This is a genomic window from Shinella pollutisoli, from assembly GCF_024609765.1.
In the GTDB taxonomy this organism is placed as follows: Bacteria; Pseudomonadota; Alphaproteobacteria; order Rhizobiales; family Rhizobiaceae; genus Shinella; species Shinella pollutisoli.
This window is the reverse complement of sequence record NZ_JANFDG010000024.1, coordinates 1-87551: the sequence shown is the minus strand read 5'-3', so window position 1 is coordinate 87551 and position 87551 is coordinate 1. Positions and strand designations below refer to the sequence as shown.

The following is an 87551-nucleotide window of genomic DNA, read 5'->3' as shown; positions in this document are numbered from 1 at the left end:
CTTCCCGACGACGATGTTCACGGTGCTGTTCGCGCTCGCCCGCACGGTCGGCTGGATCGCCCATTGGAGCGAGATGGTCGAGGACCCGCAGCAGCGCATCGGCCGCCCGCGCCAGCTCTATACTGGCCCGCGCAAGCGCGACTACCTGCGCCTCGACGCCCGGAAGGGATAGGAACGAAAAGGGCGACCGCACCCGCGTGCGGTCGCCCCCGATCTTTTACCGCCGATGCCGCCTTATCCGTGCGGCTCGCCCGCCTTGTGGGTGCGCACGATGCCGTTCAGGATGTGGCTCCTGGCCGCGACGAAGGCCTTCATCGGATCGCGCTCCTTGAGCGCGTCATAGATCGCCCGGTGCTCCCTGTTGGAGACGGCGAGGACCGTGGGGCTCGAAAGCGCGCGATAGCGCTGGATGTGGAGCTCGCGCACGAAGCTCTGGTAGATCGCCTCCAGCCGGTTGTTGCCGGCCATGTGGGCGAGCTGTCCGTGGAACTCCAGATTGATCGGGTAGTAGATATGGACGTCCCCGGTCTCGACGACCGCGTCCATCCGGCGAAGCAGGTCCTCCAGCACGGCGAGCTGCTCGTCGGTGATGCGCTCGGCCAGGAGCATGACCATGCAGGCGAAGACGCCCGCCCGCGCCTGCGAGAGATCCAGCGCCTCCTCGTTGCTCAGCGCCTTGATGAAGAAGCCCCGGTTGGGGACGATCTCGATCAGGCCCATGGCGGCGAGAGCGCTGCAGGCCTCGCGGATCGGGCCGCGGCTCACGCCGAGGCGCTGGGAGAGCCCGTTCTCGTTCACGCGCTCGTTCGGCTTCAGCTCGCCGTCGATGATCATGCGTTCGATTTCCGCCTGAACGACATTGCTCAACGAGCGCGTGCGAAGGAAATCGATCGCGGCAAGGCTCTGGGGGCGCTCTGGCACTTTCGACATGTCGGGTCACTTCCGTTCGCATTGGGGTCTTGCGGCGGCGCCGGAGCGCCGCCGTTCCGAGGATTGCCATACCAGCAGACGCTGTTTTTTGCCATACGTCCGTCCCATCGTCATCCTCTGGCGTTCATCTGGGAACCGCCGAGGACCGGCACCCTGTTGGCAATGTAGACGACCGCGAAGGAAGCAACCAGAAGCAATATGCCGAGCACGCAGATGGCGCCGAGGTCGCCGCTCTCGTTGAGGTCGTAGATGATCACCGAGACGAGCTTGGTGTTCGCCGTCGTGAGCAGGATCGTCGCCGACAGCTCGCGGATGGTTCCGACGAAGACGAAGCACCAGGCCGCGACGACGCTGGTGCGCAGCAGCGGCGCGGTGATGTCCCACAGCGTGCGCAGGCGCGACGCGCCCATGATCCGGCCCGCCTCCTCCAGCTCGGGATGGACGCCGGCGAAGGAGGACGACATCTGCTGGTACCCGGCCGGAAGCTCGATCGTCATGAAGGCGATTAGCAGGATCCAGAGCGTGCCGTAGAGCTGGAACGTCGGGTTGGCGTAGCTGAGGAACAGGCCGACGCCGAGCACGATGCCCGGGATGGCGACCGGCGCCGTCGCCAGCACGCCGAGATAGCCGGCACCGGCAATCGAGCGGCGGGTGACCAGGTAGGCCGTGACCAGCGCGATGGCCGTGACGATCGTCGCCGTCAGGATGCCGAGCAGGAAGGTGTTGCGCAGCGCAAGCTGCGTCGCGGAGAATTCGAACAGCACGAACCTCCAGTGCCGGAGCGTCAGCGTTTCCCAGGTGATCGGATCGCCGGCGGTGTTGGTGAACGCGGTCTTGAGGATCGCGCCGTAGGGCAGGAAGATCGTCAGCGACAGGACCGTCAGCACGAAGGCCATGGCGGCCCATTTCCAGTTACCGAGCGTGTTGATGCGCGGCGTGCCGCTCTTTCCGCCGAGTACGGTGTAGCCCTTGCGGCCGAGGATCGCCTTCTGCGCGCGCAGCAGCATGACCGTGATGACGAGCAGCGGGATGGCGGCGGCGGCGGCGAGCCCGAGGCGCGGCGGGAACTGGAACAGGCTCCAGATCTTGGTGGTGATGACGTGGAACCCGGCCGGCAGCGCGATGATCGCCGGCGAGCCGAACATGGTCAGCGACTGCAGGATGGCAATCAGCGTCCCGGCGAGCATCGCCGGCAGCACGAGCGGGAACGTCACCTTGCGCAGCGTGGTCATGGCGCCGCCCCCGAGGATGGCGGACGCGTCTTCGAGGTCCGAGGGAACCTTGTCCAGCGCGTTCGCGACCAGCGTGAAGACGTAGGGGAAGGTGAAGCAGGCGATCGCGAACACCAGGCCGGTGAACGTGTAGATGTTCACGAGCACGGTCGAGGAATCCAGGCCGAAGAGGGAGCGGAAGGCCACGTTGACGATGCCGCTGTTCGGCGCGGCGAGGATCTCGTAGGCGATGGCGCCGAGAAAGGGCGGCGTCACGAACGAGGCCGTGATCAGCATCCGGAAGAAGCGCCGGCCCGGCAGGTCCGTCCGTGCGACCAGCCATGCCATCGGCGTGGCGACGAGGCACGACAGCACGCCCACGGCAAAGGCCATGCCGATGGCGATCGCATAGGCGCGCACGAGGGTCGGGTCCGTGACGAGGGCCGCGAAGTTCGCGAGCGTGAAGCCGCCGCCGCCGTCGCTGGTGAAGCTGTACCAGATGATCCAGAACAGCGGCAGGATGACCAGCACGCTCAGCAGCAGGCCGAGAATGAGGAAGATCGGAACGGACAGGTCGACGCTTGCGCGCCGACCCTCAACTACGGTTGCACTCATATCCTATCCTCGCTCAGGTCCCGAAATACTGCTCGTAGTGCGTCTTGATCTCCTGGATCAGCGGCTCGAGCTTCACGGGATCGGAATGCAGAAGCTTGATCTTCGACATCGGCGTGCGCTCGGCCTTCTCCACAACCTCGGGATGGAACGAGCGGAGACCGCCGAAATCGCTGTTGAGCTGCTGGGCGTCCAGCGAGAAGAGGAAGGAATAGAAGAGCTTCGCGGCGTTCGGATTCGGCGCCTTGGACAGGATGCCGGCGTTGCCGACGGCAAGCGGCGTGCCTTCCTCCGGATAGACGATCCGGATCGGGACGCCCTCTTCCTGCAGGCGGAAGATGTTGTACTCGTTCCCGTCGACCTCCAGCGGGCGCTCGCCCTGCGCCAGCTTCTTCGGCGGCTCCGTCGACGACTGGACCTGCATGACGTCCTGCTGGCCGAGCTTCTCGAAATAGTCCCAGCCGAGCAGCTCGCTCAGCACGTAGGTCGCCGTCATCACCGTGCCGCTGTAGCCGGGATGCGCCTTCACCATCTTGCCCTTGTACTTGGGATCGAGAAGGTCGGTCCAGGTCTTCGGCGCATCGGCCTCGCTCAGAAGGTCCGTCCGGTAGGCCAGCACCGAGAGATGCGCGCGATAGGCGGCGAAATAGCCGTCGGGATCGCGCTCGTCGGCCGGCCACTTGTCCGCGACCTCCTGCGGCACCGCCGCCTGCAGCCAGCCCTGCCGCTTGAAATACTCGAAATGCACGGCGTCGGAGGTCTCGATCACGTCCGCATTGTTGATGCCGGACGAGATTTCCTGGCCGATCCTCTGGAAGACGCGTTCCGACCCCGCGCGCTCGACCTGGACGTCGATGCCGGGATAGGTCTTCTCGAAGAGCTCGGCGAGCTTCTCGGCGACCGCCACGTCCGTGGCCGTGTAGAAGACCACCTTGCCTTCCGCCTTCGCCGCCTCCTCGAGCTCGGGCGTCACATTGTAGGGCGCAGGGGCTTCCGCCCTCGCGATCGTTGCCGTCGCCATGCCGGCGACGAGCGCTGCCGTAACAAACACCTTATTCCACATGCGTAGTTCCTCCCTTCCACAAGTTGAATTCCGGATGAGCCTTACCGGGCCAGCGCCCGGCAGTCGTTGGGCGGGAAATGGAGCCAGGCCTCGGAGCCGACGGGCAGACGCACGTCGACCGGGGACAGGGCACGCACCGTTTCGCCGCCCGGTATGGAAACCAGATAATCCCGGTGGGAACCGAGATAGATCTGTCGTACGACGCGCCCCGAGACGGTATTCGTCTCCCAGCGCCTGTTCTCGCTGATCTCGATGTCGTGGTGGCGCACGGAGACGATCGCCCTGCCGGAGGGCGCGAGCGTGCCGCTGCCGCAGTTGAGGATGAAGTCGCCGTCGCAATGCACCGTGTCGTCCGAAATCCGCTTGCCGCTCAGGATGTTCGTGCCGCCGATGAAGCGGGCGACGAACTCCGATTCGGGCCGCGCATAGATATCCTCCGGCGAGCCGGCCTGCTCGATGCGGCCGTCGTTCATCACCACGATGACGTCCGCGGTCGTCATCGCCTCGGACTGGTCGTGCGTGACATAGACGGTCGTATAGCGGAACTCGTCGTGCAGCCGGCGGATCTCGAAGCGCATCTCCTCGCGCAGGTTGGCGTCGAGGTTCGACAGCGGCTCGTCGAGGAGCAGGATCTCCGGCTTCACGACCAGTGCGCGCGCAAGCGACACGCGCTGCTGCTGGCCGCCCGAGAGCTCTCCGGGATAGCGTCCTTCCAGCGGAAGGAGCTGTGTCACCGTCAGGATCTCCCGCACCCGCTTGTTGATCTGCTCGGACGACATCTTGCGCAGCTTCAGCCCGTAGGCCACGTTCTGGAAGACCGTCATGTGCGGCCAGAGGGCGTAGCTCTGGAAGATCATCGACATGTTGCGCCCTTCGGGCGGCACCGTGCCGGCCGCCGAGGAGACGACCTGCCCGCCGACGCGGATCTCGCCGCCGCTCGCCGCGACGAAGCCCGCAATGAGCCTGAGGGTGGTCGTCTTTCCGCATCCCGAAGGCCCGAGCAGGCAGACGAGCTGGCCCTTCTCGACGGACAGATCGACTCCTTTCACGACAGTCACCGCCCCGTAGCTCTTCACGAGACCTGCCAATTCCAAAAACGACATCACTCCTCCCTGCAGCATCCGTTTGTTGAGACTACGCTATGGGTCGTCCTGAAAATTGTCAACAGATTACTGTCGACAAAAATATCCGTCACGACATGAAGGCGCCGCCATTGACGTGAAGCGTCTGGCCGGTCACGTAGCGCATGCGCGGGCCGGCCAGGTTTATGACGGCTCCGGCGACGTCGTCAGCCGTGCCGAGGTGCCCGAGCACGTTCGTGACCGACGCATGGTGCGCCGGCGCCTCGCCCGCGCGGGCGGTCTCGATGAGGCCGGGCGCGACGCAATTGACCGTGACCCCCGCCCCGCCCAGCTCGTGGGCCAGCGCCTTCGTCAGCCCCGTCAGCCCGGCCTTCGCCGTCACCACGTGGATCCTGTCCTTCGCTCCCGTATGCGCCGTCAGGCCGCCGATCGCGATGAAGGCTCCCCGGTCGCTTTCCGCCAGGGCGCTCGCCGACGCCTTTGCCAGGAGAAACACGCTGTCGAGCGCGATTGCCATCACATTGCGCCAATCTTCGTACGAAATCTCCTGCAGGGCGGCATGCGGCCGCACCGCGGCATTCGCGACGACCGTGTCCAACCGGCCGAATCGCTCGAGGGTTCCCTGCAACAGGCGCGCCGGAACGGCGGGATCCGCAAGGTCGCCGAGAATCGCCTCCGCCTCGCCGCCGGCTAGGCGCACCGCCGAGGCGACTTCTTCCGCCGCTGCCCGATCCTTCAGTGCGTGCACCATGACGGAGGCGCCGAGCGCGCCCAGACCAAGCGCGATCGACCGCCCGATATTGCGGGACGCGCCCGTCACCAGTGCCACGCGCCCCTTGAAGTCTTCCGCCTGCATAGCGCCTTTTCCCCTGCTTTTCCGATCGACCCAAAGAAATCGTATTGATTGTAGACTGTCAACAATTTATCGTCATCTCGCATACGAACCTGGCAATCGGGACGCCGCGCCTGCTCTGCCTTTTTGCTTCGACTTCTGCCACGCATCCAAAAAGGCAAAATAGAAAACTGTTGACAATCTACAGATAACTTTGCAGTTATCCAGCCGTAACGCCAGCCTTGGAGAGAATTTTATGAATCAGACCACCAAACTCGACGTCGAGCTGACCCGGTACGTAGCCGATTTCATCGTCAATGCGCGGCCGGAAGACCTGCCTGCCGAGGTGGTGGAAATCGGCAAGAAGTCCATCCTCGACGGTTTCGGCCTTGCCGTGTCGGGCTCGGTGGCCAAGAGCGGCGAGCTTGTGCGCCAGCATCTGGGCGACCTCGACCTCGCCGAGGGTGTCGCGACCGTGATCGGCGGCGGCCGCAAGGTGGCGCCGCGCTTCGCCGCCTTCGCGAACGGCGTCGGCATCCACGCGGACGACTATGACGACACCCAGCTCGCCGTGGCGAAGGACCGCGTCTACGGCCTCCTGACGCATCCCACCGCGCCCGCCCTTCCCGCAGCCTTCGCAGTCTCGGAGCTCGTCAAGGCAAACGGCCTCGATTTCATGCTCGCCTATCATCTCGGCATCGAGGTGGAGTGCAAGATCGCCGAGGCGATCAATCCCCGCCACTACCAGACGGGCTTCCACGCCACCGCGACCTGCGGCACCTTCGCCGCCGCGGCGGCCGCCGCCAAGCTCCTCGGCTTCGACCGGGAGACGACCGAGCGCGCGCTTTCGATCGCCGGCAGCCAGTCGGCGGGCCTGCGCGAGAACTTCGGCACGATGACGAAGCCCTTCCACGCCGGCCGGGCCTCGGAGAGCGGCGTCGCCGCCGCGCAGTTCGCCTCCTACGGCTGGACCGCGACCTCGCGGATCCTGGAAGCGCCGCGCGGCTTCTTCAGCGCGGCCGGCGGCGGCTACGACGTCAACGCGATCTACGAGAAGCTCGGTGCACCCTGGACCTTCGCCGATCCGGGCGTCTCCATCAAGCCGCATCCGTCGGGCTCGCTCACCCATCCCGGCATGACGGAGATGCTGCGGCTGATCGCCGAGCACGACATCAAGGCCGAGGACGTCCGGCGCGTGCGTGTCGGCACCAACTCCAACATGCCGAACGCCCTCATCCATCACCGGCCGAAGGACGAGCTGCAGGCGAAGTTCTCCATGGAATTCTGCATGGCGATCCTGCTGCTCGAACGCCGCGCCGGCCTCAGCGAGTTCACCGACGAGGTCGTGGTGCGCCCCGATGTCCAGGCCATGATCGAGAAGATCGACTTCGTCGTCGACGCCGATGCCGAAGCCGCCGGCTACCACCTGATGACCACCATCATCGACATCGAGCTTGCCGACGGCCGCAAGATCTCCGGCCGCGCCGACTTCGGCAAGGGCTCGCCGGCCTTCCCGATGAGCTACGACGAGGTGGCCGGCAAGTTCCGCGAGAACGTCGCGTTCGCCGGCATGGCCGCCGACCGCGCCGACGAGATCGTGGAACTGGTCCGCAAGGTCGAGGGCCTGCCGTCGCTCGACCGGCTTTCCGGGCTGCTGATCTCCGTCGCCTGACCAGCCTCCCCTGATGACCGATGCCGAGCGAAGGACCCGGAACATGACGGCGAACCGTTCCTTTCGAATGTCCGCCACGCTCGGCATCGGCGCCGCCGGCGCCCTTCTCGCGAAGCTCGCCGGCATGCCGCTGCCCTTCCTCCTCGGGCCGCTGATCCTGTCGGCGGCGGCCGGCCTCGCCGGCCTGCCGCTGCAGGTCGTTCCCTTCGGGCGGGAGGCCGCGCAGGTCGTCATCGGCCTGTCGATCGGCCTGCGCTTCCTGCCGGAGGTGGCGATCGCCACGGGGGCTCTCCTTCCCCTGATGGTCGCCGCGACCTTCCTGACGATCTCCGCGACGATGCTGGCCGCCTTCCTGCTTGCGCGGATCGGCGGCATCGACCGCCGGACGGCCTTCTTCGCGACATCGGCGGCGGGGCTCGCGGAAATGGCGGTCGTCGCGCACAGGAAGCGCGCGGATGCCGACATCGTCTCGGTCGTCCATCTCATCCGCGTGACCAGCATCGTGATGATCGCGCCGCTGCTTGCGGCCTATGCCGGAACGGAAGGCCACGTGCCGGATGTCCGGTCGGCGCTCGGAGACCATCTCCTCGTGGTCCTCCTCCTGCTCCTTGCCGCCGGTCTCGCAGCCTGGCTGCTGCGCTCGCTCCGCGTGCCCAATCTCTGGCTGCTCGTCCCGGCCGCCGTCGGCGGGCTTGCGGCGGGCACCGGCCTCGTCGCGGAAAGGCTTCCCGGCCCGCTGCTGATCGCCGCGCAGGTCGTGATCGGCGTGTGGATCGGCTGCCGCTTCCGCCGCGAGGTCATGTCGCGCATGCCGCGGGTGACGGTCTCCGCCTTCGCCACCACGGCGCTGCTCCTCGCCTTCGCCTGCCTGGTCGCGCTTGCGCTCGCGGCGGTCGCCGGCCTTCCCTTCAACACCGCGCTGCTCGCGGTCGCGCCCGCCGGCGTCACCGAGATGTCGCTGACGGCCGCCGCCCTGCACCTCGACGCCGCGACGGTCACCGCCTTCCAGATGATGCGCATCGCGACCGTGATGATCATGCTGCCCCTGACCTACCGGCTGTTCGAGTGGTGCTCGGACCGCCTGGACGCCAAAGACACCTAACCCCGGACATCGAGAAGAGAGACTGACGATGGAAGCACCTGTAACGCGAGAACTGGCAGAATGGACGGTGGGCTTGACCGGGAGCGACATTCCCGAAACGGTCCGCGCCGAGGGCGTGCGGACCTTCGTCAACTGGCTCGGCTGCGCGGTCGGGGGAAGCAGCCACGAGACCGTCGACCGGGCACTCGCGGCCGTCCGGCCCTTCTCCGGCGAGAAGCGCGCCCAGATCATCGCCCGCGACGTCCGGCTCGACGAGCTGCACGCGGCGCTCGTCAACGGCATCTCGTCCCACGTGCTCGACTATGACGACACCCACCTGAAGACGATCATCCATCCGGCCGGCCCGGTCGCCTCCGCAATCCTTGCCGTGGCCGAAAGCCGCAACGTCAGCGGGGCGGACTTCCTGACGGCGCTCGTCACCGGCGTCGAGGTCGAATGCCGGATCGGCAACAGCGTCTACCCGGACCACTACGACCGCGGCTGGCACATCACCGGGACGGCCGGCGTCTTCGGCGCGGCCGCCGCGACCGGCAGGCTGCTCGGCCTCGACGCCCGGCAGATGACCTGGGCCTACGGCATCGCCGCCACCCAGTCCTCGGGCTTCCGCGAGATGTTCGGCACCATGTGCAAGAGCTTCCATCCGGGCCGCGCTGCGCAGAACGGCGCGATGGCGGCGTTCCTCGCCGCCGCCGGCTTCGACAGCTCCGAGCGCGCCATCGAAGCCCCGCGCGGCTTCGCCAACGTCATGTCGACCAAGCAGGACTACACCGAGATCCTCGGCGGCCTCGGCAAGACCTGGGAGGCCGCGCTCAACAGCTACAAGCCCTTCGCCTGCGGCATCGTCATCCATCCGACCATCGACGGCTGCCAGCAGCTGCGCGAGAAGCTCGGCGACAGGGTGCGTTCCATCCGCTCGGTAGCGCTGCGCACCCATCCGCTGGTGCTGGAGCTGACCGGCAAGCGCACGCCCTCGACCGGTCTCGAGGGCAAGTTCAGCGTCTATCACGCCGCCGCGACGGCCCTGCTGCGCGGCGACGGCTCGCCGACCGCATTCACCGACGAGATCGTGCGCGACGGCGAGATCATCGCGCTGCGCGACAAGGTGACGGCCGAGGCGGACGGCACGGTGCACGAAGACGCCGTCCACATCCGCGTCACCTTCGAGGACGGTTCCACGACCGATCTGCATGTCGAGCACGCCATCGGCAGCCTGTCGCGGCCGCTGTCCGACACCGAGATCTCGCGCAAATTCAGCCGGCAGTCGGAGCCCGTCCTCGGCGAGAGCCCGACGGCGGCGCTCCTGGAGGCCGCCTGGGCACTCGAAAGCCTAGACGACGTCTCCGCACTCGCCCGCCTGAGCGCCGCTTCGAACTGACACAAGGGAAAGATCATCATGAAGGCTCACCTCACCCTCGGCGTGCTCAACGGAGACGACATCGGCCACGAGATCGTGCCGGCGACGGTCGCGGTCGTCGCCGCGGCGGCGGAGAAGACCGGCCTCGTCATCGACTGGAAGCCGATGCCGATCGGCCGCACGGCGCTGGACAGCCATGGCTCGACCTTCCCCGAGGGGACGATCGAGGCGCTGATGGGCATGGACGGCTTCGTCCTCGGCCCGATCGGCCATCAGGCCTATCCGAAGGTTCCGGGCGCCATCAACCCGCACCCGATCCTGCGCAAGCGCTTCAACCTGTTCGCGAACGTCCGCCCGACCCGCTCCTATCCCGGGCTCGGCGCGGTCCGCGACGACATCGACCTCGTCATCGTGCGGGAGAACAACGAGGGCTTCCAGCCGGACCGCAACGTCGCCGCCGGCTCGGGCGAGTTCCGCCCGACCGAGGACACGACGATCTCCGTGCGCGTCATCACGCGCGCCGGCTCGGCCCGCGTCGCCCGCGCGGCCTTCGAGATCGCCCGCCAGCGCAAGAAGAAGCTCACCGTCGTGCACAAGAACACGGTCTTCAAGCTCGGATGCGGCATGTTCGTCGAGGAATGCCTCAAGGTCGCGCAGGACTTCCCCGACGTGGCGGTCAACGAGGTCATCGTCGACACGATGGCCATGCGGCTCATCCGCGACCCGCAGAACTTCGACGTGATCGTCACCACCAACATGTTCGGCGACATCCTGACGGACGAGGCGGCCGGCCTCGTCGGAGGGCTCGGCATGGCGCCGGGCCTGTGCATCGGCGAGGGCGCGATCGCCATGGCCCAGGCGACGCACGGCTCCGCGCCGGACATCGCCGGCCGCGACATCGCCAACCCCTTCGCCATGATCGAATCCGGCCGGATGATGGTGGAGTGGCTGGGGCACAACCGGAACATTCCCGAAGCCGTGGAAGCGGCACGCGTGATGGAGCGTGCGATCACGGCGGCACTTGCCGACCCGCAGTCGCGAACCGGCGACATCAGGGGCACGGCAAGCACCAGCGGCATGACGAAAGCGATCGTCGCCAATATCGCGAATGCCTGATCTGCGCACGGTTCCGGGCGGAGCCCGATCCGCTTGGAGCTCGCAGCCTGTAACGAAGCACCCGCTCTCCTAGAACCGCCCTCGCCGAGAGAGAGAAGAACCGGCAAGCGCGGCGTCATTGACCGCGACAGGGCCCGCAGCTTTCGCCGACGACCAGCGAGGGCTGGAAGACGACGTTGCGGGGATCTATCCGCACGCCGCGATTGATGCGGTCGACCAGCAGCCGAAGCGCCTCGTTGGTCATGTCGACCACGGGATGTTCGGTGCGGGTCAGCCGCGGGCGAAGGGCGCCGATGCCGGGGATCGTGTCGGTCGAGGCGATCGATATGTCGTCCGGGCACTTGAGCCCGAGATCGGCGAGCGCCCGCATGACGCCGAGCGCCATCACCCCGTTCGCCACGTAGAGCGCGGTCGGCGGATCCGGCTGGAGGAGCAGGTCGCGCGCGACCGAATAGGCAGTGTCCTCGCGGAACTCGCCGGGGCGGATGTGCTGCGGCGACGGCTCCAGCCCGCGCGCGCGCATGGCCTGCAGCATACCGTCGAGCCGTTCCCGCCCGGTCGACAGATGCTGGGGGCCGCAGATCGTGCCGATCCGGGTATGGCCGAGATCCATCAGGTAGTTGGTGACCTGGCGCGCCGCCGAGACATTGTCGATGGTGATCGTGTCGGTCGGCTGCCCCTCCACCGTCCGGCCGAACAGCACGGTCGGAATCGGCTCGCCCTCGCTGTCGCGCTGCGGGATGGTCGAGGCGACGTCGACCGGCACGAGGATGATGCCGTCGCAGGACAGCATGCGGATGCGGGCGAGGATGCGCCGTTCGTTCTCCGGCTTCTCGTCGCTGTTGAAGAGGACCAGCGAGTAGCCCCAGGCGGCCACCGCCGCCTCCGCCGCCCAGACGAGCCGGGCGAAGAACGGATTGGCGAGGTCGGCGACGACGAGCGCGATCAGCTGGCTGCGGCCATGCTTCAGGCTGCGGGCGGCAAGCGACGGCGTGTAGTTGAGCTCGCTGATCGCCGCCAGCACGCGGGAGCGCAGCTCCGGGCTGACATAGGCGGAATCGTTGATGACCGCCGAGACCGTCGCCGTCGACACCTGCGCGCGGTTCGCCACATCCCGGATCGTCGCCATTCATACTCCAGCTAATCGTTTCGCCATGAAAATAGCGGCAGAAAGCCTGAAATGTCTAGAGAGATCACAGAAATTACTTGCGATATCCGCCGAAATCGAGAACTCTAGCAAAACGGTTAGTTCTGTTCACTGAGAGTGCAGCGGATCGCAACTGGGAGGAGAAACGTCATGAAGCTTATTTCACTAGGCCTTTTGGCCGCGGCAATGGCGGCACCCGCATCGCCGTCCCATGCACAGGAAAAGCCACTGGTGGGGCTCGTCTCCATCGCCGCGACCGAGGCGAACAACGTTCGCTACATCAACGGGGCGAAGAAGGCGGCCGAAGAGCTCGGCTACGAGATCTCGGTCGTCGATGCGGCCGGCAGCGCCGACCAGGCGAATGCCGCGATCCAGAACTTCGCGCAGCGCGGCGCCTATGCGATCGTCGACCTCGTCTTTCCCGCCTCGTCGATCGGCGCGGGCCTCGACGCGGCCAAGCAGGCGAACATTCCGGTGGTCACATGGGGCGGCGGCCTCGGCCTCTCGGTCGCCGCGACCAACGGCTCGGGCGCGCCGATCGCCGAGCCGGTGATCGAGAAGCTGATCGAGGATCTCGGCGGCAAGGGCGAGCTGCTGGTGCTCGCCTATCGCACCGGCGAGGTCTGCCGCGACCGCGAGATCCTGCTGGACAAGATGCTGGAGCCCCATCCCGACATCAAGGTCACCAAGAACGAGGTGCGCATCCCCGGCTACTTCGAGGACGGCGCCCAACATGCCAATGCCTGGCTCGCCTCGCGGCCTCCGGGCGACGAGAAGCTCGCCATCTGGGGCTGCTGGGACGATCCTGCGATCGGCGCGATCGGCTCGCTGCGCTCGCAGGGCCGCGACGACGTGATGGTCTACGGCGTGAACGGCAACGCCCAGGCGCTCGAGAACATCAAGAACGGCCACATGAACGCCACAGCCTGGCAGGACAGCTTCTCGGAGGGCTATAACATGGTCAAGCTGCTCGCCGACATCAAGAAGGAGGACTGGCAGCCGAAGGCCGTGGAGATCCCCGCCGTGCTCGTGACGAAGGAGACGGTCGAGGACTTCCTGAAACAGCATCCGGAGGCTGCCCAATAGCGCTGGACGGACCCATGCTTGCTTCCAATCCGGAAAAGGAGGCGTCGTCGACGCCTCCCTTCCTTGCCGTCCGCGGCATCCGCAAGTCCTACGGCGGCGCCCAGGCGCTGAAGGGCGTATCGCTGACGCTCGAGGCCGGCACGGTGCACGGCCTCGTCGGCGCCAACGGCGCGGGCAAGTCGACGCTGATCCGCATTCTCGCCGGCCTTGCCCATGCCGACGATGGCGGGATCGCCGTGGACGGCAAGCCGGCCTTAATCGCAAGCCCGGCGCAGGCCGCCGATCTCGGCATGAGCTTCATCCATCAGGAGCTCGCCTTCGTGCCGCGCATGACGGTCATCGAGAACATCATGCTCGGCCTGCCGAAGAAGACGCGCTTCGGCCTGGTGGACTGGCCGGCCATCGCCCGCGAGGTCGAGCCGGTCGCCCGCCGGGTCGGCATCACCGCGCCGCTCTCGGCCGAGGTCGACGGCCTCTCCACGGCGGAAAACTGGCTCATCAACATCTGCCGGGCGCTGGTCCGCCGGGCCCGCCTGATCGTCATGGACGAGCCGACCGCCTCGCTCTCGGCGGCGGAGAGCGAAAAGCTCTTCGCCATCATCGAGGACCTGCGCCGCTCGGGCGTCGCCATCCTCTACGTGTCGCACCGCCTCGACGAGATCCTCCGGCTCTGCGACCGCGTCACCGTCTTCCGCGACGGCAATGCCGTGTCGGTCATGGAGCGGCATGCGCTTTCGCGGCCGCGCCTGGTCGAGGCGATCGTCGGCGGCGCGGTCGAGGCGCTCGCCCCGCACCGGGACGTCGTCAACAAGCCCATCGTGCTCTCGGCGCGCGGCCTGACGCGCCTGCCGAAGGTGGACGACGTCTCCTTCGACCTGCATGAGGGCGAGGTCCTCGGCATCGGCGGCCTCGTCGGCGCCGGGCGGAGCGAGCTCATGCGGCTGATCTACGGCGCCGACCGCCCGGACGGCGGCACGATGACGCTCGACGGCAAGCCGTTTTCGCCGAAGACGCCGGCGCAGGCGGTGAAGGCCGGCCTCGGCCTGGTGCCGGAGGAGCGCCGCGCCGAGGGGCTCTTGCTGACGAAGAGCGTCGCCTTCAACCTGCAGCTCGCCAACCTCTCCGGCATCGTCCGCAGCCCCGCCCTGCCGCTGATCGACTACGGCAGGCGGAAAACCCTCTCGGAGGGGATCGTCCGCGATCTCGCCGTCAAGACGCCGTCGATCGAGGCGGCCGTCGGCCTGCTGTCGGGCGGCAACCAGCAGAAGGTGCTGATCGGCCGTTGGCTGCTCGGCGCACCGAAGATCCTCATCCTCGACGAGCCGACCCGCGGCGTCGACATCGGCGCGCGCGGCGACATCCACCGGCTGATCCGCAGCCTCGCCGCGCGCGGCATGGCCGTGATCGTGGTCTCCTCCGAGCCGGACGAGCTGCCCGACCTGTGCGACCGCGTGCTTGTCATGGCCGAGGGCCACATCGTCCGGGAGCTTACCGGCCCCGGCATCACCCGCAACGCCGTCGTCGAGGCGAGCTACGCCTTCGACGGCCAAGGAAAGGAACAGACATGAGCGAGGTTGTTTTCGTCCGACGCCTGTCGCCCGGGACGAAGTCCGTGCTGGCCGTCTTCGCCCGCTACGGGACGATCATCGGCTTGCTTGCGATGATCGCCGCCTTCTCGCTGCTCTCGCCGCGCGCCTTTCCGACGGTCTACAACTTCACCAACGTGCTGAACCAGGCGTCGCTGGCGATGATCATCGCCGGCGGGCTGACGCTCGCCGTCATCGTCGGCGAGCTCGACCTGTCGATCGGCTTTGCCGCGAGCATGCACGGCGTCCTCGTCACCGGCCTCATCGTCTCCAGCGGGCTGCCGATCCCCGTCGCGATCCTGCTGGTGATCGCGCTCGGCGGCCTGATCGGCCTGATCAACGGCGTGATCGTCACGAAGATAAAGGTGAATTCGGTGATCGGCACGCTCGGCGTCGGCACGATCCTGACCGGCCTCTCCTTCGCCTATTCCGCCGGCGTGCCGATCACCGCGGGTGTGCCGGAGGCCTTCCTCCAGGTCTCGCTCGGCCGCTGGCTGTTCGGCATTCCCAACAACATCGTCATCATGGCGGCCGTGCTCGGCGGCCTCTGGGTCCTGGTCGAGCGCACGCCGCTCGGCCAGGAGATTCAGGCCGTCGGCGGCAACCATGCCGCCGCGCGGCTCGCCGGCATCGACGTCGACCGCATCAAGATCCTCGGCTTCGTCGGCTCCGGCATGTGCGCGGCGCTGACCGGCATCCTGCTCGCCTCGCGGCTCGGCAGCGGCACGACGAGCGCGGCCGACCCCTATCTGCTCACCGCCTTCGCCGCCGTCTTCCTCGGCTCCGCCACGCTGCGCGACGGCGAGTTCCACGTCTTCGGCACCTTCATCGGCGCCCTGATCATCGCCTTCGGCTTCAACGGCCTCAGCATCTTCGGCGCGCCCACCTATTCGCAATATATCTTCCAGGGCGCTATCCTCATCATCGCCGTCGGCCTTTCGAGCCTCGGCCGCATTCTCTCCCAGCGATAGGAGGCCGCCCATGTCGACCCTTTGGGACGTCCACGTCATCGAGTTCGCCCGGTCGAAGGACCAGCCGCTGATCGACCTCGTCAACGGCGCGCACGACGCGGGCGTGCTCGACCTGCCCTTCGGCTTCGTGCTGGCGCAGAACGGCGGGCGCAACGTGCTCGTCGACACCGGCTTCCTCAACGAGGGCAGCGGCGCGGAATTCTCGAAGAAGTTCGGCATCCCCGACTGGATCTCGCCGGTCCGGATGCTGGCGGAGCTCGGCGTGAAGGCCGACGACGTGACGGACATCGTGCTGAGCCATGCGCATTTCGACCACATGGGCTCGATCTCGGCCTTCCGGAACGCCCGCATCTACATCCAGAAGCGGGAATGGCTGTCCTGGAACGAGGCGATGGCGTTGCCGCCGCAATACGGCTTCCTCACGGCGATCATCAATCCGGACGACATGCGCTCGGCCTTCGACGCGGCGGTCGAGCACCGGCTGACGCTGGTCGACGGCGACCGGGACAACCTCATTCCGGGCATTCATGTCCGGCTCGGCGAGGGCCATACGCTCGGCCAGCAATTCACCATCATCGAGACGGGACGCGGCCGGCTGGTGGCGGCGGGCGACTGCGTCTATTCGCGGCTGAACCTCACGGGGCACAGGCACGACGGCGTCTTCGCGCCCCTCAACAACGGCATCGGCAGCATCTGGAAGCAGCTCGAGACCATGGACCGGATCAACGAGGAGATCGCCGGCGACCTCTCCCGGCTGATCATGATGCACGACAACGACCGCTGGGCGCACCTGCCGCTCGTCAAGGAGGTCGAGGGCTTTCGCATCGTCAAGGCGTCGTGAACCGCGATCGGGGATCGGGCGTCTTCCTCGACAGGAACGCTCCTAGGCCATGGCCTTGAGGGTTCCCCTCATCACCAGCTCCGCGGGAACGAGGCGCACGGGCTTGGCCGAGGAGCCGTCTATCCGGGAAAGGAGGATCTCGACCGCCTCCTTCACCATGCGGCGTCTCGGCTGCCGCAGGGTCGTGAGGTTGAAGGCTCCCCAAGCGGCCATGGGGATGTCGTCGAAACCCACGATCGAAACATGCTCGGGCACCAGGCAGCCCGCGGCCCGCAGCGTATCCATCGCCCCGAACGCCAGCACGTCCGACGCGCAGAAAATGCAATCGGGCCGCTCGGGCTGCGCGAGCAGATCGGCGGCGGCCCGCGCGCCCACCTCGTAGCTGTGCTCGTCGCCGAAGACGACCGGCTCCCGTCCGCCCCTCTCGGCGAGGCGGTCGAAGAAGCCCTTCTTCCGGTCGAGGTTCGAGCTCGCCGCCAGGCTTCCGGAGATGAAGGCCGGCCTGCTGAAGCCGCAATCCATGAAGAGATTGGCGACCATCCGCCCGGCGTCGACATTGTCGCAGGAGATCGCCGAGACGTCGACGCCGTGGATCAGGCGGTTGAAGAGAACGACGGGCACGTCCGATTTCGCGCAGCGCTCGGCGATCTCCGGCCCGAGATAGGACGACGTGACGATGATGCCACGCACCTTGTAGGCCAGGACTTCCTCGATCGCCGCGTCCGCGTCCTTCGCACCGTTCAGGTGCTTCAGCATGACGCGGTATCCGCGCTCCTCGAGGGCCACCAGGAAGGCCTCCAGGACTTCGGGATAGAACGGGTTGGTGATCTCACCCATCACCACGCCGATGAGGTTCGACTGCTGGGTGATCACCCTGAGAAGAGCATTGGGCCGGTAGCCGAGCTCGTCCGCCGCCCGGAGCACCTTCCGCCGCGTCTCTTCCGAAACGCTCCGTCCCGAGAACGTCCTGGACACCGCTGACTGCGAAACCCCGGCATGATGTGCGACGTCGATGGAAGAGGGTTGCTGTCTCTTTTTCATCTCAAACCATTACCGCACCGCCACTCACGTTCAGCGTCTCGCCGGTCGTTTCGCTCGCGTCGTCCGAGCAAAGGAACAGAATTGCCTTCGCGATAGCATCGGCCGATTGAAATCTTTTCATCGGGATTCGGTCAAGCCAATCTTTCTTCACGGCTTCTCCGTCGCTGTCGAACCCTTTGCTGATCCGCCAGTTGATCTCATGCTCGATCATGTTCGTATAGACGGTGCCGGGTGACACCGCGTTTACTCTGATCTTCGGCGCGAGTTCTACGGCGAGCGCCCTCGTCAGCCCGATAATACCCATTTTCGAAGCGCTGTAGTGGGCCGTGAACCGCTGCGCGCGCTGTGCCGCCTGGGACGCGATGTTCACGACGGCGCCGCCGTCCTTCATCAGGGGAAGCGCATGCTTCACGCAGAGCCAGGGGCCTCTGAGATTCACCGCCAGGACGCGATCCCACTCCTCGACGCTGAGATCGACCGCGAGGTTCAGCGTGCAGATGCCGGCATTGTTGACGACGTAGCTGACGGACCCGAAGGCGGCGCCGACCCTGTCCATGAGCGCCTTGACGGACTCCTCGGACGAGACGTCAGCCGAAACGCCGATCAGGCGATCGCCTGCGACCCCGAGCGAGGAGACCGCGCTGTCGACGGTCTCGTCGTCGCGATCGACGAGGACGACCCGCGCATCGCGCGCAAGGAACGCCTTCACCGTGGCAAGGCCGATATTTCTCGCGCCGCCGGTGACGACGGCTACCCTTCTGTCGAAGCTCATCGACATCTCCTCTTTCCTAATCGTATGCGCCCATGACGGTCTGGTCGAAATCGACGATCGAGCCGGTCATCAGCGCGCTCTCGGAACTGGCGAGAAAGCAGATCGCCCGCGCCACCTCCTCCGGCTTCAGGAGGCGCCCGAAGGGCCTCGTCCGGCCGATTTCCTCCTGCCAGTCGTCTCCGTGGCCGTGTGCCGTGCGCTGCGTTCTCTCTTCGCCGGGCGTCGCGGTCCAGCCCATGTTCAATCCGTTCACCCGGATACGATCGTGCCGCAGCGCGTGGGCGAGATTTCTCGTAAGGCCGACGAGGGCGGACTTCGACGCGACATAGGCCGCGATGAAGGGCGCCCCGCCGTGCGCGGCGATCGTGATGACGTTCACCACCGTGCTGCCGGTGCCCTTCCGGAGAAGGGGAAGCGCGCGCTGGATGAGAAAGAACGGCGCCCGGGTGTTCACCGCGAACAGCCGCTCGTATGTCTCCACGCTGGTGTCGTCGATCGTTCCGCGATCGGTCACCCCGGCCACGTTGGCCAGGACGTCGAGACGGCCGCATTGGTCGCCGACGGTATCGACGACCCGGAAACATTCGTCCACGCGGGCCAGGTCGGCCTTAACGAATATGCCTTTGGCGCCCAGCGCCCGGATCTTGTCCGCGACGCGCTCGCCGGCCTCCTGCTGCCGCCCGCATATGGCGACCGCTTCCGCGCCTGCCGACGCCATCATCAGGGCGGTCGCCTCGCCGACACCCTGGGTGCCGCCGGTGACCAGGCAGATCCTGTTCCTGAAGTTCGGGGCCTCGATCACGGTTTTCTCCTTCAGCTGCGGCGTCGGCGCAGATGGTCGACGAACACCACGACGACGATCAGCAGCGCGGTGATGATGCGTTGCCAGAATGGATTGACGTTCAGAAGATTGGCGCCCTGGTTGATCGTCGAGAGCAGGAGAGACCCCAGGGTCGGGCCGATGATGCTGCCGATCGCGCCAAACAGGCTGGTGCCGCCGATCACGGACGACGCGATCGCCTGCAGCTCCCAACCGTCGCCCGTGGTGGCGATCCCCAGGCCGAGCCGGCTGGTCACGAGGATCCCGGCCAGCGCGGCGCAGGTGCTGGAGATGATGTAGACGACGAAGATCGTCTGACGGGCATCGATCCCCGACAGCCTGGCAGCCTCCGCGTTCGAGCCCACCGCGAAAATGTACTTGCCGATCCGCGCCTTGTGGAGAAGCACATAGGCCGGCACCGCGACGACGACGACCATCCAGAACAGGGTGGGCAGCCCGAGGACGAACCCGCGGGAAAAAGCGTTGAACTCGGGCGGGAGCCCGGAAATCCCCAATCCGTTCGTCATCAGGAGGCCGAGACCGCGCCAGCCCGTCAGGCCGGCGAGGGTGACGATGAACGGGGGAAGCTTCATGTAGGAGACGCCGAATGCGTGCACCGCGCCGATCAACACGCCGGCAAGCAGCGTGAGGCTGACGGCGAGCCAGATGGGGACACCCGCGGCCAGCAGCATCGCGACGATGACGCTGGTCAGGCCGACGACCGCCCCGACGGAAAGGTCGATGCCGGCCGTGATGATGACGAACGTCTGGCCGATCGCAATGATCGCGAGCAGCGAGAACTGCCGCATCAGGTTCGTGATGTTGTTCTCGGTGAGAAAGCTCTCGGTCGTGAAGGCCAGGATAGCCCAGATCGCGAGCAGGAGGAAAAAGAGCGTCAGGTTCAGCAGGACGCCGAACCTCACCCCCTTCTTCTTCACCGAGGCTCGCTTGTTTTCGGCGATGGCGGACATGCCGTTCCTCCCTGTATCTATTCGCCGAGCGCGGCTGCAAGGACCACTTCGTGCGAGACGTCACGCGGCCGGTCGAAGACGCGCGCCATTTTCCCGCGGTACATGACGATCAGTTTGTCGCTGAGGTCGTAGACCTCCGGCAAATAGGACGAGACCAGGATCACCCCTGCCCCCTGCTTCAGGAGTTCGGCCAGCAGGAGGTAGATCTGCCGCTTGGTCTTGACGTCGACGCCGACCGTCGGCTCGTCGAAGATGAATATCTCGGCGCCGTGGTTCATCCAGCGGCCGATCACCACCTTCTGCTGGTTGCCGCCGGAAAGATTGCCGACCTCCACCGTCGGATCGGACGGATGGATCTCGAGCGACCCGACCATCTTCTCCGCGGAGGCGCGGACCAGATCGTCGCTGACCAGCCACCGCCGCGTCAGCCGCTTGAACAGGTTGAGATTGAGGTTGAACTCGACGGTCTGGTTGAGGCAGAGGCCCTGGAGCTTCCGGCTCTCGGGAATGAGGGCGAGGCCCCTGCGGATCGCCTCGGCGACGTTCCTCGGATTGTAGTCGCGGCCATGCAGGACCATCGAGCCGGCGGACGCGCCGTGCCGGCCGAAAACGGTCTGCACGAACTCGCTTCGCCCGGCGCCGATGAGGCCGAACAGGCCGACCACCTCGCCGCGGCGCACCGTCAGGCTCAAGTCCTCGAAGCCAGCACCGGAAAGGTCCCGGACCTCCAGCAGCACCTCGCCGCGGTCGATCTCCTCCTTGTAATGGACGTCGCCGAGATCGCGGTTGACCATGTCCCGGATCAGTTGCTCCTGATCGGTTTCCGCGATCAGCCTGGTCGAGATGAGCTTGCCGTCGCGCAGCACGCAGGCCCGCTCGCAAAGCTCGAAGATCTCCTCCATGCGGTGGCTTATATAGAGCACCGCGACGCCGGCCTCCTTGAGGTGCCGGATAAGGCTGAACAGCTGCTCGGTTTCCTGCCGCGTCAGGTACGCCGTGGGTTCGTCGAAGATGATGAGCTTGCTCGCGCGGATCTTGGCGCGCGCCGCGGCGACGAGCTGCTGGCGGCCGATCGAAAGCGACCCGAGCTCGACCGATGCGTCGATGTCGAAACCGAGCTCGTCGAGAAGCTCCTGGGAACGCTCCTGCATCCATGCCTTGTCCAGGATGCCGCGCTCGGTCTTCTCGATGCCGAGATAGATATTCTCCGCCACGGAGAGGTGCGGGCAGAGAACGACCTCCTGGTGGACCGCGTTGAGGCCGAGCGCCTGCGCCTGGGCGGGCGTGCGCAGATCGACCTCGGCGCCCTCGAAGAGGATTCTGCCGGCCGTCGGGGTATGGGCGCCCGTCAGTATCTTGATCAGCGTGCTCTTGCCGGCGCCGTTCTCGCCGACGATCGCCAGCGCCTCGCTCGGGAAGATCTCGAGCGTGATCCCGTCGAGGGCGACGGTACCGGGAAAGGACTTCCCGATACCTTCGAGCCGCACGAGCGGCTCTTGCCGTGCTGCGCTTGGGAGAGGTTCAACACGGTTCATCATGCCAGTCCCGGCTTATTGCTGAAGGCAGGAGAAGTCGGGATGCAGCAGCGACTTGGCCTCCGCCGAATCGACGTTGTCCGACGTGATCACCGTAACACCGGTATCGATCCGCGCGGGGACGTCTTCGCCCTTCAGGCTCTTGAGCGCGTTGGCGATGCCGTCGTATCCCATCTTGTAGGGATTCTGGACGACCAGCGCCTGGACGACGCCGTCGCGCAGATTCTGCTCGAGGGTGTCGCTGCTGTCGAACGTCACGAGGACCGGATTTCCCTTGCGGCCGGCCTCGGAGATCGCCTGGGCCGAGCCGATGCCGGTAAACAGGGCATCCGCATAGATGCCATCGAGCTGCGGGAACGCCGACAGAACGTCATTGGCCTGGTTCAGCGCTGTGGTGGTCTGGAAATCGCCGACACGCGTGGTGACGATCTCGATCTCGGGGGTTTCGGCGAGCCCCTCCTTGAAGCCCGCGATGCGCTCGTCGAGCGTGTTGATGCCCGGGCCGTAGGAGATGATGGCGACCGTACCCTTGGCGGCACCGTTCTTCTTCTTGATCGCCTCGGCCAGGGCCTTGCCCGCCAGCACGCCGCCCGCCTTGTTGTCGGTCGCGATAAGCGACTTGAACGCCGTCGAGTTCGCCGCCGAGTCGATCAGGAAGACCGGCACCTTCGCGCCCGCCTCGTCGACGGCGGCCCCGAGCCCGTCGGACGACGACGGGGCGAGAAGAATGGCCTGCGATCCCGTGCTCACCGCATTCTCCAGGATCGAGATCTGGCCGGCGATATCGGCCTCGCTCGTCGGTCCGGTGACGTTGACGGTGGCGTTCAGCTCCTTGCCGGCATTGCAGGCGCCGGCCATGACCGTCTGCCAGTAGGGGCTGGTCGTATCCTTGACCACGACGGAGATGGTCTCGGCATGCGCAGAGGCCATGCCGAACGCGCCGACGACGACCGATGCGAGAGCATAATACTTGTAGGCTTTCATTTCATCCTCCTCCAATTTCCCACCTGGGAACCGCATGGCCTCGCCTGGTCGGCGGGGCTCGAACTCCTCATTTCACGCCGAGCGATAAGGCGATCGGCTCGATCCCGACGACCGTCTGGTTGGCGGCCGACAGGGCACAGGCGTCGGCAAGCTGCAGGGCGGCGACGCCGTCCACCGCCGTCGTCATCGGCTGGCGCCTCTCCTTCACGGCCGACAGGAACTCGGCGAGCTGCGCGACATAGGCGCCGCCGTAGCGCTGCGGGAAATGATCCGGCAGCGCATCGCACTTGAGGCCGTCCGGAAGGATGAGGCGGGTCTGCGTCAACGGCACGTTCTCCATGCCGACGGATGCGGCCGAGCCCATCACTTCGATACGCTGGTCGAACCCTCCGTTCGACCGCCTGCTGTTCTGCAGCACCACGCTGAAGCCCTTGTCGTCCCACAGGGTCGCGGTGGCCGTGTCGAAATCGCCCTCGGCCTTCGTCCCCGCGTCGAAGAGGTTGAAGCCGCGCGCAAAGACGCGGGTGAACTCGCGGCCCGTGAGCCATCGGCAGAGATCGAGATCGTGGATCGTCATGTCGCGGAAGATGCCGCCCGAGCGCGCGACGTAAGCCGGCGGCGGCGGACCGGGGTCACGGGACATGACCCGCATGAACTCCAGCTCGCCGACACGGCCGGTATCGACGTGCTCCCTGATGCGGCGGGTGCTCGCGTCGAACCGCCTGTGGAAGCCCGTCATGAACGGGACCGGATATTCCCGGAGCAGCGCGACGATCGACATCACGCTTTCGAGGTTCAGATCGATCGGCTTCTCGCAGAACACCGCCTTGCCGCTGCGCACCGCGCGTTCGGAGAACGGCACGTGCGTGTCCGTGGGCGAGCAGATGAACACGGCATCGACCTGCGCGTCCTCGAACACCCTGTCGGCGCTGTCGACGGCCGTCGCGCCGTAACGGTCGGCCAGCGCCTGCGCGGCAGCGGCGCTGGTGTCGTAGACGACATGGATCCGGGCCTCATCGCTTGCAGCGATATTTCGGGCGTGCAGGGCGCCGATCCGGCCGGCCCCCATCAGAGCGATCTTGATCACAGTTTCCTCCCACCGAGTGATTACAGCCAACATCAATTTGCATATTATGTAAATAGGAAAACTGAAGCGACGATTATGTTTTTGGATATTATTCCGATTCATCGAGGAAACCGCATAAAATCGGGTGATTTTCGAATGCACACAGCGTTCAGGTTAAGCGCTGCTTTGCCTCTATTGCATATTATGCATGATGCGTGGCAATTGATAAAGCTGCCGTAGCCACTTCCAACGGTCACTCACCGACACCGGAACGTCATTTGACGGCTGGATACGCGTTCCGCCGAGGCTTCCGTTTTGCGTCAGGCAGGCACAGGTCACGCCAATCATCGGGACGACGTCGGAATCTCACACAATAAGAGGCGCGGCATTGCCGGCCGCGCCTCATACATGCCGCTTCCATCGGGAAGCGATCGTCGCTGCCCTTTACAGACCGCTGGCGTCGTAGACGGCCTGCCTGAGGCGCGACGCGCCGTTCAGCAGGAAGACCTGGTCGGATTCCAGGAGGTAGAGGCTGACGCCGAGGCCGCTCCACTTCGGAATCTCGCTCAGGTCGGGAACGAACATTCCGACGGCCTTGCCGAAGCGTGACGCGGCTTCGCAAATCCTGACGGACGCCTCGATCACCTCGGGAGCCGCCGCCGATGGCGCACCGAGCGCCACCGCAAGGTCTGCCCGCCCTATGAAGAAGCAGTCGATCTCGTCGATGGCCATCAGGTCGTCGAGCACGGCGAGCGCCTCGGCATCCTCGATCTGCGCGACGATCGTCGTCAGCCGGTTCGACGCCGGTATGTGGTCGGCCATCTTCGCCTTGGTATATCCGGCCGCGCGGGTCGAGCCCGCATAGCCGCGCCCTCCCGGTCCGTAGAGGCAGGAGGAGACGAGCGCACGGGTCCTGCCGACGTCGTGGACATGGGGGATCACGATGCCGGTGGCGCCCAGGTCGAGCGCATTGAGGATCTGCGTCGGCTCCGGCGCCTGGATGCGTACCAGGACCGGCATGTCCAGGGATCGCGCCGACAGGACGGCCCCGTCGAGGTCCATGCGGTCGAACGGCGCATGCTCGGCGTCGAGGCAAAGCACGTCCAGCACGGAGCCGGAAAGGACCTCGGTGACGATGCGGGAGGGCGTCTTGACCCACGTCCCGACCGTCAGCGCGCGAGCGCGCATGCGCTCCTTGAATGCCAGCGTTCTCTGCATGGCTCAGCCCCCCGCAAAACGCGCCCGCAGCGCGTCAGGATTGATGACGGTGTCCGGGATCTCGCCTGCCAGCACCGCCAGCACGGAGGTCGTCGCCGATCGCGTCATCCTCGCGACCGACTCGTGGCTGATGCCGCCCATATGGGCGGATGTCAGCAGGTTCGGCACGCCGGCCAGGGCCTCGGCCCCCGGAGGCTCGACCTCGAAGACGTCGAGCGCGGCACCCGCGAGATGGCCCGACCGCAGCGCGGAAAACAGTGCGGGCTGGTCGACCAGCCCGCCGCGCGAGGTGTTCACGAGGTACGCGCCCTTGCGCATCTGCGCGATGCGCGCCGTATTCATCAGATTGCGCGTCTCGGCCAGAAGCGGCGCATGAAGCGAAACGATGTCCGACGTCTCCAGCAGTTCGTCCAGGCTGACGCAGCGCGTCGCCCCCTCCACATGCTCGACCAGGGCATCGAAATAGACGACGCGCGTGCCGAAACCGAGAAGCCTGCGGATGACCGCCCGGCCGATGTTTCCGGCACCGACGAGGCCGACCGTCTTCTTGTAGAGCTCCGCCGGCATCGCTTCGCCCACCCTGTCCCAACGGCCCGCCTTGACTGCCTGGTCCTGGCTGACGACCCGCCGGATGAGGCCGAGGATCATGGCGAGCGCCTGATCGGCCACGGTCTCGGCATTCATCCCGGGGGTGATCGAGATGCCCACGCCGAATTCCCGCGCCGCCTCGTGGTCGATCGAATCCGTTCCGACGCCGACGCGCGCGATCACCTTCAGGTTCCGGTTGCCGGCAAGGACCTCCCGGGTGAAGGGGTCCGTGGAGACGATCGCCGCATCGCAATCTTCAAGAAGGAGAGCGAGCTCCTCGGGCGAGCGGTTTCCGGTTTTCGGCTGCAGGACGAGCTCGTGCCCCGCGGCGGCGAGCCTGGCTCCCGTTTCCGGATCGAGGGCACTATAGCCCGGCCAGCTTACGAAGATGCGTCCCATGGCTAAGACCTCGCGCTTTCCAAGGCCCGGAATCCGGCCCTTGATCCATGACCGGCCGCCGGCGACGGCGCGCAAAGCGAGACCGGCGGGCCCTCGATCTTCGTGGCGGGCAGCGGCCCGGCACCCGCCGGCAAGCCCCCTATCAATTCGTAACGCGTCATCTCTCCCTCCGATGAATAGCTATGCATTAAGCTCCGCGGTTTCGCCCGCTGCCGACCCCGACACCAGGTTCAGCCGAAGGCCGCGGTTTCGGGAATCCTGACCCAACGGTCCTCTTCGGCGGACTGGTACGCTCCGGCGATCACCCGGTTGATGTGCAAGGCCTGCTGAAAATTGGGGGTGGCGTTGAGATCGTTGCGCATCACGGCCTCGATGGCGCGCCGGGCGGTGACGACGAAGGCTTCGCCGTAGCCGAGCCCCTGCCCCTGCGCATACCAGAAGGGATCGGCCTCCGGATGGATGCCTCCCAGCATGATGCGGCGGAAGCCTCCCGTTCGCTGGGGGTCGGCGGCGCTGAAGAAGTGCAGCTCGTTATTGCGCTCCCAGCTGAACGACAGCGAGCCTTTCGTTCCGGTCACCGAAAAGCTGAGGTCGGACTTGTGTCCGGTCGCGGCCCAGGAAGCATGCACCGAGCCCAGCGCCCCGTTCGAGAACTGGACGAGCGAGGCGGTCAGATCGTCGACCGTCACCTCCCGTCCATCCGGCGCCTCGGCGGGCCGCCTGTCGTAGAGCCGTGTCGAGCGCGCGGCGATCGCCTCGACCGGACCCATCAGCGCGCATGCGATATCCATGATGTGCGAGCCGATATCGCCGAACGCCCCCCCGCCGGCAACGGACCTGTCGAACCGCCAGGAAAACGGCAGGCCCGGATCGGCGGCATAATCCTGGAAGAAATGCCCCTCGAAATGAAGCAGATCACCCAGCTCGCCATCGCGGATGAGCTGTCTTGCAAGCTCGACGCCCGGCCAGGTGCGATAGGAGAAGTTGACGATATTGACCTTGCCCGATTTCCGCGCCGTCTCGGCCATCCGCTCGGCGGCGGCGACCGTGTTCGAGAGCGGCTTTTCGCAGAACACGTGCTTCCCGTGGTCGAATGCGTCGATCGCGATCTCCGCATGGCTGTCGTTCGGCGTGATCACGATAACGACGTCGATGTCCGGAGCGCGGGTCACCTCTTTCCAGTCGGCGGTGTGATCCTGCCAGCCCCAGCGCGCCGCGCCCTCGCGCGCAGCGTCCGCCACGATGTCCGCCATGCGGACCATTTCGATGCGCGGCAGCGTCGGCCAGAGATAGCAGCCGATGTTGCGCAGGGCCAGGCTGTGCAGCTTGGCCATGTAGCCGGATCCGACGATGCCGAACCGAATTCTGTCCATGAAGTTCTCCCGGGGTTCTTCTTTTAGCGAATGCTTCGGCCGCCATCGACCGGGATCGACAGACCGGTCATGAAGGATGCGTCGTCGCTCGCCAGGAAGGCGATGACGCTTGCGACCTCCTCCGGCCTGCCGATCCGGCCGATGGGGTGCTTCGCGACGACGGCGGCCTCGAGGGCTTCGCTGTCGGGTGTCGAATCCAGCCAGCCGGTCACCATGCGCGTGCGGATGGCGGCCGGGCATACGGCATTGACGCGGATGTTGCCGGGGGCGAGATCGAGCGCCATCGAGGAGGTGAAGGACGTGACGCCGCTTTTCGAAGCGCTGTAGGCGGCCATGTTCTCGGTGCCGCGAATGCCGGTGATGGAGCCGACATTGACGATCGCGCCGCCGCCCGACCGGCGAATCGCAGGAACGGCGGCACGGCAGCCGAGGAAGATGCTCGTGAGGTTGGTATCGATGAGGCGATGCCATTGCTCCAGGCTCGTCTCCTCCACCAGGCCGCTCTCGCGCACGCCGGCATTGTTCACCAGGATGTCCAGGCGCCCGGCTTCGGCGAGGATGTCCGCGACGACGCGCTCCCAGTTGCCTTCGTCGGTGACATCCAGGCGAACCGATCTTGCGCCTTCGAGCTCAAGCTCGCCGCGCCGGTGGGCGGCGTATACGGTTCCACCCTCGTCCCGCATGCGCCTGACCGTTTCGAATCCAATACCCGTCGATGCGCCGGTGACCAGCGCGACTTTTCCTAGGAATCTTTGCATAGCTTGCTCTCGCAGGACTGGAACGCGACAGAGCACTTAAGCACCCTGTTATAAATGATGATTTTTGCGTATACCGCATAAGATCTAGTTTGCATAGCTTTGCAATTTTGTCTATTTGAAAAAATATCAACGCGAAGGCGCCCAGGGAGGACCCATGTCGAGCACCATGAGACTGACCGCCGCACAGGCGGCTATCATCTACCTGCAGAAGCAATTCTCGATCCTGGACGGGGAGCGGGAACGCCTGATCGGCGGCATCTTCGGAATCTTCGGCCACGGCAATGTCGCCTCCATCAGCCAGGCGATCGAGGAATACGGCCAGGAACTGCCCTACTACCAACCGAAGAACGAGCAGGCGATGGTCCATTCGGCGATCGGCTACGCGAAGGCGAAGAACCGCCGCGCGACGCTTGCCTGCACCGCCTCCATCGGCCCGGGTTCGACCAACATGATCACCGGCGCCGCGGCGGCGACGGTCAACCGGATCCCCGTCCTGCTGTTCGCCTCCGACACGTTTGCCCACCGCCGGACCGGCAACGTCCTTCAGCAGCTGGAGCATCCGATCGAGGCCGACCTGACGGTCAACGACTGCCTCCGCCCGGTCAGCCGCTTCTTCGACCGGATTTCCCGGCCCGAGCAGCTCCTGACCGCCCTTCCGGAAGCGATGCGCGTTCTCACGGACCCGGCGGAGACGGGCGCCGTCACCATCGCGTTCCCGCAGGACGTGGAGGGCGAGGCCTTCGACTATCCCGTCGCGTTCTTCCGCGAGCGCAACTGGGTCATCCGCCGGCGCGAGCCTTCGCCGGACGACATCGACGAGGCGATCGCTATTCTCGCCAACGCCCGGGCGCCGCTGATCATCGCCGGCGGCGGGGTGCGCTATTCGGCGGCCGAGGGCACGCTGCGCGACTTCGCCGACACGTTCGGCATCCCCGTCGCGGAGACGCATGCCGGCAAAGGGGTCAGCCTGGACACCGGCTATTGCCTTGGCGGCATGGGCGTCACGGGCACGGGGGCTGCGGGCAGGATCGCGGAGAAGGCCGACGTCGTCGTCGCCATCGGCACACGGCTTCAGGACTTCCAGACCGGCTCCCGCTCCGCCTTCCACAATCCGGACGCCACCTTCATCTCGATCAACACGAACAGCTACGACGCCCACAAGCTGCGCGGGCTGCCGGTGGTTGCCGACGCACGGCTTGCGCTCGAGCGCATCGGCCGCGGCCTCGAAGCAAGAAAATACGCGACCGCGGGCGGCTATCGTGCCGAGATCGCCCTAAGGCAGGCGGAGTGGAAGGACGCCTATCGCGCGGATATCGCCGTCGAGCCCGGCGCACCCCTCAGCCAGGGCACGATCGTCCGGGCCGTCAACGAGGCGACGTCGCCGGGAGATATCGTGATCGCGGCAGCGGGCACGCCGCCCGGCGAGATCCACAAGGCCTGGGACAATTCGAACGGATCGAAGACGTTCATCGAGTTCGGCTTTTCCACCATGGGCCACGAGATTCCCGCCGCCATCGGCGCCAGACTTGGCGACAGCGGCGCCGGCGAGGTCTTCGCCATCATCGGCGACGGCACCTACCTGATGGGCCCAACGGAAATCGTGACGGCCGTGCAGGAGAACGCGAAGATCACCGTCGTCGTCATCGAGAACTACGGCTATCAGTGCATCCGCGACCTGCAGGAGAATTCGACCGGCATCGACAACCTCGGAAACGAGTTCCGCGCGCGCGACAACGACGCGCTCCAGCCGAACGGAGCCTATCTCGAGGTCGATTACGCGGCCAATGCGAGGTCCATGGGCGCGACCGTCTTCTCCGCGGCGGACGAGGCTGAGCTCAAGGCGGCGCTTGCCGCCGCGCGACGCACCGCGGGCCCGAGCGTCATCGTCGTCAAGGCCGAGAAGCGCGGGCGGTCGATCGGCTCGGGCGTCTGGTGGGATGTCGGCGCCGCGGAGGTCACCGGCACGCAATCCGTGAGTGCCGCGACCGCCCGGTTCCGCTCCGGCGTGCGTCATCAGCGCTATCTCGGTTGAGGCGCGCCATGACGAGGCTGGAACCCGAATTGCTGCTCGCCGCCCAGACGGAGCTCGGCGAATGCCCCGTCTGGGACGGCGGTCGGAACACGCTGTTCTTCATGGATATCATCGGCCGGAAGCTGCATGCCTACGAATGGGCGTCGGGCAAGGATCGCGCCCTGCCGCTCCCGGCCCTCGGAGGCGCGCTCGCCCTTGCCGGGGACGGCCGCCTGATCGCCGGCCTTCAAAGCGGCATTCACATGGTCGATCCCGATTCCGGCGCCTTCGAACTGGTCGTCGACCCGGAACCGGACAAGCCCGACCATCGGCTCAACGAGGGAAAATGCGATCCGCAGGGCCGGTTCTGGGTGGGGTCGATCTCCACCCTCGGCCGTTTTCCGACGGGTTGCCTCTACCGGTTGGAGAAAGACGGCAGGGTGACACGGGTCCTCGACGAGATCAGCGTCCCGAACACGCTCGCCTGGCAGCCGGACGGCGAGCATATGCTCTTTGCCGACAGCGTGAGGAAACAGGTGTGGCGCTTCCGCTACGACGGGGAAACGGGAGGGATATCCGATCGCGAGGTGTTCATCGACGTCGGCGGCTACAGGGGGATTCCCGACGGCATCGCGGTCGACGCGGAAGGCGGCTTGTGGATCGCCGAATTCGGCGGCGGCGCCGTGCATCACTATTCCGCCGACGGGAAGCTCATCGGGAGCGTTCGCCTCCCCGCCACCCAGGTCACGTCCTGCGCCTTCGCGGGGCCGGACCTGGACAGGCTCGTGATCATCACGACGAAGCGGCTTCTCGACGAGGAAGCGCGAAAATCCCAGCCGCATTCCGGCGACATCTTCGTTGTCGAGCCGGGGGTGCGCGGGCTGCCGCCTCACCTTTTCGGATGATGCGGCGCGGTCGGGCGGCTGTTCCGCCCGGCCGTGCCCGCCCTCGTTCAGAACCCGACCGATTTCAGATAGGCGAGGCTCTTGCGGGCGTCGCCAAGGGGATCGAACGAAATCGTCGGGTCGATGTCCTGCTCGATGTTCGCAGCACCGTCGTAACCGTGCGACCTGAGCACCTTGGCCAGCGTCGGCCAATCGACGACGCCGCTTCCCATCGGGCAGAAGATCTTCTGCTCGATTGCCGCCAGGAAGGGAACCTTCTCGGCCAGGACCCGCTCGTGGACGCCGCGATCGATGTCCTTGAAGTGGAAGTAGAGCACGCGATCCGCATGACGTTCGTAGAACGCGACGGGATCGATGCCGGCATAGGCCATGTGCCCGGTATCGACGCAGATGCCCACCCGCTCGGCATCGAGACGATCGAGAACGGCTTCGAGCTCGTCCTCGTACTCGATGTAGCAGCCGGCGTGCTGGTGGATCACCGGCTTCACGCCCTTCGCAAGCGCGATGTCGGCGATCTGATCGATGAGCCCGATCATGTGGTCGAAGCGGGGCGCGTCCAGCTTCCCTGCAAGATCCCGCCGGCCCGCGGTCGCCATCCGTTCCTCCGAGATATGGTCGATCGTCACCAGGTGACGCCCGCCGACCGCCGCGAGGAGCTCGACCGTCCGCCGCGCATTCTCGAGAACCGCCTCGGTCTTGGACGGGTCGTGCAGGATCTGGAAAACAAACCCGGCTTCGACGGCGAGCCCCCGTTTCGCGAATTCCGTCGACAGGACGGCCGGATCCGTCGGATAGAACCCGTAGGGCCCGAGCTCCGTGTGGCGGTAACCGGCCTCGGCGATCTCGTCCATCACCTTCCGCCACAGCGGATTCTTGGGGTCGTCAGCATAGTCCACGCCCCAGGACACCGGAGCGTTCGCCAGTTTCACATGCATTGAAAATCTCCCTTTGCCCGCCCGCGATGCGGCCGGCTGTCCGAAGCACTAACCTTTTTTGCATAGCAATGCAATATTGCCGGGCCGCAAATGGATGCGCACTAGGAATTTCGCCGGCCTGTGATATTTTCCGCGCATGGTGATGGATCTGACGCCTCGACGGGCTGGATGGGACCTTCGATTTGAAAAAGAACAATCCCAGTGACCCGAGCGGCGGGCAGCTTCGCAAGAAATATGCATCGTCCATGGATGTCGCGCGACTGGCCGGCGTGTCCCAATCCGCGGTGTCCCGCACCTTCACCGAAGGGGCCAGCGTTTCGCCCAAGACGCGCGCGAAGGTCATGAAGGCGGCCGACGAGCTCGGCTACGGTCCAAGCATTATCCCACGGATTATGCTGACACATCGCTCCTCCCTGATCGCGATCGTCAGCGGCGGGCTCTACAATCCGTTCTATGCCAGCGTGGTGGAGGCGCTTGCGCAGGCCATCCAGAAGTCCGGGTCGAACGTCATGTTCTTCTCGGTGAACCACGGCGAATACATCGACGAGATCATCCCGGACATCCTGGGCTATCGGGTGGACGGCATCATTTCCGCGCTGTCGATCGTATCTCCCGAGGCCGCCGAGCGATGCGCGAAGATGCATACGCCGGTTGTCCTCTTCAACAACAAGCTGTCGAACGAATGGGTCGCCTCGATCTGCAGCGACAACGTCGAAGGCGGCAGGCAGATTGCATCGCTATTCCTCAAGCGCGGCGGCAAGCGCTTCGCCTATATCGGCGGCAAGAAGGGGAACCTCGCGAGCGAGGACCGCTTCGCCGGCTATCTCGCCGGCCTGATGCGCGAGGGCGTGACGGATGTGGCCGTGACATACGGCGACTTCCGGCATGATGAGGGTTACGAGGCCGCGAGGAAGCTTCTTGCCGCCAAGAGGCCGCCCGACGCGATCTTCTGCGCGAACGACCTGATGGCCTTGGGCGCGATGGAGGCGGCGAAGGCGGCAGGGCTGCGCATCCCCGAGGACGTGCTGATCGCCGGCTTCGACGACATTCCCGCCGCATCGTGGCCGAGCTTCGACCTGACCACCATCAGGCAGGACGGCGACGCCATGATACGCCGGGCGATGGACCTGCTTTCGAAGATGATCGATGGCGAACAGCTTGCGGGCAACTCCCTGCACCTGATTGCGGCTCCGCTCGTGGAGCGCGGCTCCACGGCGCGCGCCGTCCCTGCCGGCTGACCCGGAAATCCTGAACACCGTCATTGCCGGCCGGCCCGCATACGGCGACGGGATCGTTGACAACACCCGGAATGTGCCGTACGGAAAATTGCATAGCAATGCAATATAAGGAGAACGGAGGAGAGAGATGGACGCTGCCGAACACGGTAGAGGCCATGCGTCTGCGGAAAATGCTTCCTGCGCGGGCTTTCGGCAACCCGAAGACCGCCGGACGCGTCCCCGGCACCAGCCCAGAACCCGGAATGCAACCTTGCAACGGGATCGCCATGGGAGCGATCCGCTCACCCGCCCGCGGCCATCGCCCGTCGTGATGCGCTGCCGGTTCAAGACACACACGCGCCCGGGCCCGCAGGCTTCGGGCGCCGCAGTTCAAACCTCGGATGACGAAAAGGCTTCGGAATGAACGAGACGACCGCAAAGCCAACCGCCCAGGACGAGCGGTTGAGGCATACTTCCTGGATCGCGCAGCTCATGAAGCGTCCGGAGCTCGGCGCCCTGTCCGGATTGGCGTTCGTCACCGTATTCTTCGCCCTGACGGCGGATCCCGTCATGTTCAGCCTGTCGGGCATCCTCAACTTCCTCAGCCCGGCGGCGCAGGTGGGCATCCTTGCCATCGGCGCCAGCCTGCTGATGGTCGGCGGGGAGTTCGACCTCTCCGTCGGATCGATGGTGGCTTTCGCCGGCCTCGTGTTCGGCGCGACGGTGACGGTTCTCGATATGCCGCTGTTCGTCGCGGTTCTCGTGACCATGCTGACGGCAATCGCGATCGGCGCGACGAATGCCCAGATCGTCCTGCGGACCGGCCTGCCCAGCTTCATCGTCACCCTCGCCCTGCTGTTCATCCTGCGCGGACTGGCGCTCGTCGGCGTGAAGTGGGCAACGGGCGGCTCGACGCAGCTGCGCGGCATCGCCGACCGCGTCTCCGAAGACCCCCTTCTGCCCTTCCTCGCCGGCGACGCATTCTCCGGCTTCTTCCAATGGCTCGCCGACCATGACGTCATCGCGAAATTTCCGAACGGAGCCCCCATGGCGCCGGGCGTTCCGATCGAGCTCGTGTGGTTCCTCGCCCTGACGGCCATCGCCACCTGGGTGCTGCTGCGCACGCGCTTCGGCAACTGGATCTTCGCGTCCGGCGGAGACGCCGCGGCCGCGACCAATTCCGGCGTCCCGGTCCGGCGCGTCAAGACCTACCTGTTCATCATCACCGCCTGCTGCGCCGCCCTGGTCGCGGTCATAACCGTCCTCGATGCCGGCTCCACGGACCCCCGCCGCGGCTTCCAGAAGGAATTCGAGGCGATCATCGCCGCCGTCATCGGCGGATGCCTCCTGACGGGCGGCTACGGCTCCGCGATCGGCGCCTTCCTCGGTTCCATCATTTTCGGAATGGTCATGATCGGCCTGACATACACCCGCATCGACCAGGACTGGTACCAGGTCTTCCTCGGAGGAATGCTTCTCATCGCCGTGCTCTTCAACAATGCCATCCGCCGGCGCGTAACGGGCGAACGATAGGAGATCCGACATGACCGCACCCATCGTCCGCATGGAAGCGATCGAGAAGCACTTCGGCAACATCATTGCACTGGCGGGCGTCTCCTTCGACGTCGTGCCGGGGGAATGCCACTGCCTGCTCGGCGACAACGGGGCCGGCAAGTCGACGTTCATCAAGATCATGTCCGGTGTTCAAAGGCCGTCAGCGGGCCAGATTTTCGTCGAGGGGCAGCCGACGACCTTCAGGAACCCGCGCGAGGCGATGAATGCGGGGATCGCGACGGTCTATCAGGACCTGGCGATGATCACGCTCATGAGCGTCACCCGCAACTTCTGGATGGGCCGCGAGCCGACGAAGGGCTGGGGGCCTTTCAGGCGGCTCGACGTCAAGAACGCCGAACGCATCACCATCGAATCGATGCGTTCCATGGGCATCAATCTCCGCGAGGCCGACCAGGCCGTCGGCACGCTGTCCGGCGGCGAGAGGCAGACCATCGCCATCGCCCGCGCCGTGCACTTCGGCGCCAAGGTGCTCATCCTGGACGAGCCGACCTCCGCGCTCGGCGTCCGGCAGACGGCGAAGGTGCTGGCGACCATCGACAAGGTCCGGAAACGCGGCGTCGGCGTGGTGTTCATCACGCACAACGTACGCCATGCCATGGCCGTGGGAGACCGCTTCACCGTTCTCAACCGCGGCCGGACCCACGGAACCGCGAAGCGCGGCGAGATCACGGCGGAGGAGCTCCAGAATCTCATGGCCGGGGGCCAGGAACTCGAGGCTCTCGAGGGATCGCTCGCCGGTACGGTCTAGCGATGCGCTTGCAATGCTATCCATATGGCGACGCACTGGATTTTTCATTTCACGCCATACAGGCTCTTCATATAACTATTTGATAAACATTGATTATTAGAATCATCATTATGACAATAAGATAGCGATTTGAAAAAATTTCAGTTCTCTATAATTTGCATAGCAATGCATTTACTGGCATGCTTGAGGCGTTACCGGTGTGGATGATCGTATCCCGCACCTAATATCGGGAGGATGGAATGAAACAGGCATTGAGGAAATTCGCACTGGCAGTCGGCCTCGGCTTCCTGCTCGCACCGGGCCTGGCCGGAGCGGAAGACATGCGTGTGATCATGGTGAGCCACGGGCAGGCGGCCGACGCCTTCCACGGCATCGTCAAGAACGGCTTCTTCCAGGCCGGGAAGGACCTGGGCGTCAGCGTCGACTACCGCGCGCCGGAGACCTTCGACATGGTCGCGATGGGGCAACTGATCGACGCGGCGGTCAACCAGCGTCCCGACGGCATCGTCGTCACCCTTCCCGACACGGATGCGCTCGGCCCGGCCGTGAAGCGCGCCGTCGAATCCGGTATCCCCGTGATCGCCGTGAACTCGGGACAGGACGCCTACAAGACGCTCGGCGCGCTGGCATTCGTGGGCCAGGACGAGGCCCTCGCCGCGAGAATGGCGGGCGAGCGCCTGAAGGAGGCCGGAGGCAAGAAGGCGATCTGCATCAACGTCGAGCCCGGCAACGTGACGATCGACATCCGCTGCAACAGCTTCACCGAAGGGTTCGGCGGGGCGGTGAACGTCCTCCAGACCTCAATGGACCCGGCGGACATCGAAGCCAAGGTGCGCGCCGCGCTGCAGGCCGACCCTGAGATCGACACGATCCTTTCCACGGCCGCGATGGTGGCCGGCGAGCCGGCGCTGAAGGCGCTGAAGGCCACGGGCCAGCTCGGCAAGATCAACCTGGGGTCCTTCGACCTCTCCCCCGCGATGCTCGAGGCCGTCCGCGACGGCAATGCCATCTTCTGCATCGATCAGCAGCAGTACATGTACGGCTACCTGCCGGTCGCGCTCCTCCAGCTCTACAAGCACTCCAAGATCGTGCCGGCGAATGACGTCCTGACCGGTCCGCGCTTCGTGACGAAAGACATGGCGGCGGAAGTGATCGACCTCTCGACCAAGGGCATCCGCTAGCCGACGCGTCCATTCGCAACGGTGAAAACACTCGGCGCAGCAGGATCGCTGCGCCGAACTGCTTTGGATCAGAGGGAATTGGTTATGGCAGTCCGCTGGGGAATCTGGGGCGCGACGACGATCGCACAGGAATGGATGATCGACGCCATCCGCGCGCGCGGCGGCGAGATCGTCTCGCTATGCGGCCGCGATCGGGAGAGGGCGGCCGCCTATGCCGCCAGGAACGGCATCCCGCAATATTTCACATCTTCCGAGGACTTCCTGCGCTCCGGCATCGACGCGGTTTACGTGGGCACGATCAACGCCTTCCACCACGAGCACGTCCTCGCCGCCGCGGCCGCCGGAAAGCACGTTCTCTGCGAAAAGCCGCTGGCTCTCACGCTCGGTGCGGCGAGGGACATGATCGACGCGTGCACGAACGCCTCGGTGGTCCTTGCCGTCAACCATCATCTCCGCAACGCCGCCCCGCACGCGGCGGTCAAGGACATGCTCCGCCAAGCCTGCATCGGCGACATCGTCTCGGTCGCGCTCACGCATGCCAGCTATCTTCCCCCGCATCTGCAGGGTTGGAGGATCAACGATACCTCGGCCGGCTCGGGGGTGGTCCTCGATCTTACTGTCCACGATGCCGACCTCCTCCATTTCCTTCTCGACTCCGAGCCCGAGAGCGTGTTCGCCGTCGGCGGCAACAGCGGCCTGGCCCGTTCCGGGATCGAGGACAGCGTCATTGGCGCGATACGGTTCAGGAACGGCGTGAAGGCGTCCTTCTTCGACGCCTTCACCACGCCCTTCGCGCAACACCGGCTGGAGATACATGGAACGAAGGGGACCCTGATCGCCACCGAGAACCTCCAGCAGACCCCGGGCGGCAGGCTGGTTCTCCGGAACGACGACGGCGCGCAGGATGTGCCGATCCGGCCGACAAACCTCTATGAACCGAACATCGGGGCATTTCATGACGCCGTTCATGGCCGCGGCGCGCTGATCGCAACGGGTGCCGACGGCCTCCGCTCGCTGGCGGTCGCCCTCGCCGCGAAACGATCGATCGAAAGCGGCACGATGGTCCCGGTGACCTACTAGGTGGCCGATCATCACGCGTTTCCGACCGGCATGCCTGCGAAGCGAGGGAGAGGTGAGCGAGCGATACCGGCCGCTGCCTGAGAAGACCCCGACCCTCCAGGCCAATCGGGATCGAACGACCGAGGCCGGCATGCGAACGAAGTGGCAAATGGATTTCTGCCATCTGCCTTGCGGCGTTCATTATTTGCATTGAACACCAAGAACCCCTGCGGGCTGCTGCGCAGGGGTTCCGGAAGACTTAAGACTTGGAGACGAACGTCGATCAGGTCACAGGTTCTCGCCGTAGAACGCCCTGAGCCTGTCGACGGCCTGATCGACGCAATCGGGCTTGTCGTAGAGGTCGTAGTGCGTGGCGCCGGGAACGACGAGGATGTCCTTCACCTTCGAGGCCGCCTTGTTGAACAGCTCGAACCCGTCGCGATAGGAGCCGAAGGCACCCGCCTGCCCGCCGCCGACGACGATCTGCAGCGGCTGGGTCAGCAGCTTCTCCGCCAGATGGAAGGCATCGAAGGTGAAGGCCGCGCCGGTGCTGACGACGTTCAGCCTGTTGGGCGAGCCCGGCTGCCGGCCGCGCGGCGTCGTGTAGTAGTCCACCGCCTCGACCACGTCGACATCCTCGATGCCGTAGGATTCGAGCTGCTCCTTCGATTGCGGGATATAGGTTGTGACGGCGGTCTCCGCCCCGCGCGCCTCGGCCGTGCGCTGCGCGCCGATGCCTTCGAGCGCCCTGATCGCCGCGCCGGCGGAGAGATCGCCCTCGCGGCACAGCCGGCCGTAATTCGCCCCGACGATGGTGCCGACCGCCTTGAAGCGGCGCTCCGTCATGGCCGCGTTGACCGCATAGCCGCCGCCCCCGCAGATGCCGAGCACGCCGATGCGGTTCTCGTCGACATAGGGCAGCGTCACGAGGTAATCGGCCGCGCAGCGGAAATCCTCGATGCGCGCCGCCGGGTCTTCCAGATAGCGGCCGGGACCGCCGCTTGCCCCCTGCGTGGAGGCGTCGAAGGCGAGGCAGACATAGCCGAGCGCGGCGAGCCTCGACGCGTAGATCGCGGCCGTCTGCTCCTTGCAGGAGCTGATCGGATGCGCGACCACGATGGCCGGATACTTTTTCGCCTCGTCGAAGGCGGCGGGCAGGTGCAGGTCGGCGGCCACGTCCCAGCTCTTGTTCCTGAAGGTCACGGATTTCATGTTCTGTCTCCTTTCCATTCGGTGAACCCGAAGATAGCGCCCGCTCCGGTTTTCGATTAGACAGTTCAATCGGGATGCCATGATTAGCAGGGCTTATGGATGCCGAACGAGAATCTGCGTGACCTGAATGCATTCGTCGCCGTCGCGGAAGAGGGCAGTTTCACGCGCGCCGCCGCACGGCTCGGCGTTTCGCAGTCCGCGCTGAGCCAGACCGTGCGCAATCTGGAAGACCGGGTGGGCATCCGCCTTCTCAACCGCACGACGCGGAACGTCTCGCCGACGGAGGCGGGCGAGCGGCTGCTGTCGGAGGTGGCGCCCGCTCTGGAACAGATCGGCCGCGGCTTCGCCCGGCTCGGATCGCTGCGCGAGCGGCCGTCCGGCACGATCCGCCTGTCGGCCGACGAATATGCGATCCTCAGCCTGCTGTGGCCGGCGCTGGAGCGCTTCCTGGCGCTCTATCCGGAGGTCAACGTCGAGCTGGTGACGGACTACGGCCGCACCGACGTTGTCCGCGAGCGCTTCGATGCGGGCGTGCGGCGCGGAAAGCTCGTGTCGAAGGACATGATCGCGCTGCGCATCGGGCCGGACATACCCATGGTCGTCGTCGGCGCGCGATCCTGCTTTGCGGGACGCAAGCCGCCGCGACGGCCGCAAGACCTGTCGGACCACGTCTGCATCAATCTGCGCCTGCCCACTCACGGCGAGTTCTTCGCCTGGACCTTCAGCAAGGGCGGGAAGGACATGCGCGTCACGACGGGAGGCAGGCTCGTCTTCACCAGCGTCCTGCAGGTGCGGCAGGCCTGCCTCGCCGGCTTCGGCCTCGCCTACCTGCCGCTCGATTTCGTGGCCGGTCACATCGCCGGCGGAGACCTTGTCGAGGTGCTCTCCGACCGGCGCAAGACCTTCGAGGGCTACCACCTCTACTACCCCAACCGGCGGCAGCATCCGCCGGCCCTTGCCGCGCTGATCGAGGCGCTGCGCCATCGGGAAGGCGAGGCATCGTTCCGATAGCCGCAGCTTCAGTGAGGTACCGGCCGCATGGCCGGGCATCTACCGGATGAGGCCGTCCGGCCAGTTCCGATCGAGGCCGGGTTATTCGGGAACCACCTCCGCATAGGCGATCCCGGAGGCGAGCCAGGCGTCGACCTGGTCTTCCGGATAGCCGAATTCGCGCAGGATCTCGCGCGTGTGCTGGCCGACCAGCGGTGCGGGCCGGCGGATCGTCGCGGGTGTCTCGGAGTGGCGCACGGCCGGCGCCACCACCTTGACCGTGCCGGCGCGCGGATGCTCGTAGCTCGTCACCAGCTCCATGTGGCGCACCTGCGGGTCCTCCGCCGCCTGGAGATGGGACTTCACCTCGCCGCACCAGATGTCGGCGGCGAGCAGGGCCTCCAGCAGCGCCGCCGTCGTCCACTTTCCGGTCTCCGCCGCCAGCCTGCGCCAGATCTCGTCGCGTTGCGCGAAAAGCTTCCCCGGATCGTCGTAGACGAGCAGCTCGTCGTTGCCGAGCACGCCGACGAGCGTGCGGTAGGGGCTCATGGCGATCGTCACCCAACCGTCCCTGGTCGGGTAGGTCCCGAACGGCGCATCCATGCCGGGATGGCCGATGCCCGACCGGGGGCGCTGGAAATCCTCGTTGAAGTTCAGCGCCATGACCATTTCCTGGTTCTGGTGGGCGAGCATGCCGGCAAGGAGGTTCACCCTGACCTCCTGCCCGAGCCCCGACTTCTCCCGCCAGTAGAGCGCCGAGAGGATGCCGTAGACCATGTTCATCGCGCCGACCTGGTCCGAGAAGCCCGCGCCGACCGGCGTCGGCGGCGCATCGGCCTGGCCCGTCGCCGCCATGATCCCCGTCAGGCCCTGCACCAGCATGTCCTGTCCGGGCCGGTCGACATAGGGGCCGTCCTCGCCGTAGCCGGAACCGGAGCAGTAGATGATGCGCGGATTGACCGCGCGGAAATCCTCATAGCCGTAGCCCAGGGCCTTCATCACGCCGGGCCGGAAGTTCTGGACGACGATGTCGGCGCTCTTCGCCATCTCCATCACGATGGCCTTCACCTCCGGCGACTTGAGGTTCAGCGCGATCGACCGCTTGTTGCGGTTCCAGGCGAGGAAATTCGGGCTCTCGCTGCCGCCCACCCATTTGTTGCGGAAGGTGAGGGAGCGGAAAAGATCGCCCTTGCCGGGGCGCTCGATCTTGATGACGTCCGCCCCCATGTCCGCCAGCAGCTGCGTGGCGAAGGGTCCCTGCAGGAGATGGGAGAAGTCGAGGATGCGGATGCCTTCCAGCGCGGCCGGGGTGGAGGTCTGGGTCTCGGTCATGGGATCTGCCTTTCAGTCATCGAGATGTCCTCGCGTCCCGTGGCGCGCGCGCAGCCAGAGGGTGCGGAGGATCGCAAGGGTGGTTTCCGGTTCTTCCCGCCGCTCCAGCGCCGCGCGGATGCGTTCCGCCGCGGCCGTCTGGAAGGCGATGTAGCCGTCGAAGCGCGGGCGCAGCAGCGCCGTCTCCGCGGTGGTAAGCGTGTTGCGGTAGAAGCCGCCCCAGGCATCGTTGACGGCCGCATCCTGCCAGGCGGCGCGCGCGGACGGCTGGCCGCCGAAGGCGGGGAACGTTTCGACCTGCGTCGGCACCGACAGCAGCGAGGCGATATGGGCGAGCAGCTCCGCCGTCGGCCGGCAGCGGCGGGAAAAGGCGATGCCGGTGCCGCCGATCACGCCGCCCCTGCCCTCCGCCGCGCGGATCGTGTCCGAGAATGCGAGCACATGGGGCGCATGACCCGCAGCGGCATAGGTGACATAGCCGAAGACCAGCGGCACGAGCGCGACGTCCCCGCCCCGCGCCATGGCCTCCAGCAGGCCGATGGGATTGAGCGTCTCGCTGCCGGACGGGCGGCGGGCGTAGAGGCGCTGCATGATGTCGAGCGCGGCCGCACCCTTCGCATCGGACAGGAATTCCGCCCCGCCGACACGGCCGCCGGCGCCCGCCACCATCGACATCAGCGTCAGCACGGCATGGGGTCCGGCGAGCGATTGCGCCACCGGCAGGCGCCTGGCGATCGCCACCACCTCGTCCCAGTTCGAGGGCGGTGCGGGAACGCGGTCGGCACGGCGCGCCATGACCTGCGTCGCGACGTCCAGCGGCAGGGCCCAGGTCCGGCCGTCCCAGCGATAGCTTTCGGCCGAGGGGCCGACGCTGCCGCGCCGCCAGGCCTCGATCTGTTCGGCGGAATAGAGGTCCTCGAGCGGCAGGAAGCAGCCTTCCGCGACGGCCTCGCCGATATGCGGATGATCCATCACCAGAAGGTCGTTTTCTTCCGCAAGCGTGCGGATCGGCGCGCTCTCGAAGCCTTCGAGGGGTTGCTTGTTCCAGTGGATCAGCGGTTCCGCACGCTCCGCGTTCGCGCGCCGCGCCGTCTCGGCGAGCGCATCGTAGCCGCGGGGATGATCCCAGGTCAGGCCGACGAAGGTCATGCCGTCGCCCTCCAGAGAGGCGGGGCCCCGACGTCGCAGTCGATGACGGTGATATGCCACCGGCCGAGATTGGCCGCGAAAAGCCGCGTGCCGTCGAAGGCGACGTTGGTCGGATGGCAGAGCACGTGCGCCGTCGGGTCCTCGGCGAGCACGCGCACGCTCCCCGCGCCGTCGACGCGCAGGATGCGCGAGGGCTCGTAGAGGGAGACCAGCAGGTTGCCCGCCGCGTCGAAGGCAATGCCGTCCGGATAGCCGGGCAGGCCGGTGACGAACGGGGTGATGGCGCCGGCGCTGCCGTCGTCGGCGACCCCGATGCGCGATACCCGCTGCGCGAACGTCTCGCAGACATAGAGCGCCGCCTCGCCGGGCCGCATGGCGAGACCGTTGGCGAAGGCGAAGTCGGCGCCGCACCAGAGCCGCCCTTGCCCGCCCGACAGGTCGAAGGACCAGATGCCCGGGCCGGGCCGCGCGGAATCGTGGCTGTCCGAGACGAGAAGCCGGCCCCGTTGCCGGTCGACGACGGGATAGTTGGGGATGCGCAGGCCCGGTGCCTGGAGCCGTGCAAGCGTGCCGGCGGCGAGGTCCAGCCGGAACACGGCGGCGTGCCTGAGGTCGCAGGCATAGAGCGCCCGGTCGCCGTCGAAGGCGAGGCCGAGGAGGAAGCCGCCGGTCCCGGCGACGCGCTCGATGCGGCTGCCGTCCGGCGCGATGCGGCAGATCTCGCCGTCCTGGTTGCCGCACCAGATCCATCCGTCCGGCCCGACGGCGACGCCTTCCGGATGGCTGAGCCGCGGTTCGCTCCAGATCCCGTCGAAGAAGACGCGCAGGCGATCCGGCGAAAGAATGGGGTCCGGCATCATGCTTCCCCCCGGCGCTCGCCGCTCGCCGCATCGAAAAGGTGCATGCGCCCCTCCTCGAAGCGCAGGCTGACGGGCGCGCCCCTCTCGAACGCCGCCTCGGGCGGCAGCTTGGCGGCGACCAGCGCATCCTCCGCCTTGACCATCAGGATCGTGCAGTCGCCGAGCAGCTCGCACGAGAAGACCGTGCCCGAGAAATGGCCGTCGCCTTCCGGTGCCAGCCGGACATGCTCCGGGCGCACGCCGAGCGTCACGTCGCCCGCCGCCTGCGCCAGCGGGAAACGTCCGCCGGCGCTCCTGAACCAGCCGTCCTGCAGCCGGCCGGGCAGGAGGTTCATCGGCGGCGAGCCGATGAAGCCGGCGACGAAGGTGTTGGCGGGACGCGCGTAGATTTCCGCGGGCGTGCCGATCTGCTGGATCACCGCCTTGTTCAGCACGACAATGCGGTCGGCGAGCGTCATCGCCTCGACCTGGTCGTGGGTCACGTAGATGGTGGTGACGCCGAGGTCGCGCTGCAGGTTCTTCAGCTCGCCGCGCATCACCGTGCGCAGCTTCGCATCCAGGTTAGAGAGCGGCTCGTCCATCAGGAAGATCTGCGGGCGGCGGACGATGGCGCGGGCGAGCGCCACGCGCTGCCGCTGCCCGCCGGAAAGCTCGGCCGGGCGGCGGGTCAGGAGAAGCAGCATGTCCACCCGCTCGGCCGCGGCGCGGACCAGCGCCTCCCGCTCGGGCCGCGCGACTTTGCGGATCTTCAGCGGATAGGCGATGTTCTCGCCGACGGTCATGTGCGGATAGAGCGCATAGTTCTGGAAGACCATGGCGAGATCGCGGTCGCGCGCCGGGATGTCGTTGACGCGCCGCCCGCCGATCAGGATCTCGCCTGCCGTCGGTTCATCGAGACCGGCGACGATGCGCATGGTGGTCGACTTGCCGCAGCCGGAGGGGCCGAGCAGGACGAGAAATTCGCCGTCGCCGATGGAGAGGTCCAGACCGCCGAGCGCGGTATAGGCGCCGAAGCTCTTGGTCAGTCCGCGCAACTCGATTGTCGCCATGTCAAGGATGTCCTTTCAGGAAGTCGCGGCGCCATGGCAGCAGCATTTGCCGCCCGGCCCCGTCCAGGATCGTCAGCCGGTCCCCGGCGACGGCTATGTCGGCGATCGTCGTCCAGCCCGCGGGGCGCGGCACGGCGCCCGTCACGTGGCGGACGACGTGGCTGCGCCCTTCGGCAAGCGGCAGGCCCGTCGCCACGCCTTCGGCCGAGACCGGGTTTTCCCGCCGGGCCGCAGCCTCGCCGGCCGGTCCGGCGCAGCAGCCATCCTCGACGCCGGTGACGCCGAGAACGCGCCCGCTCCAGGGCGCATGGTCGCGCCCGCCGTTCGAGAACCACAGCATGGTGACCGGCAGGACGCCCGGGTCCTTGAGGAAGAAGACGATGTCGTCCTCCTCCTCGCGGATCACCGCCGACCAGCCGAGCGCCGCTCCGGGCGCCTCCACCAGGGTGACGAAATCCTCGTTGCGCGTGCCGATCGGCCAATGCGTCAGGTCCACCGGCGCGCCGTCCGCGCCGGGCACGCGCGTAAGTTCGCTCGCGCGCGCCGGATAGGCGAGACGGGAGCGCCCCGGCTGGAACACCTCGTCCGGCGTGAGGACGGCGCGCTTCTTCGAGGTGAAGAAGCGCCCCCGGCCCGAAAGGTGCAGCATCGGATGATGGGAGACGGGCAGAATGCCGTCCCCGCCGTCGATCCGGTGCTCCTGGTAGAGCAGCGGCGCATCCCCGGCGAGGGCGAGGCTCTTCGTGATCCGCGCGCCGGAGACCGCACGTTCGAGGGCGAGACGCATATGGCCGGGCCGATGCTCCCGGAGGCGCCAGGGGCTGTTGGCGGTCCAGCCATGGGCCGGCACGCCGGGATCGACGGCGGCGCCGAAGGGCGCGCAGAAGAAGTCGCCCGCCAGCCGCCGCTCGGCGGGGGAAAGGTCCGGGTCGTGCTGCGCCTCGGCCTCGTCGCGCCACGGCGCGGCATAGAGCGGCTCGATCGCGCGGCCCGCCCAGCGGAAGCGCAGCCGGGCGATGTTGCCGACCGCGGGGTCGAACCGCAACAGGCCGCAGGCCGTCTCCATGGAAATGAGGTCCTGCATCACTCGCCCCGGATCGCGAGGCCGCCATCGCAGCGTACGATCTCGCCGGTGATGAAGCTCGCCCGATCCGATGCGAGGAAGGCGACGAGTTCGGCGACCTCCGCCGGCTGGCCGAAGCGGCCGATCGGATGCGCCCGGTTCCAGCTGTCGATCAGCGCCGCCGCGTCGTCGGTCTCCTCGAAGATCTTCTCGTTCATCGGGGTCATGATCGTGCCGGGCGCGACCGCGTTGACGCGGATGCCCGCCTTGGCGAGGTCGATGGCGCATTGCCGCGTGAGCGATATGATCGCGCCCTTCGCCGCCGCATAGGCCGGCCAGCCCTGGAAGCCGATCAGGCCCTGGACCGAGGAGAGGTTGACCACCGCCCCGCCGCCGCGCTTGCGCAGCAGCGGCACGCAGGCCTTCATGGTTCGCCAGAAGCCGGTGAGGTTGGTGTCGATCACGGTGGTCCAGCGCTCCTCGTCGATCTCGTCGATCGCGCCGTTGAGGGCGACGGCGGCATTGTTGACGATGATGTCCAGGCCGCCGAAGCGCGTCTCGGCAAGTGCGGCCATGGCCTGCATGTCGGCAAGGCTGCGCACGTCGCCGCGCAGGAAGGCGACCGACGGCCCGAGCGCGCCGGCGAGCGCCTCGCCGCTTGCCGTGTCGATGTCCGAGAAGACGACCTGGCCGCCGCGCGCCGCAAACAGCTCCACGCAGGAGCGGCCGATGCCCTTGGCTCCGCCGGTCACGACGATGACTTTGCCGTTGAATTCCATGATCATTCCATCCTGAACCGGGGATCGCGCTTTTCCAGGAAGGCATCGATGCCCTCCTGGCCGTCGGCCGTCGAATAGAGACGGAACAGCACCTCCTGCTCCAGGCTCTTCGCCGTCTCGATGCCGGCGTCCTGGCCTTCGCGCAGCAGCCGCTTCATCTCGGCCGCGGCGAGCGGCGCGATCTTCAGGCAGGCGCGTGCGCGGCGCAGGATCGCCTCGTCCATGCCGTCCGCCGGGACGACCTCGGCGGCGATCCCGAGCGCGAGCGCGCGCTCGGCCGACATCCGCCAGCCGGCGAGAAGCAGGTCGGACGCCGCATGTCTGCCGACGGCCCTCAGCAGCCTCTGCGTGCCGCCGCCGCCGGGGCAGAGCCCGAGCCGGCCTTCCGGCAGGCCGAGCTGCGCGCTCTCGGACAGGATGAGGATGTCGCAGCAGAGCGCGATCTCGAAGCCGCCGCCGAGCGCGAAGCCGTCGACCGCGCAGATCATCGGCTTGCCAATGCGTTCGAGCTTGTCGAAGACGCGGCGGGAATTGAGCTGGTAGGCGATGAATTCCGCCCGCTTGTTCCCCTGGTATTCGGCGATGTCGGCGCCGGCGACGAAGGCCCTGCCGCCGGCGCCGCGCAGCACGACGACGCGCACGTCCGGATCCGCCGCCGCATCGTCGAGCGCGGCCTCGAATTCACGCATCAGCGGCGTGGAGAGCGCGTTCAGCTTCTCCGGCCGGTTGAAGAGGATCTGGCGGATGCCGGGGAGGAGATCGGTGGGCTCGATCAGCGCCATGGCCTAACCTTTCACGGCACCGGCGGTGATGCCGGCGACGAAATAGCGTTGCAGGAAGAAGAAGACAGCCATGACCGGCAGCGAGACCATGACCGAGGAGGCCATCAGTTCGCCGTAGCGGATGCCGTACTGGCCGATGAAGTCGTTGAGCCCGACCGGCAGGGTCCGCATCTCCTTCGTCGAGGTGAAGGAGAGCGCGAAGAGGAACTCCTGCCAGGTGACGATCAGCACGTAGACGGCGGTGGCGATGAGGCCGGGGCGCGACAGCGGCACGACGATGTCCCAGAACACGCGCAGCGGGCCCGCGCCGTCGATGGCCGCGGATTCCTCCAGCGCCGCCGGAAGCTTCAGCAGGAAGCCCCTGAGCATCCAGATCGCCACCGGCAGCGTCACCGACACATAGGCGAGGATCAGCGACCAGTAGGTGTTGAGCAGGTTCGCGCCGCGCATCATCTTGTAGATCGGGATGATGATCGCGGAATGCGGGAACATCTGCGCCAGGACCACCAGCCCCACCAGCGCCGAGATCGCGGCGAGCTGCGCCCGGGTGAAGGAATAGGCGGCGAGCAGGCCGAGGGTGACGGTGATGACGACCGTCGACAGCGACACCACCAGCGAATTGAGGAAATACGTGCGGAATTCCGGCCGGAAGGCCGTGACGTAGTTGTCGATCGTCGGATCGTCCGGCCAGAGCCGGGCCGGGATCGCGAAGGGTTCCGTCGGCGGCTTCAGGCTGACGGAGACCATCCAGAAGAACGGCAGGAGGACGATGAGGGCCAGCAGAAGCTGGAGCAGCATCAGTCCGAGCCGGGCCGCGCGGGACTGTCTCATGCCGCGGCCCTCCGGCGGTTGGCGCCGCCCTGCACGATGGCATAGAGCGCCACCAGCACCGCGAGCACGAGGATGGAGAACACGCCGTAGGTCGCCGCCTCGCCGAAGCGGAACTGGCCGAAGCCGGTCTCGTAGATCTTGGTCGGGAAGATGTGGGTCGCCGATTGCGGGCCGCCCTTGGTGAGCACCCAGATGATGTCGAAATAGTTGAAGGTGAGGATCAGGGTCAGCACGATGTTGACGACCACGACGTCGCGGATGGCGGGCAGGGTGACGTCGATCAGCCGGCGGACGGGGCCCGCGCCGTCGAGCATCGCCGCCTCGATCTGGCTGCGGTCGACGTTCTGCAGGGCTGCCAGGTAGATCAGCATGGAGAAGGGAAAGCCCTTCCAGACCGCGGCGACGACGACGGAGGCCATGGCCATGCGGCTGTCGGCAAGCCAGGCGACGCTGTTCTCGATCAGGCCGGCCTGGAGCAGCAGCGAATTCACGAGGCCCAATTGCGGGTCGTACATGAAGCGCCAGAGGATGGCGGCAACGACGCCCGGCAGGATGAAGGGCAGCAGCACGACGGCGCGCAAGGCGCCCTGCATGGGCAGGTTCTGGTTGAGCAGGAGCGCGGTCAGGAAGCCGAGGACGTTCTGCAGCAGCACGACGCCGAGCGTCCAGACGACGGAATTCGCCAGCACCTGGGCGAAGGTGCCGTCCGCCAGCACGCGGCGATAGAGCGCCAGGCCCGCGAATTTCGGGTCCGGGTTCAGGAAGCTCGTCTCATGGAGGCTCTCATAGACCGTGCCCAGCATCGGATAGTACAGCATGACCGCCATCAGGACGAGAGCGGGTGCAAGAAGCAGCCAGTGGAGCCGGCGATCTTGGCGCATCGGAAAAGCCTTGTCCCTTGCCGCATCCCGTTTCCGGGATGCGGCAGACGCTGGAGTTACTTGAGGGTGTTGATGACGTCGCAGGCCTTCGCCGCGGCCGCGGCCGGATCATTGCCCGCGTAGATGTCCTGGAACATGGCGATCTGCGCGTCCGCCACTTCGAGATAACGCGGCGAGAGCGGACGGGCCTTGGCGTTGTCGAGATGCGCCATGATCGTCTGCGGGTCCTGACGGTTCTTCGCGAGGAAGGCCTCCGCGGCCTTCTTGTTGGCGGGGATGAGGTCGACCACGTCGCCGTTCACGTCCTCGCGCACCATGAACTGGATGAACTTCCAGGCCGCATCCTTGTGCTGGGACGTCTCGAAGACGGCGAGGTTCCAGCCGCCGAAGGTGCCGACCGGCGTCTTGCCCTCCGGCGCGGTGCCATTGACGAAGCCCCAGTCGAGGCTGCTCTTCTGCAGGGTCGGCTGTTCCAGCGCCGGCCAGAACTCGATGGCGAGCGAGCCGTTGAGGAACAGTTCACGCATGTCGCCCGACGAGGCGTTGAGGATGCCGGCGGGCGCGAACTTCGCGAGCTCTTGGAGATAGGTGAGCGCCTCGACCGCGGGTGCCTCCGTCAGTGCGCAGTTGCCGTCGTCGTCGAGGATCCTGCCGCCGTTCGAGAAGATGAAGGAGTCGCCGACGACCACCGTGTCCTCGCCCTTGTGACCGAACAGGCCGACGCCGAACTTGCCGTCCGCCGTGAGCTTCCCGGCCGCGGCCTTCAGGCCGTCGAAGGTGCCGAGGCTCGCCGGATCGATCCCGGCGGCATCGAGCAGCGCCTTGTTGTAGTAGCTGAACTGCCAGACGTCGACGTTGAACGGGATGCCGTACAGCTTGCCGTCCACCACCGTCGAATCCCAGGCGCCGCCGAAGAAGCCGTCGCGGGTGAGGCCGGCCGCGCCCGCCCGTTCCGTCAGGTCGGCGACCGCGCCGGCCTTGGCGAAGGCGCCGCCCCAGATCTGGTCGAGCGTCGCGACGTCCGGCGCATTGCCGCCCTGGACGGCGGTCAGCAGCCGCTGCTGGTATTCCGGATAGGGAACGGTCGTCACCTCGATCTTGATGTCGGGGTTTTCCTTCATGAACCGCTCGACGGCGGCCTTCTGCACGTCCGAAAGGCCGCTTTCGGTCTGCTGGTTGTCCCAGAACTGCAGCGTGACCTCCTCAGCCAGCGCCGGCCCGGCGGCCAGCAGTGCCGTTCCCAGGGCGACGGTCGTCAGAAATGATCGCTTCATGGTTTCCTCCCTCGCGATGTGATTGTTTCAGGTTTGACTTCGATAGTTCCCGCCCGGCTCGAAGGCCTGTTCGGGAAGCACTTCGCCCGCGATCAGCACATCGACGCCGACCGAGCGGAAACGCTGCCGTTCCTCGGGCAATGCGCCGTCGTCCGTGAGCACGGCGCGGATCTGCGAGACGCCGGCGATGTGGTGGTTGGCGTCGGAGCCGAGCGCGACGCTGTCGGCGAGCACGATGCCGGTCTGCGCCGCGTTGATGAAGCGCCGGGCGGCCAGCGCGCGCCGCTCGTCGAGCGACGACAGGCCGAAGCCGGGGGTCACGCCGTCGACCGCGATGAAGGCGAGATGCGGGCGGACCCGCTCGAAGATCGCCCCCAGGCTCGGGCCGACGAGGCACCGGTCGGCCTTCTGGTATTCCCCGGCCGTCAGGATCACCTTGAGCGCGGACACGTCCTCCAGCGCGTGCAGGACGTCGAAGGAATTGGTCAGCACGGTCACGCCCTGCAGCCGCTCCGGCCGGGTCGCCGCGAGGCTTCGCAGCTCCTCCGCGAGGAAGACGTTCGCCTGTCCCTCGTTGAGCGCCACCACCGTGCCGGGCTGCACGAGCTGTGCGGCACTCTGGGCCAGCTCGCGCCGCAGGCGGGCGATCTCCGCCGAGATGCCGTGATGCGGCGGCGAGATGACGAGCGTCGCACCATAGGCCTGGCAGCGCACCTGCATGGCGCTGGCGATGCTGCGATACCAGTCATGCGCGGGATAGTGCGGCAGGAAGCCGATCCGGCGCGACCGCAGCAGCTTCGTCTGGAAGCCGGGGCGGACGTTGCTCAGCCGTTCCAGCACATCCTCCCTGAGGCGCCAGCCATCGGCCGTGTCCTCGAAGTAGTCCGCCAGCGTCCCGGGCGTGACGATGGCGTGCGGCGTGATCGTGTCGGCGAGCGGCTGGCCGAGCACGCCGAGCACGGCCATGTCGATGCCGAGGCGCCCGACCACTTCGGGAAACAGCGCGCCGACCGCGCGCAACGGGCCGGCCTCGGCGAGCCGCGCCATGAAGGCGGGGCTCTCGCCCCCCATCGAATAGACCGCGACCCGCCTGTCCAGGCGCTCCGCCGCCTCGATCCCCGCTATGGCTGCATGATCGTTCACCGCGAAGACCAGGTTGATCGTCTCGTCGGCCGCGAAGGCGTCGTGGGCGACGCGCAGGCTGACCCGGTAGCTGCCCTGGCCGTTGACGCGGTGCACCGCGGCCGGCTTGACGCCCGCCTCGGCCAGGCCCGCCTCGAAACCCGCCACGCGCTCGCGGGTGTTGGGCAATTCGGCAAGGCCGATCACCAGCATCGAGAGCGGCCCGTCGCCGGCCTCGCGGGCCGCGAGACGGCCGAGCTCCACGCCTGCGGCGAAGTTGTCCGGGCCGAGATAGGCCCCGCCCGGCTGGGACGCGCTTTCGGCGATGAAGGGGATGCCGCGGCGCACGATCTCCCGCCGGAGCACCTCGCTTCCCCGGCCGGAGATCGGCGGCAGGACGACCGCATTGAGCGAATCGAGGTCGGAGGCGAGCGAGTTCGCTTCCGCCCCCGGCAGCGCACCCTTGGAGCGTACGAGCGTATCGTCCGGCAGCACCGCGCCGCCATGACGGCGCCGGAGCGCCCCGGCTTCGTCGAGCTGGACGAGGTCGCGCCGGATCGTCACGGCGGCGACGCCGGGCATGAAGCGCCGCAATTCCTCCATGCTCACCACGCCCTGCTGGCGCAGCAGGGAAAGAATCCTCGCATGTCGCTGCTCTTTGATCATTTGATCTCCTTTGCGGGCACAATCACGAAGGCGTTGCGGCATATCAACGGGATCGCGGGCCGATCCGGCCGGCAATCGAGATCATTCAGCAAAGATCGATCAAAAACGATCACAAAAGCAGTGAAAGGAAGGCCCGCGTCGCACGCCGGTTCCGGGCGCTGCCGGCGTCCTGCGCGCCGAGGTTGGCATCGGCGGCATCGATCGCCGATTAATCCGCACGCGTCCGCCCCCTATCAGGTGGTCACCTGATGTTCCCGGCCGGATGCCTATGCTAGGCGGCGCACGGAGGGAGGAGATCGACGCAATTCATGAAGTTCATTTTGCCGGCATCCGAATATCGCGGTCGAAACGCGCAGCAACGACCACGGATGTCACTCAATGGCGGAGACCTCGCCCGATGAAAAACAAATATATGTTCTTTCTTCTTTTCTGGCTCTTTCTGGTGATCCTGTCCATAATCTTCCAGATCGCATTGGCGTTCGGCCTGTTGCGCCTGGCCAATTGAGGAATCCGCCGTGAACCGCGATCACCGGGGAGGCTCCAAGCGGGTGCCCCACACACCTGCCTTGCAAACATGACGGTGCTCGCGGCACGGAAAACCGTCTAAAGCACAGCCGCAATCTCCATGTGCTTTGGCTATTGTTTCTCATGATCAATTGGATGGACGTAGGTCGCCAGATCTACCGGTCGAGACGTTCGATCGCGCTCAGCTTGTGCATCGCCATGTTGCTGGCGTACGAGCTCTGGCGGAGCCATGCCGCCGCGCGCGAAGAGGCGGAGAAGACCGTCTCCAACCTCGTCCACGTGATGTCGGAGCAATTGGTCAGGACGGTTCAGTCCATCGACCTCAACCTGCAGGACATCGCGGCTGAAATCGTCAAGAGACCGGAGCTTGCCGACAACGATCCGGCGTTTCGCGGCGCGCTTCACAAGCGCCTCACCACCCTGCCCTATGTCCGCGCCCTCTTTGTCATCGGGCCCGACGGCTTCATCTCCCACGATACGGACTTTCCCGGCACGCCGCGCGTCAGCCTCGCCGACCGCGGCTATTTCAGGGCGCATGAAACGGACCCTTCCGTTCAGATGCATATCGACGGCCCGTTGAAGAGCCGGTCGCGCAACGTCTGGTTCATCAGCCTCAGCCGGCGGATCAATGCGGAAAGCGGCACCTTCGGCGGCATCGTCGTCGCGGCGGTGGAGCCGCTCTATTTCGAGCATTTCTACACGCAGCTCTGGATGAGCGGCGGGACGATCCTGCTTGCGCTCGCGGACGGGACGTTGCTGGCCCGCTCGCCCCACAACGAGCAGGCCATGGGCGTGTCCTTCGCGGACGACGAGCCGTTCCGGAGCTACCTCCACGCGCAGAGGAGCGGCGTCTACTGGGGCAGGAGCCCGATCGACGGCGTCAGCCGCGTGATCGGGTACCAGCGCCTGAACTCCATACCCGTCGTCGTCCTCATGACGCTCGACGAGGCCGACGCCATGAAGGAATGGCGATCGCACGCCCGGGCCGGCATCGTCGGCGCCGTCATCCTGCAACTGCTTCTTCTCGCGCTCGAATGGCTGTCGTACCGCAGCCGGGAACGGGAGGAAAGGGCGCGTATCCGCCTGGAGCACGCACAGAGGCTGGAGGCGATAGGGCGCTTCGCCGCCGGGGTGGCCCACGACATCGGCAACCTCATGCGGATCATCCGCTCCGGGGTGACGGTGCTGCGGCCGATGATGGAGGGCAGGCAGGAGGCCCTCGCCGTGCTCGGCGAGATCGACCGGACCCTTTCGGCAGGGCGGGACATGGTCAGCCAGCTGCTGTCGCAATCGCGCAATGCCGAAACCCGGCCGGAGGTGGCCGACGTCAACCGGCTCCTCTCCGATGCCCTGCCGATCCTCGCGCAGGCGGCGGGGCCGCGCACCGGGATCGCCACGGCATTGTCCGACGAGGAGGCGCCCTGCCTCGCCGATCGGGCACAGTTCCGGTCCGCGATCGTCAATCTCGTCCTAAATGCGCGCGACGCCATGCCGTCGGGCGGTACCATCACGATCGGCACCCTTGTCGTCGAAGAGAGAAACGGCGATGCTGTATCGCGCTGGGTGGACATCTGCATCGGCGACGAGGGCGTCGGCATGACGGACGATGTCCGGCATCAGGCCTTCGACCCCTTCTTCACGACCAAGGCCCCGGGCTCGGGCAGCGGCGTGGGGTTGAGCCAGGTCGTAGATTTCGTCCGCCGGAGCGGCGGCCGGGTGGAAATCCTCAGCCGGAAGGATCGCGGCACCACGGTCAGGCTTCGGCTGCCGATAGAGGTCGCAACCACAGCCGCCCGGCGCTCCGACAGGAAAGAAGACCAGGATGACTGACGATATCGAACCGGGAGCCAAGGGGATCCGTATCCTGATCGCCGACGATCATCCGCTGATCCGCGCGGGCATGCGGACCTGCCTCGCCGCGCATCCCGATTGGCACGTCTGCGCGGAGGCGGACAACGGAGAGGCCGCGCTCCAGCTCGCCCACGCGCACCGGCCGGATGTCGTCGTTCTCGACGTCTCCCTTCCCCTGTGCAACGGCCTGGAGGTGACCCGGAGCCTCTGCCGGCAGTTTCCCGGCCTCGGCGTCGTGATATACACGATGCACGAGGAGCAGCAGCTCCTCATGGACCTTCTGAAGGCGGGCGCCCGCGGGTGGGTGTCGAAAAACGAGGACGACGTCGTCCTTCTGGAGGCCATCTCCGCCGTCGCCGAGGGGCGGACCTTCGTCGGACGCGCGACGGGGGCCGGTTTTTCCAGCGCGCCTGCGCCCGCCCCCAACGCTTCCATGCAGCCGCTCCTCACCCCGAGGGAACGCGAGGTGGTGAAGCTGGTGGCGGAAGGCGCGACGAACAGAAGCATCGCGACGCGGCTGAATGTCAGCATCAAGACCGTCGACTCCCACCGGATGGCGGCGATGCGAAAGCTCGACGTCCATACCGTGGCGGAGATCGTCCGCTATGCGATCAGAGAGCAGTTGATCCAACCGTAGCGCGGCGGACCGACGATCTCCCTTGCCCGCCGGCCGCATCGGTATTTTGCGTTCTGTCAGGTAATCACCTGATATCCACCCTCGCGGCTCCCGTGCTAGGCGAACCGGATGTCATGACCGACCAGATGGAGAAACGCGGCGCGTCCAGGCGAAAGCATCCAATCGTGTTCACCGTCGGTCGCATTCCGCTGGCCGAATGGATGAGATGCAGAACAGACAGCCGAACTTCATATCGTCCCGACATTACGTGCAGCTGGCCGAGCAGTTCATCAGCATCGGATTCTGGAATGCCGACATGGCGTCCGGGGAAATCCGCGGCACCGACGGTTTCCTGCGCCTGCTGAACCTTTCGACGGGCGAGGCCCTCACGGTCCAGCGATGGGTTTCCATGATGCATCCCGAAGACAGCGAGGACCTGCGCTCCATCTTCTCCCTGTCGGGAATGGGCGTCTCCGTGTCGCGCGACGTCAGGGTCGTCCAGGACGATCGCCCTCCCCGATGGATCAGGGTCGCGGCCGAGCGATCGGTCTCGACGGGCCGTCTCGCCGGCCTCGTCCAGGACCTGTCCGCCGAACGGGAGGCGAAGGCCGCCATCTATCAGGCGCGGGCAAGGCTTGCGACCTTCGCCGACGCAACCTCCGGCGTCTTCTGGACCGTGGATCCCGCCGGAACCATCGTCGATCTGACCGGATGGGAAGCCATGACCGGCCAGGCGATCGACGAGTGCCACGCCGCCGGGTGGATCGCGATGATCCATCCCGACGAGCAGGCGGGCCTCGCGGAAAAATGGGCGGCCTGCCTGCGCGACCACATCCCCTTCGAGAGCCGCTATCGCCTACGCTACGCCGACGGCGTCTACCGGCAGGTGCTGGCCCGCTGCCTGCCGGTCTTCCACGAGGACGGAACCGTGATCGAATGGCTTGGCGGGCTCCAGGAGATCTGGCGCCTTGCGACGACCGAAACGGACACCGACCGGACCCGGACCTCCATCCTGAAACCCCAGCAGCTGCGCGCCGCCCGTGCCATGCTCGGCTGGCCGGCGACAAGGCTTGCGGCGGAGGCCGGCATCTCGGCGGCGACGATCAGCCGCTACGAGGCGACGGACGAGCACATGAAGGATGCGACGGTCACGGCGATCATCGCGGCGCTCGAACGCCACGGGATCGTCCTGACGCATTGCGCGGACGGGATCGGGATCCGGCAGAAAGCCGCCTGTTCCTGACGCTTCCTCTCCGCACGGATTTGTGGAATTTTATTCATATACGCGCATATGCATGCGCGACGTCCGGCATTTTGCACGGAACTTCAACAATTTCCCCCGGCATTTTCTCGCGGTCGCCGCGTCCGGATTTGAGGATTGGCAAGAGACGCATCCTATACTTTAGTATGACCGAATAGATACGATCGTATCGACTCCGACATGACAGCGGGTTCGGCAATCGCCAACGCCGCAACCATCGGGGTCATCGGATGCCAGCCCACCCGCACCTGCGTTTATGTGACAGGAATTCCGCGTTTCCCGTCGAGCCTTCGCAGGCCCGTACGACGACGCCGGAGAACGACGGCATGCCGGCGGGGCATCTGCTCGAACGCATGACGGAGGCGAAGGCGCTGCTCGCAGCCTTCACGACGGACCTCGCCGCCCTGCTGGCTGCCATGAACGAGACGACGGCACCGCGATCCGAGCGGTAGCCATCCGTCCGATCCTCCATCCGGCAAGAGATCCATGAAGCAAGTCAAAGAGCGGATACAGCGTTTCATGTCGGTCGCGGCCGACAACCCGGAATTGCTGAAGGCGCAGCACCACGCCTTCGTGCGGCAGATGCCGATGATGTATTTCATCCTCCTGTCCAGCACCTGGGCCGTCGCCATGACGCACATGAGGGTCGCACCCTGGTGGCTGACGACCGGGGTACCGGTTCTGCTAACCGCCGTCTGCGCCGGGCGCGTGCTGCACTGGCACAGGTCGCGCCATGTCGACCTCACGCCGGAGCGGGCCGTGCGCGTTCTCGGGCGGATCACCTATCTCGCCTGCGGCATCGCCTGCGCCTTCACGGCCTGGTCCCTTCTGCTCTTTCCCTACGGCGACGCCTATACCCAGTCGCATCTGGCCTTCTACACGGCCATCACCGTGATCTCCTGCATCTTCAGCCTGATGCATCTGCGGGCGGCCGCCGTGATCGTCGCGGTGATCGTCAACGGCGCCTTCATCGCCTTTTTCGCGGCGAGCGGGCAGCCGACCTTCGTCGCGACCGCAGTCAACATCGCGCTGGTATCCGTCGGCATGCTGGTGATCCTCAACATCAACTACGGCATCTTCGCGCGCATGGTGAACGCGCGGACCGAGGCACGCCGCAAGCAGGAGGCCCAGAGCCGCCTGCTGCGCATGATCGACGACATGCCGGTGGCGGTCATGACCGTCGATCCCGAGAGCTTCGACATCACATACGTCAACGAGACCTCCAGAAGCCTGATCCGCAGCATCGAGCATCTGCTGACGATCAAGGCCGACGACCTGATCGGCTCCTCCATCGACGTCTTCCACCGCCGTCCGGAGCATCAGCGCGGCATTCTGTCCGACCCCCGCAACCTGCCGCACAACGCCAGGATCAACCTCGGCTCCGAAGTGCTGGACCTGAAGGTATCGGCCATCATCGCCGACGACGGCGCCTATCTCGGCCCGATGCTGACCTGGGCGATCGTCACGAAGGAGGTGGAGGCCGAGCGGCGCATCCGGCAGCTCGCCCACTACGACACGCTGACGGGCCTCGCCAACCGCCTCACCTTCCGCGAACGGATGGACGCGCGCCTTACCGAGCCGGGCGCCGGGCCCGGCCTGCTGTTCATCGATCTTGACGGCTTCAAGCTGGTCAACGACACGCGGGGCCACCGCATCGGCGACGAGCTGCTGCGCCAGGTCGCCGAACGGCTGCGGATCGTCTGCGACGATCCGACGATAACGATCGGACGGCTCGGCGGCGACGAATTTGCCGTCCTCGTCCCCAGTGACGACGGGCCGGCGCTGGAGCGGCTTGCGGCACGGATCATCGATGCGCTGTCGGCGCCCTACGCGTTCGAGCACAACCGGCAGGTCCAGATCGGCGCGTCGATCGGGATCGCGATCGCCCCGATGCACGGCGACAGCGGCGAATCCCTGCTGATGCGGGCGGATATCGCTCTTTACGCGGCCAAGGCCGCCGGCAAGGGGACCTGGCGCGTCTTCTCCGACGACATGGAGATCCGGATCCAGGAGCGTGCCCGGCTGCAGGCCGACCTGCGCGCCGCGCTGAAGGCGCGGGACGGCCTCTTCGTCTTCTACCAGCCGATCATCGACGCCGGCAGCAAGACGATCACGAGCCGCGAGGCGCTGGTGCGCTGGCATCATCCGCAACGCGGCTGGATCTCGCCGGCCGAATTCGTCCCGATCGCCGAGCAGAGCGGCCTGATCGACCAGCTCGGGGAGTTCGTGCTGAACACCGCCTGCAACGATGCCGCGGGCTGGGAGGACGGCGCGCGCGTGGCCGTCAACGTCTCGGCCGCGCAGCTCGGCAAGGGCACGATTGCGCCGGCGGTGCTGGAGGCGCTCTCCCGGTCCGGCCTTTCGCCCGGCCGGCTGGAGATCGAGGTTACGGAGACCGCCATGCTCGACGACGAAAACGGCGGCATCGGCGACCTGCGCCGCATCCGCGACATGGGCGTGCGGGTGGCGCTGGACGACTTCGGCACCGGCTATTCCTCGCTCACGCATCTGCGTGCCTTCCCCTTCGACAAGATCAAGATCGACGGTTCCTTCGTGAGGGATGCCGTCGAGCGCCCGGAATCGGCGGCCGTCGTTCGCGCCATTGCCGACCTCGGCAAGCGGCTTGGCGTCACCACGGTCGCCGAAGGCGTCGAGACCGAGGCGCATCTGAACCGGGTCCTGGAGGAAGGGTGCAGCGAGGTCCAGGGCTATTTCTACGGCCGGCCGGCGCCCAGCGACAGGGATGCCGCGACCGTCATGGAACTGAACAGGGCCGCGGCGAGGCTCGCGGCCGTCTGACGAATGCCGGGAGCGGGACGGTCCCCTCCAACGATGCCCAATGAGTGGGCTCGCATCGTGAATGTCTTCGTTTTCCAGGTTCAGATCCCTTCCGGCACGGGGAAGGCAGGGACCGCTCACTCATGAAAGGGGGCTTCATGTCCTTTCTGCAAGATACGAAAATCCGCACCAAGATCCTGTCCGTCCTCATCCCGATCTGTGTGATCGGCATCGGCGGCGTGGCCCTCGTGGCGAGCGAGTACAAGCATACCGACACGACCTATCGGGAGTTCATCAACCACGACAGCATGGCGGCGATCGCGATCGAACGCGCACCGGCCGACCTGGTTGCCGTCGCCTATACGGCCTACGAGGTCCTGACCTACGGGAACGGCAATCCCAAGGCCGAGGAGGCTTTGAAGGCATACGAGACGGCGAAGTCCGATCTGAGGGAGGAACTCGACGAGGCCTTGTCCCTCATGCCGGAGAACGCCGCGTTCATCCGCAAGGCCGAGGAACAGGCGAACGCGATCTTCACGCATACGGATAACGCCATCGCCCTCGAAAGGCAGGGCCGGCACGACGAGGGACTTGCATCGCTCGACAAGGCCAATGCCCTCGTCATGCAATGGAAGACCGACGTCGGGGAGTGGAACAAGGCGGCCATTCAGGCCATGAAGGACCACAGCGCGGAAATGACCCTCCGGACGGACGGCACGATCCTGACGACGCTCGTCGCTCTGGGCGGCCTCTTCATCGCCGGCATCGTCGCATCGCTGTTCATCGTCGCGCGCGGCGTTACCCGCCCCATCGACAGCCTGCGTGCGCGCATGCTGACGCTTGCCGACGGCGAGACGCAGGCCGCGATCGCCGGCCTCGGCCGCAAGGACGAAGTCGGCCAGATGGCCGATGCGGTGGCCGTGTTCCGCGACAACGCGCTCGAGCGCATCCGCCTGGAGCAGGAGGCCGAGGCCAACCGTTCGCTGAGCGAGAAGGAGCGGATCGAGCGCGAGGCGCAGAAGGCGAGGGAAGCGGAAGCGGTCAGGTTCGCCGTCGACAATCTCGCGGCCGGCCTTGCGAAGCTGTCGGAAGGGGACGTGTCCTACCGCATCAGCCAGTCCTTCACCGAGGCGCTCGATACGGTGCGCAGGGACTTCAACAACTCCGCCGAGAAGCTGGAGACGGCGCTGACGCAGGTGGCCGAGAATGCCCGCGGCATCGAGGCCGGCTCCAACGAAATCCGCTCCGCCGCCGACGACCTTGCCAAGCGCACCGAGCAGCAGGCCGCTGCCGTCGAGGAGACCGCCGCCGCCCTGGAGCAGATCACCACCGCCGTCACGGATTCGACCAGGCGCGCGCAGGAGGCGGGCCAGCTCGTGGCCCGCACCCGCACCGGGGCGGAGCAGTCCGGCGAGGTCGTGCGCCGCGCCGTCTCCGCGATGGAGCAGATCGAGAGGTCGTCCAACGAGATCAACAGCATCATCGGCGTGATCGACGAGATCGCCTTCCAGACCAACCTTCTGGCGCTGAATGCCGGGGTGGAAGCGGCCCGCGCCGGCGAGGCCGGCAAGGGCTTCGCCGTCGTGGCGCAGGAGGTCCGGGAGCTCGCGCAGCGCTCGGCCAATGCCGCCAAGGAGATCAAGACGCTGATCACCGCCTCGAACGGCCAGGTGCGCGAAGGCGTGCAGCTCGTCGGCGACACGGGCCGCGCCCTCGAAACCATCGTCGCCGAGGTGCAGGAGATCAACCGCCACGTCAACGCCATCGTCGACGCGGCGCAGGAACAGTCCTCCGGTCTCCAGCAGATCAACACGGCCGTCAACCAGATGGACCAGGACACGCAGAAGAACGCCGCCATGGTGGAGGAAACGACGGCCGCGACGCACAGCCTCTCGCGGGAAGTGGTGTCGCTCAACGAGCTCCTGAGGCTGTTCAAGCTCTCCGGGGCAAGGCAGGCACCGGCGTCCGTTCGCGCTGCGACGGGTGCGGAGTCCCCGTCCGCCTCGCCGGTCCGCGCGCTCGGCCGCAAGGTTGCCGCCGCCTTCGCCGGCAATGCCGCCGTCAAGCAGGATACATGGGAGGAGTTCTGAGCACAGGAAGAGCGGGTGCCGGCGCGCCGTCGGGCGCGCCGGTGCAGGAACGGAAGCCTGGGCGGCGGCGAGTTCCACTGCGCTTGCGAAGATGGCTTCCAGATCGAGGAAGCAGATCATGTCCCTGTCGCGGGCGGAGATGCCCGCGGCATAGCCCGTTGAGCAATGCCGGCAGCGGCGGGCACGGGCTGAAAAGGTCGGTGGGATCGTCAGGATGTCCGACCCGGTCGACCATCGGCCCGATGGGAAGCGGACGCGCGCCGGGCTCCGTGATCCCGCGGCCCGACACCCGGTCTCTCAAACCGCGCCGAGATGGGGGTTCTTTCATTTCAGGCGCTTTGCGGACGAGGAGGCGCCTTCGGAAACGAGAAGCATCGCCTGATGTGCCGGTAACCGTCAGCTTACGAGCTCGGCCGCCCCGGACCGGACGTCAGTGCCCGATGACGCCCCGCATCTCGAGACATGTCGGCCGCCCGGCGGTCGCGCCCGTTGAAACGAGATCGGCGACGGGAACCGGCCTGTGGATGCCGAACCCCTGGAACAGATCGCAGCCGACCAGCATGAGGGCCGCCTGCGTGAAGCGGTCCTCGACGCCTTCCGCGACGACCTGACAGTTCTGCGAATGGCACAAGTCGATGATGGAGCTCAACGCGAGCTTCCCCTGCGCATCGTGGATTCTCGCGACCAGTTCCCCGTCCAGCTTCACCGTGTCGAGGGGAAACTCGAGGATCTGCTTCAGCGAGGTGTATCCCGAGCCGAAATCGTCGAGCGAGAGCCTGAATCCGGCCTCCTTCAGGCTCTGCACCACTGTCTTCGCCCGCGCCGGCGCCTTCATCGCGAAGGTCTCCGTCACCTCCAGCTCGATGGAGGACGCATGGACGCCGTGCCTGCGGATCGCCTCGACGGCGTGATCGACAATCGCGCGCGAGCTGAGCTCCGCCGCCGAGATATTGATGTTGAGAACGAGGTCGCGGCCGAACACCGCCTGCAACGCCCGCAGGTCCCCGACGGCCTTGTCCAGCACCCACCGGTCGACCTTGGAGAAGAGCGCATTCGCCTCCGCCACCGGAATGAACTCGCCCGGGGAAACGGCGCCCAGGCGCGGAGAGGACCAGCGCAGGAGGGCCTCGCACTTCGTCACGACGCCCTGCCGGGAGACGATGGGCATGTAGACGAGGGAGAATTCCTCGTCCGGATCGAGCCTTCGCAGCTCGCCCTTGATCTGCTCCAGCCGCTGCTCGCTCTCCGCGAATTCGCGCGAATAGCGCGCGATGCCGCTCTTGCCCACCGCCTTGGCGCGGTACATCGCCCGGTCGGCGCAGGAGATCAGCTCGGTAAAGGAGAGTGCGTCGTCCGGGAAGCACGCAATGCCGATACTCGCGCTCACCGAGAAATTGTCGGCGCCGACGGCGAGGCCGTCCTGGAACCTCGCAACGATCTTCGCGGCGACGCTCTGTCCCTGTTGCACGTCCGCCGTCTCGGGAAGGAGGATCGCGAACTCGTCGCCCGACAGCCGCGCCAGAAGCGGCGGCTCGGCGGAACGGCCGTCCGCTACGGTCTCGGCGAGGATATCCTTCACCGCGTCGGTGAAGCGCCGAAGCACGGCATCGCCCGCCGCATGGCCGAACGTGTCGTTGACGAACTTGAAGTTGTCGAGGTCGATGAAGAGGAGACTGAGCTTCTCCCGGGCTCGTTCGGCCCGTTCGAGCATGCTTCCGCCGAGGAGCGAGAAACGCAGCCGGTTGCTCACCCCCGTCAGGCTGTCCGTCCAGGACGCCTCCTGTACCTTCGCGAGCGTATCGAGGGCCTGGTCGTGAAGGGTCTTGATATTGGTCGACAGGCGCTCGATCTCGCCCGCGCCCGTCATCCGGTCGAGGCTTTGCCGGCGGCCGGCCAGGACGTCCGTGACGCGGCTGTCCAGGGCCGCGATCGGCCCGGTGATCGTCCGGCGGATCAGGAACAGGAGAAGCCCGATCGACGCGAAGCTGAGTGCCAGGCAACCGGCGCCGAGCGTCAGCAGCAGGGGCCTGAAGCGCTCTGAGAGATAGGCTTCGCTCAGCCGCAATCCCGCCTCCAGGTGCGGAAGAAGCGTCGCGGTCGCGACGAACCCGTCCCCCGTCCGCGCGAGGTTGCGCGCGATGGTCACCGCTTCGCCGTAGTGGGCTTCGAGGTCGGCCTTCATCTTCAGGAACGCATGCGGCCGGACAGCCGACTGAAGAACGATGGCCGATTGCCGTTGCGTGGCGAAGGCCGTCGAAAAGGTGGTGCGGTCGATCAGCTCGGTATGGATCAGCAGCGGCTGCCCTTCGTCCGCGGCGAACTCGTTGGACGACGGGCCCGATCCCTTCACCAGGGCTCTCGCCGCGTCGAGCTGTGCCAGCGGAATGCTGGCGAAGGGATCGTCGCTCCTCTCGAAATAGTAGGTCACCGAAAGGTCGTTTTCGAGTATGGCGAACGAGACGAAGCGCTTGGCGCCGGCCGAGAAGAATTCGATGCCGTCCTGTACCTTCACCCCGATGGCCGTGGCACGGAAACTGTCGTCCGCCTCGCGCACGAAGGACCGTACCGCATCGCCCACGCGCAGCAGGAAGACGAGGTTGCGGGTGAACTCGACATCCTCGTCGAACAGCGTCTTCAGACGCTCCATCTGCCGCGAAAGCTGCGCGATCTCGGCCTGCTCTATATTGTCGCGCTCGATCCAGTAGATCGTCAGGGCGACCAGGATATTGCCCAGGATGACGACCGGCAGGATGACCCGGAATGCGCGTCTACTGAGTGTCATGGATGCTCATGACCGCGCTGACGATACGCTTTCGCAACTGGATGACGGACGCCGGATACTCCTTGTAGAACTGGCTCGCGGCGACCGTCTCTTCCGCCGGGAAGATCTCGCGATCGTCGCGCATCTCCGCCGGCAGGAGCGGGATGGCGGATGCATTGGCCGTCGGCATCGACAGGTCGAGGGCGTTCTGCGCGGCCACGTCCGGCTGGTTGATAAAGTCCAGGAACTTCACGGCGAGATCGCGGCGCGGGGAATTGGCGTTCGCCCCCAGGCAATCCACCCACAGGACGCTGCCCTCCTTCGGAAGGACGTACTTCCAGGGATGGGACGTGACGTCGCTCAGGGTGAACTGGTCGCCGCTATAGGCGAGAGCCATGTGGAGGTCGTCGCCGATGGCGGCGTCCTGGGAGGAGGTCACGATATAGGTGTAGGTGCCGACGGACGGCGCCTGCGCCTTGAGCATCTCGAATGCAGCCTTCAGCTCCTCCTCGTTTTCCGTGCTCGCCGATTTCCCGGCCATGATCAGCGGCGGGGTGAGCAGGTCGTCATAGGTGCTGACCATGGCCACGTGGCCGGCGAGGGATTTCGGGGGCGCGAGCAGGTCGGCCCAGGAAACCGGCGCCGTCTCCACTTTGTCCGCGCGGTAGACGATGCCGAGCGTGCCCCAGAAATAGGGGATGCCGTATCCGAAGCACCGCTCGCGCCACCGCGCGACCGAATGCCTTGCCGACGGCACGGTCCTTTCCGAGACCTCCACCAGCATGCCCTGGCGCGAATAGAGGCCCGTGATGTTCTCGTTCAGGATGGCAAGGTCGATGTCGGAGTTGGGGTCGGCGAGCAGCCGGTCCCGGTCGTCGCCGTTGTCGAAGAATATCTGCCGGACCGTGATGCCCGTTTCTTCGGTCCAGCGCTTGAGCACGTTGTCGGAAATGTATTTTTCCCAGATGAGAAGATTGAGCGTCTCGGCCCGAAGGCTTGTCGGGGCCGCCACCGCTGCGACCAGCATTCCCAGTAAGAACATGCTCTTCATGCCTGATCTCCTTCTACAGGGAAGAAAGCACACACCCCTGAAACAATTGCTAAAGCGCAAGAAAGGGTTTTACCGAACGGGGAGCACAGTGACGTCAAATCCGCGCCCGGCGAAAGAAGTTCATCAGCGGTCGTCAAGAAGCGGACGCATCGACGCACGTGTCTGCAGCGCGAGGAACTTCAAACCTTCGGCGGATTACATCCGCAATCCCGTCGCAGAACTATCGACCCCAACCCCCCGGCTGCCGCGGCAATGGCGAGGCGCCCGGCTTCATGCGGCATCGATCCTCCGTCGATGATCGAGGAATCCGGTGTCACCGGGGACGCCTCCTTCAACAGGTCGCCCAGCAGCTGGGGCTTGTGGAACAGATATCCCTGGCCGATCCGCAATTCTGACTGGGCCATGAGGTAGAGCTTCTCCTCGTTCGTCTCGATGCCTTCGGCCACGACGGAGATCCCGAGCGCCATGCCGAGGGACTCGATTGCGCGCAGGATGCTCTGGTTGCGGGGCCGCGTGTGGATGGCCGAGATCAGGGACCGGTCGATCTTGAGCTCGTCGACGGTCAGATCCGCGATGGTGGAGAGCGAGGAATAGCCCGTGCCGAAATCATCGATGGAGAGCCGGAGGCCGGCGTCCCGCAGAAGCGGCAGCACCTGGGACTGGAACGGTCCGGTGGCGGCAAGCGACTCCTCCGTCAGTTCCAGCATGAAGGAGCCTGCCCGGCCGGTATCGCGAAGCCTGCGGACGAGGCCCTGCATGAACTGCATGTTCACGGCCTGGATCGGCGAAACGTTCACACTGTAGTGGACGGAGGTCCCGAAGACCTCGTCGAGACGCGGGAGCGCGCGCGCCAGATCGCTCACGACGAGGTTGCTGATATCGTTGAGGAGGCCGAGTTCGTTCGCCAGCGGCAGGAACGTTCCCGGCAGGCGAACGGCGCCGTGCCGGTCGACCCAGCGCAGCAGCGCCTCGAAACCGACGATCGCACCCGTGCGGATATCGACCTTTTTCTGAAGCGCGCAGTGGAAGGCATGGCTGTCGAGAGCATCGCGCAGCTCGTGCTCCAGGACATGCTTCTCCATCGCCTTCTTCCCGAGCTGGCGATTGAAGAAGGCGACGCCCCCCTTGGAAATGGTCTTGGCGCGATACATGGCCATGTCGGCATGCCGCCGCAACGTCTCGTAGTCGTTGCCGTGCATCGGATGGATCGCCACGCCGATCGACGCCGAGGGGCGTATTTCCGCGCCCTCGAAGCTGAAGGGCTCCCGCAGCCGGGCGCGCATCCGGTTGACGAGCGCCGAGATGTCCGACCGCCGCGTGACCGGGTTGAGCACGATCACGAACTCGTCGCCGCTGATGCGGCCGAAGATGTCCGTATGCCTTATCGAGGAACAGACCCGCTCGGAGACGGTCTTGAGCAGCGCATCGCCCGCGGCATGGCCGTAGATGTCGTTGACCCGCTTGAAATCGTCGAGGTCGATAAAGGCGAGGGCGAGCTTCTCGTCGGGGCCGCGGCGCGCGATCGCCTCGCCGATCAGCTCCTGGATATAGGCGCGGTTCGGCAATCCGGTGAGCTGGTCGTGGTTGGCGCGGTGCTGCAAGGCCCGCTGGCTTGCCGCGAGCTGGTCCGTCAGGTGCTTCAGGCGGTGGCTTTCCGCTTCGGTCTGGCTTGCGCGCTTGGCGGCGAAGGCATGGGAGGCGAGCAGGGAGAACTTCTTCGCCAGGGCGACATGCGCCCGGTCGAAGCCCGGCCGGCCGCACTCGCGCAGGAGCAGCATGAGGCCACGCCGCCCGCGCACACCGAGCGGCAGGTAGAGGGCCGGCTCCCTGCCCGCAAGACCGAGCCCGGGTATTTCCGGCCATGCCACGGCCCCTGCCTCCGCGACCGTCGTGACGATCCGGCCGGAGAGGGCCTTGCCGAGCAGCTTGTCCCGTGCCCACAGGGAGCCGACGGCCGGCGCCGCGCTCGCCGCCACGCATTCCAACGCGTCGCCGCCGCCCTCCTGTTCGATCAGCACGATCGCAAGGGAACATTCGAAGACCGGTATCAGGGCGGAGAACACGCCGGCGAAGGGATCGTCGTCACCGTCCACGCACAGGACCGCATCCAGCGCCTTCAGCAGAAGATTGGCATGCGTGGTCTCGATGCGCAGGAGATCGTTTTCCCTGCGCAGCGTCATCAGTGCCTCGCGAAGTTCCTCGGAACCTTCCACCACCGTGCTCTCACTCTCCGAAGGCGATCGCCGAGATCATCAGGTTGCCGTGGGCGTTCTTGCCGAGGATCGCGCCCTGTTCGCCGAAGGTGAAGCAGCCGAGGAACGGCCTGCCCCGGAAGCTCCCGGTCACGGCGCTGGCGACCCGGGGCATTTCATCGCCGACCGCGAGCATGCAGCCGCCGCAGTAGACGACGAGGCCGCCGGCGAGGCTTTCCTCCCCGCCGGGCAGCATGGCGGCGGCGGCCGACGCGACCTTGCCGGCGCGGGTGATGAGGCGCGTGCGCTCGCCCTTCATGCTGTAAAGCCGCGTGCCTTCCTCGATGGAGGCGAATGTCGAAAGCACGCCGCCGGTCAGGATCTTGTCCGGATGGATCAGCAGATAATTGGTGATCCCCTCGATCTTGCCCACGTCGACGCCGACCGGATGCAGGGTGGTGTCGATCAGGATGTTTCCGCCGTTCTGAAGCTTGTCGCCGAGCACGCCGCCGATCCATCGGTTGTAAACCTCGGCGGCCGGCTCTCCGTCAATGGAGATGATCTGCCGGCCGGCGGACTGGGTGACCACGCCGCTCTCGCCGACCGGATCGTAGCCGATCCGCGTGACGATGCCGCTTTCGCCGCTCGGCTCGTAGCCCCCCTGGAACGCATAGCCGATGCCGCCGGAGGAAAAGAGGACGGCGACCACGAGCCCGTCGCCGAACGCGCCGTCCGGTCCCATCTGCCGCCATTGTCCGCTCACGTCGTTGTCGGCCGAGCTGCCGCCGATGATCGGGCATCGATCGCCGACGACGCGGCGAAGCCCTTCGATGACGGACTCCTCCTGCCCGGGTGCCTGATAGATCCAGATCAGCTCCGGCAGCTCGCCGGCGCAATCGGCCTGTTCGAGGGCGGCATGCAGGGTTCGCTCGGCACAATCGGCCGCATCGCCCTGAAGCCGCGTCGATGCCGCGCCGTAGTTTCCTTCCGGGTCCTCCAGCACGAGGAGGCCGATGGAGCGCGGCCCGCCAAGCCCGCTCTGGTTCATGACGCCGTTGCAGGAGGTTCCACCGAGGATCGCGGCACGATCGAAGCGGGCCCGCAGGAAATCGAAGATCGCACCGTCGTCATGCGCGGCGTCGTAGAAGACGCAGACGAGACTTGCATCGAGAGACGTTTCGCCGATCGCTCCGGCCAGACCGGCGAGCGCCTGCACCGTGGTGTCGCCGGTGGCGGTGAAGGATTTCAGTGTCGTCATGTCGGTTGCCGCACCAGGATGTATTGTTATTATTCAAGGACTAGATTTATCGGGTTAAAGAACGTTCAAGTTTTTAATGCGTTTTCGATCCGCCGCACGCCCGTGTTGCGGGCGAATGACGCAAAAGGAGAGTGCCCGTGCATTCTCTTGTCTAGCCGCATCGCAATCTGATGGAATTTCGACATGTCGATAGATTTCTCCGGCGTCATTCTCGACCTGGACGGGCTCCTGCTGGACACCGAGCGGCTTCAGCTGGAGATCGCGCCCGCCGTGCTCCGCAGCCTCGGCCACGAGCTGGAGCCGTCCTTCTTCAATCGGCTGGTCGGCGTTCCGCAAGCCGAGAACGCCCGTCTCATCGGCCTGGAGCTGGGAATGGAGATCGATGCGGCGGCTCTCGACGCGGCGTGGAATGAATCGCTCCATGCGCGGATGCGGGAAGGCATCCCGCTCAGGCCGGGCGTTCACGATTTCCTCGATGCGCTCGACAGGCACAAGTTGCCGCGCGCCGTCGCGACCAACGGCGTCACCGCCCGCGCGGCATGGAAGCTCGAGCAGACGGGCCTCCTGGAACGGATCGACGCCATCGTCGGTATCGATCAGGTCGAGCGTGGAAAGCCGGCGCCCGATGTCTACCTCGAAGCCGCGCGGCTTCTCGATCTCCGCCCTTCGGAATGCGTGGCGCTCGACGACAGCGACCTTGGCGTGCGCGCCGCCCTCGCCGCGGACGTGAAGATCATCATCCAGGTGCCGGACATGGCCCCGAGCCGGGATCTGCGCGCCCATCACCAGGCCGAATCGCTCGACATCGCCCGCGCCATCCTCGGCCTGTGACGGCGAGCGGGCGCGACGGCACGGCTTTCCCGCTCACCCGCGCGCGGGCATTCTCGGCGTGCTGGCGAGCAGCCTCTGCGTATAGGGATGCGACGGGCGGGCAAGGATCTCGCGCGTGGCGCCCTCCTCCACGATCCGGCCCTTTTCCAGCACCACCAGCCGCTCGCAGAGCAGCGCCACCAGCGCGATGTCGTGCGACACGACGACGAAGGTCGTCCGGGTCGAAAGGGCGCGCATGAGGTCGATGATGCGGGTGCGGGTGGTGAGGTCGAGCGCGCTCACCACCTCGTCGGCGACGATGAGCGCGGGCCGGGCGACGATCGCCCGGGCGATCGCGATCCTCTGGCGCTGGCCGCCCGAAAACTCGTGCGGATAGCGCCCCGCCGCATCCGGCGGAAGATCGACGTCGCGCAGGGCCTGTGCCACCGCTTCGGCGATGTCCGTCCCGATCTTCAGCGAGCGCAGCGGCTCGGCGACGATGTCGGACACCCGCTGGCGCGGATCGAGCGAGGAATAGGGGTCCTGGAACACCGCCTGCACGCTGCGGCGGAAGCCGAGCATGAAGCCGCGGTCGCGGGCGTCGAGAGGCGCACCGCGGAAGGAGACCGTGCCGGCCGAGGCGCGCTCGAGGCCGAGAAGCAGCTTCAGCAGCGTCGTCTTGCCGGAGCCGGATTCCCCGACGATGCCAAGATTGCCGCCGTCGCGCACGGCAAGGTCGATGCCGTGCAGCACAGTCTTTCCCGCCGCATAGGCGAAGGAGACGCCGGAAAGGGAAAGGAGCGTCATGGCGCCGTCTCCAGTGCCGCATCGAAGGCGCGCGCGGCGGCGACCAGGCCTTCCGTGTAGGGATGGGCCGGCCGGTCGAAGAGCGGCTCCACCGCCCCTTCCTCGATCAATTCGCCCCGGCGCATCACCAGCGCCCGCTCGGCCACCGTAGCGACGACCGGCAGGTCGTGGCTGATGAAGAGAAGACCCATGCCCTCGTCGCGCACCAGCCCTTCCATGAGCTTCAGGATCTCGGCCTGCGTCGTCACGTCGAGCGCCGTCGTCGGCTCGTCGGCGATCAGGAGTTTCGGCCGGCAGGCGAGCGCCATGGCGATGGCCGCGCGCTGGCGCTGGCCGCCGGAAATCTCGTGCGGGAAGGCGCGGGCGACGCGTCCCGGCTCCGGCAGGGCGACACGCTCGAGGAGCGCCGTCACCTGCGCGTCCACCTCCGCCCTTCCCGGCTTCCTGCCGTCGCGCGCGGCACGGCGGCGCACCACCTCGCCCACCTGGCCGCCGATGCGCATCAGCGGGTCGAGCGCCGTCATGGGCTCCTGGAACACCGCGGCAACGCTGCGGCCGCGAAGCGGGACCAGATCGCGGTCCCGCGCGCCGACGATCTGGCGGCCGTCCATGAGGACGGAGCCGGACGCGCGCATGGAGTCCGGCAGAAGGCCGAGGACGGCGAGCGCCGTCAGCGACTTGCCGGAACCGGATTCGCCGATCAGCCCCACCCTTTCGCCGGCGGTGATGGAGAAGGAGACGCCGGACACCAGCACCCGCCCGGCGGTGCGGATCTCGAGGTTCTCGACCGACAGCAGCGTGCTCACCGGCTCCTCCTGCGGGTGGGGTCGGCGGCGTCGCGCAGGCCGTCGGCGAAGAGGTTGAGGCCGATGACCAGCGACACCAGCGCGATGCCCGGCGCGATGGCGCCGAAGGGCGCGGTGTAGACGGAGGCCTGCGCCTCCTGCAGGAGCCGGCCCCAGGAGGCGTTCGGCGGCGGCGCGCCGAGGCCGAGATAGGAGAGCGACGCCTCGGCGATCACCGCGAGCCCGAATTGCAGGGCGAAATTGACGATCAGCGTCGGCCAGATGTTCGGCAGCACGTGGATGCGCGCGATGCCCGGCCAGCCGGTGCCGGCGACCCGCGCCGCCGTGATGTAGTCCATCGCCAGGACCCGCTTCGCCAGGATGCGCGTCAGCCGCGCGACGATGGCCGAGCCGGCGATGCCGATGGCGAGGATCGCCGTCCCGAGGCTCGCACCGTCGCTGGAGGCGACGATCAGCATGGCGAGCAGCAGCGTCGGGAAGGCGATGAGGATGTCGAGTGCTGCGGCCAGCACGTCGTCGAGCGTGCGCGTGGCGAAGGCGGCGAGGATGCCGATGGTGACGCCGATCAGCGCGCCGAGCGCGACCGCGCCGCAGCCGACCAGAAGGGCGATGCGCGAGCCGATCATGATCTGGGTCATGAGGTCGCGGCCGAGCCGGTCCGTGCCCGCCCAATGGGCGAGCGACGGCGCTTCGAGACGGCCGCCGGCCATGTCGCCCACCCCGTAGGGCGTCCAGACGAGGGTGAGGAGCGCGACGACGATGTGCAGGCCGACCAGAAGGCCGCCCACTGCCAGCGGCCAGGGGAGCGCGGCTTTGCGGGCTCTCCCGTTTCCGGAAACCATGGCGTCGTGCCCGCTCATGCGCCGCCTCCCGCCACCCGGCCGCGCAGGCGCGGATCGATCAGCCTTTGCAGGAGATCGGCGGCGAAGCCGACCAGCAGCACCAGCAGCGTGGAGACGAAGAGCACGCCCTGCACGTTGGGATAGTCGCGCTGCTCGATGCCGAGCAGCAGCATCGAGCCGAGGCCCGGCAGGGCGAACACCCGCTCCACCACCACGGCGCCGAGCAGCGTGGAGGCGAGCTCGATGCCGAGGATGGAGATGACCGGCACCGCGCCGTTGCGGATGCCGTGGCGCAGCAGCGCCTCGGAGAAGCTGGCGCCCAGCGCACGCGCCGTGCGCAGGTAGTCGCTGCCCAGCACGTCCTGCGTGGCCGAGCGCACGTAGCGGATCAGCGAGGCCGACATGACGATGGCGATGGTGGCGACCGGCAGCACGAGGGCCTGGACGGCGGCGCCCGGCGCCTGCCAGCCGCGCGAGGGAAACCCGCCGGAGGGAAAGAGCCTGAGGTTCACCGCGAAGACCGTGACCAGCAGGATGCCGATCCAGAACACGGGCACGGCGATGCCGAGCTGGGAGACGACGGAGATCAGCCCGCCGTACCAGCGGTTCTGGCGCACCACCGAGAGGATGCCGAGCGGCACGGCGATGGCGACGGCCAGCAGGAAGGCCATCAGCGTCAGCGGCACGGTGACGACGAGGCGCCGGCCGATCTCGGTGAGCACCGGCGCGCCGCTGACGAAGGAATTGCCGAGGTCGAAGCGGGCGAGGTCGACGGCGAAGCGCAGGAACTGCTCGTGGAGCGGCAGGTCGGAGCCCACCTGCCTGCGGGCGGCCTCGATCTGCGCGGCATCGGCCCCGACGGAGACGAGCGCATTGGCGGGATCGCCCGGCAGGAGGCGCAGCAGCAGGAACAGGATGACGGCGGCGATGGCGACCGACAGCACCAGGATGGCGGAGCGGCGGAGAATGTAGGAAAGGATGGTATCTACCTCTCGTGGAGACGCCGCCCGAACATAATTCAGGCGGCGTTTCGAGTCGAGCGTCCCTGCCGGGACAGGATCACTCGGACTTGGTGATGCCGGCGGCGAAGAACTGCGAGTTCAGGCCGTTGACCGGATAGCCGGCGATGGTGTTCTTCGACACCACGATCTGCGGATAGAGGTAGAACCAGTTGCTGGCCGCGTCCTCCGCGATGATCGTGTTGGCCTCCTTCAGCTTCCCGGCCTGCTCGGCCTCGCTCGCGCTGGCCTCGGCCTGCTTGATGAGCTCCACGACCTTCGGGTTGTTGTAGCCCCAGTAGAAGTCCGGATTGCCATAGAAGACGATGTCGCGATGGTTGACGTGCTCCTGCAGCGTCGCCTGGAAATCGTGCGCCTTGTAGATCTTCGTGTACCACTCGTTGGCGGTGATGACGTTGATCTCGACCTTCACGCCGATCTTGGCCAGCTCGCTCTGGATGAACTGCGCGGCGATCGGATGCGGATCGTAGTTCGGCGTGTCGATGGTGAAGGTGAAGCCGTCGGGATAGCCGGCCTCCGCCAGAAGCTGCTTCGCGCTTTCCGGATCGTAGGCATCGACCTTGGTGAGATCGACATACCACGGGTCGGTCGGCGGCACGAAGGAGCCGATCAGCGTGCCGTAGTCGCCCCAGACGGCCTTCAGCAGCTTCTCGTCGTCGATGGCGCGGGCGAGCGCCTTGCGCACCGTCACATTGTCGAAGGGCGTCACGCGGTCGTTGTAGGCGAGCAGCAGCTTCGTCGTGGACTGGCCTTCGCTGACCGTGAATTCCGGGTTGTCCTTGAACTGCGCCAGCGAATCCGGGCTCTGCACGGAGGTGATGACGTCGACCGAGCCGGTGAGCAGCGCGTTGTTGAGCGCGGTCGCCTCGGTGAAATACTGGAAGACGACCTCGCCGTTCTTCGGCTTCTCGCCCCAGTAGCCGTCGAAGCGGGCGATCGCCAGCGACGAGCCGCGGCGCCATTCCTGCAGCGCATAGGGGCCGGTGCCGTCCTCCTTCGACTGGAGGTCCGTCGCCTCGTCGTTGACGATCCAGACATAGGTCAGGTTGTAGGGCAGCGAGATGGAGCGCGAGGAGAGCTTCACGACCACCGTCGCGTCGTCCGGCGTCTCGATGCCGGCGACGGAGGCGAGGCTGTTCTTGCGCGAGCTCTTCGAGGCTTCGGCGGTGACGCGCTCGATGGAGAACTTCACGTCCGCGGCCGTGAGCGGCGCGCCGGAATGGAAGGTGACGCCCGGCTGCAGCGTGAACGTATAGGTGAGGCCGTCCTCGCTCACCGCCGTGTCCTTCGCCAGCACCGGCTCCACCGTGCCCGCATCCGTCAGGCGGAACAGCGATTCGTAGACATTGCCGTTGAAGGCCTCGTTGATGCCCTGCCCGGCACCGGCGGTGTTGTCGAGGTTCTGCGGCTCGTAGAGCGAACCGACGTTGATCGTGGCGTCCGGGTCGATATCGGCGGCCAGCGCCTGGCCGAAGGCGCCCGCCGCAAGCACGGCCGCGAAGGTTGCCGAAAGCGCCCGGCCGCGGCTGCCCTTCATCCGGCCATGGGTGTTGAAACCGCTCATCTCGTTCTCCTGTCTCGCGGCTGCCGCCATCGGCGGCCGCTTCCGAATTCTATCGAACCTAACCCGCCGACGGTATGCGCTTCCACTCCAAAATGCGGAAATCAAGGGGAACCGTCTTCCGGCGGCGGCCAAATCCGTGGATAGTTTTCGCGCTTGCGAAGCAGGCGGCACGACGAAGGAGGCGAGGCAGGCGATGGGTGACATGGACCGCAGGAGAGCCGGGGCGCTGCTTGCGGCGGAAGGGCTGGACGGAATGGTCCTCTTCCGGCCGGAGGCCTTCCGTTACGCGACCGGTCTGGCCGCAGGCGTCGCGACCATGTGGGGACAGGCCGGATCGGCCATCGCCCTCGTGCCGGCCGATCCGGCGGCGCAGCTTGCCGCGGTCATGAGCGATCATGCCGCCGCCGGCGCGGGGCAGCTTGCCGGGGTGCTCGATATCCGCACGCACCGGATCTGGATCGATGCCGTCACCGTCGACAGCCCCCGGACGATCGCGGACATCGATGTCGCCTATCGGGCGAGCGGCAATGTCGGGCCGCGCCCGGAGACCTTCGACCGGCAGGCCTGCTTCCGCCTCCTCGCCGATCTCCTCGCCGAGCGGGGCCTTTCCCGCGGCGTGCTCGGCATCGACCTCGATTTCATGCCCGCCGCCGATTTCGCCGCGCTGAAGGCGGCGGTCCCCGGCGTCGCGTGGCGCGATGCCTCCGACATCCTCCGGCGCCTGCGCCTCATCAAGAACGGCCGCGAGATCGACCGGCTGCGCACGGCCGCCGCATGTGCCGAGGCGGGGCTGCGCAGCATGGCGCGGGCGGCAAGGCCCGGCGTGCGCGTCGCGGAGCTTTCCGCCGCGTGGCTTTCCGGCGCGACGGAGGCGGCCCGGCTGGGCGGCCACGGGCTTTCCGGCCACTGGGACTACATCTCGATCGGCCCGGACCTCCACAACGCCGCAGCACCGCTCGGCGAGGGCGACCTCGTCAAGGCGGATGTCGGCACGCTGGTCGACGGCTATTCGTCCGACGGCGCGAGGACCTTCGTCTGGGGCAAGGCGTCTCCGCTTGCCGCGGACATCTACAAGGCCCTGCTGGAGGCCTTCCTCGCCGGCGCCGAGATCCTGAAGCCCGGACGGCGCTTCGGCGAGGTTCACGAAACCATGCTTTCGACGATGCGGCGGAACGGCTTCCGCGAATATCACCGCGGCCATTTCGGCCACTCCGTCGGCGCCGCCGCGGGCATCGAGGAATGGCCCTTCCTGTCCAGCGGAAACGACATCGTCATCGAGCCGGACATGGTCCTCGCGCTGGAAGCGCCCTTCTACGCGAACGGCATCGGCGCGTTGATGATCGAGGAGCAGTTCCTCGTCACGCCGCAGGGCGCGGAGAGCATGAACGAACTGCCGCGGGACCTGGTTTCCCTGGGGCAGGCCTGAGCGGGCTATCCGTGCCGGATCTTCAGGACGAGGATCGCGCCGGCAGGCGGGCGACGCGCGGGCCTAGACCGTCCTCTGCGCAAAAAGCTCCACCAGATCGACCGCCTCGCGCGGTTTCGCATTCAGCTGGAGATGGCTCTCGATATGCTTCAGGTGGAGCGTCATCATCCAGGCCGCCTTCTCCGCATCCCGCGTGTGGAAGGCGCGGACGATCGCCGCGTGGTCGTCGTCCCGACAGTCGCTCAGGCCCGGCGCGCCGAAAAGGCCGATGATGAGCGAGGTGCGCGTCACGAGCTCCTTCATCGTCCGGATCAGGATGGCGTTGCCTGCGATCTGCGCCAGGATGGTGTGGAACTGGCCGGACAGGCGGATCGCATCGTGCCGGCGGCGTTCCCTGTGCGCGACGTATTCCAGTTCGAGGAGACGGTTCAGTTCGGCGATGTCCTCTTCGCTGGCACGCTGGACGGCCAGGCGCGTGATGTTCGGCTCCAGCGCGAGCCGCGCCTCGAAGACCTGCCGCGCCTGCTCGGGCGTGGGTGAGGCGACGAAGGCGCCGCGATTGGCGTGAAGCTCGACGACCTCGCGACTCGCCAGAAGCAGCAGCGCCCGGCGGATGCGCATGCGCCCGACCCCGAAGGCCTCGCACAGCGCGGATTCGGAAAGCTTCGTTCCCGGCGGCAGCCTCTGTTCGATGACGGCATCGAAAATGCGCTCGACGATGTCGGCCTCGTCGACCTCGTCCGCCTCCACAATGTTCCCCCGATCCAGATCGACCACCGCATTCCCTCGACATGCATATCTGCTGCAAGGCCCTTAGATATGTCGGATTTGGTTGACCAACAAGGGCCGATTTCGTCGACATGATTTGACGTCAGTTGTTACAACATCTTGACAGGATCGTTAACAATACGCTCAATGCTCTGGCCAAGGCCGTTCGTGGCCGCCCTCGCGGCCCGCTCGCCCATAGAAAACAGACCAATGGCCCAGAGGAAGAACATCATGCACAAGCGCACATTCCTGAAGTTTTCCGCCCTCGCAGCAGCGACCGTCCTGTCGATACCGCTCATGGCATATGCTCAGAACGCCACGCTGAAGATCGGCTTCGTCGGCGTCACCTCCGGCCCGGCGGCGGCCTGGGGCATTTCCAACCAGCGATCGATGGAGGCGCGCGCCGCCTGGCTGAACGAGCTCGGCGGCGTCAAGATCGGCGACAAGACCTACAATATCGAGATCGTCGCCTTCGACGACCAGAAGGACCCCAAGCGCGCCATCGCCGGCATGGAGAAGATGGCGCAAGACGGCATCCACTACGTCGTCGGCCCGAACGTCGACGACGGCGCGGCCGCCGTCCGCCCGGTCGCCGAGCAGAACGGCATCATGTATTTCCCCTATTCCTTCCCGAAAGCGCTGTTCACGCCGCCCGCATCGAACGCGATCCTCGGCATGGTGGCGAACTACCAGTCCGGCCCGGCCATCTACAAATACCTGATGGAGAACAAGGGCGTGAAGAAGGTGGCGTTCGTCGCCGCCAATGAGTCCGACCCGCTCAGCCAGCGCGAATCCGGCATCGAGGCGGCCCAGGCGCTCGGCCTCGAGGTGGTCTCGGGCAACGTCACCTACCAGGTGGACACGACCGACTTCACCCCCGTGCTGCTGCCCGTCATCCAGGCCGCGCCCGATCTTCTCGTGCTCTCCGGCGTCTCGCCGGCGAATGCCCCGCAGCTCATCCGCTCGGCGCGCGAGCTCGGCTATACCGGCCTCATCTCGACCGAGACGGCGCAGGATGCGGCCGTGCTGCAGGAAGGCGCGGGCGACCTCGCCGATGGCTTCATCTCGGTCGGCGGCGCCTCCACGCCGGAACTTGCCAGCGACACGATGAACGAGTTCGTCGAGCGCTACACGAAGATGTTCGGCGAATACAACGACGAGTCCAACACCAAGGTCTATGCGCTCGAATACATCATCGAGACGCTGAAGGCGAACCCGGCGGCCATCGACAACGTCGAGGAATACAAGAAGACCATGGACACGTTCGAGGCCCCGAACCCCTTCATGAAGGGCGACGCCAAGCTGACCTATGTCGGCATGACCTCCTTCGGCCAGAAGCGGCAGGTTTCGGTCCCGCTCGTCGTCAACGAGTACAAGGGCGGCAAGTTCGAGACGCTGTTCGTCGGCCAGGTCGACTGACCGGAGCCCAGGCATCCGCATGGAAATACGACCCGGACGGCGCATGCGGTCCGTCCGGGTCCGCCTTTGCCTGAACCTTCCATTGGAGGCTCACGATGGAACAGATAATCGCCAACGGTCTCTACCTCGGCGCGCAATATGCGCTGATCGCCCTCGGGCTGACGCTGATCTTCTCGCTGATGAACGTGCTGAACTTCGCCCACGGGCAGATGTACGTCTTCGGCGGCTTCGTCACCTACACGGTCGTCGTCCAGCTCGGCCTGCCCTTCGTCGTCGGCCTCTTCGCCTCGGCGCTGGCGCTTGCGGTGATGGGCGCGGCCATCGAGAAATTCCTCTTCGCCCCGGTCGTGCGCCGCTCCAAGCGCGACGAATCGACCATGCTGCTGGCGGCGGGCGTCGCCTTCTTCCTCGATGCCGTCATCCTGCTGTTCTTCGGCGAGAAGCAGCGCGGCGTGCCCAAGGTCGTGAACGGCGTCTTCAACTGGGACATGCGCATCATCATGCCCTATGACCGCATCCTGATCGGCGTGCTCGCCGTCCTGCTCATCGTCGCCTTCATCGTCTTCATGAACTATTCGCGCTCCGGCCGCGCCATGCGGGCGCTGGCGCAGGACCGCACGGCCGCGCAACTGATGGGCGTCGACGTCTCGCGCTATTCCATGCTGGGCTTCGCGCTCGGCGCCATGCTCGCCGGCCTCGTCGGCGGCCTCCTCGTCACCATCACCGGCGTCAACCTCGGCATGGGCGGCCCGACCTCCATCAAGGCCTTCCTGATGATCATGATCGGCGGGGCCGGGGTGATCTCGGGCGCGATCGCCGGCGGCTTCATCCTCGGCATGATGGAGAGCGTCGGGCTGACCGTGCTCTCGGCCTATGGCGACATCACCTATCTCGCCATCTTCGCCTCGCTGATGGTGTTCCTGGCCGTCCGCCCGCAGGGGCTGATGGGCAAGCCGTGGGGTTGAGCCGATGAACGCGAAAAAACTGCTCGGCTTCGCCGCCTTCCTCCTCGTCGTCTTTGTGCTCGTGCCGCTCATCATCAACGCGACCGGGCGCTGGGGCTTCTTCTACACCCTGACCTCGGTGGCGCTGTTGTCCGTCGCGGCCGCCGGCGTCTGGCTCACCTTCTACATCGGCCGCATCAATATCGGCCAGGGCGCCTATGCGCTCATCGGCGGCTACGTCTCGGCGATCCTCGTCACCCAGGCCGGCGTCTCCTTCTGGCTGACGCTGCCGATCGCCGGCCTCTTCTGCGCGTTCGTCTCCGTGGTGATCGGCCTGCCGATCCTGCGGCTGCGCGGCGTCTATTTCGCCATGGTGACGCTGGTGCTGACGGAGGTCGCGCGCCTCACCGCGCTCGCGCTGCCGATCACCAGCGGCGCCAAGGGCATCACCTCGATCCCGCTGCCGGGCGAGCTCTCGCTCTTCGGCCTGACGATCATTCCGGCCTTCGGATCGCTCTCCAACCCGCGCTTCGGCTTCTACATCATGGCGTCGGTGCTGATGGTCGTCACCTACCTCGTGCTCTGGCGCATCGTGAACTCGCGGCTCGGCCATCTCTGCCGCAGCCTGCAGCAGAACGAGGAGCTCTCGGCCTCGATCGGCGTCAACACCGCCTATCTCCGGATCCTCGCCTATGCGATCTCCTCGTTCTTCGGCGGCATCGCCGGCGCCATGTTCGCCTCCATCGCGCAGTCGATCTATCCGTCCTCCTTCGTGGTCGCCGACAGCGTGAACTTCATGCTGTACTGCTTCCTCGGCGGGCTCGGCTATGTCTTCGGGCCGATGCTCGGCACGTTCCTGCTCTATTTCGGCTGGGACCTGCTCTCCATCGCCAAGGAGTACCAGCTCCTCATCTACTCCGGCGTCATGATCGCGCTCATGCTGGTCCTGCCGAACGGCGTCCTCAGCCTTCTCGACAAGAAGGAGGGCGGCAAATGACCCCCATTCTGCAGATCAAGAACATCACCAAGCGCTACGGCGGCCTGACGGCGGTCAACGACGTGTCCTTCGACGTGAAGGCCGGCGAGATCCTCTCGGTGATCGGCCCGAACGGCGCGGGCAAGTCTACGCTGTTCAAGCTGATCTCCTCCTTCGTGCCGGCGACGTCGGGGGAAGTGCTCTTCAACGGCACGCGCATCTCCAGCCTCGCCCCGCACAAGGTCGCCCGCATGGGCGTCGTGCGCACCTTCCAGGAAACAACGATCTTCCGCTCCATGACGGTGCGCGAGAACATCATCGTCTCCCACCACCTGCGCTCGAAGGCGAGCCTCCTCGGCTTCTTCCTCGGCACGAAGCAGGCGAAGGAGGACGAGGCGGCCTTCGCGGCCTCGGCCGACGACATCGTCGACTTCCTCGGCCTGCAGGCGATCCGCAACGAGCTCGCCTCCAACCTGCCGCAGGGCCATCTGCGCGCGCTCGGCATGGCGATCGGGCTCGCCACCGACCCGAAGGTCATCCTGCTGGACGAACCCTTCGCCGGCATGAACCACGACGAGACGATGAAGATGGTCGGCCTCGTGCGGCGCCTGCGCGACGAGCGCGGCGTCACCGTCCTTCTCGTCGAGCACGACATGCCCGCGGTGATGAAGATCAGCGACCGGATCGTCTGCATCAACTTCGGCCAGAAGATCGCCGAGGGCACGCCGAAGGAAATCCGCGAGAACGAGAAGGTGATCGAAGCCTATCTCGGCTCCGAAGACGCGGCGATCGGGATGTAAGCCATGACCAAGATATTGAGCGTTGAGAACATCGAACTCTATTACGATCACATCTATGCGCTGAAGGGCGTCTCGATCGATGTGGACGAAGGCGAGACCGTCGCGCTGATCGGCGCGAACGGTGCCGGCAAGTCCTCGATCCTGCGCGCGATCACGGGGCTGAGGCCGATCAGGTCGGGCCAGATCCTCTACCAGGGCCAGAGGCTCGACGGCACGTCGGCCTCCGATATCGTGCGCCGCGGCATCGCCATGGTGCCGGAGGGGCGCCGCGCCTTCCCGTTGATGTCGGTGAAGGACAACCTGCTGATGGGTGCCTTCACCCGCTCCGACAAGGCGGAGATCGAGCAGTCGCTGGAAAACGTGCTGACGCGGTTCCCGCGCCTGCGCGAACGCTATCACCAGCAGGCCAGCACCATGTCCGGCGGCGAGCAGCAGATGATGGTGATCGGCCGCGCGCTGATGGCAAGGCCCAGGCTCCTGCTGCTGGACGAGCCCTCCCTCGGCATCGCGCCGAAGCTGGTGCAGGACATCGCCCGCGCCATCGTCGCCATCAGCCGCGACGAGAAGGTCTCGATCCTGCTGGTCGAGCAGAACAGCCGCATGGCGCTTTCCATCTCCAACCGCGCCTATGCGCTCTCCACCGGTTCGGTCGCGCTGTCGGGCAATTCGAGGGACCTGATGAACGACGACCGCATCAAGGCTGCCTATCTCGGAGGCGAACTCTGACATGAAGATCCTCGTCATCAACCCCAACACGACCGCATCGATGACGGATCACATCGCGAAGGCGGCGCGCGCCGCCACCTCACCCGGCACGGAGATCGCGGCCGTCAACCCGGCCCGCGGTCCCGTCTCCATCGAGGGCTACTTCGACGAGGCGATGAGCCTCGCCGGCCTCCTCGACACGATCCACCGCCATCCGGATTGCGACGCCGTCGTCATCGCCTGCTTCGACGACACCGGCCTCGACGCCGCCCGCTGCCTCACCGACAGGCCGGTGATCGGCATCGGCGAGGCCGCCTATCATTTCGCGTCGATGCTCTCGAACAAGTTCTCCGTGGTGACGACGCTCGCCCGCTCCGTGCCGGCGCTGGAGCATAATCTCGCCCGCTACGGCCTCGATGCCCGCTGCGCGCGCGTGCGCTCCTCCGAGGTCGCCGTGCTGGAGCTGGAGCAGCCCGGCTCCAACGCGCGCCAGCGGATCAGCGCCGAGATCGGCCTCGCCATCCGCGAGGATCGCGCCGAGGCCATCGTGCTCGGTTGCGCCGGCATGGCGGGCCTCGCCGCCGCGCTTGCGGCCGAACACGGCCTGCCGGTCCTCGACGGCGTCTCCTGCGCCGTGAAGATGGCGGAGGCCATGGCCGGCCTCGACATGCGCACATCCCGTCTCGGCGGCTACGCCCCGCCGCCGGCCGGCAAGCTGGAGCGCATATTCGGCACCTAGTGCAGACGCGGGAGGCGATCCGCAGAAGCAATGCAAGGAGATGCAGCGGGAGCCGTCGACGGAGAAGAACGCACGTTCCAGTCCTTCACCATCGACCCGTCCAAGTCCCGCAGATCGCAGGGGCACTGACCTCGGTCGTGCGGGCCGGCAGGTCCGAGCACGACGCGGGACAGGGCATTTCAGCGGTGCTCGGGAAGGCTGCGAGGATTCTTCTTCACCCGCTTTCGCTTCCGTCGCCCGGCTCTCGCGGGATCGGCGATGAGAAAGACGTACCTTGCGGCAGGCCTTATGGCTGCGCGACCGCCTCGCCTTCGAGGCGTGATGCGATCTGGCGCATGCGCCGGTTGAGCACCTCGATCTCTTCTTCCGCCCGGCGCAGCGCGCGGCGCAATTCGGCCGGATCGTCATCGGGCCCTTGCGCCAGCGGACCATGCCCGAGGCCCGTCAGCAGCCAGGACGGGCTGACGCCGAGAACGCCGGCCATCATCGCCAGCCGGTTGGCGCGCGGAACGTCGCGGTCCCGCTCCCACGCATTCCAGCTTGACGGAAGGACGCCGAGCCTTTCGGCGGCCTGTTCGGCGGAAAGGCCGATCGCCTCGCGGGCGATCGAGATGCGCCCGCCGAGCGTATCGTCGCTGTGGGGAGCGGTGTCATTGCAAAGCATCGTTCATTCTCCAGTCTGTCGGATGGGAAAAGGGTAAGAGCACTCCTCGTGCCGACACGAGGACGTCCGTCGGGGAAGGTGGCCGCTCCTAACCAGGAGAAGCCTGGATCGCCGCGATTGTCGTGAGGCCATGCCCTACGCCTGCCCGTTCGAAGGCGCATAGCGTGCCAGCGCCTTGATGACCTGGCGTGCCCGGACGCGCCCGATCTGCCTGCCCGTGCCGTCGAGAACGCCCACCCATTCATGCTGGTCGAAACAGGGCAGCACGTCCTCGCAGCGCGCATCGGCCGGCATCGCCATCTCGCACGGCTCGAAAGCGCCTTCCTCCATGACGGTGCGGATATGGATCGCCCGCGCCTTGTTCACGTCACGGACGAATTCCTCGATATGGGCATTGGCCGGGTTCAGCACGATCTCCTCCGGCCTGCCCACCTGCTGCACGGCCCCGTCCTTGAGCACGGCGATACGGTTGCCGATTTTCAGCGCCTCGTCGAAATCGTGGGTGATGAACAGGATGGTCTTGTTCAGCGAGGATTGCAGCTCGAGAAGCTGCTCCTGCATGCCCGAGCGGATCAGCGGGTCGAGCGCGGAGAAAGCCTCGTCCATAAGCAGGATATCGGTGTCCATCGCCAGCGCCCGGGCAAGGCCGACGCGCTGCTGCTGGCCGCCGGAGAGCTGGCGCGGCCGCGACGTCTCGTAGCCGGAGAGGCCGACGATCCCGATCCAGTGCGCGGCCTTTTCGAGCCGCTCGGCCCTGCCCACTCCGCGCGTCTCCAGGCCATAGGCGACATTGTCGATGACGGAGCGGTGCGGCAGCAGCCCGAACTTCTGGAACACCATGGCGATGCGGTTGCGTCGGAAATCGCCGAGCTGCGCCATCGTCATGTCGAGCACCTTCTCGCCGTTGACGACGATCTCGCCCGCCGTCGGCTCGATCAGCCGGTTGACGTGACGGATGAGCGTCGACTTGCCGGAGCCCGAAAGCCCCATGACGACGTAGATCTGCCCCCGCGCGATATCGAGCGAGACGTTGTCGAGGCCGACGACGTGGCCGGTCTCGGCCTGCACATCGGCCTTGGATCTCCCTTCCCGCAGCAGCGCCAGCGCCGCCTCGGGATCGGGGCCGAAGATCTTGGTGACGCCCCGCATGACGATAGCGGGATCGTCCGGAACGGCCGCGGGAGCAGCGTCATGAAGCTGACCATGTTCCGTCATCAGCGAACCTCCCCGACGCCGATCCGCTCCTGGATGCGGCGGCCGTATGCCTGGGTGATGCGATCGAAGACGATGGCAAGCGCGACGATGCCGAGCCCGGCGAACAGGCCGCGGCTGACCTCGAGCCGGCCGATGCCCTGAAGCACCTGGTAGCCCAGCCCGCCCGCGCCGATCATCGAGGCGATGACGACCATGGCGAGCGCCATCATCGTCGTCTGGTTGATGCCGGCGAGGATCGTCGGCAGCGCGAGCGGGATCTGCACGCCGAAGAGGCGTTGCGTGGACGAGGTGCCGAACGCCCGGCTCGCCTCCATCACCGCCGGATCCACGTTGCGAAGCCCCAGATCCGTCAGCCGGATCAGCGGCGGCGACGCGTAGACGATGGTGGCGAGCAGCGCCGGTATCTTGCCCGGCCCGAAGATCATCACCGTCGGGATGAGATAGACGAAGCTCGGCAGGGTCTGCATCAGGTCGAGCACGGGCGTCACCATCTGGCGCACGCGCTCGGAGCGCGACATCCAGACGCCGACGGGAATGGAGACGACGATCGCCGTCAGCGTGGCGGCGACCATGAGCGCCGTGGTTATCATCGCGTCGCGCCACAGCTGCATCAGGCCGAGGAAGATCAGCCCGAGGAAAACGACCAGCGGCAGCCGCCAGTTGCGCGTCGCCACGAAGGCGAGGCCGACGAAGAAGGCGATGAACAGCCACCACGGCGTTGCGATGAGCAGCCGCTCGATCCAGTTCAGCAGCATCAGCAGCGGATAGGCGGCGGCCTCGAGCTCGCCGCCCCAGTTGCGCACCACCCAGCCTAACCCGTCGTCCACGGCACGCCTGAGCGGCCTCGTGTCGATCAGTTCCGGAAACATCCGTCCCTCTCACAATGCAGGATTGGAAACCTGTCGGGAAAAAATGCGACCGGGCGGACGGCCCGGTCGCCTGCAGCCAGGAATGGCCCCCTCTCCGTCAGTTCAGGAATGCGCGCACCTTCTCCGCGACCTCGGCCGGAACCCAGCTCGTCCACAGTTCCTGCTCGGTCTTGAGGAAATTGCGAGCCGTTTCGGCCGCATCCGCCTTGTTCTCGTCGCCATAGACGAGGAGCGAGCTGATCTGGGCATTGCTCAGCCCGGCCTTGGCCATGTAGGTGGCGATGGCCGGCGCCTCCTTCGACAGCCAGGCCGCGGCGCCGATGATCGCCGGAGACGACGGATAGGCGGTGATGCCCGGCGGGTCGGTGCAGTCGGTGTCCGTGTTGCAGGCATAGATGTCCGGCTTCACCGGTCCGAGATCGAGCTGGACGGCATCGAACTTGCCGAGGATCGAGGTCGGCCCCCAATAATAGAAGAGGATCGGTTCCTCGCGGGTGAAGGCGCGTGCGATCGAGGCGTCGAGAGCGCCGCCGGAGCCGGGCGAGAACAGGTTCCAGCCCTTGCCGGACATGTCGAACGCCTCATAGAGCGCCGAGGTCGACAGCTCGCACGCCCAGCCGGGCGGGCAGGAATACAGCCGTCCCTTGTCGCCGTTCTCCGGGTCCGGGAAAAGATCCGGCCGGGCGATCACCGCCTCGGCGGTCGTCAATTCGGGATTTTTCTCCTGCACGTAGCGCGGGATGAACCAGCCCTCGACCGTCCCGTCGGTGATGGCGTCGCCGAGCTTGACGACGATGCCGTCCGCGATGCCGCGCTCCCATGCTTCCTCGACCGTGCTGGTCCACAATTCCGGCGCGACGGCGGGCGTGCCGCGCGAAATCATCGAGGCGGAGGTCGGCACCGTGTCGCCGGTCACGATCTCGACCGAGCAGCCGTAGCCGTGCTCGAGAATGATGGCGTGGATATGCGCGAGCGCCGCCGCCGACGGCCAGGTCATTTCGGCTATGTCGATCTTCCTCTCGGTACCGCAGGCGGCAGCATCTTGCGCATTCGCCGCCGCTGGCAATGCGGCAACGAGACCGGCGGAAAGAAAGGAAGCACCCACAAGGGTGGCAAAAACGCCCGATTTTCTAAGCATATTCAGCCCCATGCAAAATTTAATACGCATTAAGGCTATCGATCGCATAATATCATGTCAAATATACGATATATTAATCATCTGAAGTATACTTTCAGAAAGTTTATTATTCTAAAACAATATAAATTTGTAACATATATAATCTATATTAAGGAGGAAAATAAATTTTCACATGAAAATTAAATCTATAATATCGGGAGTTAATATGAAAAAAATTTTCCCTTGGCCGCTAGCGCCTCTTTCGCCGGCCTGCCGAGACATTCCCCAAACGTCGCCCTTGCCGAGGGCGATAAAACTGACAACCTTTCGAGATAAAGGATAATATCTCTAATATTCATACAAATAATGTTTGAAAATTATCAATGCAAATTTATTTATAAAAATCTTTACAAATTAAATATGTATGTATCGAATGCAATTTCTCTGAAGGACTACATCAAAAACTAGAAATCAAACGCCATGGAGGCGAAAATATCTTAGGAAGCATCTGCGGCACCACTCCTGCAGGCCGCATCGTTATGTCTGGATGAGGCTCGAATCGGCCCGGACGCAGACCCCGTCAAATCCGCTATGTCCTGTGGCCTGCGTCCGGCGGCATGCTATAAGGGCATGCTCAGATCGCCTTATTCGTCCTTTGCGAGAAACGGTCGCCGGCGATGCCCGTCACCCGGCCCGGATGGAACGGTTCCATGCGCCTCAACCGCACCACGCTCCCGTCGACCGCGCTCCTGATGGCTTGCGCCCGCGGACGTCTGCTTCGGCTTGGACAATTCGCTAGGAACTGCGCACCGACACCCGCCCACGTCGGCAGCCGAAGGCGAAGGGATGGCCTGACGTCTGCGGCGAATGCGGATGAGTCTCGACCGGGCGATATGCTGCGGGCGCGCCACGCCGGTGGAGGCGGGCACGATGCCGGCCACCGGACCGTTGCCGCCATTCTCCACGGAGCCGGGCATCATCGGCTCGATTTTCTGAACCGGTTCGCGATCGACACCGCAAGCGGCGGAGCCTGTCCTCACTGTCTGGAGGGGCTTTCCGGCGCGATCGGGCCGCGCGAACCGTTCGCCGTTCGCACGGTTGGCACTGCACGGATCGCCGCCTCCTGACGCGTCATGATGCCGTCGAGCTTCGGGAGCAAATTATGCACAGTTCGTTGACCAGCATGGTTGCGGCCGCATGCCTTTTGGTCGCGTCCCCTACCACGCCTGCCGCCTCGCAGACATCCTCCCTCACGTTCGAGGGCGGAGCGTCGCGGATCGTCGAGACCCATGCCGATTGGCAGGTCGATTGCCGCATCATCGAAAACCGGAAAATCTGCGCCGTCACGCAATCGCGCTTCGAGGCCGGAACCGGCGAGCGGCTCGTCATGATCGAGCTTCAGGCCACGCCGGACGGTCAGGCGCGTGGCGGCATCCTGCTGCCCGCCGACCTGAAGCCCGCCTCCGGCGTGCGCGCCGCGCTCGATGGGAAGGCGTCGGAGCAGTCTCTTACGGTCGGGGAATGCACCAAGCGGGGCTGCGCCGTGATCCTGAACTTCGCGCAGCCCGCCCTTCGCAAGCTGCGGGACGGCAAGGTGCTCGCCTTCCAGGCGATCGGAAACGACGGCCAGCCCCGCACCTACGGCGTCGGCCTCAGGGGGTTCGCCTCGGCGATCGATCGCAGCATCGTGTTGGCGCGATAGGCGGCATGCATCGAGCGCGCCCTCCGGCCGCGGACGAGACCCGCGCAACTCTTGCCGGCGGCCGCATGCCGACGCAGGTCGCCGTGCCGTCGCACGAGACGGAAAAGCCGGACGACCGGCGCCGGGCCGGCCCCGTCCTATAGCAGGAAGTATCCCTTGGAGAAGGAGAGCGCGTCGTCGAAGTGGATGGCGAAGTCGGCCTTGCCGTCGCCGTTCACGTCGCCG

Annotated in this window: 77 protein-coding genes; 32 read left to right on the top strand and 45 right to left on the bottom strand. The window is 66.3% G+C overall.

What is annotated here, in order from left to right; translation table 11 throughout:
• A partial coding sequence (locus NNZ72_RS18745; RefSeq protein WP_306766373.1) for a citrate/2-methylcitrate synthase occupies positions 1-172 on the top strand: 172 nt, incomplete at its 5' end.
• A gap of 62 nt (positions 173-234) precedes the next feature.
• On the opposite strand, the gene NNZ72_RS18740 is transcribed toward NNZ72_RS18745, so the two are convergent.
• The 5 genes from NNZ72_RS18740 to NNZ72_RS18720 form a co-directional block, all read right to left on the bottom strand.
• On the bottom strand, positions 235-930 hold the full coding sequence (locus tag NNZ72_RS18740) for an FCD domain-containing protein (RefSeq protein WP_257317043.1): 696 nt from the start codon (positions 928-930) through the stop codon (positions 235-237).
• A gap of 110 nt (positions 931-1040) precedes the next feature.
• Positions 1041-2756, bottom strand: a complete 1716-nt coding sequence (locus NNZ72_RS18735) for an ABC transporter permease (RefSeq protein ID WP_257317042.1) — start codon at positions 2754-2756, stop codon at positions 1041-1043.
• 13 nt (positions 2757-2769) lie between these two features.
• Positions 2770-3816 carry an extracellular solute-binding protein gene (locus NNZ72_RS18730; protein ID WP_257317040.1) on the bottom strand — a complete coding sequence of 349 codons (1047 nt, stop codon included), beginning with the start codon at positions 3814-3816 and terminating at the stop codon, positions 2770-2772.
• Between the two features lie 41 nt (positions 3817-3857).
• Positions 3858-4865 (bottom strand): ABC transporter ATP-binding protein, encoded by a 1008-nt coding sequence (locus NNZ72_RS18725; RefSeq protein ID WP_257317039.1) that lies wholly within the window; start codon positions 4863-4865, stop codon positions 3858-3860.
• A 142-nt stretch (positions 4866-5007) separates the two neighbouring features.
• A complete protein-coding gene (locus tag NNZ72_RS18720) occupies positions 5008-5754 on the bottom strand; it encodes an SDR family NAD(P)-dependent oxidoreductase (RefSeq protein ID WP_257317038.1) in 747 nt (248 codons plus the stop codon).
• Positions 5755-5986: 232 nt separating this feature from the next.
• Here NNZ72_RS18720 and NNZ72_RS18715 point away from each other — a divergent pair, with 232 nt between their 5' ends.
• From NNZ72_RS18715 to NNZ72_RS18700, 4 genes are read left to right on the top strand one after another with little or no spacing between them, the layout of a single operon-like run.
• Complete coding sequence (locus NNZ72_RS18715; RefSeq protein WP_257317037.1) at positions 5987-7402, top strand: MmgE/PrpD family protein; 1416 nt, start codon at positions 5987-5989, stop codon at positions 7400-7402.
• A gap of 13 nt (positions 7403-7415) precedes the next feature.
• Positions 7416-8504, top strand: a complete 1089-nt coding sequence (locus tag NNZ72_RS18710; protein ID WP_306766364.1) for an AbrB family transcriptional regulator — start codon at positions 7416-7418, stop codon at positions 8502-8504.
• Between the two features lie 28 nt (positions 8505-8532).
• On the top strand, positions 8533-9879 hold the full coding sequence (locus NNZ72_RS18705) for an MmgE/PrpD family protein (protein WP_257317034.1): 1347 nt from the start codon (positions 8533-8535) through the stop codon (positions 9877-9879).
• Between the two features lie 18 nt (positions 9880-9897).
• Positions 9898-10974 (top strand): isocitrate/isopropylmalate dehydrogenase family protein, encoded by a 1077-nt coding sequence (locus NNZ72_RS18700; RefSeq protein WP_257317033.1) that lies wholly within the window; start codon positions 9898-9900, stop codon positions 10972-10974.
• 115 nt (positions 10975-11089) lie between these two features.
• On the opposite strand, the gene NNZ72_RS18695 is transcribed toward NNZ72_RS18700, so the two are convergent.
• A complete protein-coding gene (locus tag NNZ72_RS18695) occupies positions 11090-12103 on the bottom strand; it encodes a LacI family DNA-binding transcriptional regulator (RefSeq protein WP_257317032.1) in 1014 nt (337 codons plus the stop codon).
• Positions 12104-12352: 249 nt separating this feature from the next.
• On the opposite strand from NNZ72_RS18695, the gene NNZ72_RS18690 reads away from it, so the two are divergent.
• From NNZ72_RS18690 to NNZ72_RS18675, 4 genes are read left to right on the top strand one after another with little or no spacing between them, the layout of a single operon-like run.
• The gene (locus NNZ72_RS18690) at positions 12353-13207 is read left to right on the top strand and encodes a sugar ABC transporter substrate-binding protein (RefSeq protein ID WP_257317031.1); all 855 of its coding nucleotides are present in this window, start codon (positions 12353-12355) and stop codon (positions 13205-13207) included.
• Positions 13208-13221: 14 nt separating this feature from the next.
• Positions 13222-14775 (top strand): sugar ABC transporter ATP-binding protein, encoded by a 1554-nt coding sequence (locus NNZ72_RS18685; RefSeq protein ID WP_257317030.1) that lies wholly within the window; start codon positions 13222-13224, stop codon positions 14773-14775.
• Entirely contained in the window at positions 14772-15764 is a 993-nt protein-coding gene (locus NNZ72_RS18680) for an ABC transporter permease (protein ID WP_257317029.1), read from the top strand. Before NNZ72_RS18685 ends, NNZ72_RS18680 begins: the two co-directional genes overlap by 4 nt.
• 10 nt (positions 15765-15774) lie before the next feature.
• The gene (locus NNZ72_RS18675) at positions 15775-16605 is read left to right on the top strand and encodes an N-acyl homoserine lactonase family protein (protein WP_257317028.1); all 831 of its coding nucleotides are present in this window, start codon (positions 15775-15777) and stop codon (positions 16603-16605) included.
• 42 nt (positions 16606-16647) lie between these two features.
• Here NNZ72_RS18675 and NNZ72_RS18670 read toward each other — a convergent pair whose 3' ends face one another.
• The 11 genes from NNZ72_RS18670 to NNZ72_RS18620 all read right to left on the bottom strand — a co-directional run bounded on the left by NNZ72_RS18670 (position 16648) and on the right by NNZ72_RS18620 (position 28130).
• The gene (locus tag NNZ72_RS18670; RefSeq protein WP_257317027.1) at positions 16648-17646 is read right to left on the bottom strand and encodes a LacI family DNA-binding transcriptional regulator; all 999 of its coding nucleotides are present in this window, start codon (positions 17644-17646) and stop codon (positions 16648-16650) included.
• A gap of 1 nt (position 17647) precedes the next feature.
• Complete coding sequence (locus tag NNZ72_RS18665; protein WP_257317026.1) at positions 17648-18418, bottom strand: SDR family NAD(P)-dependent oxidoreductase; 771 nt, start codon at positions 18416-18418, stop codon at positions 17648-17650.
• 16 nt (positions 18419-18434) lie between these two features.
• Positions 18435-19220 (bottom strand): SDR family oxidoreductase, encoded by a 786-nt coding sequence (locus NNZ72_RS18660; protein ID WP_257317025.1) that lies wholly within the window; start codon positions 19218-19220, stop codon positions 18435-18437.
• An 11-nt stretch (positions 19221-19231) separates the two neighbouring features.
• Positions 19232-20209, bottom strand: coding sequence for an ABC transporter permease (locus NNZ72_RS18655; protein WP_257317024.1), 978 nt, complete (start codon positions 20207-20209; stop codon positions 19232-19234).
• Between the two features lie 17 nt (positions 20210-20226).
• Positions 20227-21696 carry a sugar ABC transporter ATP-binding protein gene (locus tag NNZ72_RS18650; RefSeq protein WP_257317023.1) on the bottom strand — a complete coding sequence of 490 codons (1470 nt, stop codon included), beginning with the start codon at positions 21694-21696 and terminating at the stop codon, positions 20227-20229.
• Between the two features lie 63 nt (positions 21697-21759).
• Positions 21760-22728, bottom strand: a complete 969-nt coding sequence (locus tag NNZ72_RS18645) for an ABC transporter substrate-binding protein (RefSeq protein ID WP_257317022.1) — start codon at positions 22726-22728, stop codon at positions 21760-21762.
• 67 nt (positions 22729-22795) lie between these two features.
• Positions 22796-23815: a Gfo/Idh/MocA family oxidoreductase gene (locus NNZ72_RS18640; RefSeq protein WP_257317021.1), complete on the bottom strand. Its 1020-nt coding sequence runs from the start codon at positions 23813-23815 to the stop codon at positions 22796-22798.
• Between the two features lie 423 nt (positions 23816-24238).
• Complete coding sequence (locus tag NNZ72_RS18635; RefSeq protein ID WP_257317020.1) at positions 24239-25012, bottom strand: HpcH/HpaI aldolase family protein; 774 nt, start codon at positions 25010-25012, stop codon at positions 24239-24241.
• Positions 25013-25015: 3 nt separating this feature from the next.
• Positions 25016-25999: a phosphoglycerate dehydrogenase gene (locus tag NNZ72_RS18630; protein WP_257317019.1), complete on the bottom strand. Its 984-nt coding sequence runs from the start codon at positions 25997-25999 to the stop codon at positions 25016-25018.
• A 230-nt stretch (positions 26000-26229) separates the two neighbouring features.
• Positions 26230-27372 (bottom strand): Gfo/Idh/MocA family protein, encoded by a 1143-nt coding sequence (locus NNZ72_RS18625; RefSeq protein WP_257317018.1) that lies wholly within the window; start codon positions 27370-27372, stop codon positions 26230-26232.
• A gap of 23 nt (positions 27373-27395) precedes the next feature.
• Positions 27396-28130 carry an SDR family NAD(P)-dependent oxidoreductase gene (locus tag NNZ72_RS18620; RefSeq protein WP_257317049.1) on the bottom strand — a complete coding sequence of 245 codons (735 nt, stop codon included), beginning with the start codon at positions 28128-28130 and terminating at the stop codon, positions 27396-27398.
• 154 nt (positions 28131-28284) lie between these two features.
• On the opposite strand from NNZ72_RS18620, the gene iolD reads away from it, so the two are divergent.
• Both iolD and NNZ72_RS18610 read left to right on the top strand, forming a co-directional pair.
• The gene (gene iolD / locus NNZ72_RS18615; protein WP_257317017.1) at positions 28285-30162 is read left to right on the top strand and encodes a 3D-(3,5/4)-trihydroxycyclohexane-1,2-dione acylhydrolase (decyclizing); all 1878 of its coding nucleotides are present in this window, start codon (positions 28285-28287) and stop codon (positions 30160-30162) included.
• A gap of 8 nt (positions 30163-30170) precedes the next feature.
• Entirely contained in the window at positions 30171-31046 is an 876-nt protein-coding gene (locus tag NNZ72_RS18610; protein ID WP_257317016.1) for an SMP-30/gluconolactonase/LRE family protein, read from the top strand.
• Between the two features lie 47 nt (positions 31047-31093).
• Here NNZ72_RS18610 and NNZ72_RS18605 read toward each other — a convergent pair whose 3' ends face one another.
• Positions 31094-31981 (bottom strand): TIM barrel protein, encoded by an 888-nt coding sequence (locus tag NNZ72_RS18605; RefSeq protein WP_257317015.1) that lies wholly within the window; start codon positions 31979-31981, stop codon positions 31094-31096.
• A gap of 182 nt (positions 31982-32163) precedes the next feature.
• Between NNZ72_RS18605 and NNZ72_RS18600 the strand changes: the two genes are divergently transcribed.
• The 5 genes from NNZ72_RS18600 (at position 32164) to NNZ72_RS18580 (ending at position 37782) form a co-directional block, all read left to right on the top strand.
• Positions 32164-33219 (top strand): LacI family DNA-binding transcriptional regulator, encoded by a 1056-nt coding sequence (locus NNZ72_RS18600; RefSeq protein ID WP_257317013.1) that lies wholly within the window; start codon positions 32164-32166, stop codon positions 33217-33219.
• 399 nt (positions 33220-33618) lie between these two features.
• The gene (locus tag NNZ72_RS18595) at positions 33619-34731 is read left to right on the top strand and encodes an ABC transporter permease (RefSeq protein ID WP_257317012.1); all 1113 of its coding nucleotides are present in this window, start codon (positions 33619-33621) and stop codon (positions 34729-34731) included.
• A 10-nt stretch (positions 34732-34741) separates the two neighbouring features.
• Entirely contained in the window at positions 34742-35521 is a 780-nt protein-coding gene (locus tag NNZ72_RS18590; RefSeq protein WP_257317011.1) for an ATP-binding cassette domain-containing protein, read from the top strand.
• Between the two features lie 239 nt (positions 35522-35760).
• On the top strand, positions 35761-36702 hold the full coding sequence (locus tag NNZ72_RS18585) for a sugar ABC transporter substrate-binding protein (RefSeq protein ID WP_257317010.1): 942 nt from the start codon (positions 35761-35763) through the stop codon (positions 36700-36702).
• A gap of 21 nt (positions 36703-36723) precedes the next feature.
• A complete protein-coding gene (locus tag NNZ72_RS18580; protein ID WP_257317009.1) occupies positions 36724-37782 on the top strand; it encodes a Gfo/Idh/MocA family protein in 1059 nt (352 codons plus the stop codon).
• 267 nt (positions 37783-38049) lie between these two features.
• Here NNZ72_RS18580 and NNZ72_RS18575 read toward each other — a convergent pair whose 3' ends face one another.
• The gene (locus NNZ72_RS18575) at positions 38050-38973 is read right to left on the bottom strand and encodes an alpha/beta hydrolase (protein ID WP_257317008.1); all 924 of its coding nucleotides are present in this window, start codon (positions 38971-38973) and stop codon (positions 38050-38052) included.
• Between the two features lie 99 nt (positions 38974-39072).
• Here NNZ72_RS18575 and NNZ72_RS18570 point away from each other — a divergent pair, with 99 nt between their 5' ends.
• Positions 39073-39984 carry a LysR family transcriptional regulator gene (locus NNZ72_RS18570; protein ID WP_257317007.1) on the top strand — a complete coding sequence of 304 codons (912 nt, stop codon included), beginning with the start codon at positions 39073-39075 and terminating at the stop codon, positions 39982-39984.
• A gap of 81 nt (positions 39985-40065) precedes the next feature.
• On the opposite strand, the gene NNZ72_RS18565 is transcribed toward NNZ72_RS18570, so the two are convergent.
• Genes NNZ72_RS18565 through NNZ72_RS18515 form a run of 11 tightly spaced genes read right to left on the bottom strand, consistent with a single transcriptional unit; the run spans position 40066 to position 51751 of the window.
• Entirely contained in the window at positions 40066-41295 is a 1230-nt protein-coding gene (locus tag NNZ72_RS18565; RefSeq protein WP_257317006.1) for a CaiB/BaiF CoA transferase family protein, read from the bottom strand.
• Between the two features lie 12 nt (positions 41296-41307).
• Entirely contained in the window at positions 41308-42444 is a 1137-nt protein-coding gene (locus tag NNZ72_RS18560) for an extracellular solute-binding protein (RefSeq protein WP_257317005.1), read from the bottom strand.
• The gene (locus tag NNZ72_RS18555) at positions 42441-43301 is read right to left on the bottom strand and encodes an SMP-30/gluconolactonase/LRE family protein (protein WP_257317004.1); all 861 of its coding nucleotides are present in this window, start codon (positions 43299-43301) and stop codon (positions 42441-42443) included. Before NNZ72_RS18555 ends, NNZ72_RS18560 begins: the two co-directional genes overlap by 4 nt.
• Positions 43301-44353, bottom strand: coding sequence for an ABC transporter ATP-binding protein (locus tag NNZ72_RS18550; RefSeq protein WP_257317003.1), 1053 nt, complete (start codon positions 44351-44353; stop codon positions 43301-43303). The genes NNZ72_RS18555 and NNZ72_RS18550 overlap by 1 nt, the downstream gene beginning before the upstream one ends.
• Before the next feature lies 1 nt (position 44354).
• Entirely contained in the window at positions 44355-45437 is a 1083-nt protein-coding gene (locus tag NNZ72_RS18545; protein WP_257317002.1) for a hypothetical protein, read from the bottom strand.
• Positions 45437-46195: an SDR family NAD(P)-dependent oxidoreductase gene (locus NNZ72_RS18540; protein WP_257317001.1), complete on the bottom strand. Its 759-nt coding sequence runs from the start codon at positions 46193-46195 to the stop codon at positions 45437-45439. Before NNZ72_RS18540 ends, NNZ72_RS18545 begins: the two co-directional genes overlap by 1 nt.
• A 2-nt stretch (positions 46196-46197) precedes the next feature.
• Positions 46198-46977, bottom strand: coding sequence for an enoyl-CoA hydratase/isomerase family protein (locus NNZ72_RS18535; protein ID WP_257317000.1), 780 nt, complete (start codon positions 46975-46977; stop codon positions 46198-46200).
• A gap of 3 nt (positions 46978-46980) precedes the next feature.
• Positions 46981-47808, bottom strand: coding sequence for a carbohydrate ABC transporter permease (locus NNZ72_RS18530; protein ID WP_257316999.1), 828 nt, complete (start codon positions 47806-47808; stop codon positions 46981-46983).
• Entirely contained in the window at positions 47805-48689 is an 885-nt protein-coding gene (locus tag NNZ72_RS18525) for a carbohydrate ABC transporter permease (RefSeq protein ID WP_257316998.1), read from the bottom strand. Before NNZ72_RS18525 ends, NNZ72_RS18530 begins: the two co-directional genes overlap by 4 nt.
• A 56-nt stretch (positions 48690-48745) precedes the next feature.
• A complete protein-coding gene (locus tag NNZ72_RS18520; protein ID WP_257316997.1) occupies positions 48746-49963 on the bottom strand; it encodes an ABC transporter substrate-binding protein in 1218 nt (405 codons plus the stop codon).
• A 27-nt stretch (positions 49964-49990) separates the two neighbouring features.
• Positions 49991-51751, bottom strand: a complete 1761-nt coding sequence (locus tag NNZ72_RS18515; RefSeq protein WP_257316995.1) for a substrate-binding domain-containing protein — start codon at positions 51749-51751, stop codon at positions 49991-49993.
• A gap of 660 nt (positions 51752-52411) precedes the next feature.
• On the opposite strand from NNZ72_RS18515, the gene NNZ72_RS18510 reads away from it, so the two are divergent.
• The 6 genes from NNZ72_RS18510 to NNZ72_RS18485 all read left to right on the top strand — a co-directional run bounded on the left by NNZ72_RS18510 (position 52412) and on the right by NNZ72_RS18485 (position 60872).
• Entirely contained in the window at positions 52412-54106 is a 1695-nt protein-coding gene (locus NNZ72_RS18510; protein ID WP_257316994.1) for a hybrid sensor histidine kinase/response regulator family protein, read from the top strand.
• Positions 54099-54764, top strand: a complete 666-nt coding sequence (locus NNZ72_RS18505) for a response regulator (RefSeq protein ID WP_257316993.1) — start codon at positions 54099-54101, stop codon at positions 54762-54764. The genes NNZ72_RS18510 and NNZ72_RS18505 overlap by 8 nt, the downstream gene beginning before the upstream one ends.
• Positions 54765-54969: 205 nt before the next feature.
• Entirely contained in the window at positions 54970-55986 is a 1017-nt protein-coding gene (locus tag NNZ72_RS18500; RefSeq protein ID WP_257316988.1) for a PAS domain-containing protein, read from the top strand.
• A gap of 344 nt (positions 55987-56330) precedes the next feature.
• Entirely contained in the window at positions 56331-56456 is a 126-nt protein-coding gene (locus NNZ72_RS18495) for a hypothetical protein (protein ID WP_257316987.1), read from the top strand.
• Between the two features lie 34 nt (positions 56457-56490).
• A complete protein-coding gene (locus NNZ72_RS18490) occupies positions 56491-58803 on the top strand; it encodes a putative bifunctional diguanylate cyclase/phosphodiesterase (RefSeq protein WP_257316986.1) in 2313 nt (770 codons plus the stop codon).
• Positions 58804-58940: 137 nt separating this feature from the next.
• Positions 58941-60872, top strand: a complete 1932-nt coding sequence (locus NNZ72_RS18485; RefSeq protein ID WP_257316985.1) for a methyl-accepting chemotaxis protein — start codon at positions 58941-58943, stop codon at positions 60870-60872.
• A gap of 430 nt (positions 60873-61302) precedes the next feature.
• Here the strand turns inward: NNZ72_RS18485 and NNZ72_RS18480 are convergent, their stop codons facing one another.
• The 4 genes from NNZ72_RS18480 to NNZ72_RS18465 form a co-directional block, all read right to left on the bottom strand.
• Positions 61303-63654 (bottom strand): putative bifunctional diguanylate cyclase/phosphodiesterase, encoded by a 2352-nt coding sequence (locus tag NNZ72_RS18480; RefSeq protein WP_257316984.1) that lies wholly within the window; start codon positions 63652-63654, stop codon positions 61303-61305.
• Complete coding sequence (locus NNZ72_RS18475; protein ID WP_257316983.1) at positions 63641-64684, bottom strand: polyamine ABC transporter substrate-binding protein; 1044 nt, start codon at positions 64682-64684, stop codon at positions 63641-63643. Before NNZ72_RS18475 ends, NNZ72_RS18480 begins: the two co-directional genes overlap by 14 nt.
• Before the next feature lie 179 nt (positions 64685-64863).
• On the bottom strand, positions 64864-66900 hold the full coding sequence (locus tag NNZ72_RS18470) for a putative bifunctional diguanylate cyclase/phosphodiesterase (RefSeq protein WP_257316981.1): 2037 nt from the start codon (positions 66898-66900) through the stop codon (positions 64864-64866).
• A gap of 7 nt (positions 66901-66907) precedes the next feature.
• Positions 66908-68134 carry an FIST signal transduction protein gene (locus NNZ72_RS18465; RefSeq protein WP_257316980.1) on the bottom strand — a complete coding sequence of 409 codons (1227 nt, stop codon included), beginning with the start codon at positions 68132-68134 and terminating at the stop codon, positions 66908-66910.
• Between the two features lie 183 nt (positions 68135-68317).
• Between NNZ72_RS18465 and NNZ72_RS18460 the strand changes: the two genes are divergently transcribed.
• Positions 68318-68965, top strand: a complete 648-nt coding sequence (locus tag NNZ72_RS18460; RefSeq protein WP_257316978.1) for an HAD family hydrolase — start codon at positions 68318-68320, stop codon at positions 68963-68965.
• 33 nt (positions 68966-68998) lie between these two features.
• On the opposite strand, the gene NNZ72_RS18455 is transcribed toward NNZ72_RS18460, so the two are convergent.
• The 5 genes from NNZ72_RS18455 to NNZ72_RS18435 all read right to left on the bottom strand — a co-directional run bounded on the left by NNZ72_RS18455 (position 68999) and on the right by NNZ72_RS18435 (position 73982).
• Positions 68999-69751 carry an ABC transporter ATP-binding protein gene (locus NNZ72_RS18455; protein WP_257316977.1) on the bottom strand — a complete coding sequence of 251 codons (753 nt, stop codon included), beginning with the start codon at positions 69749-69751 and terminating at the stop codon, positions 68999-69001.
• Positions 69748-70557 (bottom strand): ABC transporter ATP-binding protein, encoded by an 810-nt coding sequence (locus NNZ72_RS18450; protein WP_257316976.1) that lies wholly within the window; start codon positions 70555-70557, stop codon positions 69748-69750. The genes NNZ72_RS18455 and NNZ72_RS18450 overlap by 4 nt, the downstream gene beginning before the upstream one ends.
• On the bottom strand, positions 70554-71399 hold the full coding sequence (locus tag NNZ72_RS18445) for an ABC transporter permease (protein ID WP_257317047.1): 846 nt from the start codon (positions 71397-71399) through the stop codon (positions 70554-70556). The genes NNZ72_RS18450 and NNZ72_RS18445 overlap by 4 nt, the downstream gene beginning before the upstream one ends.
• A 14-nt stretch (positions 71400-71413) precedes the next feature.
• Positions 71414-72367 (bottom strand): ABC transporter permease, encoded by a 954-nt coding sequence (locus tag NNZ72_RS18440; protein WP_257317046.1) that lies wholly within the window; start codon positions 72365-72367, stop codon positions 71414-71416.
• Positions 72368-72458: 91 nt separating this feature from the next.
• The gene (locus tag NNZ72_RS18435; protein WP_371747783.1) at positions 72459-73982 is read right to left on the bottom strand and encodes an ABC transporter substrate-binding protein; all 1524 of its coding nucleotides are present in this window, start codon (positions 73980-73982) and stop codon (positions 72459-72461) included.
• 193 nt (positions 73983-74175) lie between these two features.
• Here NNZ72_RS18435 and NNZ72_RS18430 point away from each other — a divergent pair, with 193 nt between their 5' ends.
• A complete protein-coding gene (locus NNZ72_RS18430; protein WP_257316974.1) occupies positions 74176-75408 on the top strand; it encodes a M24 family metallopeptidase in 1233 nt (410 codons plus the stop codon).
• 63 nt (positions 75409-75471) lie between these two features.
• Here NNZ72_RS18430 and NNZ72_RS18425 read toward each other — a convergent pair whose 3' ends face one another.
• Together NNZ72_RS18425 and NNZ72_RS18420 are read right to left on the bottom strand one after the other, a co-directional pair.
• Complete coding sequence (locus NNZ72_RS18425; RefSeq protein ID WP_257316973.1) at positions 75472-76158, bottom strand: GntR family transcriptional regulator; 687 nt, start codon at positions 76156-76158, stop codon at positions 75472-75474.
• A 128-nt stretch (positions 76159-76286) separates the two neighbouring features.
• The gene (locus tag NNZ72_RS18420) at positions 76287-76475 is read right to left on the bottom strand and encodes a hypothetical protein (RefSeq protein WP_257316972.1); all 189 of its coding nucleotides are present in this window, start codon (positions 76473-76475) and stop codon (positions 76287-76289) included.
• Here NNZ72_RS18420 and NNZ72_RS18415 point away from each other — a divergent pair.
• From NNZ72_RS18415 to NNZ72_RS18390, 6 genes are all read left to right on the top strand, one after another.
• Positions 76474-77595 carry an ABC transporter substrate-binding protein gene (locus tag NNZ72_RS18415; RefSeq protein WP_257316971.1) on the top strand — a complete coding sequence of 374 codons (1122 nt, stop codon included), beginning with the start codon at positions 76474-76476 and terminating at the stop codon, positions 77593-77595. The genes NNZ72_RS18420 and NNZ72_RS18415 overlap by 2 nt on opposite strands.
• A gap of 95 nt (positions 77596-77690) precedes the next feature.
• On the top strand, positions 77691-78560 hold the full coding sequence (locus NNZ72_RS18410) for a branched-chain amino acid ABC transporter permease (RefSeq protein WP_257316970.1): 870 nt from the start codon (positions 77691-77693) through the stop codon (positions 78558-78560).
• Positions 78561-78564: 4 nt separating this feature from the next.
• Positions 78565-79536 (top strand): branched-chain amino acid ABC transporter permease, encoded by a 972-nt coding sequence (locus tag NNZ72_RS18405; protein WP_257316969.1) that lies wholly within the window; start codon positions 78565-78567, stop codon positions 79534-79536.
• Positions 79533-80315 carry an ABC transporter ATP-binding protein gene (locus NNZ72_RS18400; RefSeq protein ID WP_257316968.1) on the top strand — a complete coding sequence of 261 codons (783 nt, stop codon included), beginning with the start codon at positions 79533-79535 and terminating at the stop codon, positions 80313-80315. The genes NNZ72_RS18405 and NNZ72_RS18400 overlap by 4 nt, the downstream gene beginning before the upstream one ends.
• Positions 80316-80318: 3 nt before the next feature.
• Entirely contained in the window at positions 80319-81041 is a 723-nt protein-coding gene (locus NNZ72_RS18395; RefSeq protein WP_257316966.1) for an ABC transporter ATP-binding protein, read from the top strand.
• A 1-nt stretch (position 81042) separates the two neighbouring features.
• On the top strand, positions 81043-81759 hold the full coding sequence (locus tag NNZ72_RS18390; RefSeq protein ID WP_257316965.1) for an aspartate/glutamate racemase family protein: 717 nt from the start codon (positions 81043-81045) through the stop codon (positions 81757-81759).
• A 286-nt stretch (positions 81760-82045) separates the two neighbouring features.
• Here the strand turns inward: NNZ72_RS18390 and NNZ72_RS18385 are convergent, their stop codons facing one another.
• The 4 genes from NNZ72_RS18385 to NNZ72_RS18370 all read right to left on the bottom strand — a co-directional run bounded on the left by NNZ72_RS18385 (position 82046) and on the right by NNZ72_RS18370 (position 85645).
• Positions 82046-82423, bottom strand: a complete 378-nt coding sequence (locus NNZ72_RS18385) for a helix-turn-helix domain-containing protein (protein WP_257316964.1) — start codon at positions 82421-82423, stop codon at positions 82046-82048.
• Positions 82424-82558: 135 nt separating this feature from the next.
• On the bottom strand, positions 82559-83638 hold the full coding sequence (locus NNZ72_RS18380) for a quaternary amine ABC transporter ATP-binding protein (RefSeq protein ID WP_257316963.1): 1080 nt from the start codon (positions 83636-83638) through the stop codon (positions 82559-82561).
• On the bottom strand, positions 83638-84507 hold the full coding sequence (locus NNZ72_RS18375; protein WP_257316962.1) for an ABC transporter permease: 870 nt from the start codon (positions 84505-84507) through the stop codon (positions 83638-83640). Before NNZ72_RS18375 ends, NNZ72_RS18380 begins: the two co-directional genes overlap by 1 nt.
• Before the next feature lie 97 nt (positions 84508-84604).
• A complete protein-coding gene (locus tag NNZ72_RS18370; RefSeq protein WP_257316961.1) occupies positions 84605-85645 on the bottom strand; it encodes a glycine betaine ABC transporter substrate-binding protein in 1041 nt (346 codons plus the stop codon).
• 1141 nt (positions 85646-86786) lie between these two features.
• Here NNZ72_RS18370 and NNZ72_RS18365 point away from each other — a divergent pair.
• Entirely contained in the window at positions 86787-87326 is a 540-nt protein-coding gene (locus NNZ72_RS18365) for an invasion associated locus B family protein (RefSeq protein ID WP_257316960.1), read from the top strand.
• Positions 87327-87551: the final 225 nt, after the last annotated feature.

What these genes read in the sequence shown, in the direction of transcription:
- NNZ72_RS18475 (WP_257316983.1), bottom strand. Translation starts at nt 64,684, where the DNA reads ATGAAGAGCATGTTCTTACTGGGAATGCTGGTCGCAGCGGTGGCGGCC.
- NNZ72_RS18645 (WP_257317022.1), bottom strand. Translation starts at nt 22,728, where the DNA reads ATGAAAGCCTACAAGTATTATGCTCTCGCATCGGTCGTCGTCGGCGCG.
- NNZ72_RS18535 (WP_257317000.1), bottom strand. Translation starts at nt 46,977, where the DNA reads ATGGCGCTGATCGAGCCCACCGATCTCCTCCCCGGCATCCGCCAGATC.
- NNZ72_RS18370 (WP_257316961.1), bottom strand. Translation starts at nt 85,645, where the DNA reads ATGCTTAGAAAATCGGGCGTTTTTGCCACCCTTGTGGGTGCTTCCTTT.
- NNZ72_RS18685 (WP_257317030.1), top strand. Translation starts at nt 13,222, where the DNA reads ATGCTTGCTTCCAATCCGGAAAAGGAGGCGTCGTCGACGCCTCCCTTC.
- NNZ72_RS18595 (WP_257317012.1), top strand. Translation starts at nt 33,619, where the DNA reads ATGAACGAGACGACCGCAAAGCCAACCGCCCAGGACGAGCGGTTGAGG.
- NNZ72_RS18715 (WP_257317037.1), top strand. Translation starts at nt 5,987, where the DNA reads ATGAATCAGACCACCAAACTCGACGTCGAGCTGACCCGGTACGTAGCC.
- NNZ72_RS18390 (WP_257316965.1), top strand. Translation starts at nt 81,043, where the DNA reads ATGAAGATCCTCGTCATCAACCCCAACACGACCGCATCGATGACGGAT.
- NNZ72_RS18700 (WP_257317033.1), top strand. Translation starts at nt 9,898, where the DNA reads ATGAAGGCTCACCTCACCCTCGGCGTGCTCAACGGAGACGACATCGGC.
- NNZ72_RS18550 (WP_257317003.1), bottom strand. Translation starts at nt 44,353, where the DNA reads ATGGCGACAATCGAGTTGCGCGGACTGACCAAGAGCTTCGGCGCCTAT.
- NNZ72_RS18420 (WP_257316972.1), bottom strand. Translation starts at nt 76,475, where the DNA reads ATGAGCGGTATCGACAGGACGGTCGCTGCTGCGAGGGCGGAAAACTTC.
- NNZ72_RS18675 (WP_257317028.1), top strand. Translation starts at nt 15,775, where the DNA reads ATGTCGACCCTTTGGGACGTCCACGTCATCGAGTTCGCCCGGTCGAAG.
- NNZ72_RS18575 (WP_257317008.1), bottom strand. Translation starts at nt 38,973, where the DNA reads ATGAAATCCGTGACCTTCAGGAACAAGAGCTGGGACGTGGCCGCCGAC.
- NNZ72_RS18510 (WP_257316994.1), top strand. Translation starts at nt 52,412, where the DNA reads ATGGACGTAGGTCGCCAGATCTACCGGTCGAGACGTTCGATCGCGCTC.
- NNZ72_RS18555 (WP_257317004.1), bottom strand. Translation starts at nt 43,301, where the DNA reads ATGCCGGACCCCATTCTTTCGCCGGATCGCCTGCGCGTCTTCTTCGAC.
- NNZ72_RS18515 (WP_257316995.1), bottom strand. Translation starts at nt 51,751, where the DNA reads ATGATCAAAGAGCAGCGACATGCGAGGATTCTTTCCCTGCTGCGCCAG.
- NNZ72_RS18545 (WP_257317002.1), bottom strand. Translation starts at nt 45,437, where the DNA reads ATGCAGGACCTCATTTCCATGGAGACGGCCTGCGGCCTGTTGCGGTTC.
- NNZ72_RS18740 (WP_257317043.1), bottom strand. Translation starts at nt 930, where the DNA reads ATGTCGAAAGTGCCAGAGCGCCCCCAGAGCCTTGCCGCGATCGATTTC.
- NNZ72_RS18720 (WP_257317038.1), bottom strand. Translation starts at nt 5,754, where the DNA reads ATGCAGGCGGAAGACTTCAAGGGGCGCGTGGCACTGGTGACGGGCGCG.
- NNZ72_RS18695 (WP_257317032.1), bottom strand. Translation starts at nt 12,103, where the DNA reads ATGGCGACGATCCGGGATGTGGCGAACCGCGCGCAGGTGTCGACGGCG.
- NNZ72_RS18705 (WP_257317034.1), top strand. Translation starts at nt 8,533, where the DNA reads ATGGAAGCACCTGTAACGCGAGAACTGGCAGAATGGACGGTGGGCTTG.
- NNZ72_RS18490 (WP_257316986.1), top strand. Translation starts at nt 56,491, where the DNA reads ATGAAGCAAGTCAAAGAGCGGATACAGCGTTTCATGTCGGTCGCGGCC.
- NNZ72_RS18495 (WP_257316987.1), top strand. Translation starts at nt 56,331, where the DNA reads ATGCCGGCGGGGCATCTGCTCGAACGCATGACGGAGGCGAAGGCGCTG.
- NNZ72_RS18465 (WP_257316980.1), bottom strand. Translation starts at nt 68,134, where the DNA reads ATGACGACACTGAAATCCTTCACCGCCACCGGCGACACCACGGTGCAG.
- NNZ72_RS18680 (WP_257317029.1), top strand. Translation starts at nt 14,772, where the DNA reads ATGAGCGAGGTTGTTTTCGTCCGACGCCTGTCGCCCGGGACGAAGTCC.
- NNZ72_RS18445 (WP_257317047.1), bottom strand. Translation starts at nt 71,399, where the DNA reads ATGGTTTCCGGAAACGGGAGAGCCCGCAAAGCCGCGCTCCCCTGGCCG.
- NNZ72_RS18670 (WP_257317027.1), bottom strand. Translation starts at nt 17,646, where the DNA reads ATGAAAAAGAGACAGCAACCCTCTTCCATCGACGTCGCACATCATGCC.
- NNZ72_RS18655 (WP_257317024.1), bottom strand. Translation starts at nt 20,209, where the DNA reads ATGTCCGCCATCGCCGAAAACAAGCGAGCCTCGGTGAAGAAGAAGGGG.
- NNZ72_RS18430 (WP_257316974.1), top strand. Translation starts at nt 74,176, where the DNA reads ATGGGTGACATGGACCGCAGGAGAGCCGGGGCGCTGCTTGCGGCGGAA.
- NNZ72_RS18400 (WP_257316968.1), top strand. Translation starts at nt 79,533, where the DNA reads ATGACCCCCATTCTGCAGATCAAGAACATCACCAAGCGCTACGGCGGC.
- NNZ72_RS18730 (WP_257317040.1), bottom strand. Translation starts at nt 3,816, where the DNA reads ATGTGGAATAAGGTGTTTGTTACGGCAGCGCTCGTCGCCGGCATGGCG.
- NNZ72_RS18665 (WP_257317026.1), bottom strand. Translation starts at nt 18,418, where the DNA reads ATGAGCTTCGACAGAAGGGTAGCCGTCGTCACCGGCGGCGCGAGAAAT.
- NNZ72_RS18525 (WP_257316998.1), bottom strand. Translation starts at nt 48,689, where the DNA reads ATGCGCCAAGATCGCCGGCTCCACTGGCTGCTTCTTGCACCCGCTCTC.
- NNZ72_RS18480 (WP_257316984.1), bottom strand. Translation starts at nt 63,654, where the DNA reads ATGACACTCAGTAGACGCGCATTCCGGGTCATCCTGCCGGTCGTCATC.
- NNZ72_RS18620 (WP_257317049.1), bottom strand. Translation starts at nt 28,130, where the DNA reads ATGCAAAGATTCCTAGGAAAAGTCGCGCTGGTCACCGGCGCATCGACG.
- NNZ72_RS18405 (WP_257316969.1), top strand. Translation starts at nt 78,565, where the DNA reads ATGAACGCGAAAAAACTGCTCGGCTTCGCCGCCTTCCTCCTCGTCGTC.
- NNZ72_RS18590 (WP_257317011.1), top strand. Translation starts at nt 34,742, where the DNA reads ATGACCGCACCCATCGTCCGCATGGAAGCGATCGAGAAGCACTTCGGC.
- NNZ72_RS18735 (WP_257317042.1), bottom strand. Translation starts at nt 2,756, where the DNA reads ATGAGTGCAACCGTAGTTGAGGGTCGGCGCGCAAGCGTCGACCTGTCC.
- NNZ72_RS18610 (WP_257317016.1), top strand. Translation starts at nt 30,171, where the DNA reads ATGACGAGGCTGGAACCCGAATTGCTGCTCGCCGCCCAGACGGAGCTC.
- NNZ72_RS18605 (WP_257317015.1), bottom strand. Translation starts at nt 31,981, where the DNA reads ATGCATGTGAAACTGGCGAACGCTCCGGTGTCCTGGGGCGTGGACTAT.
- NNZ72_RS18635 (WP_257317020.1), bottom strand. Translation starts at nt 25,012, where the DNA reads ATGCAGAGAACGCTGGCATTCAAGGAGCGCATGCGCGCTCGCGCGCTG.
- NNZ72_RS18375 (WP_257316962.1), bottom strand. Translation starts at nt 84,507, where the DNA reads ATGTTTCCGGAACTGATCGACACGAGGCCGCTCAGGCGTGCCGTGGAC.
- NNZ72_RS18410 (WP_257316970.1), top strand. Translation starts at nt 77,691, where the DNA reads ATGGAACAGATAATCGCCAACGGTCTCTACCTCGGCGCGCAATATGCG.
- NNZ72_RS18485 (WP_257316985.1), top strand. Translation starts at nt 58,941, where the DNA reads ATGTCCTTTCTGCAAGATACGAAAATCCGCACCAAGATCCTGTCCGTC.
- NNZ72_RS18570 (WP_257317007.1), top strand. Translation starts at nt 39,073, where the DNA reads ATGCCGAACGAGAATCTGCGTGACCTGAATGCATTCGTCGCCGTCGCG.
- iolD (WP_257317017.1), top strand. Translation starts at nt 28,285, where the DNA reads ATGTCGAGCACCATGAGACTGACCGCCGCACAGGCGGCTATCATCTAC.
- NNZ72_RS18565 (WP_257317006.1), bottom strand. Translation starts at nt 41,295, where the DNA reads ATGACCGAGACCCAGACCTCCACCCCGGCCGCGCTGGAAGGCATCCGC.
- NNZ72_RS18560 (WP_257317005.1), bottom strand. Translation starts at nt 42,444, where the DNA reads ATGACCTTCGTCGGCCTGACCTGGGATCATCCCCGCGGCTACGATGCG.
- NNZ72_RS18520 (WP_257316997.1), bottom strand. Translation starts at nt 49,963, where the DNA reads ATGAAGCGATCATTTCTGACGACCGTCGCCCTGGGAACGGCACTGCTG.
- NNZ72_RS18435 (WP_371747783.1), bottom strand. Translation starts at nt 73,982, where the DNA reads ATGAGCGGTTTCAACACCCATGGCCGGATGAAGGGCAGCCGCGGCCGG.
- NNZ72_RS18530 (WP_257316999.1), bottom strand. Translation starts at nt 47,808, where the DNA reads ATGAGACAGTCCCGCGCGGCCCGGCTCGGACTGATGCTGCTCCAGCTT.
- NNZ72_RS18630 (WP_257317019.1), bottom strand. Translation starts at nt 25,999, where the DNA reads ATGGGACGCATCTTCGTAAGCTGGCCGGGCTATAGTGCCCTCGATCCG.
- NNZ72_RS18365 (WP_257316960.1), top strand. Translation starts at nt 86,787, where the DNA reads ATGCACAGTTCGTTGACCAGCATGGTTGCGGCCGCATGCCTTTTGGTC.
- NNZ72_RS18415 (WP_257316971.1), top strand. Translation starts at nt 76,474, where the DNA reads ATGGCATATGCTCAGAACGCCACGCTGAAGATCGGCTTCGTCGGCGTC.
- NNZ72_RS18540 (WP_257317001.1), bottom strand. Translation starts at nt 46,195, where the DNA reads ATGGAATTCAACGGCAAAGTCATCGTCGTGACCGGCGGAGCCAAGGGC.
- NNZ72_RS18710 (WP_306766364.1), top strand. Translation starts at nt 7,416, where the DNA reads ATGACCGATGCCGAGCGAAGGACCCGGAACATGACGGCGAACCGTTCC.
- NNZ72_RS18585 (WP_257317010.1), top strand. Translation starts at nt 35,761, where the DNA reads ATGAAACAGGCATTGAGGAAATTCGCACTGGCAGTCGGCCTCGGCTTC.
- NNZ72_RS18505 (WP_257316993.1), top strand. Translation starts at nt 54,099, where the DNA reads ATGACTGACGATATCGAACCGGGAGCCAAGGGGATCCGTATCCTGATC.
- NNZ72_RS18455 (WP_257316977.1), bottom strand. Translation starts at nt 69,751, where the DNA reads ATGACGCTCCTTTCCCTTTCCGGCGTCTCCTTCGCCTATGCGGCGGGA.
- NNZ72_RS18460 (WP_257316978.1), top strand. Translation starts at nt 68,318, where the DNA reads ATGTCGATAGATTTCTCCGGCGTCATTCTCGACCTGGACGGGCTCCTG.
- NNZ72_RS18385 (WP_257316964.1), bottom strand. Translation starts at nt 82,423, where the DNA reads ATGCTTTGCAATGACACCGCTCCCCACAGCGACGATACGCTCGGCGGG.
- NNZ72_RS18380 (WP_257316963.1), bottom strand. Translation starts at nt 83,638, where the DNA reads ATGACGGAACATGGTCAGCTTCATGACGCTGCTCCCGCGGCCGTTCCG.
- NNZ72_RS18625 (WP_257317018.1), bottom strand. Translation starts at nt 27,372, where the DNA reads ATGGACAGAATTCGGTTCGGCATCGTCGGATCCGGCTACATGGCCAAG.
- NNZ72_RS18395 (WP_257316966.1), top strand. Translation starts at nt 80,319, where the DNA reads ATGACCAAGATATTGAGCGTTGAGAACATCGAACTCTATTACGATCAC.
- NNZ72_RS18500 (WP_257316988.1), top strand. Translation starts at nt 54,970, where the DNA reads ATGCAGAACAGACAGCCGAACTTCATATCGTCCCGACATTACGTGCAG.